105 protein-coding genes, 10 tRNA genes, 2 other RNA genes and 2 pseudogenes (2 of these 119 running past the window's edge) are annotated in these 115,343 nt (G+C 41.6%); 57 read left to right on the top strand and 62 right to left on the bottom strand.

All coding sequences use genetic code 11. The annotated features are described in order from the left end of the window. The 6 genes from proW to nrdH all read right to left on the bottom strand — a co-directional run. Positions 1–821, bottom strand: partial view of a glycine betaine/L-proline ABC transporter permease ProW gene (gene proW, locus M1E96_RS15930; RefSeq protein ID WP_070925083.1) — the 5' portion only. The gene continues 298 nt to the left of window position 1, outside the view; 821 of the gene's 1,119 nt are visible here — the first part of the coding sequence; its start codon is at positions 819–821; its stop codon lies beyond the left edge, outside the window. Beyond that, a complete protein-coding gene (gene proV, locus M1E96_RS15925) occupies positions 811–2,013 on the bottom strand; it encodes a glycine betaine/L-proline ABC transporter ATP-binding protein ProV (RefSeq protein WP_070925082.1) in 1,203 nt (400 codons plus the stop codon). Before proV ends, proW begins: the two co-directional genes overlap by 11 nt. A 688-nt stretch (positions 2,014–2,701) precedes the next feature. After that, positions 2,702–3,673: a class 1b ribonucleoside-diphosphate reductase subunit beta gene (gene nrdF / locus M1E96_RS15920; RefSeq protein WP_140186818.1), complete on the bottom strand. Its 972-nt coding sequence runs from the start codon at positions 3,671–3,673 to the stop codon at positions 2,702–2,704. A 13-nt stretch (positions 3,674–3,686) separates the two neighbouring features. After that, positions 3,687–5,819, bottom strand: coding sequence for a class 1b ribonucleoside-diphosphate reductase subunit alpha (gene nrdE, locus M1E96_RS15915; RefSeq protein WP_140186816.1), 2,133 nt, complete (start codon positions 5,817–5,819; stop codon positions 3,687–3,689). A 10-nt stretch (positions 5,820–5,829) separates the two neighbouring features. Next, positions 5,830–6,243, bottom strand: a complete 414-nt coding sequence (gene nrdI, locus M1E96_RS15910) for a class Ib ribonucleoside-diphosphate reductase assembly flavoprotein NrdI (protein ID WP_140182798.1) — start codon at positions 6,241–6,243, stop codon at positions 5,830–5,832. Between the two features lie 9 nt (positions 6,244–6,252). Beyond that, positions 6,253–6,480 (bottom strand): glutaredoxin-like protein NrdH, encoded by a 228-nt coding sequence (nrdH, locus tag M1E96_RS15905; RefSeq protein WP_070925079.1) that lies wholly within the window; start codon positions 6,478–6,480, stop codon positions 6,253–6,255. A 290-nt stretch (positions 6,481–6,770) separates the two neighbouring features. Here nrdH and M1E96_RS15900 point away from each other — a divergent pair, with 290 nt between their 5' ends. Both M1E96_RS15900 and cspE read left to right on the top strand, forming a co-directional pair. Next, complete coding sequence (locus M1E96_RS15900; protein WP_070925078.1) at positions 6,771–7,241, top strand: methylated-DNA--[protein]-cysteine S-methyltransferase; 471 nt, start codon at positions 6,771–6,773, stop codon at positions 7,239–7,241. 207 nt (positions 7,242–7,448) lie between these two features. Next, the gene (gene cspE / locus M1E96_RS15895; protein ID WP_014657708.1) at positions 7,449–7,658 is read left to right on the top strand and encodes a transcription antiterminator/RNA stability regulator CspE; all 210 of its coding nucleotides are present in this window, start codon (positions 7,449–7,451) and stop codon (positions 7,656–7,658) included. A 163-nt stretch (positions 7,659–7,821) separates the two neighbouring features. Here the strand turns inward: cspE and lipA are convergent, their stop codons facing one another. From lipA to rsfS, 9 genes are all read right to left on the bottom strand, one after another. Further along, complete coding sequence (lipA, locus tag M1E96_RS15890) at positions 7,822–8,787, bottom strand: lipoyl synthase (RefSeq protein WP_140182797.1); 966 nt, start codon at positions 8,785–8,787, stop codon at positions 7,822–7,824. A gap of 114 nt (positions 8,788–8,901) precedes the next feature. Then, positions 8,902–9,546, bottom strand: a complete 645-nt coding sequence (lipB, locus tag M1E96_RS15885) for a lipoyl(octanoyl) transferase LipB (protein WP_140182810.1) — start codon at positions 9,544–9,546, stop codon at positions 8,902–8,904. Between the two features lie 279 nt (positions 9,547–9,825). Next, entirely contained in the window at positions 9,826–10,089 is a 264-nt protein-coding gene (gene ybeD / locus M1E96_RS15880) for a DUF493 family protein YbeD (protein WP_070925076.1), read from the bottom strand. Between the two features lie 100 nt (positions 10,090–10,189). Next, positions 10,190–11,401: a D-alanyl-D-alanine carboxypeptidase DacA gene (gene dacA, locus M1E96_RS15875; protein ID WP_070925075.1), complete on the bottom strand. Its 1,212-nt coding sequence runs from the start codon at positions 11,399–11,401 to the stop codon at positions 10,190–10,192. Positions 11,402–11,573: 172 nt separating this feature from the next. After that, a complete protein-coding gene (gene rlpA / locus M1E96_RS15870; RefSeq protein ID WP_369427202.1) occupies positions 11,574–12,542 on the bottom strand; it encodes an endolytic peptidoglycan transglycosylase RlpA in 969 nt (322 codons plus the stop codon). A gap of 12 nt (positions 12,543–12,554) precedes the next feature. Then, positions 12,555–13,667, bottom strand: coding sequence for a peptidoglycan glycosyltransferase MrdB (gene mrdB, locus M1E96_RS15865; RefSeq protein ID WP_070925073.1), 1,113 nt, complete (start codon positions 13,665–13,667; stop codon positions 12,555–12,557). 4 nt (positions 13,668–13,671) lie between these two features. After that, the gene (gene mrdA, locus M1E96_RS15860) at positions 13,672–15,561 is read right to left on the bottom strand and encodes a peptidoglycan DD-transpeptidase MrdA (RefSeq protein ID WP_140186730.1); all 1,890 of its coding nucleotides are present in this window, start codon (positions 15,559–15,561) and stop codon (positions 13,672–13,674) included. A 32-nt stretch (positions 15,562–15,593) separates the two neighbouring features. Beyond that, entirely contained in the window at positions 15,594–16,064 is a 471-nt protein-coding gene (rlmH, locus tag M1E96_RS15855; RefSeq protein WP_070925072.1) for a 23S rRNA (pseudouridine(1915)-N(3))-methyltransferase RlmH, read from the bottom strand. Positions 16,065–16,066: 2 nt separating this feature from the next. Beyond that, complete coding sequence (rsfS, locus tag M1E96_RS15850; protein WP_081335828.1) at positions 16,067–16,393, bottom strand: ribosome silencing factor; 327 nt, start codon at positions 16,391–16,393, stop codon at positions 16,067–16,069. 397 nt (positions 16,394–16,790) lie between these two features. On the opposite strand from rsfS, the gene M1E96_RS15845 reads away from it, so the two are divergent. Further along, a complete protein-coding gene (locus tag M1E96_RS15845) occupies positions 16,791–17,513 on the top strand; it encodes a YbgA family protein (protein ID WP_319068939.1) in 723 nt (240 codons plus the stop codon). Here the strand turns inward: M1E96_RS15845 and nadD are convergent. From nadD to M1E96_RS15805, 8 genes are all read right to left on the bottom strand, one after another. Then, positions 17,504–18,160, bottom strand: coding sequence for a nicotinate-nucleotide adenylyltransferase (gene nadD, locus M1E96_RS15840; RefSeq protein WP_272581314.1), 657 nt, complete (start codon positions 18,158–18,160; stop codon positions 17,504–17,506). The two genes, M1E96_RS15845 and nadD, sit on opposite strands and share 10 nt — an antisense overlap. After that, positions 18,150–19,184 (bottom strand): DNA polymerase III subunit delta, encoded by a 1,035-nt coding sequence (gene holA, locus M1E96_RS15835; RefSeq protein ID WP_070925068.1) that lies wholly within the window; start codon positions 19,182–19,184, stop codon positions 18,150–18,152. Before holA ends, nadD begins: the two co-directional genes overlap by 11 nt. After that, entirely contained in the window at positions 19,184–19,723 is a 540-nt protein-coding gene (gene lptE, locus M1E96_RS15830; RefSeq protein WP_070925067.1) for an LPS assembly lipoprotein LptE, read from the bottom strand. Before lptE ends, holA begins: the two co-directional genes overlap by 1 nt. A 12-nt stretch (positions 19,724–19,735) precedes the next feature. Next, complete coding sequence (leuS, locus tag M1E96_RS15825) at positions 19,736–22,318, bottom strand: leucine--tRNA ligase (RefSeq protein ID WP_272581313.1); 2,583 nt, start codon at positions 22,316–22,318, stop codon at positions 19,736–19,738. Between the two features lie 342 nt (positions 22,319–22,660). Further along, positions 22,661–23,386, bottom strand: coding sequence for an amino acid ABC transporter ATP-binding protein (locus M1E96_RS15820; protein WP_070925065.1), 726 nt, complete (start codon positions 23,384–23,386; stop codon positions 22,661–22,663). Further along, positions 23,383–24,063 carry a glutamate/aspartate ABC transporter permease GltK gene (gene gltK, locus M1E96_RS15815; RefSeq protein ID WP_070925064.1) on the bottom strand — a complete coding sequence of 227 codons (681 nt, stop codon included), beginning with the start codon at positions 24,061–24,063 and terminating at the stop codon, positions 23,383–23,385. Before gltK ends, M1E96_RS15820 begins: the two co-directional genes overlap by 4 nt. A 1-nt stretch (position 24,064) precedes the next feature. After that, positions 24,065–24,805, bottom strand: a complete 741-nt coding sequence (locus M1E96_RS15810) for an amino acid ABC transporter permease (protein ID WP_140182792.1) — start codon at positions 24,803–24,805, stop codon at positions 24,065–24,067. Between the two features lie 128 nt (positions 24,806–24,933). Then, positions 24,934–25,827 carry an amino acid ABC transporter substrate-binding protein gene (locus M1E96_RS15805; protein WP_070925062.1) on the bottom strand — a complete coding sequence of 298 codons (894 nt, stop codon included), beginning with the start codon at positions 25,825–25,827 and terminating at the stop codon, positions 24,934–24,936. Positions 25,828–26,468: 641 nt separating this feature from the next. Between M1E96_RS15805 and M1E96_RS15800 the strand changes: the two genes are divergently transcribed. Genes M1E96_RS15800 through M1E96_RS15785 form a run of 4 tightly spaced genes read left to right on the top strand, consistent with a single transcriptional unit; the run spans position 26,469 to position 30,199 of the window. Then, on the top strand, positions 26,469–26,864 hold the full coding sequence (locus tag M1E96_RS15800; protein ID WP_070925061.1) for a metal resistance protein: 396 nt from the start codon (positions 26,469–26,471) through the stop codon (positions 26,862–26,864). Between the two features lie 47 nt (positions 26,865–26,911). Next, positions 26,912–28,966 carry a protein-disulfide reductase DsbD domain-containing protein gene (locus M1E96_RS15795; protein ID WP_319068933.1) on the top strand — a complete coding sequence of 685 codons (2,055 nt, stop codon included), beginning with the start codon at positions 26,912–26,914 and terminating at the stop codon, positions 28,964–28,966. Further along, on the top strand, positions 28,963–29,691 hold the full coding sequence (locus M1E96_RS15790) for a DsbA family protein (RefSeq protein ID WP_070925059.1): 729 nt from the start codon (positions 28,963–28,965) through the stop codon (positions 29,689–29,691). Before M1E96_RS15795 ends, M1E96_RS15790 begins: the two co-directional genes overlap by 4 nt. Positions 29,692–29,698: 7 nt before the next feature. Then, entirely contained in the window at positions 29,699–30,199 is a 501-nt protein-coding gene (locus M1E96_RS15785; RefSeq protein ID WP_070925058.1) for a protein disulfide oxidoreductase, read from the top strand. Positions 30,200–30,254: 55 nt separating this feature from the next. On the opposite strand, the gene M1E96_RS15780 is transcribed toward M1E96_RS15785, so the two are convergent. Then, entirely contained in the window at positions 30,255–30,968 is a 714-nt protein-coding gene (locus tag M1E96_RS15780) for an NUDIX domain-containing protein (protein WP_272581311.1), read from the bottom strand. A 149-nt stretch (positions 30,969–31,117) separates the two neighbouring features. On the opposite strand from M1E96_RS15780, the gene M1E96_RS15775 reads away from it, so the two are divergent. Together M1E96_RS15775 and M1E96_RS15770 are read left to right on the top strand one after the other, a co-directional pair. Then, a complete protein-coding gene (locus tag M1E96_RS15775; RefSeq protein ID WP_319068931.1) occupies positions 31,118–32,140 on the top strand; it encodes an SPFH domain-containing protein in 1,023 nt (340 codons plus the stop codon). After that, the gene (locus M1E96_RS15770) at positions 32,137–33,060 is read left to right on the top strand and encodes a sugar kinase (RefSeq protein WP_070925055.1); all 924 of its coding nucleotides are present in this window, start codon (positions 32,137–32,139) and stop codon (positions 33,058–33,060) included. The genes M1E96_RS15775 and M1E96_RS15770 overlap by 4 nt, the downstream gene beginning before the upstream one ends. A 47-nt stretch (positions 33,061–33,107) precedes the next feature. Here the strand turns inward: M1E96_RS15770 and lnt are convergent, their stop codons facing one another. The 5 genes from lnt to miaB all read right to left on the bottom strand — a co-directional run bounded on the left by lnt (position 33,108) and on the right by miaB (position 38,667). After that, on the bottom strand, positions 33,108–34,643 hold the full coding sequence (gene lnt, locus M1E96_RS15765; protein WP_272581310.1) for an apolipoprotein N-acyltransferase: 1,536 nt from the start codon (positions 34,641–34,643) through the stop codon (positions 33,108–33,110). Next, positions 34,643–35,527, bottom strand: a complete 885-nt coding sequence (gene corC, locus M1E96_RS15760; RefSeq protein ID WP_070925053.1) for a CNNM family magnesium/cobalt transport protein CorC — start codon at positions 35,525–35,527, stop codon at positions 34,643–34,645. The genes lnt and corC overlap by 1 nt, the downstream gene beginning before the upstream one ends. A gap of 159 nt (positions 35,528–35,686) precedes the next feature. Further along, complete coding sequence (gene ybeY / locus M1E96_RS15755; RefSeq protein WP_272581309.1) at positions 35,687–36,151, bottom strand: rRNA maturation RNase YbeY; 465 nt, start codon at positions 36,149–36,151, stop codon at positions 35,687–35,689. Further along, positions 36,152–37,150 carry a PhoH family protein gene (locus M1E96_RS15750; RefSeq protein ID WP_272581317.1) on the bottom strand — a complete coding sequence of 333 codons (999 nt, stop codon included), beginning with the start codon at positions 37,148–37,150 and terminating at the stop codon, positions 36,152–36,154. Between the two features lie 86 nt (positions 37,151–37,236). Continuing rightward, positions 37,237–38,667 carry a tRNA (N6-isopentenyl adenosine(37)-C2)-methylthiotransferase MiaB gene (miaB, locus tag M1E96_RS15745; protein ID WP_140182786.1) on the bottom strand — a complete coding sequence of 477 codons (1,431 nt, stop codon included), beginning with the start codon at positions 38,665–38,667 and terminating at the stop codon, positions 37,237–37,239. A 644-nt stretch (positions 38,668–39,311) separates the two neighbouring features. On the opposite strand from miaB, the gene ubiF reads away from it, so the two are divergent. Then, positions 39,312–40,499, top strand: coding sequence for a 3-demethoxyubiquinol 3-hydroxylase (gene ubiF / locus M1E96_RS15740; protein ID WP_272581308.1), 1,188 nt, complete (start codon positions 39,312–39,314; stop codon positions 40,497–40,499). A gap of 162 nt (positions 40,500–40,661) precedes the next feature. Here ubiF and M1E96_RS15735 read toward each other — a convergent pair whose 3' ends face one another. The 11 genes from M1E96_RS15735 to nagB all read right to left on the bottom strand — a co-directional run bounded on the left by M1E96_RS15735 (position 40,662) and on the right by nagB (position 46,810). Further along, positions 40,662–42,002, bottom strand: a complete 1,341-nt coding sequence (locus M1E96_RS15735) for a dicarboxylate/amino acid:cation symporter (protein ID WP_233445796.1) — start codon at positions 42,000–42,002, stop codon at positions 40,662–40,664. Between the two features lie 520 nt (positions 42,003–42,522). Continuing rightward, positions 42,523–42,597: transfer RNA gene (locus tag M1E96_RS15730), tRNA-Gln, on the bottom strand. A gap of 31 nt (positions 42,598–42,628) precedes the next feature. After that, positions 42,629–42,713 (bottom strand) — tRNA-Leu (locus M1E96_RS15725). An 8-nt stretch (positions 42,714–42,721) separates the two neighbouring features. After that, positions 42,722–42,798, bottom strand: a tRNA-Met gene (locus tag M1E96_RS15720). Positions 42,799–42,869: 71 nt separating this feature from the next. Then, a tRNA-Gln gene (locus M1E96_RS15715) sits at positions 42,870–42,944 on the bottom strand. Between the two features lie 34 nt (positions 42,945–42,978). Then, positions 42,979–43,053 (bottom strand) — tRNA-Gln (locus M1E96_RS15710). A 28-nt stretch (positions 43,054–43,081) separates the two neighbouring features. Further along, positions 43,082–43,166, bottom strand: a tRNA-Leu gene (locus M1E96_RS15705). 5 nt (positions 43,167–43,171) lie between these two features. After that, positions 43,172–43,248: transfer RNA gene (locus tag M1E96_RS15700), tRNA-Met, on the bottom strand. Between the two features lie 279 nt (positions 43,249–43,527). Further along, the gene (locus M1E96_RS15695; protein WP_369096171.1) at positions 43,528–44,751 is read right to left on the bottom strand and encodes an ROK family protein; all 1,224 of its coding nucleotides are present in this window, start codon (positions 44,749–44,751) and stop codon (positions 43,528–43,530) included. An 11-nt stretch (positions 44,752–44,762) separates the two neighbouring features. Then, complete coding sequence (gene nagA / locus M1E96_RS15690; RefSeq protein WP_070925049.1) at positions 44,763–45,926, bottom strand: N-acetylglucosamine-6-phosphate deacetylase; 1,164 nt, start codon at positions 45,924–45,926, stop codon at positions 44,763–44,765. 77 nt (positions 45,927–46,003) lie between these two features. After that, complete coding sequence (gene nagB, locus M1E96_RS15685) at positions 46,004–46,810, bottom strand: glucosamine-6-phosphate deaminase (RefSeq protein ID WP_070925048.1); 807 nt, start codon at positions 46,808–46,810, stop codon at positions 46,004–46,006. 447 nt (positions 46,811–47,257) lie between these two features. Here nagB and nagE point away from each other — a divergent pair, with 447 nt between their 5' ends. From nagE to glnS, 3 genes are all read left to right on the top strand, one after another. Further along, complete coding sequence (nagE, locus tag M1E96_RS15680) at positions 47,258–49,285, top strand: N-acetylglucosamine-specific PTS transporter subunit IIBC (RefSeq protein ID WP_319068926.1); 2,028 nt, start codon at positions 47,258–47,260, stop codon at positions 49,283–49,285. Positions 49,286–49,455: 170 nt separating this feature from the next. After that, positions 49,456–50,271, top strand: a complete 816-nt coding sequence (locus M1E96_RS15675) for a sulfite exporter TauE/SafE family protein (protein WP_070925046.1) — start codon at positions 49,456–49,458, stop codon at positions 50,269–50,271. Positions 50,272–50,491: 220 nt separating this feature from the next. Beyond that, positions 50,492–52,159, top strand: a complete 1,668-nt coding sequence (gene glnS / locus M1E96_RS15670) for a glutamine--tRNA ligase (protein ID WP_272581305.1) — start codon at positions 50,492–50,494, stop codon at positions 52,157–52,159. Positions 52,160–52,883: 724 nt separating this feature from the next. Here glnS and kdpE read toward each other — a convergent pair. From kdpE to kdpF, 6 genes are read right to left on the bottom strand one after another with little or no spacing between them, the layout of a single operon-like run. Then, complete coding sequence (gene kdpE, locus M1E96_RS15665) at positions 52,884–53,567, bottom strand: two-component system response regulator KdpE (RefSeq protein ID WP_283126785.1); 684 nt, start codon at positions 53,565–53,567, stop codon at positions 52,884–52,886. Continuing rightward, on the bottom strand, positions 53,539–56,259 hold the full coding sequence (kdpD, locus tag M1E96_RS15660; RefSeq protein WP_319068921.1) for a two-component system sensor histidine kinase KdpD: 2,721 nt from the start codon (positions 56,257–56,259) through the stop codon (positions 53,539–53,541). Before kdpD ends, kdpE begins: the two co-directional genes overlap by 29 nt. A gap of 8 nt (positions 56,260–56,267) precedes the next feature. After that, positions 56,268–56,861 carry a potassium-transporting ATPase subunit KdpC gene (gene kdpC / locus M1E96_RS15655; protein ID WP_272581334.1) on the bottom strand — a complete coding sequence of 198 codons (594 nt, stop codon included), beginning with the start codon at positions 56,859–56,861 and terminating at the stop codon, positions 56,268–56,270. A gap of 10 nt (positions 56,862–56,871) precedes the next feature. After that, positions 56,872–58,929, bottom strand: a complete 2,058-nt coding sequence (gene kdpB / locus M1E96_RS15650; protein WP_272581333.1) for a potassium-transporting ATPase subunit KdpB — start codon at positions 58,927–58,929, stop codon at positions 56,872–56,874. A 13-nt stretch (positions 58,930–58,942) separates the two neighbouring features. After that, positions 58,943–60,646 (bottom strand): potassium-transporting ATPase subunit KdpA, encoded by a 1,704-nt coding sequence (gene kdpA / locus M1E96_RS15645; protein WP_272581332.1) that lies wholly within the window; start codon positions 60,644–60,646, stop codon positions 58,943–58,945. Between the two features lies 1 nt (position 60,647). After that, positions 60,648–60,710, bottom strand: coding sequence for a K(+)-transporting ATPase subunit F (gene kdpF, locus M1E96_RS15640; protein ID WP_369113979.1), 63 nt, complete (start codon positions 60,708–60,710; stop codon positions 60,648–60,650). 441 nt (positions 60,711–61,151) lie between these two features. Here kdpF and M1E96_RS15635 point away from each other — a divergent pair, with 441 nt between their 5' ends. Both M1E96_RS15635 and M1E96_RS15630 read left to right on the top strand, forming a co-directional pair. After that, positions 61,152–61,358, top strand: coding sequence for a YbfA family protein (locus M1E96_RS15635; RefSeq protein WP_070925041.1), 207 nt, complete (start codon positions 61,152–61,154; stop codon positions 61,356–61,358). Between the two features lie 236 nt (positions 61,359–61,594). Continuing rightward, entirely contained in the window at positions 61,595–62,338 is a 744-nt protein-coding gene (locus tag M1E96_RS15630) for a type 2 GTP cyclohydrolase I (RefSeq protein WP_272581331.1), read from the top strand. Between the two features lie 57 nt (positions 62,339–62,395). Here M1E96_RS15630 and M1E96_RS15625 read toward each other — a convergent pair whose 3' ends face one another. Beyond that, on the bottom strand, positions 62,396–63,523 hold the full coding sequence (locus M1E96_RS15625; protein WP_369427201.1) for a multidrug effflux MFS transporter: 1,128 nt from the start codon (positions 63,521–63,523) through the stop codon (positions 62,396–62,398). Positions 63,524–63,626: 103 nt separating this feature from the next. On the opposite strand from M1E96_RS15625, the gene M1E96_RS15620 reads away from it, so the two are divergent. Beyond that, the gene (locus M1E96_RS15620; RefSeq protein WP_140182900.1) at positions 63,627–64,397 is read left to right on the top strand and encodes a helix-turn-helix domain-containing protein; all 771 of its coding nucleotides are present in this window, start codon (positions 63,627–63,629) and stop codon (positions 64,395–64,397) included. 59 nt (positions 64,398–64,456) lie between these two features. Here the strand turns inward: M1E96_RS15620 and M1E96_RS15615 are convergent, their stop codons facing one another. Then, positions 64,457–65,743, bottom strand: coding sequence for a citrate synthase (locus M1E96_RS15615; protein WP_070925038.1), 1,287 nt, complete (start codon positions 65,741–65,743; stop codon positions 64,457–64,459). A gap of 741 nt (positions 65,744–66,484) precedes the next feature. Here M1E96_RS15615 and sdhC point away from each other — a divergent pair. The 25 genes from sdhC (at position 66,485) to phoC (ending at position 88,444) form a co-directional block, all read left to right on the top strand. After that, a complete protein-coding gene (gene sdhC, locus M1E96_RS15610; RefSeq protein WP_140182901.1) occupies positions 66,485–66,874 on the top strand; it encodes a succinate dehydrogenase cytochrome b556 subunit in 390 nt (129 codons plus the stop codon). Next, a complete protein-coding gene (gene sdhD, locus M1E96_RS15605; RefSeq protein WP_070925036.1) occupies positions 66,868–67,212 on the top strand; it encodes a succinate dehydrogenase membrane anchor subunit in 345 nt (114 codons plus the stop codon). The genes sdhC and sdhD overlap by 7 nt, the downstream gene beginning before the upstream one ends. Next, positions 67,213–68,979, top strand: a complete 1,767-nt coding sequence (gene sdhA / locus M1E96_RS15600) for a succinate dehydrogenase flavoprotein subunit (protein ID WP_140182902.1) — start codon at positions 67,213–67,215, stop codon at positions 68,977–68,979. It abuts the gene before it with no gap. Positions 68,980–69,014: 35 nt separating this feature from the next. Further along, positions 69,015–69,731 (top strand): succinate dehydrogenase iron-sulfur subunit, encoded by a 717-nt coding sequence (locus tag M1E96_RS15595; RefSeq protein ID WP_070925035.1) that lies wholly within the window; start codon positions 69,015–69,017, stop codon positions 69,729–69,731. Between the two features lie 307 nt (positions 69,732–70,038). Next, a complete protein-coding gene (sucA, locus tag M1E96_RS15590) occupies positions 70,039–72,846 on the top strand; it encodes a 2-oxoglutarate dehydrogenase E1 component (RefSeq protein ID WP_140182903.1) in 2,808 nt (935 codons plus the stop codon). Between the two features lie 14 nt (positions 72,847–72,860). Beyond that, positions 72,861–74,078 carry a 2-oxoglutarate dehydrogenase complex dihydrolipoyllysine-residue succinyltransferase gene (gene odhB, locus M1E96_RS15585; RefSeq protein ID WP_272581330.1) on the top strand — a complete coding sequence of 406 codons (1,218 nt, stop codon included), beginning with the start codon at positions 72,861–72,863 and terminating at the stop codon, positions 74,076–74,078. 133 nt (positions 74,079–74,211) lie between these two features. Next, positions 74,212–75,378 carry an ADP-forming succinate--CoA ligase subunit beta gene (gene sucC, locus M1E96_RS15580; RefSeq protein ID WP_070925033.1) on the top strand — a complete coding sequence of 389 codons (1,167 nt, stop codon included), beginning with the start codon at positions 74,212–74,214 and terminating at the stop codon, positions 75,376–75,378. Next, positions 75,378–76,250, top strand: coding sequence for a succinate--CoA ligase subunit alpha (sucD, locus tag M1E96_RS15575; protein ID WP_070925032.1), 873 nt, complete (start codon positions 75,378–75,380; stop codon positions 76,248–76,250). The genes sucC and sucD overlap by 1 nt, the downstream gene beginning before the upstream one ends. A gap of 1,105 nt (positions 76,251–77,355) precedes the next feature. Further along, a complete protein-coding gene (gene cydA / locus M1E96_RS15570) occupies positions 77,356–78,924 on the top strand; it encodes a cytochrome ubiquinol oxidase subunit I (RefSeq protein ID WP_070925031.1) in 1,569 nt (522 codons plus the stop codon). A 14-nt stretch (positions 78,925–78,938) separates the two neighbouring features. Then, the gene (cydB, locus tag M1E96_RS15565; RefSeq protein WP_070925030.1) at positions 78,939–80,078 is read left to right on the top strand and encodes a cytochrome d ubiquinol oxidase subunit II; all 1,140 of its coding nucleotides are present in this window, start codon (positions 78,939–78,941) and stop codon (positions 80,076–80,078) included. Positions 80,079–80,090: 12 nt separating this feature from the next. After that, entirely contained in the window at positions 80,091–80,204 is a 114-nt protein-coding gene (cydX, locus tag M1E96_RS15560) for a cytochrome bd-I oxidase subunit CydX (protein ID WP_008912071.1), read from the top strand. 6 nt (positions 80,205–80,210) lie between these two features. Beyond that, entirely contained in the window at positions 80,211–80,498 is a 288-nt protein-coding gene (ybgE, locus tag M1E96_RS15555; protein ID WP_070925029.1) for a cyd operon protein YbgE, read from the top strand. Positions 80,499–80,624: 126 nt separating this feature from the next. Continuing rightward, positions 80,625–81,029, top strand: a complete 405-nt coding sequence (gene ybgC / locus M1E96_RS15550; RefSeq protein WP_175442436.1) for a tol-pal system-associated acyl-CoA thioesterase — start codon at positions 80,625–80,627, stop codon at positions 81,027–81,029. Then, positions 81,026–81,709: a Tol-Pal system protein TolQ gene (gene tolQ, locus M1E96_RS15545; RefSeq protein WP_070925027.1), complete on the top strand. Its 684-nt coding sequence runs from the start codon at positions 81,026–81,028 to the stop codon at positions 81,707–81,709. Before ybgC ends, tolQ begins: the two co-directional genes overlap by 4 nt. A gap of 17 nt (positions 81,710–81,726) precedes the next feature. Next, the gene (gene tolR / locus M1E96_RS15540) at positions 81,727–82,149 is read left to right on the top strand and encodes a colicin uptake protein TolR (RefSeq protein ID WP_070925026.1); all 423 of its coding nucleotides are present in this window, start codon (positions 81,727–81,729) and stop codon (positions 82,147–82,149) included. 37 nt (positions 82,150–82,186) lie between these two features. Further along, the gene (gene tolA / locus M1E96_RS15535; RefSeq protein WP_140187558.1) at positions 82,187–83,305 is read left to right on the top strand and encodes a cell envelope integrity protein TolA; all 1,119 of its coding nucleotides are present in this window, start codon (positions 82,187–82,189) and stop codon (positions 83,303–83,305) included. Between the two features lie 139 nt (positions 83,306–83,444). Further along, a complete protein-coding gene (gene tolB / locus M1E96_RS15530) occupies positions 83,445–84,737 on the top strand; it encodes a Tol-Pal system beta propeller repeat protein TolB (RefSeq protein ID WP_070925024.1) in 1,293 nt (430 codons plus the stop codon). Positions 84,738–84,779: 42 nt separating this feature from the next. Beyond that, positions 84,780–85,277: a peptidoglycan-associated lipoprotein Pal gene (pal, locus tag M1E96_RS15525; protein ID WP_070925023.1), complete on the top strand. Its 498-nt coding sequence runs from the start codon at positions 84,780–84,782 to the stop codon at positions 85,275–85,277. A gap of 22 nt (positions 85,278–85,299) precedes the next feature. Further along, entirely contained in the window at positions 85,300–86,076 is a 777-nt protein-coding gene (cpoB, locus tag M1E96_RS15520; RefSeq protein WP_070925022.1) for a cell division protein CpoB, read from the top strand. Positions 86,077–86,425: 349 nt separating this feature from the next. Next, positions 86,426–86,501, top strand: a tRNA-Lys gene (locus M1E96_RS15515). Positions 86,502–86,659: 158 nt separating this feature from the next. Next, positions 86,660–86,735, top strand: a tRNA-Lys gene (locus M1E96_RS15510). Between the two features lie 160 nt (positions 86,736–86,895). Then, positions 86,896–86,971: transfer RNA gene (locus M1E96_RS15505), tRNA-Lys, on the top strand. 43 nt (positions 86,972–87,014) lie between these two features. Continuing rightward, positions 87,015–87,142: non-coding RNA, RtT sRNA (locus tag M1E96_RS15500), on the top strand. Between the two features lie 43 nt (positions 87,143–87,185). Beyond that, a non-coding RNA gene (locus M1E96_RS15495) (RtT sRNA) lies at positions 87,186–87,313 on the top strand. A 384-nt stretch (positions 87,314–87,697) separates the two neighbouring features. Next, entirely contained in the window at positions 87,698–88,444 is a 747-nt protein-coding gene (gene phoC / locus M1E96_RS15490) for an acid phosphatase PhoC (protein ID WP_070925021.1), read from the top strand. Between the two features lie 88 nt (positions 88,445–88,532). On the opposite strand, the gene M1E96_RS15485 is transcribed toward phoC, so the two are convergent. After that, complete coding sequence (locus M1E96_RS15485) at positions 88,533–89,405, bottom strand: aminoglycoside 6-adenylyltransferase (protein ID WP_337979542.1); 873 nt, start codon at positions 89,403–89,405, stop codon at positions 88,533–88,535. Between the two features lie 243 nt (positions 89,406–89,648). On the opposite strand from M1E96_RS15485, the gene nadA reads away from it, so the two are divergent. From nadA to aroG, 3 genes are all read left to right on the top strand, one after another. Beyond that, on the top strand, positions 89,649–90,689 hold the full coding sequence (nadA, locus tag M1E96_RS15480; protein WP_369427200.1) for a quinolinate synthase NadA: 1,041 nt from the start codon (positions 89,649–89,651) through the stop codon (positions 90,687–90,689). A gap of 67 nt (positions 90,690–90,756) precedes the next feature. Continuing rightward, positions 90,757–91,482, top strand: a complete 726-nt coding sequence (gene pnuC, locus M1E96_RS15475) for a nicotinamide riboside transporter PnuC (RefSeq protein ID WP_070925018.1) — start codon at positions 90,757–90,759, stop codon at positions 91,480–91,482. Positions 91,483–91,844: 362 nt separating this feature from the next. Further along, the gene (aroG, locus tag M1E96_RS15470) at positions 91,845–92,900 is read left to right on the top strand and encodes a 3-deoxy-7-phosphoheptulonate synthase AroG (RefSeq protein ID WP_140180671.1); all 1,056 of its coding nucleotides are present in this window, start codon (positions 91,845–91,847) and stop codon (positions 92,898–92,900) included. A 48-nt stretch (positions 92,901–92,948) separates the two neighbouring features. On the opposite strand, the gene M1E96_RS15465 is transcribed toward aroG, so the two are convergent. Beyond that, complete coding sequence (locus M1E96_RS15465; RefSeq protein ID WP_070925016.1) at positions 92,949–93,704, bottom strand: hypothetical protein; 756 nt, start codon at positions 93,702–93,704, stop codon at positions 92,949–92,951. A 343-nt stretch (positions 93,705–94,047) separates the two neighbouring features. On the opposite strand from M1E96_RS15465, the gene M1E96_RS15460 reads away from it, so the two are divergent. Next, positions 94,048–94,734: an outer membrane protein gene (locus tag M1E96_RS15460; protein ID WP_070925105.1), complete on the top strand. Its 687-nt coding sequence runs from the start codon at positions 94,048–94,050 to the stop codon at positions 94,732–94,734. Positions 94,735–94,836: 102 nt separating this feature from the next. Here M1E96_RS15460 and M1E96_RS15455 read toward each other — a convergent pair whose 3' ends face one another. Further along, positions 94,837–95,625 carry an FCD domain-containing protein gene (locus M1E96_RS15455; protein WP_140186323.1) on the bottom strand — a complete coding sequence of 263 codons (789 nt, stop codon included), beginning with the start codon at positions 95,623–95,625 and terminating at the stop codon, positions 94,837–94,839. Between the two features lie 141 nt (positions 95,626–95,766). Continuing rightward, positions 95,767–97,062, bottom strand: coding sequence for an MFS transporter (locus M1E96_RS15450; RefSeq protein WP_272581352.1), 1,296 nt, complete (start codon positions 97,060–97,062; stop codon positions 95,767–95,769). Positions 97,063–97,446: 384 nt separating this feature from the next. On the opposite strand from M1E96_RS15450, the gene uxuA reads away from it, so the two are divergent. From uxuA to uxaC, 3 genes are all read left to right on the top strand, one after another. Further along, complete coding sequence (gene uxuA, locus M1E96_RS15445; RefSeq protein ID WP_272581353.1) at positions 97,447–98,634, top strand: mannonate dehydratase; 1,188 nt, start codon at positions 97,447–97,449, stop codon at positions 98,632–98,634. Between the two features lie 64 nt (positions 98,635–98,698). Next, complete coding sequence (locus tag M1E96_RS15440) at positions 98,699–100,165, top strand: fructuronate reductase (protein WP_272581354.1); 1,467 nt, start codon at positions 98,699–98,701, stop codon at positions 100,163–100,165. Positions 100,166–100,178: 13 nt separating this feature from the next. Continuing rightward, on the top strand, positions 100,179–101,591 hold the full coding sequence (gene uxaC / locus M1E96_RS15435) for a glucuronate isomerase (protein ID WP_337979541.1): 1,413 nt from the start codon (positions 100,179–100,181) through the stop codon (positions 101,589–101,591). Positions 101,592–101,752: 161 nt separating this feature from the next. On the opposite strand, the gene gpmA is transcribed toward uxaC, so the two are convergent. The 8 genes from gpmA to M1E96_RS15395 all read right to left on the bottom strand — a co-directional run bounded on the left by gpmA (position 101,753) and on the right by M1E96_RS15395 (position 108,040). Next, entirely contained in the window at positions 101,753–102,505 is a 753-nt protein-coding gene (gene gpmA / locus M1E96_RS15430; RefSeq protein ID WP_272581356.1) for a 2,3-diphosphoglycerate-dependent phosphoglycerate mutase, read from the bottom strand. Positions 102,506–102,697: 192 nt separating this feature from the next. Beyond that, positions 102,698–103,528 carry a CPBP family intramembrane glutamic endopeptidase gene (locus M1E96_RS15425; protein WP_319068692.1) on the bottom strand — a complete coding sequence of 277 codons (831 nt, stop codon included), beginning with the start codon at positions 103,526–103,528 and terminating at the stop codon, positions 102,698–102,700. A gap of 204 nt (positions 103,529–103,732) precedes the next feature. Beyond that, positions 103,733–105,205, bottom strand: coding sequence for a molybdate ABC transporter ATP-binding protein ModF (gene modF / locus M1E96_RS15420; RefSeq protein WP_319068693.1), 1,473 nt, complete (start codon positions 105,203–105,205; stop codon positions 103,733–103,735). Positions 105,206–105,364: 159 nt separating this feature from the next. Further along, positions 105,365–106,150, bottom strand: coding sequence for a molybdenum-dependent transcriptional regulator (gene modE / locus M1E96_RS15415; protein ID WP_272581359.1), 786 nt, complete (start codon positions 106,148–106,150; stop codon positions 105,365–105,367). A gap of 57 nt (positions 106,151–106,207) precedes the next feature. After that, positions 106,208–107,272: a tyrosine-type recombinase/integrase gene (locus M1E96_RS15410; protein WP_369113803.1), complete on the bottom strand. Its 1,065-nt coding sequence runs from the start codon at positions 107,270–107,272 to the stop codon at positions 106,208–106,210. Further along, complete coding sequence (locus tag M1E96_RS15405) at positions 107,229–107,486, bottom strand: excisionase (protein ID WP_272581361.1); 258 nt, start codon at positions 107,484–107,486, stop codon at positions 107,229–107,231. The genes M1E96_RS15410 and M1E96_RS15405 overlap by 44 nt, the downstream gene beginning before the upstream one ends. Then, a complete protein-coding gene (locus tag M1E96_RS15400) occupies positions 107,487–107,687 on the bottom strand; it encodes a hypothetical protein (RefSeq protein ID WP_272581362.1) in 201 nt (66 codons plus the stop codon). Beyond that, positions 107,657–108,040 carry a hypothetical protein gene (locus M1E96_RS15395; RefSeq protein ID WP_272581363.1) on the bottom strand — a complete coding sequence of 128 codons (384 nt, stop codon included), beginning with the start codon at positions 108,038–108,040 and terminating at the stop codon, positions 107,657–107,659. The genes M1E96_RS15400 and M1E96_RS15395 overlap by 31 nt, the downstream gene beginning before the upstream one ends. 632 nt (positions 108,041–108,672) lie before the next feature. On the opposite strand from M1E96_RS15395, the gene M1E96_RS15390 reads away from it, so the two are divergent. From M1E96_RS15390 to M1E96_RS15350, 9 genes and pseudogenes are all read left to right on the top strand, one after another. After that, a complete protein-coding gene (locus tag M1E96_RS15390) occupies positions 108,673–109,668 on the top strand; it encodes a DUF523 and DUF1722 domain-containing protein (RefSeq protein ID WP_272581373.1) in 996 nt (331 codons plus the stop codon). A 254-nt stretch (positions 109,669–109,922) separates the two neighbouring features. After that, positions 109,923–110,237: a phage holin family protein gene (locus M1E96_RS15385; protein ID WP_272581371.1), complete on the top strand. Its 315-nt coding sequence runs from the start codon at positions 109,923–109,925 to the stop codon at positions 110,235–110,237. After that, positions 110,230–110,658, top strand: a complete 429-nt coding sequence (locus M1E96_RS15380) for a structural protein (RefSeq protein ID WP_070929129.1) — start codon at positions 110,230–110,232, stop codon at positions 110,656–110,658. Before M1E96_RS15385 ends, M1E96_RS15380 begins: the two co-directional genes overlap by 8 nt. Beyond that, positions 110,655–111,107, top strand: coding sequence for a lysis protein (locus M1E96_RS15375; RefSeq protein WP_319068706.1), 453 nt, complete (start codon positions 110,655–110,657; stop codon positions 111,105–111,107). The genes M1E96_RS15380 and M1E96_RS15375 overlap by 4 nt, the downstream gene beginning before the upstream one ends. Before the next feature lie 174 nt (positions 111,108–111,281). Then, positions 111,282–111,797: a lipocalin family protein gene (locus M1E96_RS15370; RefSeq protein ID WP_369427199.1), complete on the top strand. Its 516-nt coding sequence runs from the start codon at positions 111,282–111,284 to the stop codon at positions 111,795–111,797. Positions 111,798–111,874: 77 nt separating this feature from the next. Next, positions 111,875–112,009 (top strand): hypothetical protein, encoded by a 135-nt coding sequence (locus M1E96_RS15365; protein ID WP_319068709.1) that lies wholly within the window; start codon positions 111,875–111,877, stop codon positions 112,007–112,009. Positions 112,010–112,019: 10 nt separating this feature from the next. Further along, positions 112,020–112,585 (top strand): annotated as a pseudogene (locus tag M1E96_RS15360) (terminase small subunit). Continuing rightward, positions 112,582–112,935: pseudogene (locus M1E96_RS15355) on the top strand (terminase); the annotation flags it as partial. The pseudogenes M1E96_RS15360 and M1E96_RS15355, both read left to right, overlap by 4 nt. A 427-nt stretch (positions 112,936–113,362) precedes the next feature. Then, a complete protein-coding gene (locus tag M1E96_RS15350; protein ID WP_081335825.1) occupies positions 113,363–113,515 on the top strand; it encodes an AcrZ family multidrug efflux pump-associated protein in 153 nt (50 codons plus the stop codon). Positions 113,516–113,847: 332 nt separating this feature from the next. Here M1E96_RS15350 and M1E96_RS15345 read toward each other — a convergent pair whose 3' ends face one another. Then, a complete protein-coding gene (locus M1E96_RS15345; protein WP_272581074.1) occupies positions 113,848–114,852 on the bottom strand; it encodes an aromatic ring-hydroxylating dioxygenase subunit alpha in 1,005 nt (334 codons plus the stop codon). Beyond that, positions 114,849–115,343, bottom strand: the 3' end of a protein-coding gene (locus tag M1E96_RS15340; RefSeq protein ID WP_369427198.1) for a hypothetical protein. Its footprint extends 678 nt past the window's final position; 495 of the gene's 1,173 nt are visible here — the last part of the coding sequence; the start codon falls outside the window, past its right edge — the gene reads right to left on this strand; its stop codon occupies positions 114,849–114,851. The genes M1E96_RS15345 and M1E96_RS15340 overlap by 4 nt, the downstream gene beginning before the upstream one ends.

Here is a 115,343-nt window from a genome sequence, read left to right as displayed (position 1 = left end):
AGCTGCACTTTGAACAGCAATTGACGCGGGCTAGCTCCGAATGACTCAGCCGCCTCAATCAAATCAGCAGGGACTTGTTTAATACCTAAAATGGTTAATCGAATAATAGGCGGTAAGGCAAAAATGATGGTGACGACAACCCCTGGCACGTTACCAATCCCAAATAGCATTACAATAGGTACTAAGTAAACAAACGCAGGCGTTGTTTGCATGGCATCGAGTAGTGGCCTAACGACGCTAGCAGCTTTGTCACTGCGTGCAAGCCATATTCCCAGTGGTAATCCTATTATCAAACAGAATAGTAGAGCTGTCAGTACTAATGCGAGTGTCACCATAGCCTCAGACCAAGCGCCAATTGCACCGATGATGATCATCGAAACAAAAGTTGCTACGCCCATCACTCGACCAGCGAGTTGCCACGCAATTAATGCAAATAAAATAATAGCAACAGGTGATGGAAGAGAGGTTAAAAACTGTTCAAATCCACTAAGGATAAAATCAATAGGTACGCGGATCCCCTGAAAAATAGGGCGAAAATGCAGTACGATCCAATCAATTGCATGGGTAACCCATGAATCAAGCGGGATCAACGTGTGCTGGAAGGGATCCATAATATTAAAATGTTCAGGCGTCACTGTTTCGGTTGGCGTGGCATTCAACCAATCACTACTTCCGGCATCACTCGGTGTTGTGGTATCCGTCGCACTACCCCAAGGATCGCTTGCGGTATCAGGGGTGTTTTGTTGTGGTGCATCATCGGTTTGAGTATCTGCCCACGGATCTTGTTGTTCAGTCTTATGTTCGCTTGTGTTATTGCTCATTTGGTGTCTCCTTATCCAGTGCCTGTAACAACATTCCTTTGGATATCACGCCAAGATAGCGATTTTTTTCATTGATGACAGGAACCGCGCAGGGGGCTTGTGCAATAGTCGAAATAACTTCGTTAAGTGGCGTATCCCCTTGAATTGGCTCTAAAGTAGATATAACGGCAGCTTCAATACCTTGTTTATCACGCAAGGCTTTTTCGAGGGATTCGACAGATACCACCCCCGCAAAAGTGTGTCCTCGAGAAATTAAGTAACCATGACTACGATCCTCATCATTCAGCACTTTCAGTGCCGAGCGAGGGCCAAAGCCTGGGGCTATATGCAGTAATGCATCTGGTCTTCTTCGTGCGATATCTTTAGCACTAAAGACTTGGCTAATATCGACACCGCGGAAAAAGGTTTTAACGTAATCATTGGCAGGGTTATTAAGTATTTCATCTGGTGTGCCAGTTTGTACCACAACTCCACCTTGCATGATGGCAATACGATCACCAATACGCATCGCTTCATCGAGATCATGTGAGATAAAGACAATCGTACGTTGCTTTTCACCTTGTAGCGATAATAGCTCATCTTGCATTTCAGTGCGGATCAGGGGGTCGAGAGCAGAAAATGCTTCATCCATTAACAAAATATCAGGATCATTAGCCAATGCGCGGGCGAGGCCGATGCGTTGTCTCATACCACCTGAAAGTTCATCGGGATAAGATGCAGCCCATTTTTCAAGATTGACTTGGCGAAGTGCATCCATGGCTTTTTCATGGCGTTGCTCTTTGGACATACCAGAAAGTTCCATGCCAAAGGCGGTATTATCGAGCACATTCATATGTGGCATTAACGCAAAGGATTGAAACACCATACTAATTTTAGTACGTCGGACTTGGCGTAGCGCCTTATCGGAGATATTCGAAATATCTTCCCCGTCAATGAGCACTTGGCCGCTGGTGGGCTCTATCAGGCGATTGAGAAGGCGTACCAACGTTGATTTTCCTGAGCCTGATAGCCCCATAACAACAAAGATTTCGCCTTCTTCAATGGCCAGATTGGCATCTTGAACACCGACAGTTAGGCCTGTTTTTTCAAAGATGTCATCTTTACTCATTCCTGATTCTAAAAGCTTAAAGGCTTGATCAGGGTGTTCCCCAAAAATTTTATATAAATTTTTAACTTCTAATTTTATTGGCATATAATAATTACCCGTTATTTCAATTAGCAAATCATTCAAGTATTTATCTATATCGCCTATTGATAGGCATGAATACTCACTTCGACTATTGGTTGAAAATGTTCAGGGTAGATATTCCTATTATGTTTACGGTGAATTTAATTAATTATGATTTAAATTAAATAACTCCATTTAAAATTATTAGAAAAACAAACAAGCAATATAACCTAGCATAATAAATGGAGCTGACAACCCTTGGTTAAGGACTATTAATCAAAAAAATGGAGTGAATAGCGATGAATTATTTTGAAGATAGGTGTTTTTAGCCACTTCAATATTGATGAGTAAATAATATTATTGAATGAACTAACGTTTTGTTGAAACTGAATTTATTCCAAAAATGAATATTGAATTATCACGACTAACAAAACTAGAAGAGTGCTGATTATAACGGTTAGCTAAATTTTAGGATAAAGTTGCTATAAAATTCAAAAAAATCCATTAACATAAATAAAATTTATCTATTTTAATGGTAAAATAAAAAGTTTAGCGTTTGTTTGCCTGATGAATATGTTAAAAACAATCAATTTAACAGTAAAACTTGTAAGCAGATACGCTGGTTAAGTCGCTTTTATTCATTAATAAACCCACTAAAAGGTTGGTTTTCATTTAGTGGGCTTATAGTCAATCAGTTAATTAAATTGATTGATTAAAAATCCCAGTCATCATCTTCTGTGCTAACCGCTTTCCCTATGACATAAGAAGAACCTGAACCGGAAAAGAAATCATGATTTTCATTTGCATCGGGTGAAAGTGCCGATAATATTGCAGGACTGACATCAGTCACCACATCTGGGAATAATGCCTCATAACCTAAATTCATTAATGCTTTATTAGCATTGTAATGAAGGAATTTTTTGACATCTTCGGTCCAACCTACGGAGTCATATAATTCTTGGGTATATTTCACTTCGTTTTCATATAAATCAAAAAGTAATGAGAAGGCAAAGTCTTTAATTTCTGCCTGAGTATTTTCATCATAATTTAATAATGATTTTTGAAATTTATAGCCAATATAGTAACCGTGGATCGCTTCATCGCGAATAATTAAGCGTATCAGATCGGCAGTGTTAGTTAATTTCCCTCTACTGGACCAATACATAGGTAAATAAAAACCTGAGTAGAAAAGAAAAGATTCTAAAAAGACACTCGCTATTTTTTTCTTTAATGGATGGGTGTCACAATAATAGGATAGAATGATTTTTGCTTTATTTTGTAACGCATGATTTTCTTCACTCCATCGATAAGCATCATCGACATCGCTAGTCGAGCAAAGCGTTGAAAAAATAGAGCTATAGGAGCGTGCATGCACAGCTTCCATAAAGCTGATATTTGATAATACCGCCTCTTCATGAGGGGTGAGGGCATCTTCCATTAAACAAGGCGCACCAACAGTATTTTGGATCGTATCAAGCAGTGTCAGCCCAGTAAAAACACGAATAGTTAGCTGTTGTTCTGCCTTGGTTAGTGTATTCCACGACGGTGTATCATTTGATAATGGGATCTTTTCAGGTAACCAAAAATTAGTGGTTAATCGGTTCCATACTTCAAGATCTTTATCATCTTCAATACGATTCCAATTGATCGCTTTAACGGGGGTTAATATTGTTTGGTTTGTCATACTCATTGTCCTTTTAAAGCGTACATGAAACACAGCCATCAACTTCAGTGCCTTCAAGTGCCGTTTGGCGAAGGCGAATGTAATACAGGGTTTTTATACCTTTACGCCATGCGTAAATTTGTGCTCGGTTGATATCACGAGTTGTTGCATCATCTTTAAAGAACAGTGTAAGAGATAGCCCCTGATCGACATGTTGCGTAGCAACAGCGTAGGTATCAATGATTTTTTCAGGTCCTATTTGATAAGCATCTTGATAATATTCAAGATTATCATTGGTCATAAAAGGTGCAGGATAGTAAACACGACCAATTTTCCCCTCTTTACGGATCTCAATACGAGAAACAATTGGATGAATGCTTGAGGTTGAATTATTAATATAGGAAATAGACCCTGTCGGCGGAATTGCCTGCAAGTTTTGATTATAAATACCATGCTCTATCACTGATTGTTTCAGTGATTGCCAATCCGCTTGAGTAGGTATTTCGATGCCCGAACGTCGGAATAATTCCTGAACGGTTTGGGTTTTTGGCAACCAATTTTCGTTGATATATTTATCAAAATAACGACCATTGGCATATTCTGAATGTTCAAAGCCTTTAAATGCAGCTTTACGCTCAATTGCTAATTGGTTGGACGTTCTTAGTGCGTGATAAGCCACGGTATAAAAGTAGATATTCGTAAAATCGAGCGCTTCTTCTGAACCATAGTAGATTTTTTCCCTCGCTAGATAGCCATGTAAGTTCATCTGCCCAAGGCCAATGGCATGGGATTGATGATTACCTTGTTCAATTGAAGGCACTGAACGTATATGACTCATATCAGAGACCGCGGTTAGTGCTCTGACGGCAATTGCTATAGATTGAGCAAAATCAGGCGAATCCATGGTTTTCGCTATATTCATGGAGCCTAAATTACAACTGATATCTTTCCCTATCTCTCGGTAGCTTAAGTCGTCTTCATACAGGCTAGGCTGGTTAACTTGTAAGATCTCTGAGCACAAGTTACTCATGTTAATACGTCCTGCAATCGGGTTAGCTCGATTGGCGGTATCTTCGAATAAAATGTAGGGATAGCCCGATTCAAATTGAATTTCAGCGAGAGTTTGGAAGAACTCCCTTGCGTTGATTTTGTATTTTTTGATCGCTTTGTTGTTGACCATCTCATGATATTTTTCAGTCACACTGATTTCTGACATGGGTACGCCATATTCACGTTCGATATCATAAGGGGAAAATAGGTACATCTCTTTGTTTTCTTTGGCGAGTTGGAACGTGATATCTGGGATCACAACGCCTAAAGAGAGTGTTTTGATACGGATTTTTTCATCTGCATTTTCTCGTTTTGTATCAAGAAAACGCATAATATCTGGATGATGGGCGTGTAAATACACGGCCCCCGCTCCCTGCCGCGCACCAAGCTGATTGGCATAGGAGAAGGCATCTTCTAGCATTTTCATGACGGGAACAACACCAGAAGATTGGTTCTCAATAAATTTTATGGGGGCGCCCTGTTCTCGCAGATTGGTCATCATGAAAGCAACACCGCCGCCGCGTTTAGATAGCTGTAATGCGGAGTTTACCGAGCGACCAATTGATTCCATATTATCTTCAATGCGCAGCAGGAAACAGGAAACTAATTCACCCCGTTGTTTTTTACCGCAATTTAAGAAGGTAGGGGTGGCAGGCTGAAAGCGGCCACTAATTATTTCTTCAACCAAATGGCTAGCAAGTGATTGATTACCTAGTGCAAGTGTTAACGCGACCATACATACGCGATCTTCATAACGCTCTAGATAGCGTTTACCATCAAATGTTTTTAGCGTATAACTTGTATAATATTTGAACGCCCCTAAAAAAGTTTGAAAACGAAATTTATGAGCATAGGCTTGTTTGAATAATTTTTTGATAAATGCAAAATCATATTGCTCAAGAACTTGTGCTTCGTAGTAGTTTTCATTAACTAAAAAATCGAGTTTTTCTTTTAAGTCGTGAAAGAAAACCGTGTTTTGATTCACATGTTGGCGAAAGTAGTGATGAGCGGCTTCTTTGTCTTTTTCGAATTGGATTTCGCCTGCACTATTGTATAAGTTCAGCATGGCATTTAGCGCATGGTAGTCAACATGCGGGGTATTTTTTGTCTTTTCCATTGAACTAGCTCTAATGATGTTTTTGTTGCCAAAAAGCGTTTAGCCCGTCACGGACACGTTGAACATCACGCTCCGTACCCAGTAATTCAAAACGATATAAATAGGGAACTTGGCATTTATGGGCGATGATATCGCCAGCAATGGCGAAAGCATCTCCAAAATTGGTGTTACCTGCGGCGATAACACCTCGTATGAGTTGTCGGTTCGACTCGATGTTAAGAAAACGGATCACTTCTTTTGGTACTGCGCCTTTGGAACCGCCACCACCATAAGTTGGCAGTAGTAGAACGAAAGGCTTAGTCGCAATAATGCTATTTTGTTGCTCACCTATCGGCAAACGTGTTGCTGGAAGCCCCACTTTTTCAATAAAGCGATGACAGTTACCAGAACGACTTGAAAAATAGACCAGTGACTCCGTTTGCATAGTAACCTCTTAAGCCAAAAGGCGGCTGATCATGTCAGGACGAAAGCCAGACCAATGCTCTTGATCAGCAACAACAACGGGGACTTGCTGGTAGCCGAGTTGGCGTACAAATTGTAATGCGTCATCGTCTTCGGTGAGATCAACGACTTGGTAGGGAATATTTTTGCGTTCTAGGGCTTGGTAGGTGGCATTGCATTGAACACAGTTGGGTTTACTGTAAATTGTGATAACGGCCATATTGAGTACCTATACCTGTACTGAATACTATCAGTAGTGTGATGATTAGTATTTAAAGACTATATATAGATTATATTTTTTTCAACCACACAATATATAGTGGTTTTGAAATATTGAATGATAATTATTCTAATTATTGGCTAGGTCGTTATTTATGTTGGGAAATTAAATTTTGAGCATGTGAATGGTTCTGTTATCAAGACTAAGAAAAAATATCATTGCCAAGTAGAAATAATACAGTTTATAACTGTATATACGATCAGATAATTGCACGCTCTTAAGGGGATATTATGTATCATCAATATTTGGCTTCACCTGAGAAATTTCCAAAACCGTGGGTTGAGATCACGGCTGATGATGAGGGGGTGACGAGCATCTATTTTGTTGAACAAAAAAGTCATCCAGAACATAAGAATGAGCATTCTGAGTTATGTGCTAAAGAGCTAGAAGAATATTTTAATCATAAACGCGAAGAGTTCACCGTACCATTAAACCCTCATGGTACTGAGTTCCAAAAAAAAGTGTGGGCACACTTGTGCAGCATCCCTTTTGGTGAACGTTGGAGCTACAAAGATCTCGCTTTGAAATTAGGTTCAGTAAACTATTGTCGAGCTGTGGGAATGGCAAATTCACGTAACCCAATCTCTTTAATTGTGCCTTGTCATCGAGTTTTAGGTCATGATGGCAAACTTGTTGGCTACACTGGTGGATTAGACATAAAAGACTGGCTACTCGCACACGAAAAACAATCACCTAAATAATCATCTAATGTTAGTATTATTGTTCGGAATAATCGCTATTATTAAGAATAATTCATGTACGATAAGCAATTTATCCCAATAAATAATATTTTTTTATGCTTTTTGTCAATTTTCGTGATCTAGGTTGTAGACAAGTAACTTATATATCTGATGTACTGAGCTCGACACTGATGGTGTGTCTATTTTTATTTTAAAGGTAATAATTTGATGTCTAAAGTTAAAGGTAACGTTAAGTGGTTCAACGAGTCTAAAGGTTTCGGTTTTATCACTCCAGAAGATGGCAGCAAAGATGTGTTTGTTCACTTTTCTGCTATTGCGAGCGAAGGTTTCAAAACCCTAGCAGAAGGTCAGAAAGTTGAATTTGAAATCACTGAAGGTGCTAAAGGCCCATCTGCTGTAAACGTTGTCTCTCTGTAATTTAAACAAATAGAAACGAACAGCCTCTCAACTCGCTCCAGCCATCTGGAGCGAGTTTTATTTTATAGGGGGCTAAGAGAGTCACTTCTCTGTTAATGAGCCTTAATCGCGACTATATAGCAAAAAGCCCCTTTTAGGGGGCTTTGCCGAACTTAGTTGGAGCTTATTTAACTTCTTCGCCTTTTGCTTGAAGGTCAGCATGGTAAGAAGAACGAACAAATGGACCGCAAGCCGCATGTGTAAAGCCCATCGCCAGCGCTTCTTCTTTCATTTCGTCAAACTCGGCAGGACTGACATAACGTTTTACCGGTAGATGGTGGCGGCTAGGCTGTAGATATTGACCCAATGTGAGCATGGTGACCCCATGGCGGCGCAAATCACGCATCACTTCAATGATCTCTGCATTTGTCTCACCTAAACCCACCATTAAGCCCGATTTAGTTGGAATATCTGGATGTGCTTCTTTAAATCTTTCTAATAATTTTAGCGACCATTCGTAATTCGCTCCGGGGCGAACTTGGCGATAAATACGAGGTACGTTTTCTAGGTTATGGTTAAACACATCAGGTGGAGTTGCGGTTAAGATATCTAACGCGCGATCCATTCTTCCTCTAAAATCGGGAACCAACGTTTCAATTTTGATAGTCTGATTTTTTTCACGGATCGCACTAATACAATCTGCAAAATGTTGAGCACCACCATCACGTAGGTCATCACGGTCAACAGACGTGATAACGACATAGCGTAATGCCATATCCTTGATAGTTTGTGCTAATTTTACTGGCTCGTTAGCGTCAGGTGCATTTGGGCGACCATGAGCAACGTCACAGAAAGGGCAGCGGCGCGTACAGATCGCACCGAGGATCATAAAGGTCGCGGTACCATGGTTAAAGCATTCGGATAGGTTAGGGCAGGAGGCTTCTTCACAAACAGAATGCAGGCCATTTTTACGCATAGCCGCTTTGATCCCCTGAATACGGGTTGAATCTGCTGGTAACCTAATTTTCATCCAGTCAGGTTTACGTAGAATTTCTTCACGTTCGGTGACGACGTTTTTAACAGGGATCAGCGCCATTTTGTCGGCGTCACGATATTTTATTCCGCGTTCTATCTGAATTGGTTTACTCATAGCTATACCGGTTCCAGTTGTTGATCGGATTAGTTGGGTGTTGTATTTGGCGCAACGGAGCGGTTACTAATCCATTAAAATTTTTTTGAAAAATGTTAAAAAATTATAGCATCATTATTGAACAATATGAAATCCAAGTGTGTCACAGAACTGCTCAATTAGCACAGGCTGAACATCTTCAATCGTCACTTTAGGGATGAAATCACGAACCTGAGTCATTTTCAACTGTGCATAGCCGCAAGGGTTAATGCGATTAAACGGTTCGAGATCCATGTTAATATTTAATGCAAGGCCATGAAACGAACAGCCTTTACGGATCCGTAACCCGAGTGAACACACTTTATTGCCCTCTATATAGACGCCCGGTGCATCAGGGCGTGGGTATGCTTCAATCTGATAATGAGCAAGCGTCTTAACAACGGTGTCCTCTAGGGCGCTAACAAGCTCACGCACGCCAAGCTTATTGCGTTTAAGATCGAGCATCACATACATCACTTGTTGACCCGGCCCATGATAGGTTACTTGACCACCTCTATCACTTTGGATCACTGGGATATCACCCGGTGCAAGAACATGTTCTGCCTTACCCGCTTGCCCTTGTGTGAATACGCGTGGGTGCTCCACCAGCCATAATTCATCCGAGGTATCTTTATCACGGTTTTCGGTGAACTGATGCATTGCATCAGAAACAGTTTGATAGGGGGCTAGCCCTAATTGACGTACAATAATAGTTCGTGCTGACAATGTTTTAACATCCACATTCAAAATGTGTTGCTAGTATAACGCCGTAGCTGGGTTACTGCCAGTTCTGTTATGTTGCTAAAATGTTAGGTGAGTGGTGTTTTTAATATTATCTGTGCGAAATTATTTAAGGTGCGGCTAGGCGACAAGTGAATGTATTGTTATCGCTAGGCGTATAGAAACTCTCTGATTAGTGTGAGCGATTAATGGTCGCGACACCTTAATGAAAGACAATTATAGGTAATAAAAAACCGCACTCGATAAGAGTACGGCCTTGTATATTAATGACTCAGTGGATTATAGAACCATTCTCACGCGCTCTAATGCACCAAGTTCTTCATATAAGGTTTCGACTTGTTCAATGTGTGTTGCATTGATGGTAATCGAAACTGAGTGGTAATTGCCTTTGCTGCTTGGCTTCACATCTGGAGAATAGTCGCCCGGCGCATGACGTTGAACCACTTCAACGACTTCATCAACCAGCTCTGGTTCCGCAATTCCCATCACTTTGTAAGTGAATGAGCATGGGAACTCAAGTAGTTCATTTAATTTCGTTTTCATGGGCGCTCCTAATAACAAAAATAGTGTTTAAATAGATATCGTCATCTTTTAAACATTCGGATATACACTATATGGGGACAGTGCATATCCGATTCAAGGGTTAACCAAACCAACGATGGAACAGTAATTTAATATAGTCGATTAAACGGCTAAAGAAACCACCTTCTTCGACATCTTTCAGTACCACCAATGGATGCTGCTCAATGGTTTTACCATCCAGTTGAAAGTTAATGGTACCAATTGCTTGGCCTTTTTTCAGTGGCGCTTCAAGCTCTTTATTGGTCACGTCATAGCTTGCTTTTAAATCTTTTAAGCGGCCACGGGGAATAGTTAAAAACAGATCTTCTGTAACCCCTAATTTAACATTATTTTCATCACCAAACCAAACGGGTTCAGATGCGAATTCAACCCCTGCTTGTAATGGCTTGACGGTTTCATAAAAGCGGAAGCCATAAGTGAGGAGTTTTTTGCTTTCTGCATCACGGCCTTTCATGCTTTTTCCACCCATAACCACTGAGATCAGACGCATATCGCCTTCAGTTGCAGAGGCAACTAGGTTATATCCTGCACCGCTTGTGTGACCTGTTTTAATTCCATCTACAGATAAACTTTTATCCCACAATAATCCGTTACGATTAGTTTGACGAATATTATTAAAGGTGAATTCTTTTTCTTTATAGATAGCATATTCTTCGGGAACATCACGGATCAGCGCTTGGCCAATTAATGCCATGTCACGGGCTGAACTGTATTGCCCATCAGCATCTAACCCATGAACAGTTTGGAAATGGGTATTTTGTAACCCAAGTTTGCTCACATAACCATTCATTAGCTGAACAAAATTGGTTTGATCACCTGCCACATAGTCAGCCATTGCAACGCAAGCATCGTTACCTGACTGTAAGTTAATACCGCGTGTTAACTGAGATACGCTGACTCGGTCGCCCGGTTTTAGGAACATCAGTGATGAACCTTTAAACACAGGATTACCTGTTGCCCATGCGTCTTCGTTCACCGTAACCATGTCATTTGCGCCGATTTTACCTGATTTGATGGCTTGACCGATAACATAGCTGGTCATCATTTTTGTTAAACTCGCAGGATCACGACGTTGATCCGCATTTTTCTCTGCCAAAACTTTACCTGAGTTATAGTCAATGAGAATATAAGCTTCAGCGTCAATATCAGGTACTGCGGGGATTGGACTGTTAGGGAATGGCTCATTTGCTTGTGCAAAATGACTGATAGTAAAAAGCAGTGCAGTACCCAGTAAGGTATTGCGAACAACACGTGATGGGGCAAAATTTTTCATGTTTTTATTGTTACATCCGGAATTCGGTTAACACAAGAAGGCGCAGTGTAGCAAAAGTCGATTCATTGATTAATGCATGCGCCAATTTTTTACAATATTTTATACTCGTGATACTTCAAGATGCAGGAGGACTGCATCTTAGGTTATTTAGAGCATAAATTTGCTGTTTTTATCACGGTGCAACAACCATCGAAGATTGATTTAATTCAGATTGAATGCGACCTTGTAAATCAACTGCTTGCTGCCTATCGGTAAATGGCCCTAATTGGACTCGATAAATATTATTGTATGGCTGTAAGCGGCCCGGAACGCCAAATTTATTTTTTAAATTATCCAGCATCGTTTTCGCATTACTTTGACTGCTAATTGCACCCACTTGAACTAAATAGCCCCTTTCAGGTACTGCTGCTGATGGTGCTGCTTGCATTGGCTCAGGAGCCTTTAAACTACTTTCAGGTACAACAGGCTCCATTGGTGCGCTAGGCTGTTGAACGGGTAATGAATTTTCAGGGGCAGGGGCACTTTGCATAACTGGCGTACCCATTGGGCCTGCACCTAATTGAGGACGACCTGGAAGGGCATAGCTTTGTTTAACAAAATTCGAACCAATGGTCCCCGGACCTGACAGTGAGCCATCTTGAGCAACTTGAATGGCGTCAATTTTGATCTTGGTTGTTGGCATCAAATTCAAGCGGTCAGCAACGGCGCGTGAAACTGCAATGCTTTTACCTTGAGTATAGGGGCCACGATCATTCACACGAACTACCATCATGCGACCATTCATCATGTTAGTCACGCGTATATAGCTTGGGATCGGCAGTGTAGGGTGCGCAGCAGTTAACTCGATTGGGTTAACTCGCTCTCCAATCGCCGTCATATTGCCAGCGGATTCAGAACCAAAAATAGAGGCATAGCCAACTTGAGAGAATTGTGAAGGATCACGCACGATTTGATACTGCTGGCCATTACGTTGATAGTCACCGTTCGCTGTAGGATGTAATGGCTCATAATGAGGCTCTGCTCCAAGCACATCTTGCGCAGGTACAGCCGGTACATTAGTAGGCTGCTTGATATTCTCTTCAGTGACGCAGCCACTGAGCAACGCGGCAGTAATGCCAAGCATAATCCATTGAAAACGCATACTAAGCCTCTTTTATAAACTCTTGGAAAGAAATTTTCTGTGTGTATGGATAGACATGATAATACCGAATCCAGCCATTAACACAATGAGCGCAGAACCGCCATAACTGACGAGAGGGAGCGGTACGCCAACCACAGGCAATATACCACTCACCATCCCAATATTCACAAATACATAAACAAACAGGATCAGCATCAATCCCCCCGCCATGACACGGCCAAAGGTATTTTGTGCACTGGCGGCAATATACAGGCCTCGCATGATCAGTAGTAAGTACAGGCCAAGTAATACTAAGACGCCAATAAGCCCCAGCTCTTCAGATAAAACGGCAAAAATAAAGTCAGTATGGCGCTCAGGTAGGAATTCAAGTTGCGATTGTGTGCCATGCAGCCAGCCTTTACCCATTAAACCGCCAGAGCCAATAGCAATTTTAGATTGAATAATATGATAACCCGCGCCGAGCGGATCAGTTTCAGGATCGAGTAACATCATGACTCGCGTACGCTGATAATCATGCATTAAGAAAAACCACAATAAAGGTATAAAGGCGGCGAGGGCAGAGGCCGCAATAGTAATTAATCGCCAGCTCATACCGGCTAAAAACAGCACAAAAATACCCGATGTCGCCACTAAAATGGAGGTTCCTAAGTCAGGCTGAGCGGCAACTAACAATGTGGGGACAACAATTAAAACCAGTGCAATGGCGGTGTTCTTTAATGATGGAGGACATAGGTCACGGTTCATAAAACGAGCCACCATCAGAGGAACGGCGATTTTAGCGATTTCAGAGGGTTGAAAACGAATAATACCGAGATCAAGCCAGCGTTGTGCCCCTTTACTAATTTGACCAAAGACATCAACAAAAATCAGTAAGATAACGCAAAAAATATATAAATGAGGGGCAAGATTTTCATACAGGCGAGGGGGGATCTGCGCCATAATGATCATGACAATAAAACCTGTCGCGATCTGGCCTAACTTTCTTTCCATCATTTCAGGATCTTGACCGCTAGCACTCCACATAATGAACGCACTGTAAGCCAATAAAGCTAATATAATGAGCAGCATAGGCACATCAATGTGCAGACGCATTGAGAGTGATAATTTTTTCTTATCGTCTGTCATAATGTTATCGGTCTTCCTCTGAACTTGCCCCTACACTGTTAACTTGGGTTCTATTGTCACCTAACAGGACATGATCAAAAATTTGCCTAACAATATCACCTACAGCAGGCCCTACCCCACCATTTTCTAAAATAATGGCCACCGCAACGGTAGGTTTATCATAAGGGGCGTAGGCAATCATTAATTTATGATCGCGTAAATGCTCGGCAAGTTTACTTGCATTATAGGTTTCATAACTAAATACCTGAGCTGTTCCTGATTTCGCTGCGGCTTTATAAGGTGTACCAATAAAACTACGTCGCCCTGTACCGTTTGGTGCATTGGCGACACCATACATACCTTGTTTGGCAATTTCCCAGTATCCTGAATGGATATCACCAATTTGGCTGGTGCCTTTGTCTTCATAAGGCACCATAGCATTACCTAATTTTGTACCATACAGTAAATGTGGTGTTTTCACTTGGCCATCATTGATTAACGTCATTAAGGCTTTTGACATTTGAATTGGTGTGGCGGTCCAATAGCCTTGACCGATGCCGACTGGGATAGTATCCCCTTGGTACCAAGGTTTCTTATAGCGTTTTTGTTTCCATTCACGGGTTGGCATAATACCTGAACGTTCTTCAGCGAGATCAATACCGGTGTAGTCACCAAAACCGAATTTGCTCATCCAATCAGATAACCTATCAATACCCATATCATAGGCAACTTGATAGAAGAAGGTATCTGCGGATTCGATAATGGATTTAAGCACATTTAACTTGCCATGGCCCCAACGTTTCCAGTCACGGTAGCGTTTTTCAGAGCCGGGTAGTTGCCACCAACCGGGATCAAAGATTGTTGTTGCAGGCGTGATCACTTTTTCACTTAAAGCGGCCACTGAAATAAAAGGCTTTACGGTTGAAGCTGGCGGATAGAGACCTTGAGTGGTTCGATTAATTAATGGCCGGTCTGGGTTATTCAATAACGCTTGATAGTCTTTATTCGAGATACCGTTAACAAATAAATTCGAGTCATAACTTGGGTTTGAAACCAGAGCTAAAATTTCACCATTACGAGGATCGGTTACCACGACAGCAGCTCGGCTGGTGGTCAGTAATTTTTCAATATAGGTTTGTAGTTCAAGATCAATCGTCAGATAGATATCTCGACCTGCTTGCGGCGGCTGCTCATGTAGCTGACGGATCACTCGACCACGACTGTTGACTTCGACCTCTTCATAACCGGTCTTACCATGTAAGACATCTTCATAATAGCGTTCGATACCTAACTTACCTATATCATGACTGGCTGCGTAGTTAGGGAGTATTCCTTCTTTATCAAGGCGCTCAACATCTTTATCATTAATTTTAGCGACGTAACCAATAACATGGGTCAATGCAGAACCATAAGGGTATGAACGGCGCTGATAGCTTTTGACCTCAAGGCCTGGGAAGCGGTATTGGTTTACTGCAAAACGAGCAACCTGAACTTCATTTAGCTGGGTTTTTAAGGGAATAGAAGTAAAGCGGCGTGAGCGTTTACGCTCTTTTTCAAAATTAGCAATGTCTTCATCAGTTAATCCAATGACATCGCGTAATTTCTCAAGGGTGTCTTGCAGGTTTTCAACTTTTTCGGGAACGATTTCCAGCTGATAAAAGGTTTTGTTTAATGCCAGCTGAGTCCCATTACGATCATAAATAATTCCACGACTAGGAGGAATTGGCACCAGTTTAATGCGATTATCATTTGATCGGGTTTGATAATCTTCATGGCGAACAACTTGTAAGTGATAAAGGTTCGTTACAAGAAGCGCTGATAGCAATATGATAACGCCAAACGCAATAAGTGCTCGGCGTATAAATAACATTGATTCAGCTGTATGGTCGCGAAAAGGGGTGCGTTGATTTTTCATCCCACTGCCATGTTGTACATATTAAAAACTGACTATTCCCTATGATAAGGGTGGTTAGTCGTAATACTCCACGCTCGATAAAGACTTTCAGCAACCAGCACTCTTACTAGAGGGTGGGGCAGTGTCAATGGCGATAGAGACCAACTCTGCATGGCAGCCTCTTTACAAGCAGGGGCTAGCCCTTCAGGGCCACCTATCAGTAGGCTGACGTTGCGACCATCTTGTTTCCAGCTTTCAAGTTGGTTGGCAAGCTTGGGGGTATCCCACCGCTCACCGGGTATATCCAATGTGACGATACGATTGCCTTTGCCAACCGCAGCCAGCATTAACTCGCCTTCTTTTTCGAGAATGCGCTTTATATCTGCATTTTTTCCTCGCTTCCCTGCCGGAACTTCAATCAGTTCAAACGGCATATCTTTAGGGAAGCGGTGAAGGTAATCCATAAAGCCGGTCTGAACCCAGTCCGGCATTTTTGTTCCCACGGCGATGAGTTGTAATTTCAAACTCAGCTCCAGAGTTTTTCGAGTTCATACATGCGACGGCTTTCATCCTGCATGATATGGACAATGGCTTCACCAAGATCGACCACAATCCAATCTGAAACCCCTTGGCCTTCAACGCCGAGTGGATATAAGCCATTTTTACGGCAAGCTTCGATCAAGCGATCCGCAACTGACATTAAATGGCGGCTTGATGTCCCTGTACAGATGATCATTTGGTCAGTAATACTTGACTTACCATGAACATCTATCGAAATGATATCTTCAGCTTTTGCGTCATCAAGCTGATTGACAATAAATTGTTGGAGTTCAGTTCCTTGCAAAAGGTTCACCTTTATTCTAATTATACCCAGCCAATAAAAAACAAATATATTTTGAGGCGTAGCGGGTGTAACGTCGTTAAACACTAATTTGTAATATACCGATTAAGGTTAGGTCATTTTACCCTAGATTTTTAGAAAAATCGGCTAAATTATTTTATATACTCTAAATAATTCGAAGTGCAGCGAGTCGCTGCATGCCTACATAAGTAGGTGACTAGTGCAAATGAGCGAAGTTCACTATAGCTTAACCAAAAGCGCTGCAACTTGAAGTATGACGAGTATATTCCCCAAGGTGAGAGATTTATATGAATAACTGACGCTTAGGGCAAGAAATTTGTACAAACTTTACAAAGTGATAGAAAATTAATAACAGGTGTTAATCAGCGATAAATTAAGGTAAAAAATAATGGAACGTGCACAATTCAATATTGCTATCGTGGGGGATGTGAAATATCCCATGGATGATATTGTTCAAGTGACCTTACAGCATACAAATTTCATCTTACAGCCAGAAATAACGGGTTTAGCCTTTGAGTGTGATGGCGTGATTTGTGAAGACAGTTTGCGAGAGCAGTTAATAGAAAAATTTGATGTTAATACACCCTTTCTCACGACGAGTGAGTGGCAAGATATTGAGCATTTAGACCGTTTCTTTATTCAGTTGTATACCAAAAACCGATTTGATGTATTAGCTAACGATTTAACTTCCCATCGTATTATTACGTTCCATAGTAAGCTTAAATATTTATTAATGGCCTATTCACCTCAAGGCTATCAAGCAACGGGTAAGATGGTGGCTAGTATTAGTCAACATTATGATTTACGTGAGTTTTATGAACAATACCGAGAAAAAATACTCGCAATTTTAAGCCAAACACCAACACGTAAATTACACGTCAATGCGATCCAACATATTCAAGGTTACTTCAAACATAAAGCGACAAAAGATGAAAAGACCCGTTTGGGTTGGTTGATTAACGATTACTTGCTGGGGTATTTATCGATCAATAATCCACTTTCGATGATATTACAATTGCTCACTCAATATCCTGATAGCTATATTAGTGAGCAATATTATTTGTCGCCTTATCCTGAGTGCAGAAAAGTCAGAGCATTGTTTCAGCTGTGATAAAGCTGTTGTTGTTGAATATAGCTCATTACCGCTGGTGGTATAAGATTGGAATTTAATTGCCCTGAATTAAGGTTTTTACGGATCTCAGTCGCTGAAATATCGACTAGTGGTGTATCACCAAGAAATATATAACCGCTCGGGGTATAGCTAAGCTGGTTGGGATCGTCAGTTTTGTGTTCGGCTAGCCATGTTTGCATTTGTGGATCACTGAAATTAGTCGCATAACCCGGGCGTGAACAGACTAGCAAATGGCAGTTATTCAATAGTTGCTCCCACCCATGCCATGTATTAATCGAAAGTAGAGAGTCTTGACCAATAATAAAGGCTAAAGGCTGCTCTGAACCCATTTCTTTACGTAATGTCGTTAATGTTTCGATAGTGTAGGAAGGGCTGTTTCGTTCAAGTTCTCGGGTATCGATTGTGAATAAAGGGTTATCTTGAATAGCCAAACGTACCATCTCTAAGCGTTGTGCTGGGCTCGCCTCAGGCTGTGGCCTGTGAGGTGGAACATGGTTAGGTAATAGAATGACTTTTTCTAAGCCAACTTGTTTGGCTAGCGCTTCTACTGGGCGTAGATGGCCATAATGTATTGGGTCAAATGTCCCACCAAATAACGCTTGAAGTCCTTTGGGCTTAAAGGTCATGAATAAAACTCTCAGGTAAGGATTTGGTACATATTAACATAGATAGAGATTGCAAATCAGGCCATACCGAGTGGCTAAAATCTTGTTTAGCGTGTAATTCCGCTTGTGTTAGTAGGAGTAACGCTGACTGTAATTGATGTAGGCTGAGACGCTGTAATGCTTCGGTCAGAAGTGGTCGGCGGTTTTGCCAAACTTTGTGTTGATCAAACAGTGATTTTAATGATGTGGTTGCTGATTGGCGTTTTAAAGTTAGCAATAGCATTAATTCGCGTTGAATTGAACGCAGTAGAATAACTGTTTCAGTATCTTCATGTCGTAGCTGTTCTAAAATATGCCATGCACGACGAGATTTCCCCGCCAACATCGCATCAACCCAATGATAAGGGGTAAAATGCGCAGCATCATTTACCGCTGACTCAACCCTTGGATGGGTTAGTTTACCATCAGGGTAAAGTAGTGATAGTCGCTCAAGAGCCTGAGCTAGACCCAACAAGTTTCCTTCGTAACAGTAACACAGTAGCTGATTCGCTTCTGTTTCTAACGTCAAGTTCATGCTACGAGCGCGTTTAGCAACCCATTGTGGTAGACGTTGGTAATCAGGTGTTAGACAACTGATATATACACTGTCTGAACTGATTGCTTTAAACCAAGCACTGTTTTCTTGTGCTTTAGTCAGCTTGTGCCCACGCAGCAGTAACAAAATATCTGGGTGTAGCAAACCTGATAGCTGTGTGAGTTTTTCCGCCATTGCCGCATTTGGCCCGTTTTCTGGCAAAATCAAAGTGAGTGATTGGCGGTTAGCGAAAAGACTTAATGCCTGACAGAGACTAAAGATTTCATCCCAATCAGTATTTGCATCGATTGAAAAAGTATAGTGTTCTTCAAAGCCTTGGGTTTGCGCTATTTTTCGAATGGCGTCTTGGCTTTCTTGGATTAATAGGGGCTCATTGCCCCATATTAGGTAGCGACTTCTCAGAGACTCTTGTAACTGAGAAGTCAGCTGTTCGGGATAGATACGGGTCATTATTGCTCAACAGTAGGGACAACTGCCGCTGCATTTGCTTTTTCAAGCTCAGCAGTATGAACAATCAGTAATTTACGCACTAGTATACGTGCCGCTTGTTCACGCATTTCTTGTTTAACCAGTTCATTTTCGGCATCTTTTGCAAGTGCTTCCAATGGGTTATCAAAGAAGGTGCGTTCCACTTGGCTTTGTAGTGGGTAAATAGAACCATTAGGCATTAACACCTGTGCATTGAGCACAAAGGTCAATTGCTTCTCAGCCGCTTTACCATCTTGGTATATCGACACCGTTTCTGTCGTTTCTGACGAACCCGTAATTTTTAAGATTGGGATATCAGGTTTACCGTTTTCGAGTATAGTGACGTTATTCAGTCTGAGTTGCTCCCTAACGGCTCTAGTGAGAGCGCTATAAGGTGCATTAGAACTTAGCTGTAATGTTTTCAGTTCATCAGGAATTTGCGTCGTTCCTTGAAGGCGAAAACCACAGCCTGCGGTGACTAGCACCGACAGGCTCAGTAATAAAGTTATCAGATAGCGCACCTGGCCTCCTTATCAGCCAACAACTAAGTTCAGTAATTTACCCGGAACATAAATCACTTTACGGATCGTGACGTTTTCAAGGTATTTAGACACACTACCTTCTTTTGAAGCCATATCCAGAACATAATCTTGAACAGCATCAGCAGGTACTGTGATACGACCACGTACTTTACCATTGACTTGGATAACGACTAATTTGGTATCGTCAATCATCGCTTTTTCATCAGCGACCGGCCAGCTTGCAAAATCGATATCATCAGTGTGACCTAATGCTTTCCACATTTCAAAACAAGCATGTGGAATGATTGGTGATAGCATCAAGGTGATTGCTTCAAGTGATTCTTGCACTAATGCACGATCTTGTTCAGTTTCTTGTGGTGCACGAACTAACTTGTTCATGAACTCCATAATAGCTGCGATAGCCGTGTTAAAAGCATAACGGCGAGCAAAGTCATCAGTAACTTTAGCAATGGTTTTATGCAGATCACGACGTAAGTCTTTTTGCTCAGTTGTTAGTGCATTAATATCAAGCGGTTGTGTTGCACCTTTTTGGGTATGCTCATGCACAATACGCCATACACGACGAACAAAGCGGTTTGCACCTTCAACGCTTGATTCCTGCCATTCCAGTGTCAATTCAGGTGGTGCCGCAAACATCATGAACAGACGTACGGTATCAGCACCGTATTTTTCAACCATCAATTGCGGGTCGATACCGTTGTTTTTAGATTTAGACATTTTGCTCATACCGGTATAGACCAGTTCATGTCCTTCGTTATCAACGGCTTTGATTATACGGCTCTTCTCATCACGCTCAACGATAGCATCTGCCGGTGAAACCCAAACACGTTGGCCATCACTACCGGTGTAGTAGAAGGCATCAGCCAATACCATACCTTGGCACAGCAAGCGTTTAGCGGGTTCATCTGAATTCACTAAACCTGCATCACGCATCAGTTTATGGAAGAAACGGAAATACATTAAGTGCATGATGGCGTGTTCAATACCACCAATGTATTGGTCAACTGGCAGCCAGTAGTTTGCCGCAGCAGGATCTAACATGCCTTCATCATATTGTGGGCAAGTGTAGCGTGCATAATACCAAGAAGACTCCATAAAGGTGTCAAAGGTATCTGTTTCGCGCAGTGCTGGCTGGCCGTTAATTGTGGTTTTTGCCCACTCAGGATCGGCTTTAATTGGGCTAGTGATGCCATCCATTACAACGTCTTCAGGCAGAACCACTGGCAATTGATCTTCAGGAACAGGCACAACCGTACCATCTTCCAGTGTTGCCATAGGAATTGGTGCGCCCCAGTAACGTTGGCGAGATACACCCCAATCACGTAAGCGATAATTAACTTTGCGTTGACCTGCGCCAATAGCAACCAATTTATCAGCGATTGCGTTAAAGCCAGCAGCATTGTCTAATCCGCTAAATTCGCCTGAGTTAATCAGCGCAAATTTTTCTGTCATCGCTTCTTGAGAAATATCCGGTGTATTACCTTCAGCATCAGCAATAACCGCTTTTAGTGGCAAATTATATTTGTGGGCAAATTCCCAGTCACGTTGGTCGTGAGCAGGAACTGCCATAACAGCACCAGTACCGTATTCCATTAAGACAAAGTTAGCTACCCAAATTGGCAATTTTTCTTGTGTCAGTGGATGGATAACATAAAAGCCCGTTGCCATGCCTTTTTTATCCATCGTTGCCATATCAGCTTCTGCTGTTTTGGTACTACGGCATTCTTCAATAAAATCAGCTAAAGCCGCGTTTTTCTCTGCGGCCTCTTGGGCCAGAGGGTGACCGGCAGCAACTGCAACATAAGTTGCACCCATAAAGGTATCTGGGCGTGTAGTGTATACGGTTAATTTATCGTTACGATCAGCAACATCAAAGGTGATTTCAACCCCTTCAGAACGCCCAATCCAGTTACGTTGCATGGTTTTGACTTGTTCAGGCCAATCATCCAAAGTATCCAGATCGTTGAGCAATTCTTCTGCGTAAGCGGTGATTTTAATAAACCACTGAGGAATTTCTTTGCGCTCAACGGGTGTGTCACAGCGCCAGCAGCAACCATCAATGACTTGTTCGTTAGCCAGTACAGTTAAATCGTGTGGGCACCAGTTTACTGCGGAAGTTTTTTTGTAAACTAAACCTTTTTCATACAGTTTTGTGAAGAACCATTGCTCCCAACGATAGTATTCTGGAGTACAAGTTGTGACTTCACGATCCCAATCGTAACCAAAGCCCAACATTCTTAGTTGGCCTTTCATGTATTCAATATTGGCATAAGTCCATGGAGCCGGAGCCGTTTTGTTCTTAACCGCAGCCCCTTCAGCAGGTAGACCAAAAGCATCCCAACCTATTGGTTGCAGGACATTTTTACCTAACAAACGCTGATAACGGGAGATAACATCACCCATAGTGTAGTTACGTACGTGGCCCATGTGTAGTCGACCAGAAGGGTAAGGTAGCATGGACAGGCAGTAGTATTTCTCTTTGCTGTTGTCTTCAATCACTTTGAATGTGGACTTTTCATCCCAGTGACGCTGTACTTTAGGCTCTATATCTTCTGGACGATATTGTTCTTGCATGGCACCGATAATCCTATGGTGAATAAATGCTACTCAGTAGCGTTAATGACTTTCTCTAATTTAGATCCGCATAGCATAGCGGATCATGCCCTAAAACAACAATAGTTGATTAGCTGAACCGGAGGGGGAAGCTGGATATCGTTTCAGGGAACGGAGTCAGAATCTTTAGTCTGATAACCCCACAACTTAACCAAAAAACGCGAGGATTGATAGCATTTTACCGAAAAAAATGAAGATATTACTGGAATAGATGCATTGACAATCGGTGTTTAACAAAGAAGCCTCAGTTTTTGTTTAATTGAGGCTTCCTAATAGCACGATTTAATTATAATTTAGCCAGTATTAATGCAGGATCTTAGCAAGGAAATCTTTTGCTCTGTCTGATTGTGGGTTAGCGAAGAAATCTTCTTTTTTACTGTCCTCGACAATTCTCCCTTCATCCATAAAGATCACTCGATTGGCAACCTTTTTAGCAAAGCCCATTTCATGAGTCACGACCATCATCGTCATCCCTTCATTCGCTAGCTCTACCATAACATCAAGCACTTCATTGATCATCTCAGGGTCAAGTGCAGAGGTAGGTTCATCAAACAGCATCGCAACAGGATCCATACATAATGCACGCGCGATGGCAACACGCTGTTGTTGCCCACCTGAGAGTTGGGATGGAAACTTATTGGCATGGCTTGATAACCCAACGCGTTCAAGTAATTTTAACCCCTTTGCTTCAGCCTCTTTTTTGTTGCGATTTAACACCTTGATTTGTGCAAGGGTTAAATTTTCAATAATCGATAGGTGAGGGAACAACTCAAAGTGTTGGAACACCATACCTACTTTAGAGCGAAGTTTTGCCAAATCGGTTTTTTTATCATTGACTTGGATACCATTTACAAAAATTTCACCCTGTTGAACGGGCTCAAGACCATTCACTGTTTTTATTAGTGTGGATTTACCAGAGCCTGATGGCCCACAGACAACGACGACTTCGCCTTTTTTGACTTCAGTTGTGCAGTCAGTGAGTACCTGAAACTGGCCATACCATTTGGATATATTTTTCAGGGTAATCATGAAACAGTCCTTTTCTTAAGATAATTCACCAGCATGGAAGCGCCGAAACTGATAATAAAATACACGAAACCTGCAAACAATATCATTTCTACTTGTGTACCGTCACGTTCACCGATATTAGTCGCGGTGCGGAAGAAGTCGGTTAGACTCAGTACATAGACTAATGAGGAGTCCTGAAATAGCACGATACCTTGTGTCAATAACAGAGGAACCATGGCCTTAAAGGCTTGAGGTAGAATGACTAACCTCATTGTTTGCATTTGCGTCATACCGAGAGCTAGTGCAGCAGAGGCTTGACCCCTTGAGATACTTTGAATACCAGCTCGAATAATTTCAGAGTAATACGCCGCTTCAAAAAGTGAGAAGGCTACCATCGCTGAAATTAAACGGATATCACTTTTTGGTGATAAGCCTAGAACATTTTGGACTAAGTTAGGCACAATCAGATAGAACCACAACAACACCATGACTAATGGGATTGAGCGGAAGGTGTTGACGTATAGGGCGGCAAACCAGCTGATTGGCTTAAATGTTGATAAACGCATCACTGCGAGGACGGTCCCCCACAAGATCCCAACGACGATAGCGGTAATGGTAATTTTAGCGGTAACGACTAACCCATCAAGTAGAAATGGCCAACTTGGGGCAATCGAGCTCCAATCGAAATCATAGAACATATTATCGCCCTCCTAATGTGCCAGGTAAGCGAACTTTACGTTCAAGTAGGCTCATTAATAACATAATTACTAAGTTAATACCGACGTAGGCGATAGTGATGGCAGTGAATGATTCCCAAGCATGTGCTGAGTAATCGAGTAATTTACCGGCTTGTGCTGCCATATCAACCAACCCGATAGTTGATGCAATGGCGGAGTTCTTCACCAAGTTGAGCATTTCAGATGTCATGGGTGGCAAAATGACCCTGTAAGCATTAGGGAGCAGCACATAACGATAAGTTTGTGGCAGTGTTAACCCCATCGCTAAGCCTGCGTTCTTTTGCCCTCTAGGTAGTGATTGGATAGCTGCTCTAACTTGCTCTGTCATCCGAGCAGCGGTAAATAAACCAAGGCACAACATAGAAGAAATAAAGAATTGATAATTAGGATCCAAATCCATTTTAAACCAGTCGCCGATTGATTGAGGCAACAGCTCAGGGATCACTAAATACCATGTAAAGAATTGAACAATTAAAGGCACATTACGAAATAATTCCACATACACCGTGCCTATCATCGCCAGAAAGCGATTGGGAACCGTGCGTAGAATGCCAAAAAATGAGCCAACAAGAAAAGCAATGATCCAAGCGCAGATAGAGAGTGCGACAGTAACTTCTAAGCCAGATATTAGCCACCCTAAATAGGTGGTATTCCCAAACGGGGCTTCCTGTAGGAAAATCCCCCAATTCCAATCAATTGACATAATTCTACTTCCTGTGGGCAATTAGATTGACCCTACTACTGGTAAGAAAGTGCAAGGCGGGAACGATCGCCTTGCAATTCTCACTTCAGTAACACCCTGTTTGTCTTATTATTTGTTTAATTAATTAACTAGTTAAGCGCTTTGTCATTTGGTGATTTGAAGAGCGTTTTCATTTCATCTGACAAAGTAAATTTCAAGTTAAGATTTTTTGGTGGAATAGGTTGGTTGAACCAGCGATCAAAAGATTTCTCCGCAGCACCTGTTGTTTGTGTTTTTGCAATCGTTTCATCAACCAGTGCTTTGAATTCAGGGTCATCTTTACGTAGCATACAACCGTAAGCTTCTTCTGTTTGTGGCTTACCTACGATTTCCCAAATATCGGGTTTCTTCGCTTTTGCTCGTTCACCGGCTAACAGTGCATCATCCATCATAAAGGCAACAGCACGGCCTGATTCAAGGGTACGGAATGAATCACCATGATCTTTTGCACTGATGATGCGCATTTTCATATTTTTTTCATCGTTCAGTTTATTCAATAGAACTTCTGAAGTGGTACCAGAGGTAACGACGACGTTTTTACCTGCTAAATCAGGAAAGTCTTTAATACCTGAGTCGTTTTTAGTCAGAAGGCGTGTGCCCACAACGAAAATGGTATTGGAGAAAGCTGCTTGTTTTTGTCTTTCTAAGTTATTAGTGGTTGAGCCGCACTCAAAGTCATAAGTGCCGTTTTGCAGTAGAGGTATACGGTTTTGTGATGTAATAGGAATTAATTTAACTTCAAGGTTAGGTTTATTTAGTTTCTTTTTAACCGCATCGACGATTTCGTTGGAGTAATCTTGAGAGTAGCCAACAACCTTTTGGCTATTGTCGTAATAAGAAAATGGAACAGATGATTCTCGATGTCCAACAACGATCACGCCGTTGTCATTAATTTTTTTCAGTGTGCCTGTTAGCTCTTCAGCTTGAACAGCACAGGTTGCACCTAACACCATCATCGATAGTACAATCTTGCTCATACGCATAGTTACAACTCCTTTTTGAGATCGGGGATCTGTCTCGTTTTTGTTATGTTCGTGTGCTGGCGGATGTCTCAAAGATTCGGTTGAGCGCGCGATTATCCGCTATATGTTTTATTATTGTTAAAAATTAAAGAAAAATGTTAAACAATGAAAATGAATTGTTTCAAAATCGGGAGCTGTCTCGCATATTATTTGGGCAGATCCTAATTTGTTGCACTAATACGAGGAAAACACGTCTTTAAAAGGATATTCATGCACCTTAATAGTGAAAAACGATTCTATTTTCTGATATCTAGAAGGGATAAAGCATATTACGTGCCAAATTTTTCAGAAAAAGCTCAAAGAAATGCGATGAGGTTTTGTAAAGTTAGATGATGCTGCTTGTACCGTGTTATTTGCTGTGTAAGATGTAACCTTTAGCAAATTGGTTAATTTTTAGTGTTGTAGCTCTAAATAGTTCAAGATACAGTTAAGCGACTAATAAATTAAATGAATCGCTGGCAGCCTACGATAAGTCGGGGCTAGTGTGGGTAAGTGTAACCAACAAGCCGCCCACAACATGATGTAGCTTGGAGTATGATGAGTATAATAATCAATCATCACTTAGTCGTGTGTGTATTCAGGATGAATAAATAGAGACAAACATGAACAGGCAACTTAAATTAGGCAAAGGATTAGTGTTATTCGCCTGTCTGATGGTGTTACTTTGTATGAACCAAAGAGCCGTCGGAGAGCGCCTTGTCGCCCAGTTTTCGTCTCAAGCTACAGTGATACCCGTGCAAACGTATTCCCCATCTACTATTTTTCAGGCGGAACAGTCCGTTGAAAAAGGCTCTCATCTTTCTACTTGTGAGTTGAGCGCGAAGTCATTGCTGACCTTAAGCCCTGCGGTTATTGAGCCATTTTTCTTTCTATTTCTCTCAATTGCAGCATTGAGTGCCTTTTGCAGTCAGCTGTTCTCACGTCGAGCAAATCGTGAAGATAAACGCCCCCCGCCAAGAGTTAGGCTCCATTTACAATTTTGTAATCTTCGGGATTAGAACACCAGCGCGTTTAGCTTATTGGTGTATATTATTCTGGAGGAAACATGCGTTTTGTAATTAATTCTTTCATTATGTTAATTGCTTTGTTTGTGGGCAGTGTATTCGCTGCTGATACAGGCTGGTTAACTGATCAACATAATGATCACGCACAAGTGCGTTTATTAAGTGCTTCCCAAAAAGATGGGAAAGTTGCTTTATTATTGGATGTTCAGCTGCAAGATGGGTGGAAAACCTATTGGCGTTCTCCAGGAGAAGGCGGAATAGCGCCTGAAATCGATTGGAAATCACCAATAAAGGACATGCAATGGCTTTGGCCAGCACCGGGTCGCTTTGATGTCGCAGGCATATCAACACAAGGATATATGGGGGATGTCGTTTTTCCTATCATTGTTGATGCAACGGAAAAATTGGATAAACTCACAGGTACCTTAACATTATCAACATGCAGCAATGTGTGTATTTTGACTGACTATCCTTTTGAACTTGATTTAACTGAACCTGCGCCAAGTAATTTTGAGTGGGCATTTAATCAAGCGATGGGGAGTGTTCCACCAACGACAGGGTTAACACAAAGTCAGAAGGTCGGTTTTACGGGAGATAGCTTAGTCGTCGAGCTGCAAAAGATAGCGGGCGAGCCTTGGGGCAAAGACGCCGCAGTTTTTACTGATACCCCTGAGGGTACAACACTTGGCGTTCCTGAGATCCAATCTTCAGGTGATATGCTAACGGCAACAGTCAAGGTTAGCGATGATTGGGGGGATAAAGCGCCTGATTTAACGGGCCAAAATTTCTCTTTTGTTGTGACAGATGGCGATTTATCACAACAAGTCACAGCTAAAATTGAACCGTTTACTGGAACCATTACTCAAAACGGAGCGAACGCGATCCCTCTATGGCAGATCCTCGCGTTTGCATTATTGGGTGGTTTAATTTTAAACCTAATGCCTTGTGTTCTTCCTGTGTTAGCCATGAAATTGGGTTCAATTTTGATGGTGCCACAAGGGGAGCAAAAAACCATTCGTCGACAATTCCTCTTATCTTCTTCGGGGATCTTAGTTTCTTTCTGGCTACTTGCGTTATTAATGACGCTCTTACGTGCGGGGCAACAAGCTGTTGGTTGGGGGATCCAATTCCAAAATCCATGGTTTATTGGATTCATGGTTCTCATCACTGCTGCTTTTACGGCTAATCTATTTGGTTTGTTTGAAATTCATTTAGGTAGTAAAGCAAGCACTCGCTTAGCCACAACAGGTGGACAAGGGAATAGTGGGCATTTTTGGCAAGGCGTCTTTGCAACATTACTCGCGACACCATGCTCAGCACCTTTCTTGGGAACGGCAGTGGCATTTGCGCTCGCAGCACCTCTTGACGAATTATGGTTAGTCTTCACTGCTTTAGGGCTAGGAATGAGCTTGCCATGGCTACTTATTGCCGCTTTTCCTGCGATTTCACGTTTATTACCTAAGCCTGGTGCGTGGATGAATAAGCTGAGAATAGTATTAGGATTGATGATGCTATTATCATGTTTATGGTTGATGAGCCTGCTGATCCCACACTTTGGTGAAACCTATACACTAGCAATCTCAATTATCTTTTTATTATTGTTAGCTATATTTATTGGCAAAAAATATAGCTTACGCGCGGGAATATATTCGTTGTTGTTATTCATCTTGATTGGCGTAGGGTTTACTTGGGCGACGATGGATGAAACGACAGGAAGCCGTGCCATTGTTCAAGATACGGTGAACTGGCAACCACTGAGCGAAGAAGCAATCGAACAGGCTCTGTCAGAAAGTAAGCGGGTATTTATTGATGTTACCGCAGATTGGTGTGTGACCTGTAAAGCAAATAAATATAATGTCTTATTGCGAGATGATATCCAACAGGCATTAAATGAACCTGATGTTGTGGCACTTAGAGGTGATTGGACTAAACCCTCACCCGAGATCACCGCATTTTTACAAAAACGCGGACAAGTCGCTGTTCCATTTAACCAAGTTTATGGCCCTAAGTTGGCGGAGGGTGAAATACTGTCAACAATACTTGATCGTGAAGTTTTATTATCAATTATGAATGAGGCCAAAGGAGCCGAAAAATGAAAAAAACAATTTTAGCCGTTCTATTTTCATCATTAATGTTAGGTGCAACTGCGCATGCGGCTCCGTTAACGGCAGACCAAGAAGCGCAAGTGCGTAAACTTGTACGTGATACCTTAGTTGAGAACCCTGAAATTTTAGAAGAAGCGATTGTTGCCTTACAGGCGAAGCAAGGTGAAAAACAGCAAGCTCAGGTAAAGTCCACGATTAAGGCTGAGCATGACAATCTATTTAATGATCCTGCAAGTCCACGCCTTGGCGCGAAAGATGCAAAACTAGTTTTAGTCAACTTTACGGATTATAACTGCCCATTCTGTAAGCGTTTTGATCCTCAACTTGAAGAGTTGATTAAAAAATACCCAGATGTTGCCGTAGTGATCAAGCCATTACCATTTAAAGGGCAAACATCTCTTGAGTCTTCACAATTGGCTCTAACTCTTTGGCAAAATGATCCAAAAGCATTCCAAGCATTGCACCAAAAATTCATGCAAAAGCAAGGTATGTTAACGGATGAAAATATCAAACAAGCTCTGAAGGCTACAGGCAATGAAAAGCTGGTAGCTAATGAGAAGAGTGCCGAGACTATTCGTACTAACATGATGTTAGCTGAAAAACTGGGGGTTAATGGAACGCCAGCCACATTAGTTGGTGACACTATTATTCCAGGTGCGATTGATTCGCAACAATTAGAAGCGATTGTGAAAGAGCAATTAGCGAAAGTGAAATAAGGGAATTATGGCTAGACTGAAAAAGTGGTCAAAAGAAATTATTGGTTTAGTGGTGATCATCTTCATCGTTTTTACTGTAATGGATTTTTGGCGCAAACCTGAAAGCCTAGCCCCTGTTTTACTTGAGCCTCAAGTGTTGGCGACAGGGGAAACCGTCTCGCTAGCTGAGTTAAGTAAAGAACAACCTGTTTTGGTCTATTTTTGGGCGACGTGGTGCGGAGTATGTAAAATGACCTCGCCCACGGTAGCTGATTTAGCGCAATCAGGGGTTCCTGTGATTTCTGTGGCTATCCGCTCTGGAGATAGCCAACGACTACTCACAGGAATGGCAAAGAAAGAGCTTAAATTCCCCGTTATCAATGATATTAATGGTGTGTTGGCAAATGCAGTCGGCATCAGTGCGACGCCATCATTTATGATTATTGATAATGGTGAAATGGTCAGTTTTACCAGTGGTTATACTAGCTATTGGGGACTTAAAGCACGTATGTGGATGGCTTCTTTTTAAGCTAACCGATAGCCCTCTTTGAGTTGGTGCTTAAAGAGGGCTTTGTTTTATTTGATTAAAATTCCAAATTACGAATAAAGCGATAATCAGCCGATTCTGGCTTTAGACGATATAAATTAGCAGGCCTACCTGTTTCTTGCCTTTTTTCACCCGTATCAATCAACAAATCCGCTTGCTCCAAACGGCGGCGGAATGATTTTTTCTGTAGTGTTTTACCAATCAAAACTTCATGGACATGCTGTAACTCAGTCAACGTGAAAACATCAGGCAAAGCGAAACCAGGAACAATGGAGTACAAGGATTTTTGTTTTAATCGTTCACGCGCTATCTGGTAAAGTTGGTGATGGTCAAAAGCGAGTTGCATACTTTCGATTTCTTGAATAGACACCCATCTTACTGAGCTAACGCTATTAATATAGTGTTGGCATGCTTGATAAGCGATGAGAGCGGTATAACAAACGGTGACAGACCAGCCTCGTTTATCACGATAATTATTGCCGATAGTATTCAATTGCTCAATATAGGGAGGGATCACGCCAGTTTTTTCTTTTAATTTACGTAGTATCGTTTGTTCAAGTGTATTGTCCTGCTGTTCATCAATAAATCCGCCCGGTAGCCCCCACATTCCTTTATCAGGATGGTTAGCTCTTTCTACTAATAACACTTTTAATGTTTCCTCATGATACGTAAACAGCACCGCATCTACGCTTATAAGAGGAGAAGGATAGGCTTTTCGATCATATTCAGACAAATACTGATGTTCATTCATGATGTTAGAACCACCACTTATTGATTAATTGATAAGTGAGATTATACGTTAAAAAATTATTTGTGTCATTAAGACACTTACTGCTTGACATGTTGGTGTCTATAAGACAATAATTTGTTATTGTCAAAAAGACACTAACGAGGTTGACTATGTTAAACATTAATTATTTTAAAGCAGATTCATCAACGTTTATTATCAAGTCCGTTAATGGAAAAGTGATTAAACAGGGGAAAGGGTTAAGCTTTTGGTACAATTCAGCGACCACATCTATTGCTGCATTACCATTGAATGCGTTAGAAGCCCCATTTATTTTTAATTTACAAACAGCAGACTTTCAAAGCCTACGTATTCAGGGGCAAATTTCGTTTCAGATTAGTGAGCCTGAGAAAACAGCTGAAGTGCTGAATTATAGCCTGACAAAAGATGGCAAATCTTATGCTTCTGAGGATCCATTAAAACTCAGTGATAGGGTCGTTCGCAGTGCTCAAACGCTGATCCAAGCTCAAATACAGTCAAGTTCAATGCGTAATGCACTATTAATGAGCCAAGCATTAGTGGCAAAAGTGACAGAGCAGTTAGCCATACATTCGGCATTACAAACATTAGGAATTGATATCCTTGATGTTTCAATCTCTGCGATTACACCTTCTCCAGAAACATTAAAAGCGCTTGAAGCCGAAGCCAGAGAATCAATATTAAAAGAAGCTGACGATGCCATCTATACGAGACGAAAATTCTCTGTGGAACAAGAGCGTATGATTAAAGAAGCTGAATTAGAAACCGATTTATCAGTACAAAATAAGCAACAACAAATAGAAGAAGCTCGTTTGGAAAATGAACGCACCCTATTGCGCGAACAGGCTGAAATAGAACAGGAAAGGCTTACGGCTCAAGTTAATGCGGAAGCAAAACGTCATGAACTAGTAACATTAAGCGTTGAAAACCAAAAAACGCAATCAGATGCTGATGCATATGCCATTGAAGCAAAAATGAAAGCTTACCGTGAGTTACCTGTTGAAAACTTAAAAGCGATGGCTTTAGCTAAAATGTCACCGGAGCAGTTAATGGCAATGGCGTTTGAATCACTGTCACAGAATGCAGGCAAAATAGGTGAATTGAATATTTCTCCTGATCTTTTTAGCCAAATGTTCAAAAAAGGGGCTAAAGCATGAAAGGGCTAGATGATATTCGCTTTGTATTAATTATGCGTAAAACTCGTTTACAAGAACTGATTGAACGCTTTAATACTTGGCCGCAAGCTAAATTTTATTTGGAACATAATAACGTAGAAGTGAATGATTATCTTCAGGAGCATGATCATTATCAAAAACAGTTAGTACAAGCGGAATCTATTCTTAAATCACTAGGAAGATTTCAATTATTAGAGCGTTCATTATTACCTAGTTATCAATTTTCACAGCGTGATATTGTGATCGTGATTGGACAAGATGGCTTGGTCGCAAATACGTTAAAGTATTTAAATGGGCAACCTGTGATTGCAATTAATCCAGATCCAGCTCGTTGGGACGGTAAGTTACTACCTTTTGAAATTGGGCAGTTACATGATGTCGTATTGAGCACACTTCAAGACAAAATGCCCAGTAAATCCGTGACTTTTGCTCAAGCAACAACGAATGATGGGCAATCATTGTTAGCGGTTAATGATTTATTTATTGGTCCTAAAAGTCATACATCAGCGCGTTATATTATGAAATGGAACGGTGAACAAGAGTTTCAATCTTCTTCAGGGATCATTGTTTCAACTGGACTAGGCTCTACAGGGTGGTTTCAATCGATTCTAGCAGGGGCTAAAGCAATTATGGGAACGAATGATCATCCATTAACAAAAGGATTTGCGTGGGGAGATAGACTATTACAATTTACCGTTCGTGAACCATTTCCGAGTAACACAACTGGCGTTAAATTAGTTTTTGGGACTATTGATGAACAATTGCCGTTACAACTTGAATCTTTAATGCCTGAAAATGGTGTGATTTTTTCTGATGGTATTGAAGATGATTTTATTCGCTTTAATGCGGGATGTATTGCATCAATAGGAATTGCAAAAACACAAGGACAGCTTATTGGCTAACTTACTTATCAGCTAAATAGCTCCCTAATTTTATAGGGAGCTTAGAATTAGCTAATTTTTTTACGGCGGCCAAAGAATAGCGCTAATAGCCCAAATAGCACAACGGTTCCCCACATTGGCCAATGACTCCAACGTGCATAGGGGGTTAAACCAGTCGTCGGAGTGATAGAGGCTGATAAAGTTGCCGCAGTGAATTGAGGTAATTCAGCTTGAACGGTTCCATCAGCACGAATAATAGCAGTAACGCCATTATTGGTAGCGCGGAGTAGCGGACGTCCGAGCTCTAGCGCCCTCATCCTAGCCATTTGGAAATGCTGCCATGGACCAATAGATTTACCAAACCATGCATCATTAGAAATGGTTAATAAATAATCACTATCAGGTTTGAAATTATCGCGAACCTGAGTGCCTAGAATAATTTCATAGCAAATTGCAGCGGTTAAATGAAGATTGCCAACAGCTAATTGAGCCTGTTGATAGTCACCACGGCTAAATCCTGACATTGGTAAATTAAAGAATGGCGCGATAGGACGTAAGATATCTTCTAGTGGAACGAATTCCCCAAAAGGAACTAAATGGTGCTTGTTATAACGATTTTTTGATGGATAGAGGTACGGTTTATCATCACCTAATACAATGATTGTATTGTAATACGTATAATTGCCATCAATAGGCTTAGCATCGACAATACCTGTAATTAGCTTAGTATTGGATTCTGCTAAGACTGTATCTAACGATTTCAGCCAAGCTTGGTTATCGAGTTCAACAGAAGGTACCGCTGACTCAGGCCAAACAATTAAAGACGCTTTACCAATGTAGGGACTCGATAATTTAATATAGGTATCTTTAATTTGCTGTAAATGGCGAGCTTCCCACTTCATTGATTGCGGGATGTTTCCTTGAACTAAGGCAACCTCTGTGGTTTTAGATCCTAGTGGGGTATACCATTGAAGACTTTTGAGTAATAAAGGTGCAAACAAAAGAATAGCGGCAGCAATAAAGGGTATAAAGCTGCGGCGTACAAGCGCTAAAACAATCAATCCACTAATACTGAATAAGATTAGTGTCATCATCTCGACGCCAAAAATTGGCGCTAGACCCTTTAATGGACCATCAATTTGGCTGTAGCCGAATTGCAGCCATGGGAATCCAGTGAGAATCCAACCACGTAAAAACTCAGTAATTTGCCATATCGCAGGTGCAGCAAATACTAAACGCCATACGGTGGCATTAGGGAAAAATTTGCTAAGTAAATAGCCAAATAAGCCTGTGTAAAGAGAGAGATAGGCTGCAAGTAATATGACTAATAACACATTAACGATTTCTGGCATGCCACCAAAATCAGCAATACTCACATAGACCCAATTGACACCACTACCAAACAGGCCAAAGCCCCATGCAAAAGCAATCGAGAAAGACTGCTTTGGTGGGCGCTGTAATGTGAGTAATTGTAGGAATAGAATGGAAAGAAGTGCGGCTGGCCAGAAGTCAAAAGGCGAAAAAGCCAGTGTACCACTGGCTCCAAAAATTAAAGCCAGTAGCAGCCTAAGCCACTGACTTTGATGAAATGACGTTAAGCTCATTAACTTTTTTCTTCGTCTAAGGTTGGTACCGGTGCGTCATCAGGGATTTTTACATGTAGTAAGATAATCCGACGACTATCAGCCATGGCAACTTTGAATTGATAGCCATCAATGGTGATAACCTCACCCCGTGAAGGTAAGTGACCGAAGGCTTGCATAACAAGGCCGCCAACGGTATCAACTTCTTCATCACTGAAACTGGTGCCAAATGCATCATTGAAGTCTTCAATTTGGGTTAACGCCCTCACTGAGTATGAATGTTGACTGAGTTGACGAATATCAACATCGTCCTCATCGTCGTATTCATCTTCAATTTCACCAACAATAAGCTCTAAAATATCTTCAATGGTAACTAAACCTGAAACACCACCAAATTCATCAATGACGATTGCCATATGATAACGCAGAGAACGGAACTCTTTTAAGAGCCGATCAACGCGCTTACTTTCAGGAACAACAACCGCTTGGCGCAACACCTTATCAATGCTGAATGGTTCTGCATCAGTACGCATAAATGGCAATAAATCTTTTGCCATCAGCAAACCTTCAATATGATCTTTGTCTTCACTGATAACAGGAAAACGAGAGTGTGCAGAATCAATAATAACATCAAGACACTCATCTAAGGTTTGGTTGCGTTTTAAGGTTACGATCTGAGAACGTGGGATCATGATGTCACGTACTCGCTGATCGGCAATATCCATAACACCTTCAAGCATATCGCGGGTGTCGGGATCGATCAGGTCGTTTTGTTGCGAATCACGGATCAGTTCGACCAAATCATCACGGTTTTTAGGTTCACCGTGAAAGAGGTGGTTTAAGAGTGCAAAGAACCCTTTCTTAGGACCAGGGTTGTCACTACTTGAAGAGTTATCGTCGCTCATGGCGTTTTATTAAAAATTCCTCAAATTATAGGTTAGTTAAGGTTGCGGCTATCGTATGGTGAATTACCAGTATTGGCTTTCATCACCATGCATATTCCAAAAATACACAACCCTTTTATTACTTAGATAATATTTAGCATAAAAATAGACTGTGGGTCATTATTTTTCTGCAAGGTAAGGATCAGCATAGCCCAATTCGGCTAAAATTTCTGTTTCTAATCCTTCCATTTCTTCGGCTTCATCATCTTCAATATGATCATAGCCAAGAAGATGTAGGCAACCATGTACAACCATGTGTGCCCAGTGCTCTTCTGCGGTTTTTTGCTGTTCCAGAGCTTCTTGCTCAACCACTTGACGACAGATTATTAAGTCACCCAGTAGTGGCAATTCAACTTCCGGAGGTGCTTCAAAGGGAAAAGATAACACATTTGTTGGTTTATCTTTTCCTCGATATGTCAGGTTTAAATGGTGGCTTTCTGCTTCATCAACCACACGGATAGTTACCTCGCTTTGTGGTTGAAATTTAGATAGCACCGCTTCTAACCAGCGCTGAAACAGCGCTTCGCTAGGCAAGCCTACAGTTTCTTCACTCGCAATTTGTAAATCGAGGATCACTTCACTCATTTAATTATGTTCCTGCTTTTCTAACTCTTTTTGTTGCTCGCGTTCTTCCCTAAGTTGCTGACGGCGTTTGTTGTCTTGTTCTTCCCATTTTTCATAGGCAATAACTACTTTAGCCACTACAGGGTGACGGACAACGTCTTCGCTGTGGAAGAAATTAAAGCTGAGGTCATCAACGTCGGAAAGGACTTCAATAGCATGACGTAATCCCGATTTATTACCGCGAGGTAAATCGACCTGTGTAATGTCCCCTGTAACAACGGCTTTTGAGTTAAAGCCTATACGGGTTAGGAACATTTTCATCTGTTCTATAGTGGTGTTTTGGCTTTCATCTAAGATGATAAAAGCATCATTGAGTGTACGACCACGCATATAAGCTAATGGCGCGACTTCAATAACATTACGTTCAATCAGTTTTTCGACTTTTTCAAAACCCAGCATTTCAAACAGTGCGTCATATAATGGACGCAGATAAGGGTCAACTTTCTGGCTGAGATCACCGGGTAAAAAACCGAGTTTTTCACCGGCTTCAACAGCTGGACGCGTTAACAGAATTCGGCGTACTTCTTGGCGTTCAAGTGCATCAACGGCAGCGGCAACCGCTAAGTAAGTTTTTCCTGTACCTGCTGGGCCGATACCAAACGTAATATCATGATCCAAGATATTCGCAATATATTGTGCCTGATTAGGTGTGCGAGGCTTGATGACACCGCGTTTGGTTTTAATATTAACGGCTTTGCCATAATCAGGAATACTGTCCGCTGCTTGTTCTAGCACACGACTTTCTGATATCGCTAAATGAATGTGTTCAGGGTCAACATCTGGGATAACGCCACGTATCGGTGCCGTTTCAACATACAGCTGACGTAAAATTTTACTGGCAGCTTGGATATTAAGAGGCTTACCTGAAAGCTTAAAGCGGTTATCACGGCGATTAATTTCAATCGCAAGGCGACGCTCAAGCTGCTTGATATTGTCATCGAATGGCCCGCAAAGGCTCATTAAGCGTTGGTTATCTGCGGGCTCTAGAAAGATCTCTTGTGTTGCGATTTGCAACGGTTTTTTATCGGTCACTGAGTATCCTATCGTTAAGGTTGGTAACGACCAACGCCAAGCTCATCTTCTTTACGTGTACGTGCAATGACGGAAGCTGGTGATTCGTTAACGCGTAAGCCCATTTGGTCTTCGGTGCGGATCACTTTACCGCGTAGAGAGTTGGCATAAACATCAACAATCTCAACGTCGACAAACTTACCAATCATATCTGGTGAACCTTCAAAGTTCACAACACGGTTATTTTCGGTACGTCCAGAAAGCTCCATAACGTTTTTACGTGAAGGGCCTTCAACTAAAATTCGTTGTACTGTACCTAACATAGCACGGCTAAAGCTCATTGCTTGTTGGTTAATGCGTTGCTGTAGCAGATAAAGGCGCTGTTTTTTCTCTTCTTCGCTAACATCATCAGGTAGATCAGCGGCTGGTGTACCTGGGCGAGCGGAATAGACAAAACTAAAGCTCATATCAAAATTAACATCGGCAATTAGCTTCATGGTATTTTCGAAATCTTCATTGGTTTCACCAGGGAAGCCAACGATGAAATCAGAGCTAATTAGAATTTCAGGGCGAGCCTTACGTAATTTACGAATAATCGCCTTGTATTCAAGTGCGGTATGAGCGCGTTTCATCAGTGTTAAAATACGGTCAGAGCCACTCTGTACAGGTAAATGTAAGTAGCTGACTAACTCAGGCGTATCTTCATACACTTCAATAATATCATCAGTAAACTCAATTGGATGACTTGTCGTGAAGCGCACTCTATCGATGCCATCGATAGCAGCGACGAGACGTATCAATTCTGCAAATGAGCAAATGTCGCCATCAAAGGTTGCACCACGGTAGGCATTTACGTTTTGCCCCAGTAGGTTAACTTCACGCACCCCTTGAGCTGCCAATTGGGCAATTTCAAAGAGGATGTCATCGCATGGACGGCTAACTTCTTCACCGCGAGTATAAGGAACAACGCAGAATGTACAGTATTTATTACAGCCTTCCATAATGGAAACGAAAGCGGTTGGGCCTTCAGCTCTTGGCTCTGGCAAGCGGTCAAACTTTTCAATTTCGGGAAAACTGATGTCAATGACTGGACTGCGTGTACCTTTTACCTGATTAATCATTTCAGGTAGACGATGCAAGGTTTGTGGGCCGAAGACAATATCGACACTTGGTGCACGTTGGCGAATAAAATCGCCTTCTTGAGACGCCACACAGCCACCAACACCGATAATAATATCGGGATTGTTATCTTTGAAAAATTTCCAACGGCCAAGTTGATGGAAAACTTTTTCCTGAGCCTTTTCACGGATTGAACAAGTATTCAGGAGGAGCACGTCAGCTTCTTCTGGAATTTCAGTGATCTGATAGCCATGGGTGCTTTCTAACAATGATGCCATTTTAGATGAGTCATACTCATTCATCTGGCAGCCCCAAGTTTTAATGTATAACTTTTTATTCGTCGACATGTCTATATCCGGTGTTTTCGAAGTGGCTTAGTATAATGGACTTCGAAACGCGTTGTATACTCGTCATACTTCAAATTGCAGCGTCGTTGACTACGTTCATTCGCACCAGTCACATACTGATGTATGCTCCTAGCGACTCATTCACTTGTCGCCTAGCTGCACTTCGAATTATTTAGAGTAGATACCCGTCATACTTCAAATTGCAGCGTCGTTGACTACGTTCATTCGCACCAGTCACATACTGATGTATGCTCCTAGCGACTCATTCACTTGTCGCCTAACTGTACATTGAATTATTTAAAGCATATACCCGCTATAATTCAAACTATTATATTGTGCGTAGCAGCTCGAAGTATGCTGTGCATAAATCCAAAGTCTTATCTTGTTTTGGGAAGGCGCACGCATTTTTGATCACAAACATCACTCTATGATATGAAAAATGTCAAAATAACCTAAATTAGAGATGAATAGGCTATGTGGTACGCGGCCTCAAAGACAGACTATCGCCCATTATTTTAAAGATTAACCTGTATTGTATTCAATTGAAGCATCAGTGACCAGAGTCTCAGGTTGAGATATTCCCTGCTAGCGTAACAATTTTTCGGTACACTACGTAAATCAAACAGTTAATAGTAGCTAATGTAATGAATAAACTAACAGAAAATTATGATGTTGTCGTGGTTGGGGCAGGAATGACTGGCGCAGCGGCAGCATTAGGGTTTGCTCAAGAAGGCATGCGAGTTGCATTGCTAGAAAAAGCAGAACCAACAGCATTTGATGCGAATAGTGCTCCTGATGTTCGTATTTCAGCCATTAGTCGTTCATCTGTAGACCTACTTAAACAATTAGGTGCTTGGCAGCATGTTGAAGCAATGCGCAGTGCGCCTTATCGGCAGCTTGAAACATGGGAAGAGCAGGGAAGTAACGTGCTGTTCGATGCAGATGATTTAGGTTTACCAGAACTCGGTTTTATGGTCGAAAACCGTGTCTTGCAGTTGGCATTATGGCAAGAGTGTCAAAAATACAAAAATCTAGAGCGTATTTGTCCTGCTCAGCTCACTCATCTTTATCAGTCAAATAGTCAAAAAGAGTGGATTGTTTCACTGGATGATGGTCGTGAACTACAAACTAAATTAGTGATAGGTGCCGATGGCGCAAATTCTCAAGTGCGTAAGTTAGCAGGCATTGGGAGCCGTGGTTGGCAATATCGGCAATCTTGTATGTTAATCACTATTCAAACAGATGAACCTCAACAAGATAAAACATGGCAGCAATTTTTTCCGTCAGGGCCTAGAGCATTTTTGCCTCTTTACGATAATTGGGCCTCATTGGTTTGGTATGACAGTCCAGCAAAAATACGCCGCCTACAATCAATGTCAATGGAACAGTTGACTGAGGCGATTACAGAGGCTTTTCCTGCGCGTTTAGGGGCGGTCAACGCGGTCGCATGTGGTGCTTTCCCTCTAACTCGTCATCATGCTAATCGCTATGTGATTGACGGGCTAGCGCTAGTAGGGGATGCGGCGCACACCATTAATCCTTTAGCGGGGCAGGGAGTGAATTTAGGTTACAGAGATGTCGACAGCTTACTTAAAGTCGTTACCCATGCAAAGGAGTATCTGGGAGCTTGGCATTCACTAGAGGTACTTAAACGTTATCAGCGCCGACGTTTGCCTGATAATTTAGTCATGCAGGCGGGTATGGATGTATTTTATATGGCATTTAGTGAACAGTTACCGGGGTTGAAGATGTTAAGAAACTTAGGGTTAATGGCTGCTCAACGTGCTGGTGAAGCGAAGAAATTGGCTCTGAAATATGCTTTAGGGCTTTGATATTGGGTGATGCGATATCAATTAATGTTACGAGCGAACTCAAAATAACAAAAAACCTGATTCTGATTTAGTATCGAAATCAGGCCTTACTAGCCGCTTAACCAAAAGTGTTCAACTATTGGAGCTCACTTTAGATGGTCAGCGGCCTTTTATTAATTATAGCTATTTATCTTTTGCTACATCAGTAATTTCTGCATGATGAGCGGGCAGATCAAAATTTTCTTCAGTGATAATTGCATCTATGCTTTCACCTTTTTCGGCGAATGCTGCTGCGAGTTTTTCGGTATCTAATTCTTTTTCCCAACGAGCAACAACAATACAAGCACATGCGTTACCAACTAAGTTGGTTAAGGCGCGGCATTCAGACATAAAGCGGTCAATACCCAAGATCAGTGCCATACCAGCAACAGGGATACTTGGAACAACCATCAGTGTTGCAGCTAAAGTAATAAAGCCTGCACCAGTAACACCAGCAGCGCCTTTAGAACTGATCATGGCAACTAATAACAGCGATATTTGTTCCCAAATTGTTAGCTCGATATTGGTTGCTTGTGCAATAAACAGCGCAGCCATGGTCATATAAATATTGGTGCCATCGAGGTTAAATGAGTAACCCGTTGGGATAACTAGCCCTACGACAGATTTTTCACATCCAGCATGCTCCATTTTTCTCATTAAGCTAGGTAATGCAGCTTCTGATGACGATGTTCCGAGCACTAACCACAGTTCATCTTTAATGTATTTGATAAGTTGAATAATTGAGAAGCCATTATATTTAGCCACGGCGCCTAACACGAGTAAAACGAAAAGAAGGGCTGTGATATAGAATGTCAGTATCAGCATCATCAAGTTGCCGATTGATGAGATACCGTATTTACCAATAGTAAATGCCATTGCTCCGAATGCACCGATAGGGGCAAGTTTCATTAGCATGGCAACCATTTTAAATACAGGTTCAGAGAAATTTTGCAGTAGTTTGACGATAGGCTCGCCATGTTTGCCTGTCGCAGCTAATGCAAGGCCAAAAATAACCGCTATAAATAGCACCTGAAGGATATTACCGTTAACAAGAGGGCTAATTACTGTGTCAGGGATAATGTTCATTAGAAAGCCAACGATGGATGATTCGTGAGCTTTTGCGACATAACCTGCAACCTTACTGCTATCTAGAGTTGCAGGATCAATATTTAAACCATCTCCTGGACGAATCACATTGGCGACGATAAGACCAATAATCAGTGCAACCGTTGAGAACGTAATAAAGTAGAGCATTGCTTTTCCTGCAACACTGCCTACTGCCTTCATATTGCTCATACCTGAGATACCCGTTACAACAGTTAAGAAAATAACGGGGGCAATAATCATTTTGACGATTTTGATGAATGCATCACCTAGTGGTTTTAATGATTCACCTATATCAGGAAAAAAGTGGCCAAGTGCGATACCAAGTACGATAGCAACGATAACCTGTACGTATAGGATCTTATAAAGTGGTTGTTTAATTATGTTTTGCATAAGTTTTCTCTGTAAGAACATTGCATCACTGCAATTTATAATTATTAGGTTTGAGAACTTTTTTATTAGAGATGATGGGTTGGATAATGTTTGATTCATGGCGGAAGGCAGATGCTCCCTGAAAGCCATGATCGGATATAACCAAAATCTAGGCGAAGATTACCACTATTGATCGTTATTAAAAAATGACTAAAGTCACATAATTGATACAGAAAATACTTAAAAGTAAAAATATTGTTCGACTTGTTTATTTTTAACACTTAAGTATTTGTAAAATCCTGTTTAGTCAAGGTATTAGCTATCACAATGATAGGTAAAAATGATCCTAATCTAGGCATTATTTGATAGTTAGCTGATGAAAATTACAGAGGAACTTAATTATTAAAGTGAAATAAAGAAAAGTGCTGTTTTGGCTTGATTTTTCATTGAATCATAAACAAAAAAACCACCCTTTTTGAAGGATGGTTTTTTTGTTTATGGCTGTTATTGAAACAGGCATATAAGAATATGGCTGGGGTACCAGGATTCGAACCTGGGAATGCCAGGATCAAAACCTGGTGCCTTACCGCTTGGCGATACCCCAATTTACAAATTTTTCTACCCAGAAGGATAAATGGTGCGGGAGACAAGACTTGAACTTGCACACCTTGCGGCGCCAGAACCTAAATCTGGTGCGTCTACCAATTTCGCCACTCCCGCAAATACTATGGTGGCTATGACGGGATTCGAACCTGTGACCCCAACATTATGAGTGTTGTGCTCTAACCAGCTGAGCTACATAGCCTTATACAGTAAAACTGCTTTTTTGAAAATCACTGTATGGGATTTTTTTCGACAACCCTAGGAGAGGAAAGATGGCTGGGGTACCAGGATTCGAACCTGGGAATGCCAGGATCAAAACCTGGTGCCTTACCGCTTGGCGATACCCCATCCGAGGGTGTCTCTAAATTTGTTTAATTTAAGATGGCTGGGGTACCAGGATTCGAACCTGGGAATGCCAGGATCAAAACCTGGTGCCTTACCGCTTGGCGATACCCCAATCTTAAATTGTTAACCGAGAAGGAAAATGGTGCGGGAGACAAGACTTGAACTTGCACACCTTGCGGCGCCAGAACCTAAATCTGGTGCGTCTACCAATTTCGCCACTCCCGCAAATATGGTGGCTATGACGGGATTCGAACCTGTGACCCCAACATTATGAGTGTTGTGCTCTAACCAGCTGAGCTACATAGCCATCTTTTTGCATTACCTTCGTCGGCGTTGCGGGGCGCATTATGCTAATTACCGCTGAGACAGTCAACAGCTTTTTTCACTATTTTTGTGAAAATGCGTCCGTTTGTTTGATGAATAATCATTTTGTCGATAAAGTCAGCAAAAAACAAGTCGCTAATCCAAAAAACTGTGAGCTATTACCGCAGATTGATTGTTTTTATTGCTTGAAATGGTGATTTAGATTCGCGAAATAACAGCAAAAAACCGAGCTGAATAACTCGGTTTTTAAGCTCAAATTGGATTAATTATCGAACAATTTTTGTAATAACTCACCGTTAAGCATCGCTCGTTTTGTGAGCGCAAAAGCACCAATTGCTGAATTATGTACCAGCTGAGATGTCACTACGGGGAGATTTTCACGAAAGCCTTTCAATGCTTGGGTATCAATGCAGCTTTGAATGGCAGGGAGAAGTATTTGCGCTGCTTCTGTAATATCCCCTGCAATCACGACTTTTTCTGGATTAAATAAGTTGATGGAAATAGCGATTGCTTTACCAATTTGGCGACCCACATGCTGGATCACTTCAGTCGCGAGCGGGTCATTTTTATTGGCCGCTTGGCAAATATGTTGGATAGAACATTGTTCAAGGGTCAGTGAGCTACTAAAGCCTTGCTCTAAGCGTTGTTTAACGCGGTTTTCAATAGCTTGATTTGATGCAATGGTTTCTAGGCAACCGAAGTTACCACAATGGCATAAATCCCCAAGAGGATCGACTTGAATATGGCCAATTTCACCAAGATTACCCCGATGGTTTAATAGGATTTCATTATTGATAACTAATCCAGCCCCTGTCCCTCTGTGAATTCGCACTAGTAGTGAGTCTTCGCAATCCTTTGTCGCGCCAAAGTAGCTCTCTGCGAGTGCTAAACTGCGAATATCATGCCCTACATAACAGGTAATTTTAAAATGGGCTTGTAGATTATCGATAAGGTGCCAATTATCCACTTTAATATGTGGCATATAGTGAACGATACCATTATGTGGATTGACTAGACCCGGTAAAATCACAGAAATGGCGATAAGTTCTTTTATGCGGCGCTGATGAAGGGCGATAAAATCTTCAATAGCTTCGATCAGCTTTTGTTCGACAGCTTGCTGGGATGGTTCTGAGATAGGATAGTGGGCATCAATGAGTTGTTTGCCACTGAGGTCATACAGTGCAACAGTGGCATCATAACGACCTAAACGAACACCTATGGTATGAAAGTTTTTATGTTCTGAAACTATCGATATTGCACGCCGGCCTCCAGTGGAGGCCTGCTGATCAACTTCTTTGATTAAGCCACGTTCGAGTAGCTGACGAGTTATTTTAGTCACACTTGCAGGCGCAAGTTGGCTCTGTTCTGCTATCTGAATACGAGATATTGGGCCTTGTTGGTCAATTAGGCTATATACCACCGCACTGTTGAGTTGTTTTACCAGATCAATATTACCAATTTGCTTTAATGAATGACTATGGTTCATCAGCTATATACTCATTTTTTGTAGACTTCCTCGCCGTTGACGTAAGTTGAGAGGATTTGGAAGTCGTGGTTAAACGCAGTCAAGTTTGCAACTTTACCCGGTGCGATCGAACCCAACTGAGATTCAACGCCGATTGCCCTTGCCGGATATAACGTTGCCATCCTTAATGTTTCATCTAGAGCGATACCGACATGCTCTACCGTATTTTTAACTGCTTCAATCATTGTTAGTGATGATCCGCTGAGCGTTCCGTTCTCATCAACACACAATCCATCACGGTAGTATATGGTTTTGCCTGCAAAGATAAAATGATCCATTTCACCAGTTTGAGGATCAATGCCAGCAGGCGCTGTAGCGTCCGTAACTAAAACTAATTTATCACCTTTCAAGTGTTTACTGTTACGAATATTTGCCCATTGAACATGAAGTCCGTCTGCGATGATACCGGCATACACTTCTGGAGTATCGTAAATAGCACCAACCAACCCAGGACCTCTGCCAGAGATATAAGGCATGGCATTAAATAAATGGGTAGAGAAGCGAATGCCTGCTTTAAAGCCAAGGCGTGCTTCTTCATAAGTGGAATTCGAGTGGCCAGCTGAAACCACAATACCTGCATTTGTTAACTGGCGGATATAGGATTCATCGACCATTTCTGGTGCTAATGTTACTTTAGTGATGGCATCCGCATGGGCAGCTAAATAATCGATCATTTCAGCTGAAGGTTTACGGATAAATTCAGGGTTATGAGTCCCTTTTTTAATGATGTTGATATAAGGGCCTTCTAAATGTAGGCCAAGCGCTTGGTTACGATGAGTTTTTAGGTATTCACTCATCACTTCAACACCATGCTTCATTAATTCATCTGAGCAGGTGATCAGTGTTGGTAGATAGCTAGTACAGCCAGTACGTTCGTTGGCTTTTTGCATTATCTCCAGATGTTCCAATGTCACGTTTTCTTTGTTGTCATTGAATTGGACGCCACCACAGCCATTGACTTGCAGATCAATAAAGCCGGGAGAAAGGATAGCCCCTTGTAAATCGTGCTGTTCGATATCAGCAGGAAGGTCTGCTAAAGGGCAGATATCTTTAATTAGTGTACCGTCAATAATGATTGCATGGTTATCTAATCTTTCATGGCCTGTATAAATAATACAATGAGTTAATGCATACATAGTCTTTGGCTCCTGACTTCTGGAGAGGTAAAACATTGGGTCACCGACTTGCTCTCACAAGTCGGGTGATCGAATGATTACTGGTTAAATTTTTCGATAATGTCAGATTCTAACTGAGTGAAATATTTAAGTGTTTTTACTTTTAATTCAAGTGTTGCAGGCTCATCACAGACAATCAGGGCTTTTTGGTGCATCTGCACACAGCTTATCGTCCATAAATGGTTAACAGAGCCTTCAACTGCTGCTTGAACTGCATTTGATTTATTTGCGCCAGTGGCTAATACCATTAACTCTTCAGCATCCATCAAGGTGGCAACGCCAACCGTCAGTGCAAACTTAGGCACTTGATTAACATCGTTATTGAAAAAGCGTGAGTTAGCGATACGAGTTTCTGGTGTTAGGGTTTTAATTCGAGTACGTGAACTTAATGATGAACCCGGTTCGTTAAACGCAATGTGTCCATCGTTGCCTACGCCACCCATGAACAGATTGATCTTGCCGTAAGACTTGATTTTGTCTTCATAGCGCTGGCATTCTGCATCAACATCTGGCGCGTTACCATTTAGTAGGTTGATGTTTTCTTTTTGAATATCCACATGATTGAAGAAATTATCATGCATAAAAGTGTGGTAGCTTTGCGGATGGTCTTCTGGGATGCCTACATATTCATCCATATTAAAAGTGACAACGTGTTTAAAGCTGACTTTACCTGCTTGATACAATGCAATCAGTGCCTTATAGGTTGCCAGCGGTGTGCCGCCTGTTGGTAAGCCTAAAACGAAAGGGCGTTCTGCTGTAGGGTTGAACGCATTGATTTTGTCTGCAATGTATTGAGCAGACCAGATCCCAACGTCTTGAGCATTTTTTAGCGGGAGGAGCCTCATGATACTTTACCTCTAGTGAAAGTCTGTTAATTCTGTGAAATATAAAATTTTTCTTCACTCAGCTAGCAAAGGTGACATGGCTTTATTACAAACAAGTGATCTCAGCCTGTGACTTTACTATTTCGAGAATGGCCCATGTTTCCTAATATTTTTCATTAACTATAGGTTATTTTAGGGCGTACCGATTCTCCATTAGTGGTACATCGAAATCCAGTAGATAAGTTATTTTTAATCATAAAATAAGTTTTCAATAATAGCCACTAATTTAGCCTCCTTACTAAAGTTATCATTGACATTTATCACAAATCACACCTATTTATTTTGTATCGCGAAAAAATTAATCTAGACTATGAAATTGCTATGCTCAATCACCTAAATTATTATTATGGTGTATGAACTATAAGATCCCGTAAATGGGGCAATAACTGGGCTATAAAGGGGGAGTTTGTGAATATTCTTAGCTACTTACAGCGGATCGGTAGGGCACTGATGGTGCCTGTGGCAGTACTGCCTGCCGCCGCAATCCTTATGGGGATTGGTTATTGGATAGATCCAGATGGTTGGGGTGCCAATAGTGCAATCGCGGCTTTACTGATCAAATCAGGTGCAGCAATTATTGATAATATGTCTGTGCTGTTTGCTATCGGTGTTGCCTATGGGATGTCAAAAGATAAAGATGGTGCTGCTGCGCTGACCGGTTTTGTCGGTTTTCTTGTTGTCACAACACTGTGTTCACCAGCGTCTTATTCAATGATCATGAATGTCCCGCTAGAAAGTGTTCCTGCGGCATTTAACAAAATTAATAACCAGTTTGTGGGTATCCTTGTTGGTGTACTCTCTGCTGAACTGTATAACCGTTATAGTGGTGTTGAACTACCTAAAGCACTGTCCTTCTTCAGTGGTCGTCGACTTGTGCCGATCCTAACCTCTTTCCTAATGATTTTCCTTGCATTCATCCTGATGTATGTATGGCCATTAGTTTATAATGGATTAGTTTCATTTGGTGAAAGTATTAAAGATTTAGGTTCAGTAGGGGCAGGTATTTATGCCTTCTTTAACCGTTTATTAATTCCTGTTGGCCTGCACCACGCTCTGAACTCTGTGTTCTGGTTTGACGTTGCAGGTATTAACGATATTCCTAACTTCCTTGGTGGTGCTAAATCAATTGAAGAAGGTTTGGCAATTCCTGGTATTACAGGTCGTTACCAAGCAGGCTTCTTCCCAATTATGATGTTTGGTTTACCGGGCGCGGCGTTAGCTATTTACCACTGTGCACGTCCTGAAAATAAAGCAAAAGTTGCAGGTATTATGCTTGCTGGTGCTTTCGCTGCATTCTTTACAGGTATTACTGAACCGCTTGAATTTTCATTCATGTTTGTGGCGCCTGTACTGTATGTTATGCATGCTCTGTTAACGGGTATTTCAGTATTTATTGCAGCGTCAATGGAATGGATTTCGGGCTTCGGCTTCAGTGCTGGTTTAGTCGATATGCTGTTGCAATCACGTAACCCACTGGCATTAAATTGGTGGATGCTGATTGTTCAAGGTTTAGTCTTCTTCTGTATTTACTATGTCATCTTCCGTTTCATGATCCGTAAATTCAACCTGTTAACCCCAGGCCGTGAAGTGAGTGCGGGCGATGAAACCATCGATGGCTATGATGAAAACTTGAGTCCTGTAGATAGCACAGACAGCGAAATTCAAAAAGAGGCTCGCCAATATGTTGCTGCGGTAGGTGGTAGCGATAATATTACTGGTATCGACGCATGTATCACTCGTTTACGCTTAGGTGTAAAAGATGCGGCGATTGTCAACGATGCGATGGCAAAACGCCTTGGTGCGTCAGGGGTTATTCGCCTGAACAAGCAAAGTGTCCAAGTTATTGTGGGTACACGTGCTGAACTAGTTGCAGCGGCAATGAAAGATGTTATTGCTAAAGGCCCTATTGCAGGCTCAGCACCAACAGCTGTACCTGAAACAGCGAAAGCGAGTGAATCTGCAAAAGCAAAAGGCGAAACTGTTCTATCGTTAGTTGCACCAGTTAGTGGTGAAGTTTTCTCGCTTGATGATGTGCCTGATGAAGCATTTTCCAGCCGTATTGTTGGTGATGGTATTGCTATCAAGCCAACCAGTGATGAGGTATTAGCACCTGCATCAGGAACGGTAGTGAAAATTTTCGAAACTAACCATGCATTTTGTTTAGAAACAGATAATGGCATTGAGCTAATCGTGCACATGGGTATTGACACTGTTGCATTGAAAGGTGAAGGCTGCGCACGTTTAGTGGAAGAAGGTAGCGAAGTGAAAGCGGGTACACCTATTCTGAAACTGGATCTGGCTTTCTTAGAAGCCAATGCAAAATCTATGATCAGCCCAGTCATTATCAGTAATATTGATGATTTTGCAGGAGTTGAAATTTTAGCTGAAGGTAATGTGACTGGCGGTGAAACGGTCATTTACAATGTGCTGAAATAGTCAATAGACTTATTATATTATTGACAGAGCGAAGGGAGGCGATTTATGCCTCCCTTTTTTTGATCTTCAGAAAAGTTGGCGAAATTTCAAAGTAACTTGTCAGGAATGCGTAAGTCAGCCGTTATTCTCCTCGGTAAGATAACATTACAATAACAAATGGAGATATACCTGTGACTGTATTACTGTGCCTTTTTGGTTTTCTATCTGGGATCACAACGGCTTTATTTGGTTTTGGTGGCGGTTTTATTACGGTTCCCTTGTTGTATGCCTTAATTAGCTTGGTGTGGGGGCCGCAAAGTGAGGCGAATGATGTTGCAATGCAAATCGCTGTTGCGACATCAACTTGTGTGATGATTTTTTCGGCATCGGTATCTAGCCAAGCTCACTACCGCAAAGGAAACTTAAATTGGTCAATCATTCGTCCTTTTATTATTCCAATTTCATTAGGTGGGATTGTTGGTGCGTTTGTTGCACTGTCAGTGGAAAGTGAATGGATCCGCTGGGTGTTTATTGTTTACTTGATTATCACTATCTTGGATTGTTTCATTCGCCCAGGTTTTATGAAAACCGATTCGAATGGCATTCAACCTTCTAAAGGTGGCATTTTTGCGGATACGCCTATTGGAGTCGTGATTGGCGCGGTTGCTGCGTTTCTTGGCGTGGGGGGGAGTGTGATGACAGTTCCTTTAATGCGTCGACGTGGTGCGAGTATGATCCAAGCGGCGGCGTTTGCGAATCCGTTAACATTACCGATGGCGATTACGGGGACGCTAACTTACCTCTACTTTGCATTGACGAAAGATATTGAATTGGGTAGTGGTTTTATTGGCATGATTTATATTAAAGGCGCATTAATTTTAATTGCGACCTCATGGTTAGGGATCCGTTTTGCTGGTTTATTGATGCCTTATTTAAGTGATAAACGTCATGCACAAAGCTATCCAATTTTATTGTTTGTCGTGTTATGTGTGATATTAGCTGCGTAATATAACGATTGTATACTCTAAATAATTCGTGTTACAGCTAGGCGGCCAGTGAAGATAGTCGAGGAGCATAGATAACTATGTGACTCGGCTAGCTAAACGCAGCCAACAACGCTGTGGCGCGAAGAATGAAGAGTATATGAGATCAAACGGTTGTTTCCTGACAGATTATGGTAGACTATAGCTTGCTATTACGCGCTTTTGGCATTGAGGAATGATGACAATGAATGAGGCAGAAACTCGCCCAACAAATTTTATCCGTCAGATCATTGATGAAGATCTGGCGAGTGGGAAACACACTTCGGTACAAACTCGTTTTCCACCTGAACCAAATGGCTATTTGCACATTGGCCATGCAAAATCAATTTGCTTGAATTTTGGGATCGCACAGGACTATCAAGGCAAGTGTAACTTACGTTTTGATGATACTAACCCTGTTAAAGAAGACGTTGAGTACGTTAATTCGATTCAAGAAGATGTGCAGTGGCTCGGGTTCCAATGGAGCGGTAAAGTTCATTACTCTTCTGATTATTTCGATACTTTGTATCAATATGCCATTGAGTTGATCAATAAAGGATTGGCTTATGTTGATGAGCTGAGCGCAGAACAGATCCGTGAATACCGCGGTACCTTGAAAGAGCCAGGTAAAAATAGCCCATATCGCGACCGTAGTATTGAAGAAAACTTAGCACTGTTTGAAAAAATGCGTGCTGGTGGCTTTGAAGAAGGTAAAGCTTGTTTGCGTGCAAAAATTGACATGGCGTCACCTTTTATTGTTATGCGTGACCCTGTTTTATATCGTATTAAATTTGCCGAGCACCATCAGTCTGGTAACAAATGGTGTATTTACCCAATGTATGATTTCACGCATTGCATTTCTGATGCGTTAGAAGGTATTACACATTCATTGTGTACATTGGAGTTCCAAGATAACCGTCGTTTATATGACTGGGTTCTTGATAATATCACGATTGATTGTCACCCTCGCCAGTACGAATTTTCACGCTTAAACCTTGAATATACCGTGATGTCTAAGCGTAAGCTGAACCAATTGGTCACTGATAAATTGGTTGAAGGTTGGGATGATCCGCGTATGCCTACTATTTCAGGTTTACGTCGTCGTGGTTATACCGCGGCATCTATCCGTGAATTCTGCCTACGTATTGGCGTGACTAAGCAAGATAACAACGTTGAAATGGCATCGTTAGAGTCTTGCATCCGTGACGACTTAAACGAAAATGCTCCTCGTGCAATGGCGGTTATTGATCCTGTTCGTTTAGTGATTGAAAACATGCCTGCTGGCGAAGAGATTTTAACTGCGCCAAATCACCCGAACAAGCCAGAGATGGGCACACGCAAAGTCCCATTCAGCAATGAATTATATATTGATCGTGCTGATTTCCGTGAAGAAGCTAACCGTCAATATAAGCGCTTGGTATTAGGTAAAGAAGTTCGCCTGCGTAATGCATACATTATTAAAGCAGAACGTGTGGAAAAAGATGCAGAAGGTAACATTACAACGATTTACTGCACCTATGACCCACAAACACTGAATAAAGACCCAGCAGACGGACGTAAAGTAAAAGGGGTTATTCATTGGGTTAGTGCTGCACATGCTCTACCTGCTGAAATTCGTCTTTACGATCGCTTGTTTACGGTAGCAAACCCTGCTGCGGAAGAGGATTTTGTCTCCGTTATCAACCCTGAGTCATTAGTTATTCGCCATGGTTTTGTTGAGCCAAGCTTACGTGAAGCTGCAACAGATAAACCCTATCAGTTTGAGCGTGAAGGCTATTTCTGTGCCGATAATCGTTTAAGCAGTGCTGATAAGTTGGTGTTTAACCGTACCGTAGGGTTGCGCGATACATGGGCTAAGATCGAAGCGCAATAATTTCCTCGTCATACTTCGCACCACATCGTTGTTGGCTGCGCTCAGCTAGTCGGGTCACATAGTTATCTATGCTCCCCGACTATCTTCACTGGCCGCCTAGATGTGGTACGAGTTATTTAGAGGAAATACTGTGATGGCTAATGGCTTCAAGGCGACAGATAAAATCTTAGTGCCTTAGTTGATGCTAAGATTTTTTTATGTCTGCTAATTTAATCGCGTTATCTATGCTCCCCCGACTATCTTCACTGGCCGCCTAGATGTGGTACGAATTATTTAGAGGAAATGCTGTGATAGCTAATAGCTTCAAGGCGACAGATAAAATCTTAGGATCTTAGTGATGCTAAGATTTTTTTATGTCTGCTAATTTAATCGCGTTATCTATGCTCCCCGACTATCTTCACTGGCCGCCTAGATGTGGTACGAATTATTGAGAGGAAATGCTGTGATAGCTAATAGCTTCAAGGCGATAGATAAAATCTTAGTGTCTTAGTTGATGCTAAGATTTTTTTATGTCTGCTAATTTAATCGCGTTATCTATGCTCCCCGACTATCTTCACTGGCCGTCTAGATGTGGTACGAATTATTGAGAGGAAATGCTGTGATAGCTAATAGCTTCAAGGCGACAGATAAAATCTTAGTATCTTAGTGATGCTAAGATTTTTTTATGGCTATAAGATAATTGAGATGCTTATGAAATAGCTTTTAAGCATTGTGTAAATATTCACTAGGGCATAAAGCGATAGCCAATCCCAGTTTCGGTGAGTAAATGGATGGGGCGGGCAGGATCATTTTCCAGCTTTTGCCGTAAATGCCCCATATAAATACGTAGGTAATGATTATGCTCAACATAATTAGGCCCCCAAACTTGTAGTAGCAGGTGGCGTTGAGTGAGCACTTTGCCACTGTTGGCGACTAGCTCACTGAGTAAGCGAAACTCGATTGGTGTTAGGTGCAGTTCTTCATTTTGTTTGCTGACGATCCGATTAATAAAATCAATACTGATATCACCAAATTGAAATACTGAGCTTTCTTGAGTGACTTTACCAAAGCGCCGTAAGGCTACACGGACTCTAGCCAGTAATTCACTAATGCCAAAAGGTTTGGTCAGGTAGTCATCAGCTCCTGCATCTAATGCTGCAACTTTTTGTGATTCTTCTTCACGTGCGGATAATACGATAATTGGAATGCTGCTCCATTGGCGTAAATCACGGATCAGATCTAACCCATCACCGTCAGGTAAACCCAGATCCAGTATTAATAGATCAGGCTGGCGAGTTCCTGCTTCAATGAGGCCTCGATGACAAGTTTCAGCCTCAAAAACTTTCAAGCCTTCCCCCTCCAATGCTAATCGGACAAAACGACGAATTTCTTTTTCATCTTCAATGATCAGTATTTGATGGGGGTTCACAATAGTTAGTTATCTCTTCAATATCAGGTAATGATTTAAAAGGTAAAACAAAGTGGAAGCTGGCTCCACCTTTTTTATTATTTTCAGCCCAAATTTGCCCATCATGTAATTGAATAATAGCTCGACAGATGGCTAAGCCAAGGCCAACACCGGGGATGGCGGACTCTTTTTGTGCCCGTGAAAATTTATCAAAAATAATGTTTTCTTGTCCATCGGGGATCGCATTACTCGCATCCCAAACCTCAATATGTACTTGATTATCTTCTATTTTAGCACTAATTCCCATTGGAGTGTCAGTATCACTGTATTTGACCGCGTTCTCAAGTAGATTAATTAGTACTCTCTCAATTAAATTGCCATCACAGTAAAGTAATAGATCCGCAGGGATCTCAATAGACAAAGGGTGGCTATATAATGTGTAATCAAGTGTCCTTACTGCACTACCGGTAATTTCTTGTAATGATTGCCATTCAAAATTAGGTTGAATACTTCCTGATTGTAGGCGTGCCATATCCAATAAGTTATTCACTAAACGTGAAGTACTAAGTATTTGCTGACGCATTTGGTTAACTTGTTCAGTATAAGGCGAATTTTCAGCGCTAAGGTTTAAAGTTAAAATTTCAGCTTGGCCAAATAGTACAGTAAGTGGTGTTTTTAAATCATGGGATAGTGCAGCGAGTAATGAATTACGTAATTGCTCGCGTTCGATATCGAGTTTTGCCAATTCCGCCTGTTTTGCCAGTTTTAAACGTGCAAGTGCATTAGCGATTAATCCAGTGAAGGTTTGTAACATTCGTTGTTGCTCAGGGATCAGCAACTGACGTAAATTACTAGGCTCAATAGCCAGTACAGCAAGTGTCTGATCAGCTGTAGTAATTGGCTGTAATTGATAAGGAACACTTGGCAGTGTATCTGTACCTGCGCCAGCAGGTTGGCGTTTCTCGAAGCTCCATTTAGCAATGGCTTGGTCAATTTGCATGGGGCTGTAGCCTTCACAAGATAATGGTGCTAAATGGTTATCTTCATCTGGCAATAATAAGCAGGTTTTTGCTTGAAAGGCATTATTAATGAAATGATACCCTGTTTTGCCAATATCTTGTTCAGTAAGCGCTTGACCTAATTCTTTTGTCATTTCATATAAATGGCGTGTACGTTGTTCTCGATAGCGTGCTATCCGAGCCTGATAGCGCATGCCCGCAGTTAAGTTACCCACGACAACACCGACAATTAGCATCACAGTAAATGTCACTAAGTACTGCATATCCATGATGGCTAGAGAAAAGTGAGGTTGAACAAAAAATAAGTCAAAACTAATTACGTTAATTAGGGCTGCAAAAACAGAAGGGCGGCGGCCATAAAAGAGTGCGATTAAAACGACGCCAAGTAAATAAAGCGTGACTAGGTTGGCTTTATCGAAAGCGAGTAAAAAAGTTCGTGAGAAAAGGGTAATTGCGGCGCACATCGCAATCGCCATTAAAAAACCGTTAACATCTGTGCGCCATTTTTCCGTAAAAGGTTTGCGCTCAGGATCTTTTAGCCAATCATGTTTTTCTTCGAGTGCCACAATCACTAAATCAATATCAGGTCCTAATGCGCCTAACCGTTCGGCAAAACTTCTACGAGTCGTGAAATCAAACCACTTACGGCGCTTAATGCGCCGACCGATTAAAATTTTACCCAGATTATGCTCTCGGGCGTAACGTAACACGGCTTTTTCTTCGGATGGATCAGATAGGGTTGCTGTTTCAGCACCGAGATCTTGTGCTAAGCGCAATGCTTTAAGAATGGCTCTACGATGACCTTCAGGTAACTGATGTAAGGTGGGTGTTTCAACATAAACAGCATGCCAAACAGAGCCTAATTTGGCAGCCAGTCTTGCTGCTGCACGAACGAGTTTTTCATTACCACTGTTGTGACCGATGCAAAGCAGTAAGCCATCGCGAGTATGCCAAACAGGCGCTTGCCCTTTACCATCACGAAACTCACGCATTTGCCCATCAACGCGATCAGCGGTACGTCGTAAAGCAAGCTCGCGTAGTGCAATTAAATTACCTTTACGAAAAAAATGCTCAATAGCGCGTTCAGCTTGCCCTGGGATATAGACTTTGCCTTCTTTTAAGCGCTGACGCAGATCATCAGGCGGTAGATCCACTAAGACAATTTCATCAGCGGCATCGAAAATATGATCAGGGACGGTTTCACGAACGCGGATCCCCGTAATACTTCCCACTACATCATTCAAACTCTCAATATGTTGCACATTAATGGTGGTTAGAACATCAATACCCGCATCGAGTAACTCTTCGACATCTTGCCATCGCTTAGGGTGGCGGCTTCCCATTGGATTACTGAAGGCGAGTTCATCCATTAAAATAATCGCAGGGTGCCTTGCTATTGCAGCATCAATATCGAAGCTGTTCATACGGCGTCCGCGATGATTTAAACGACGAGGTGGCAGCAGAGATAGCCCTTCGAGTAGTGCGGCAGTTTCTTCTCTTTCATGTGTTTCCACGACCCCAACAAGTACATCTAACCCTTGTGCGCGCAATCGTTGCGCTTCTTGTAGCATGGCGTAGGTTTTTCCGACGCCTGCACAGGCGCCGAAAAATATTTTAAGTTTACCACGCCCACTTTCATTCGCTTTTATCAGTAGTTCGTCTGGGTTTGGGCGAATTGGGTCTTGATTATCCATAGCTAGCCTCAGTGAGCCGGTAGGTTAAGCTGTTGTTTTAGCTCATCCAGAGCCATATTGAGTTGCAATACATTGACGACAGGTTCGCCGATAAAACCAAATAATGGTTTTTGGGTTTGTATGGCAATCAATGATTCTACGTCTTTTAGTGACAGCTGTCTGTTTTTCGCAATACGTGGTGCTTGGTAGAGCGCTGCGGAGACTGAAATATCAGGATCTAAGCCACTCGCTGAGCTAGTTAATAGATCCACAGGTAATATCGATGTTGCATCTGGGTTTTGCGCTCTTAATTGTTGACTACGTTGAGAAAAAGCTTCATTTAGTTCAGGGTTACTGACCGCAAGGTTACTCGCACCGGATGCGAGAGCATTATAAGGGTGATCAGCAGTCGCGGAGGGGCGCCCTAAAAAGTAATTCTCAGATTGGTAGTTTTGACCAATTAAAACCGAGCCAACTACACGGTTATCTTGTTCGATTAAAGAGCCTTTAGCCTGCCAAGGGAATAGGACATTGGCGATCCCCGTGACAAATAAAGGATAGGCAACCCCAGTAATTATCGCCAGTAACGCTAATACTACGATAGATGAACGGAGCATATTCATAATTGATCCCTTATAAACCAAATAGACTGATGATCATGTCAATCAGTTTGATACCAACAAATGGCACGATCAGACCACCTAAACCGTAAATACCTAAGTTTCTTTGTAACAATGACTGTGAGCTCATTGGGCGATAGTTAACCCCTTTTAAGGCTAATGGGATCAAAAATACAATGATCAACGCATTAAAAATCACAGCAGATAACAAAGCGGACGCAGGTGAGTGTAGGTGCATAATGTTTAGCGCATTCAGTTGCGGCCAAGTGACAGCAAAAGCAGCTGGAATGATGGCAAAATATTTAGCGATATCATTAGCGATACTAAAAGTGGTCAGTGAACCACGTGTCATTAGCATCTGCTTACCGATATGAACGACTTCAATCAGTTTGGTTGGATTCGAATCTAAATCAACCATGTTACCTGCTTCTTTTGCTGCTTGGGTGCCTGAGTTCATCGCAACAGCAACATCTGCTTGAGCAAGGGCTGGGGCATCGTTTGTTCCATCACCGGTCATAGCAACGAGACGTCCTTCGGATTGATATTGGCGGATCAGCGCTAACTTGGCTTCTGGGGTTGCTTCAGCTAAAAAATCATCAACACCTGCCTCGGCAGCAATCGCCGCAGCTGTAAGATGGTTATCACCTGTGATCATTACGGTTTTGATCCCCATACTGCGCATTTGTGCAAAACGTTCTTTGATACCACCTTTCACAATATCTTTTAGCGCAACGACACCAAGTACGGTTTGGTTATCAACCACTACCAATGGTGTTCCACCTTGATGGGCAACTTGTTCCACTAATTTGTCAGCTTCGGGAGGGAATTTACTATGATTTGCTTCAACATACCGGCGAATCGCATCCGCTGAGCCTTTACGGATCATGCGTTCGCCGACGTTGACACCACTCATTCGTGTCATTGCTGAAAATGGTACAAAAGTGGCATTTAGAGCATGTATATCTCTTTCACGTAAATTAAATCTTTGCTTAGCCAGTACAACGATGCTACGACCTTCAGGAGTTTCATCGGCTAAAGAAGAAAGTTGTGCAGCATCCGCAAGTTGTTGCTCTGTTACCCCTGCAAGCGGTAAGAAGGCGGAGGCTTGGCGATTACCTAAGGTAATGGTGCCTGTTTTATCCAGCAATAACACATCAACGTCACCGGCAGCTTCGACTGCTCGACCGCTAGTCGCGATGACATTGGCGCCTAACATGCGGCTCATCCCAGCAACACCGATAGAGGAAAGTAGGCCGCCAATGGTGGTTGGAATTAAACAAATCAGTAAAGCAATTAGCACTAAAATCGAAACAGCGCTGCCTGCGCCCGCATATTCTGCGGAGAAGAAGGTGAATGGGTATAAGGTTGCACAAGCTAATAAAAAAATAATCGTCAGTGCAGTTAATAAAATAGTGAGTGCAATTTCATTTGGTGTTTTACGACGTTGTGCACCCTCGACCATCGAAATCATACGATCAAGGAATGTTTCACCTGGGTTTACAGTACATTCAACAATTAACCAGTCTGAAAGTACGCGTGTTCCGCCTGTAACGGATGAAAAGTCGCCCCCTGATTCACGTATGACTGGGGCAGATTCGCCAGTAATCGCACTTTCATCAACGGATGCGCCACCTTCAATGACTTCGCCATCACAAGGGATAGTTTCACCAGCGCGGATCAGCACAATATCCCCTTTGCGCAGTTGATCTGAATTGACGGTTTCCTGTGCAGCATCTAAAGAAGCAGCGGCAAGACGTATTGCACTGCTGAGCTTTTTAACGCCTTTAAGGCTAGCGGCTTGCGCTTTACTGCGTCCTTCAGCAAGGGCTTCAGCAAAATTGGCAAATAGCACAGTAAACCATAACCAGAGGGTGATCATGCCACTAAACCAAGCGTTACCTTCACTATGACCCGTTAACATTGTCAGCCAAAGTAGCGTCGTGATGATGCTGCCAATATACACGACAAACATCACTGGGTTACGCCATTGCGCTTGTGGGGTGCATTTTTTTATGGCATCGATTATAGATTGACGAACTAAAGCACTATCAAACAGTTGAGTTTTTTTCATTTTATTTCCCTCACTATGCTGCTAACCAAATTTGCACATGTTCTGCGATCGGACCTAGCGCAAGCGCAGGAACGAAAGTTAGAGCACCGATGAGTAAAACGGTTAAGATTAATAAACCAATAAACACAGGACCATGCGTTGGTAAGCTTGCCATCGTGGCGACTTGAGGTTTTTTCATTGCCAGTGAGCCTGCAATTGCCAGCACAGGAAGGATCACACCAAAGCGACCTAGCAACATAGCAATAGCCAGCGCGATATTATAGAAAGGTGTATTGGTACTTAATCCAGCAAAAGCACTACCATTATTGTTGGCAGCAGAAGAGAAGGCATAGAGGACTTCACTAAAACCATGTGCGCCTGGGTTAAAAATAGCAGCGCGTCCAGCTTCAGTCATCAATGCGAGAGTGGTACCACAAAGTACTAAGGTTGGGGTAACTAAAATGGCAATGGCGACCATTTTCATTTCACGAACTTCAATTTTTTTACCTAAATATTCAGGTGTACGGCCAATCATTAAACCTGCGATAAATACGGCTAGTAAAACAAATAACAACATGCCATATAAACCTGAGCCAACCCCACCAAAGACCACTTCACCAATTTGCATCAACCACATTGGTACCATGCCACCTAAAGCAGTAAAGGAATCATGCATCGCATTGACTGCACCACAAGAGGCAGCGGTTGTGACGACCGCATACAGTGCTGAACTGAGAATACCAAAGCGGCTCTCTTTTCCTTCCATGTTGGCTGTACTATTGGCAGAAAAATTATTTAAGAATGGATTACCAATATATTCAGCATAGATAACGGTTGCTGCGGCAATGACAAAAATGATTGCCATAGTCCACAGCAGCGCATTGCCTTGTTTGTTATCGCCAACAGTACGTCCAAAAGCAAAGCACAGTGCTGTTGGGATTAAGAAAATAGCTAACATCTGCACAAAATTGCTTAAGGCAGTTGGGTTTTCAAAAGGGTGAGACGAGTTAGCGCCAAAGAATCCACCGCCGTTGGTACCTAATAGCTTAATAGCTTCTTGGGAAGCAACTGGACCCATCGGGAGTAGTTGAGCTGAGCTATTTAAGTTATCACTTAAGATATAAGCGGAAAAATTTTGGATAACGCCTTGGCTAACGAAAAATAACGCAAATACGATCGCTAAGGGCAGTAATAGGTAAAGCGTAATGCGAGTTAAGTCTACCCATGCATTACCCAGTGTTTTGCTACTGTGGCGAGAAAAAGCACGAATTAAGGCAAAAACGACGGCAATACCTGTGGCAGCAGATAAAAAATTTTGTACCGTTAAACCGGTCATTTGGCTTAAATAGCTGAGGTTGCTTTCACCACTATAGGACTGCCAGTTGGTATTGGTAACAAAGCTGATGGCAGTATTAAACGCTAGATCCCAATTCATTCCTGAAAATTTTTGTGGGTTGAGCGGTAAGCTATCTTGAAAAACTAATAAGACAAATAACAGAATAAAACCTAAAAAATTGAATAATAAGATAGCTAATGCATAGCGTAACCAGTTCATTTCAGCCATTTCGCGGCCTGGCTGTTTTAAGCCACTACAACGCCAAATTACCGCTTCAGTTCTTAGCATAAAACGTGGCATATCACCTTCAATTAAGCTGGCAATGAATAGGCCTAATGGTTTAGCCAGTACCAGCAGAACTAATAGGAAGCTGGCAATAAGTAAAAATGCATTTATGGTCATCTTAAAAATCCTCCGCGTTTAGCAAGGCGTAGATCAGATAAACCAGCAGTAAAACAACAAACACTGCCCCAACAATGGAAAGTAGCGACACAGTAGTTTCTCCTTAATATTTCCATGGAGGTAGGATAGGGATTGCGTTGTAAAGAAGCTGATAAAAATAGAGATGGGCGCGTAAAAAAAGTATAAAAATGGTGATAAAACAATCAGCCACTGTCACTGTAGGGTTATAATCAAATGTTACTTTAATGTGCTAATTTTGTTTCTTTTATTCATTTGGATGTTAATTATTGTAGGAAAACTACAAATTGTGCGATTTTTTGGCTCTTTTTTAAGGGGTAAGTGGTCAGATCAGTAGTAAAGTTACCAATAAGGGCGTATCATTAAGTCAGTTAATTATCTTCATACTATCTGTGCGATTTTGGTCTCTCTTAAATGGGTGTTATGTGTGAGTTGAAGGGGCAAACTAAAATCGGCAAATAATGTGGCTACTGACAGGAGGATATCGATGTCCACATATCGCGAATATTCCCGTAATCAGGTTATTTTACGCCGCGCTGCTGCGATGTCTGCTGGCATACTTGCGTTTCCGGTTATGGTTTTTCATCCACAACGAGCAAAATTTTATAGTTACCTTTATAAGGTCTGGGCTAAAACAAGTGATAAACCTGTTTGGCTTGAGCGCTCAGAAATGACAATGGATACACATCATTAATCACGATTGTATTCATTAATAGATCCCCATAATAACCGTGTTATGGGGGTTGGTTCCCTTCTTAAATATTTATCATTTCTATTCGAACTCATTTCTTTGTCCAATTATTATTGGTAGCAGTAAATAAGCCAAAATTAGCCATTTCTTTTTATGCTCTGGGCTTATAAGCTAGAGAGATAATATCGATCATTATTACCTCTATGCGTCGATAAGTGATGCAGTAAAAAGGATAGATTATGCGTAATTTAGCGTTGGAAGAACTCATCAATAATGAGTTGAAAATCAATGAATACCAAGACTATGCGCCTAATGGCTTACAAGTTGAAGGCCGTTCTCATGTACAAAAAATTGTCACTGGTGTAACCGCTTGCCAAGCGCTTTTAGATAAAGCGGTAGAGATGGAAGCTGATGCTATTATTGTTCACCATGGCTATTTTTGGAAAAATGAGCCATCAGTGATTAAGGGAATGAAAAGAAAGCGTCTAAAAACCTTACTGGAAAATGACATCAACCTTTATGGTTATCATTTACCGTTAGATGCACATCATCAGCTGGGTAACAATACTCAGTTAGCTCATTTGATGGGGGTTAAAATTGATGGTCATATCGACCCATTGATGCCATTTGGGTATTTTGATCAGCCGATAACACCAGCTGAATTAAATGAGCGTTTAGAAAGCCGCCTTGGCCGCAAGCCATTACATTGTGGTGATACAGGTAAACAAGAGATACGCCAAATTGCATGGTGTACTGGGGGTGGGCAGGGCTTTATATTACAAGCTGCTGAATTTGGTGTGGATGCGTTTGTTACTGGTGAAGTGTCTGAGCAAACTATTCATATTGCAAGGGAAATGGGGATCCATTTTTATTCAGCAGGCCATCATGCAACAGAACGCTATGGCATTAAAGCTCTGACAAAATGGCTAGTGGATCATCATAATTTAGACGCAACATTCGTTGATATTGATAATCCAGCTTAATACCGTTAGTTAAAAAATAGAAAGGAGCAGCGTGTGCGACTACACTGCTCCTTATCATTATTGAGTGCGATAACGGAGGGCGAACAGAAATAATACAGCTCCTGACACCACTAAAACGCCACCTAAGTGCTGGCTCCAACCCGCAATCATTAGACCGACTGCCAATCCAATATAGTAAAGTAATCCTAAAATCGCGCCTGCGGTTCCTTTTCTATCTGCATAACGGTTTAGAGCGTGAGCAAGGACATTTGGAATGGCAATTCCGTAGCCGATCACAATCCCCATAACGGGCAAAATAAACCAAGCAGAGTGGATCAGTATATAAACCATACAGCCACTAACTAGAGAAATGACACTTGATAGTTTTACGAGTCTCTCTGGTGTCCATTTTTTAGCCAGTAAATAACGATTTAAGATTGAACCCACACCAACACCAATGGCTAATAAAACTCCAGTTAGGCCAAATTGTTGCTGAGAGAGCATTAATTGCTCAAAATGAAAGGGTGCCAGTTGGTAATAACTGAATAAATTAATGTTAAAAAATGCCATTAAGATCACATTTTTGAGAATTTCTTTATCCCTAATCATGGCCAATAAAGTGCTCAAAAATGGGTGATGTATCACATTTTCGGGTCGAGTTTCGGGTAACCGGTAACATGACCATAACAATAATACGATAGCTAAAATCGCTAAGCCCATGAACACGGCTTGATATCCACCATAACCAACTAATATTGCACCAGCTACCATCCCTAAAGCAGGGCTAATGGCGAGAGCGATCCCCATAATGGAGAAAACTTTTGCTAATTCATGGCCTTGGTAACTATCACGCATAGCAGTTTGAGTGCCAATAGAGCCTACTGCGGCACCAAAAGCAGATAGCATGCGTATTAATAACAGCAGATAAAAATGCGTAATAAACAATGCGCCAACAGAAGCAGCTGCATAGATCAGCAAGCCTGCAAGTATTGTTGGGCGTCGACCGATGATGTCACACATTCTTCCCCAAAATACGACGCCTAATGCAAATGCAAAGAAATAGAGCGAAAGCGTTTGAGAAGCTTGTTCTGCATTGACGCTGAATGCACTCGCAATATCGGTTAATGCTGGGCTGTATATGGTTTCAACAATTTGTGGAAACATCATTAGGGCTACAGCCAACCATAATGAAAGTGAATGTTTCATTGTGTATTTTCCTACTCTGGTAATGAATGGCGAGTAGTTTAGTTGCAATTTTGCTGTCTTATTACAATAATAAAGACAATAAATATCAAAAAACAGACATGATATGGCATGGCTTAATCAGCAAGATAAGTTTGAAACCCATTGGTATAGTGCCCCTATACTGGGTATTGCCGCTGAAATGGGTCAACACGATTCCGGTTTACATGCGCATGATATGGGGCAGTTATTGTTTACCCAGCAAGGTTGTATTCTCATTTCACTGGAAAATCGTTTGTCGCTATTGCCCCCAGGGCGTGTAGCATGGATCCCGCCGCATGTGATCCATAGAGCGCAAATGCGCTCTTCGGTTGGTTATCGGTCAGTGTATCTTAGCGCTCAATATGCCAATCAAATTGGCCATGAGGTGATGATTTTATCAGTGACGCCTTTACTCAGAGAGGTGCTGGAGCGTATTGCCATCGCACCTTTTGATAGTCAATGGCAACATGGACGATTGGCTAATTTATTACCTGTGTTTATTGATGAATTAAAATCAGCCAGTAAAGAGCCTACATTATTAGCCATTCCACAAGATCGTCGTATGAAAGGTCTCAATATGGAGCAATTACCTCCAACCTTGATAGAACTGGCAAAAACAATAGGTGCTAGTGAAAAAACGATCACACGTATTTTCTTACGTGAAACAGGAGTTAGTTATCAAACTTGGCGCCAACAATGGCGATTTATCAAGGCAATAGAGTTGTTAGCGCAAGGGAAACCCTACCATTTTATTACTCAAGAATTGGGGCTGACGAGTGATAGCGCATTGATTAGTTTCTTTCGAAAAATGAGTGGGGTGACACCAAGGGAATATCAACATTCTTATGAGACATAATGCAGAAAAGCCCCATTTTAGGGGCTTTGATAGTGTAGGGGATAGATTTAGTTAGAATATTATTTTTTTGATAAATTAGTATTAAATTCACGTTTGCCATAGCCAGTATAGAGCTGGCGAGGACGAGCAATTTTTAAGCCATCATCATGCATTTCGTTCCAATGTGCGATCCAACCGATAGTACGGGCAATTGCAAAGATCACAGTGAACATAGATGAAGGAATACCCATAGCTTTCAGAATGATACCTGAGTAGAAGTCAACGTTCGGGTACAGTTTCTTCTCAATGAAGTACGGGTCGTTTAGGGCAATACGTTCTAGCTCCATTGCCACTTCTAATAGGCTGTCATTAAGGCCGAGTTCATTGAGAACTTCATGGCAGGTTTCACGCATTACAGTTGCACGTGGGTCATGGTTTTTATAAACGCGGTGACCGAAGCCCATCAGGCGGAAAGAGTCATTTTTGTCTTTCGCACGTTCGATAAAGGCTGGGATGTGTTCAACAGTTTGGATCTCTTCCAGCATACGTAGGCAAGCTTCGTTAGCACCACCATGAGCAGGTCCCCATAGCGATGCAATACCCGCTGCAATACAAGCAAATGGGTTAGCACCGGAAGAACCAGCAGTACGTACGGTTGAGGTTGATGCGTTTTGTTCGTGATCAGCATGGAGGATTAAGATGCGATCCATAGCGCGTTCAAGCACTGGGTTAACTTTGTACTCTTCACAAGGTGTTGAGAACATCATGTACAAGAAGTTGCCTGCATAGGACAGATCATTACGTGGGTAAACAAACGGTTGGCCGATTGAATATTTATAACACATTGCAGCGACTGTTGGCATTTTAGACAGCAGACGATAAGCGGTAATTTCGCGATGGCGTGGGTTATTAACATCCAGTGCATCGTGATAGAAAGCCGCTAGTGCACCTGTTACACCACATAGAACAGCCATCGGGTGTGAGTCACGGCGGAAACCATTAAGCATGCGAGTGATCTGCTCATGGATCATGGTATGGCGAGTTACTGTATTTTTGAATGTTTCATATTGTTCTTGAGTAGGTGCTTCGCCGTACAGCAGGATATAGCAGACTTCAAGGTAAGAGGCTTCGGTTGCCAACTGGTCAATTGGATAGCCGCGGTGTAGCAAAATGCCTTTATCGCCATCAATGTATGTGATTTTTGATTCACATGAGGCAGTAGAGGTAAATCCAGGATCGTATGTATAAAACCCTTTTGAACCTAAAGTTCGGACATCGATAACGTCTTGACCGAGTGTAGGGGATAGAATGTCTAGTTCAATTGTACTTGCACTCTCAGTCGTTAGCTTAGCTTTGTTATCAGCCATTTACGGTCTCCTTAGCGCTTGATAATCAACACCCAACAACCAGTGCACAGCGTTATACTCGTTATCTTTCAAGTTGCAGCGTTGTTGATTACGCTCGCTGGCGCGAGTCACATCATTTCCTATGTTTCTCGTACCTTATTCACTTTTCGCCTAACCGCAACTCGAGTGATTTAGAGTATATACTGTGTCTTTATGCATTGTTCTACCGGTGTGTTGTGGAAATCAGCTAGCAATCACATTAAATTCTGAAACCGGACGACCAATGACAATGTTTTTTAGGTTGTTTACAAGTGTGTAGATGTTATGTTCTTTTTGTCGTTTTCCCTACAATATCATTATTTTTAGTAAGGGAAACAACTTTCATAACTTTTGTTTTTTCTTTCACGCCGTTTGAGATATTGGCGACGTTCAGATAATTCTACCAGCCATATATGTAAGATAAATGTTGAATCATTGTCAAATAAGATAAGCACATTTATGCAAAATGTTTAAATCGTGATCCCTCTCACTGTTCGGGCTAAATGTCTCCAAACATTTTGTGTGGGAATTGTAATAGCTATGTGAAGACTTTATACTTGGCGGCAGGTCTCCGGATTACCCTGATGTAGGAGTTCCAGCGTAATCAGTATGCAACTCTATTTGAACATGATGGATTAACGTTTAGCTTAAGTTGCATTTTCTACCCCTGTCGCTGTCTGTTTCCGCCCCAGGTCCGGAGGAAGGAAAATAATAAAGAGCTGTGTGGGCAAAATTGTGAAAAAACAAAGACCTGTCAACCTTGATTTGCAGACGATCCACTTCCCGATCACTGCGATCTCTTCGATCTTGCACCGTGTCTCTGGCGTCATTACTTTCATCGCAGTCGGTATCCTGCTTTGGTTGTTAGGGACATCTCTCTCCTCTCCAGAAGGCTTTCAATACGCATCTGAAATAATGACTGGCTTTTTTGCTAAGTTCATTCTTTGGGGGATCCTCACTGCATTGGCATATCACATCTGTGGTGGTATTCGTCATATGTTAATGGATTTCGGCTGTATTGATGAAACGCTAGCAGCGGGTAATTCATCTGCAAAAATCACGTTTGTTATTACAATCGTTCTGGCGATCCTGGCGGGGGTATTAGTATGGTAAGTAATGCATCAGCTTTAGGCCGTACTGGTATTCAGGACTGGCTGTTAATCCGTGGCTCTGCGATCGTTATCGTACTCTACGTGTTGTACCTTGTTGGTTTTGTTGCCATCAATGATATTACCTATGAAACATGGCGTGGTTTCTTCGCATCCTCCGTGACCAAAGTCTTCACCATCCTGACGTTGTTCTCGATTTTAGTACATGCTTGGATTGGTTTATGGCAAGTACTAACAGACTATGTTAAGCCACTCGCACTACGTTTAGTGCTGCAACTGGTGATTGTTGTTGCTCTGCTGGCTTACTTAATTTACGGAACAATTGTGGTGTGGGGTGCATAAATGAATCTGCCAATAAGAGAATTTGACGCTATCGTTATCGGTGCGGGTGGCGCAGGTATGCGTGCTGCACTGCAAATTTCACAACTTGGTTTATCTTGTGCCTTGTTGTCAAAAGTTTTCCCAACGCGTTCTCATACAGTATCAGCGCAAGGTGGTATCACTGTTGCACTTGGTAACACACACCCAGATAACTGGGAGTGGCACATGTATGACACCGTAAAAGGATCTGACTATATCGGTGACCAAGACGCTATCGAGTACATGTGTAAAACGGGTCCAGAAGCTATCCTTGAATTAGAACACATGGGACTGCCATTCTCTCGTTTGGATAATGGCACGATCTATCAGCGTCCATTTGGTGGCCAATCGAAAAATTTTGGTGGTGAGCAAGCTGCACGTACAGCGGCGGCGGCTGACCGTACGGGTCATGCACTGTTACATACTTTGTATCAGCAAAACCTAAAAAACCATACTACCATTTTCTCTGAGTGGTATGCCCTTGATTTAGTGAAGAACCAAGATGGCGATATCGTAGGTTGTACTGCGATTTGTATGGAAACTGGCGAGCTCGTTTACTTCAAAGCTAAAGCAACTATTTTAGCGACAGGTGGTGCAGGCCGTATCTATCAATCGACCACAAACGCACACATCAACACCGGTGATGGTGTTGGTATGGCAGTACGTGCTGGTGTTCCATTGCAAGATATGGAAATGTGGCAATTCCACCCAACGGGTATTGCAGGTGCAGGTGTTCTGGTTACAGAAGGCTGTCGTGGTGAAGGTGGTTATTTATTGAACAAAGATGGCGAGCGTTTCATGGAACGTTATGCACCTAACGCGAAAGACCTTGCTGGTCGTGACGTGGTGGCTCGTTCAATTATGATCGAAATTCGTGAAGGTCGTGGTTGTGATGGTCCATGGGGCCCACATGCTAAGCTGAAACTGGATCACTTAGGTAAAGAAGTTCTTGAGTCTCGTTTACCGGGTATTCTTGAATTATCTCGTACCTTCGCACACGTTGACCCAGTTAAAGAGCCGATCCCAGTCATCCCAACTTGTCACTACATGATGGGCGGGATCCCGACTAAGGTAACAGGCCAAGCGATTCGCTATAACGAAAAAGGCGAAGACGAGGTGATCCCAGGTCTATTTGCTGTTGGTGAGATTGCTTGTGTATCTGTACATGGTGCTAACCGCCTTGGTGGTAACTCACTGCTTGACCTTGTGGTATTCGGCCGTTCTGCTGGTCTCCATCTGAAAGAATCTCTAATGGAACAAGGTTCAATGCGCGATGCTTCTGAATCTGACATCGATGCTGCTATGACTCGCTTTAATCGCTGGGAAAATGCACGCACTGGTGAAGATCCTGTTGAAATTCGTAAAGCGCTGCAAAGCTGTATGCAACACAACTTCTCTGTATTCCGTGAAGGTGATGCGATGGCGAAAGGCTTGGAAGAGTTGAAAGTGATCCGTGAGCGTTTGAAAAATGCTCGTCTTGATGACACCTCTACTGAGTTCAACACACAACGTATTGAATGTTTAGAACTGGATAACTTGATGGAAACCGCTTATGCGACAGCACAAGCAGCGAACTTCCGTACAGAAAGCCGCGGTGCGCATAGCCGTTTCGACTATCCAGATCGTGACGATGCTAACTGGCTGTGTCACTCATTATATTTACCGCAATCTGAAACGATGACTCGTCGTGAAGTTAACATGCAGCCTAAGTTGCGTGAGCCCTTCCCGCCGAAAGTACGTACTTATTAATGCGTGGTGTTAATCCAGTTGCGGAGAAATAAACTATGAAACTTGAATTTTCGATTTATCGCTATAATCCGGATGTTGATAACGCACCGCGTATGCAGGATTACACACTTGAAGTGCCTGAAGGGCGCGACATGATGCTGCTTGATGCGTTAATTCAATTGAAAGAGAAAGATCCTACGTTGTCATTCCGTCGTTCATGCCGTGAAGGTGTGTGTGGTTCTGATGGCGTTAATATGAATGGTAAAAACGGATTGGCGTGTATCACGCCACTGTCGGCTTTAACTCGTAGTGGGAAGAAAATTGTTATTCGTCCATTACCTGGTTTGCCGGTTGTGCGTGACCTGATCATTGACATGACTCAGTTCTACACCCAGTACGAAAAAATTCGTCCGTATCTTATTAATGATAATAAGAATCCACCTGCGCGTGAGAATTTACAGTCGCCGGCACAACGTGAAAAACTTGATGGTCTATATGAGTGTATTCTGTGTGCTTGTTGCTCAACGTCTTGCCCATCTTTCTGGTGGAATCCGGATAAATTTATTGGTCCGGCAGGTCTGTTAGCTGCATACCGATTCTTAATTGATAGTAGAGATACTGAAACAGACGCTCGATTAGATGATCTGAACGACGCTTTTAGTGTTTTCCGCTGTCATAGCATCATGAATTGTGTCAATGTATGCCCTAAAGGACTAAATCCAACGAAAGCTATCGGTCATATTAAATCTATGTTGCTAAAACATAGCGCGTAGAACCGGTTTTTACCTGCGGTACTTATGTGCCGCAGGCTGTTGAAAAGTAATAAATCCAAAAGTAAAAAAGTGAAAGTAAAAGCCAAACTGCAAAAAAAGATGAAGACGCGAGCTGACTCAAGGGACCTTTAAAAACCGCAGCCAGTTTTTAAAGGTTCCTTAGAAGGGGAGCCCGGAGTGATAAAGGGAAACCCAAAGTGAGAACATGCATAAAGCACGTCCAGAAGAACCTTTATCGAGGCCGCTTAAACGCGGCAATTAGTTAACCACGGCGAAAACTAAAGCTGTAAAAGCTTAAGGGATCACAATGCAGAACGGCGTAATGAAGGACTGGCTGGATTCGAGCTTTCTGGCAGGCGCGAACCAGACTTACATAGAACAGCTCTATGAAGATTATCTAACTGACCCCAATTCTGTTGATGCTGGCTGGAGAGAAATCTTTCAGCAACTGCCTGGTGCAGGCACCAACTCTGAGCAATTTCACTCGCAAGCACGCGATTATTTCCGTCGCTTAGCGAAAGACTCTACTCGTTATCATACCTCTGTTAGCGACCCTGCTATCGATGCAAAACAAGTGAAAGTTTTGCAATTGATTAACGCATTCCGCTTCCGCGGACATCAAAACGCAAATCTTGATCCATTAGGTTTATGGAAACGTGAATCTGTTCCAGATTTAGATCCAGCGTTCCATAACTTAACGAAAGAAGATTTCGACGAGACATTCAACGTGGGTTCTTTTGCCATCGGCAAAGAAACCATGAAACTTAGCGACCTATACGATGCCCTGAAGCGCATTTATTGCGGTTCAATTGGTGCTGAATATATGCATATCACGAATACAGAGGAAAAACGTTGGATCCAACAACGCCTTGAATCAGTGAATGTTGCTGAGCAATTTTCGAAAGAAGAAAAACGTCGCTTCTTAGCTGAATTAACCGCAGCAGAAGGGCTAGAGCGTTATTTAGGCGCAAAATTCCCGGGTGCAAAACGTTTCTCATTGGAAGGTGGTGACTCACTTATTCCAATGCTGAAAGATCTGATCCACCATGCGGGCAAACAAGATACACGTGAAGTCGTACTGGGTATGGCTCACCGTGGTCGTCTTAACGTTTTAATTAACATCTTAGGTAAAAAACCTGCTGAATTATTTGATGAGTTCGCAGGCAAACACAAAGACCACTCAAGTGCAGGTGACGTTAAATATCACCAAGGTTTCTCTTCGGATTTCGAAACCGCAGGTTCGCGTGTTCACTTAGCATTAGCATTTAACCCATCTCACCTTGAGATTGTCAGCCCAGTGGTTATTGGTTCAGTACGTGCTCGCCGCGATCGCCTTGATGAAGGTCGCAGCAACATGGTTCTACCAATCACTATTCACGGTGACTCAGCAGTAACGGGTCAAGGTGTTGTTCAAGAAACATTGAACATGTCTCAAGCTCGTGGTTATGAAGTTGGCGGCACCATGCGTATCGTCATTAACAACCAAATTGGTTTTACGACTTCAAACCCGAAAGATACACGTTCAACTGAGTACTGCACCGACATCGTGAAAATGGTTCAAGCACCTATTTTCCACGTTAATGCGGATGATCCAGAAGCCGTTGCTTTTGTAACTCGCTTAGCACTTGATTTCCGTAATACGTTTAAACGCGATGTGATGATTGACCTCGTGTGCTACCGTCGACATGGTCATAACGAAGCTGATGAGCCAAATGCAACTCAGCCAATTATGTATCAAAAAATCAAAAAACATCCGACACCACGTAAAATCTATGCGGATCGTTTAATTGAAGCAGGCGTTGTTACAGCGGATGAAGTGACTGAAATGGTTAACTTGTACCGTGACGCGTTAGACCGAGGTGATTGCGTCGTTGAAGAATGGCGTGAAATGGGTCTGCATTCCTATACATGGGAACCGTACCTAAATCATGATTGGAACGAAGAGTATAAATCCACCTTCGATCCAAAGCGTCTGCAAGAGCTAGCAGTTAAAACCAGTACTATCCCTGCTGAAGTCGTCACTCAGTCTCGTGTTGAGAAAATTTACTCAGACCGTGCTGAAATGGCGAAAGGTGAAAAACTACTGGATTGGGGCGCAGCAGAAACATTGGCGTACGCAACACTAGTTGATGAAGGTATTCCTGTTCGTCTATCTGGTGAAGATGCTGGCCGTGGTACTTTCTTCCATCGCCATGCGGTTGTACATAACCAAACCAATGGTTCCGTTTATGTTCCTCTGCAAAATATCCATAACGGTCAAGGCGTATTTAATGTTTGGGACTCTGTTCTGACTGAAAACGCGGTATTGGCATTTGAATATGGCTATGCAACCACAGAGCCACGTGCACTGACGATTTGGGAAGCTCAATTCGGTGACTTCGCAAACTGTGCACAAGTCGTTATCGACCAATTCATTAGCTCTGGTGAGCAAAAATGGGGTCGTATGTGTGGTCTAGTGATGCTGTTGCCACACGGTTATGAAGGACAAGGTCCAGAGCACTCCTCTGCACGTTTAGAGCGTTACCTACAACTGTGCGCAGATCAAAACATGCAAGTGTGTGTGCCATCCACGCCAGCACAGGTTTACCATATGCTGCGCCGTCAGGCTCTGCGTGGTATGCGTCGTCCTCTGATTGTAATGTCACCTAAATCATTACTGCGTCATCCATTAGCGGTCTCAAGTATGGATGAACTGGCAAATGGTAAGTTCCAGACAGTAATCAGTGAAATAGATGAAATCAATCCGAAAGATGTGAAACGCGTCATTATGTGTTCCGGTAAAGTTTATTACGATCTGTTAGAACAACGTCGTAAGAACGGACAAACTGATGTCGCTATCGTACGTATTGAGCAGCTATATCCGTTCCCACATGAAGATATTCAGCAAGCGTTCTTACCATATGCGCACGTTAAAGATTTCGTATGGTGTCAAGAAGAGCCATTGAATCAAGGCGCTTGGTATTGCAGCCAACACAATTTCCGTGAAGCGATCCCTACAGGAGCAACTTTACGTTATGCAGGTCGTGCTGCTTCTTCATCTCCAGCAGTTGGATACACGTCCGTTCACCAAGAGCAACAACAAGCTCTGGTAAATGACGCTTTGAACATTGAATAATTAAAGGATAGAAAATGAGTAGCGTAGAAATTCTTGTTCCCGATCTTCCTGAATCCGTTGCAGATGCTACGGTTGCCACATGGCATAAAAAACCAGGTGATAGCGTTGAACGTGACGAAGTGCTGGTTGAAATTGAAACAGATAAAGTCGTTTTAGAAGTGCCTGCAAGTGAAGCGGGTGTGTTAGAAGCTATCGTTGAAGATGAAGGTGCAACTGTGCTTTCTAAACAACTGCTTGGCCGCATTCGTTTAGGTGATAGCACGGGTATTCCTGTGGAAGTTAAAGCTTCACAAGAAGCAACTCCAGCGCAGCGCCAAACAGCCAGCTTGGAAGAAGAGAGCAATGATGCTCTGTCTCCAGCAATCCGCCGTTTAGTTGCTGAGCACGACTTGAACCCAGCTGACATCAAAGGAACGGGTGTTGGTGGTCGTTTGACTCGCGAAGATGTTGAAAAACATTTAGCTACTGGCAAAGCAGCTCCTGCTGCGAAAGCTGCAACACCTGCTGCTGAGCCACAAGCACCATTGGCACACCGCAGTGAAAAACGCGTACCAATGACGCGCTTACGTAAACGTATTGCTGAGCGTCTGCTGGAAGCGAAAAACAGCACTGCGATGTTAACCACATTTAATGAAGTTAACATGCAGCCAATTAAAGATCTGCGTAAGCAATACGGCGAAGTGTTTGAAAAACGCCATGGTGTACGTTTAGGCTTTATGTCTTTCTATGTAAAAGCTGCGGTTGAAGCGCTAAAACGTTACCCAGAAGTTAACGCATCAATTGATGGTACTGATGTTGTTTACCATAACTATTTCGACATCAGCATTGCAGTATCGACACCTCGTGGTCTGGTAACGCCAGTTCTGCGTGATGTTGATGCAATGAGCATGGCTGATATTGAGAAGAAAATTAAAGAACTGGCAGTCAAAGGTCGTGACGGTAAATTAACCGTTGAAGACTTAAGTGGCGGTAACTTCACTATCACTAACGGTGGTGTGTTCGGTTCTCTAATGTCTACCCCTATCATTAACCCACCACAAAGCGCAATCTTAGGTATGCATGCTATCAAAGATCGCCCAATGGCGGTTAACGGTAAGGTTGAAATTCTTCCAATGATGTACCTTGCATTATCTTATGACCACCGCCTGATCGATGGTAGTGAGTCAGTTGGCTTCTTAGTTGCCATTAAAGATATGCTGGAAGATCCAACTCGTTTACTGCTGGACGTATAGCTACATAACAGGGTAGGGGAACACCTACCCGGTCTGAAGTAACCGATGCAGTCGGTTTTGCCGGCTGCTAAATCAGTAACAATTGCAGGAGGCGAATAATCGCCTCTTCAGACTCAATTATGGATAGAACATCATGAATTTACACGAGTATCAGGCAAAACAGCTTTTTACACGCTATGGTTTGCCAGCACCAACGGGTTATGCCTGTACATCAGCAGCAGAAGCTGTAGAAGCAGCGAAAAAAATCGGTAACGGCCCATGGGTTGTTAAGTGCCAAGTTCACGCAGGTGGACGTGGTAAAGCTGGCGGCGTAAAAGTGACAAATGATATCAATGATATCAAAGCATTCGCAGAGAAATGGTTAGGCCACAACTTAGTGACTTACCAAACAGATGCGAATGGTCAGCCAGTCAACCAAATCTTAGTTGAAAATGCGACCGATATTGCTAAAGAACTGTATTTAGGCGCGGTTGTTGACCGTGGTACACGTCGTGTTGTATTTATGGCGTCAACAGAAGGTGGTGTTGAGATCGAGAAAGTTGCTGAGGAAACGCCAGAACTGATCCACAAAGCGGTTATCGATCCACTGACTGGTCCTATGCCTTATCAAGGCCGTGAGTTAGCGTTCAAATTAGGTCTATCAGGTAAACAAGTTAGCCAATTCGCGAAAATCTTTATGGGCTTAGCGACTATGTTCTTAGAGCGCGACCTTGCTCTGATCGAAGTTAACCCATTAGTGATCAATACTGAAGGCGACCTAGTGTGTTTAGATGGTAAATTAGGTGTTGATAGCAACGCTCTATACCGTCAAGCAGAAATGCGTGAAATGCATGATCCATCTCAAGAAGATGCGCGTGAAGCACAAGCTGCACAATGGGAACTGAACTATGTTGCACTTGATGGCAACATCGGTTGTATGGTTAACGGTGCAGGTCTGGCAATGGGAACCATGGACATTGTTAAACTGCATGGTGGTGCTCCAGCTAACTTCCTTGACGTAGGTGGCGGTGCAACTAAAGAGCGTGTAACTGAAGCATTTAAAATTATCCTGTCCGATAAGAGTGTTAAAGCCGTTTTTGTTAACATTTTTGGTGGTATCGTTCGCTGTGACCTGATTGCAGACGGCATCATTGGTGCAGTAGAAGAAGTAGGCGTAAATGTACCAGTAGTGGTTCGTTTAGAAGGTAACAATGCAGAGTTAGGTGCGAAAAAACTGGCAGATAGCGGCTTGAATATTATCGCGGCAAATAGCCTGACAGATGCAGCTAAGAAAGCAGTAGCAGCGGCGGAGGCTAAATAATGTCTATTTTAATCGATAAAAACACTAAAGTAATTTGCCAAGGTTTCACTGGTGGTCAAGGTACTTTCCACTCTGAACAAGCGATCGCTTATGGTACAAAAATGGTTGGTGGTGTGACACCGGGTAAAGGTGGTACAACTCACTTAGGTCTGCCAGTATTTAACACTGTTCGTGAAGCCGTAGAAGCGACTGGTGCAACAGCATCGGTTATCTATGTACCCGCGCCATTCTGTAAAGATTCGATTCTGGAAGCGATTGATGCAGGTATCAAGCTGATCATTACTATCACTGAAGGCATCCCAACACTGGATATGCTGACGGTTAAAGTTAAATTAGATGAAGCTGGCGTTCGCATGATCGGTCCAAACTGCCCGGGTGTTATCACTCCAGGCGAGTGCAAAATCGGTATCCAACCAGGCCATATCCATATGCCGGGTAAAGTTGGTATCGTTTCACGTTCAGGTACATTGACGTATGAAGCGGTTAAACAAACTACGGATGCAGGCCTTGGCCAATCAACCTGTGTTGGTATTGGTGGTGACCCAATCCCAGGATCAAACTTCATTGATATCCTGAAAATGTTCCAAGAAGATCCACAGACTGAAGCGATTGTTATGATCGGTGAAATCGGTGGTAATGCGGAAGAAGAAGCCGCAGCATATATCAAAGAACATGTGACTAAGCCTGTTGTTGGTTACATTGCGGGTGTTACTGCACCTAAAGGTAAGCGCATGGGGCACGCAGGTGCAATTATCGCGGGTGGTAAAGGTACCGCGGATGAGAAATTCGCTGCTTTAGAAGCTGCTGGTGTGAAAACAGTACGTAGCTTAGCAGACATCGGTGATGCGGTTAAATCACTGTTAGCTAAATAATTTTAGTCATTTAAATTATTTTGTTATTGGGCTCGCAAACTAATTGGTTTGCGAGCCTTTTTAATGCTCATTTTTTATTAAGGGCTAGTGAGATAATCGTTCTTCAAGATAAATGACGAAGCCATTAGCGGGGGATTTTGATAGTTAGTCATCTGTATGTATTCAATTTCTCAGCTCGTTCGGCGGTAGGCAGTCACAGTGTTATTATCAATTACGGGGCGGTAAACCGCTTACTGATGTGTATCTATTAACAAATGCACTGGTGAAATGTTTTATTTTCAGGTTGATAAATAAAGCATTCAATATCAATAGCTAAAGGCATTAAGGCTGCGCATGCATTAGTGACATAAGCTCGTCTAGAGCCGCTGGTGACGGTGTTACGACTCTCCTTAAATCAAGGTCGATATTATCCATCGAAGAGAAGCAGCAATCTGTGTCTTTTATTGCTATCTATTTAGATTTAAATGGTGATTTTTTAACCATATAAATGACATTATGCTAGCCAATGTCTATTATCTAATAATAAGTTTGTTAGTTCTCATCAATTAATCATATATAACCACGTGTTGTAGCTTAATTGGAAAATTAATAAAATTCATAATAAAAATCAAATAGGCTAATATTAGAAATAAAATTATCTTTTTCTGAGTCTAAAAATCAAAAGTTAATTTTTTTAGGTAGTCGTTTAGAAAAATAAGAATATATGTACTATTATCAATAACAGCCATTTAACAATTAAATAACTATTAATTGATGATAAAGATAATCGCTTAACAATAGTCAAAAAATTGACTTAAATCAATTCATTAGTACTAGCATTATTTTTCTAAATTGCTTAAATTGGTGCCCGATCAAATACTCATTTTTCTATTATGAGGTATAATTATTGATATATATTCAGAATTCAAATCTGAATCACGCAAAAGAAGTTTATTGTATGTGAAGATAAGCGTACTATTATTATAGTGTCGTTAGAGTTTTTGATTTTGTTAATTATTTGTTGTTTTGAGGCATTTTTTGCTGGTAGTTAAGAGGCTTTCTTTAATTTTACTGGAAGCTGGGTTGCCGCAAGTCGGTGTCTTCCTGCTAGGAGCAAGGAGTCAAGATGTTTGATATTGTCGAACTGTCACGATTACAGTTTGCCTTAACTGCGATGTATCACTTCCTATTCGTACCATTAACGCTAGGTATGGCGTTTTTGCTTGCGATCATGGAAACGGTATATGTGCTGTCTGGTAAGCAAATTTATAAAGATATGACTAAGTTCTGGGGCAAGTTATTTGGTATTAACTTTGCTCTGGGTGTTGCTACAGGTTTGACCATGGAGTTCCAATTCGGTACTAACTGGTCTTACTATGCCCACTACGTTGGGGATATCTTCGGTGCGCCTCTTGCAATCGAAGGTCTGATGGCATTCTTCCTCGAATCTACCTTTGTTGGTTTATTCTTCTTTGGTTGGGATCGTTTAAGCAAAACTCAGCACCTTGCGGTGACTTGGTTAGTGGCTTTAGGTTCTAACTTCTCTGCATTGTGGATCCTCGTAGCAAACGGCTGGATGCAGAACCCAATTGCAGCAGATTTTAACTTTGAAACTATGCGTATGGAAATGGTTAGCTTCTCTGAGCTAGTCCTGAACCCAGTTGCACAAGTTAAATTCGTTCATACCGTTGCTGCGGGCTACTGTACTGGTGCAATGTTTGTATTGGGTATCAGTTCTTACTATATGCTTAAAGGTCGTGACCTTGCATTTGCTAAGCGCTCATTCGCGATCGCTGCAAGTTTTGGTATTGCCGCTGTACTGTCTGTTATCGTTCTTGGTGATGAATCAGGTTACGAAATGGGTGACGTGCAGAAAACTAAACTGGCTGCGGTAGAAGCTGAGTGGGAAACGCATGCACCACCTGCGGCGTTTAACTTGATTGCTTGGCCTGATACGGAAAAACAAGAAAATAAATTTGCGATTTCGATTCCGTGGGCAATGGGTATCATTGCAACACGTTCAGTCGATACACCTGTTCTTGGTTTGAAAGACCTGATGAAGCAACATGAAGTACGTATCCGTAATGGTATGATTGCTTACGGTGAGCTACAAGAGCTTCTGGCAGGTAATAAAGATCCTGAACTGCGTAAATCTTTTGAAATTAACAAAAAAGACTTGGGTTATGGCTTACTGCTGAAACAATATGCACCAAATGTTGTTGATGCAACAGAAGCACAAATCCAAAAAGCAGTTAAAGACAGTATCCCGAACGTGGGTCCATTGTTCTGGGCATTCCGTATCATGGTCGGTGTTGGTTTCTTACTGCTGCTGATTATTGGTCTATCCTTCCTGTCTGTTGTGCGTAATCGTATCGGTCAAAACAAATGGTTACTGCGTACTGCACTGTTTGGTATTCCATTACCATGGATTGCTATTGAATCAGGTTGGTTTGTTGCAGAATATGGTCGTCAGCCATGGGCAATCGGTGAGGTTCTCCCTGTCTCAGTTGCACACTCAAACTTGACAACCCATGATCTGATTTTCTCTTTAGTCTTGATCTGTGGTCTGTATACGCTGTTCTTAATTGCTGAATTGTTCTTGATGTTCAAATTTGCGCGCAAAGGGCCTAGTAGCCTGAAAACTGGCCGCTACCACTTTGAACAGAAAAACAGCTCTGCACAAGACGTTCAGTAAACAGGAGTCCACTTATGTTTGATTATGAAGTTCTTCGATTTGTGTGGTGGATCCTAATTGGCGTACTGCTGATTGGTTTTGCTGTCACAGATGGTTTTGACATGGGCGTCGGCTTCTTATTACCTATCTTAGGTAAAACAGATACTGATCGCCGTATCATGATTAACGCAGTTGCACCGCACTGGGATGGTAACCAAGTTTGGTTGATCACCGCAGGTGGTGCGATGTTTGCAGCATGGCCGCAAGTCTATGCCGCAGCTTTCTCAGGTTTCTATGTTGCAATGATTTTAGTGCTTGCAGCACTGTTCTTCCGCCCAGTCGGTTTTGACTACCGTTCTAAGCTGGAGAATCCAAAATGGCGTAACATGTGGGACTGGGGTTTGTTTATTGGTGGCTTCGTACCACCGCTAGTTATCGGTGTTGCGTTTGGTAACCTATTATTAGGCGTTCCATTCCAAATTGATAACCAACAATATCTGACTTATACAGGTAACCTGTTTGGTCTGCTAAACCCATACGGCTTATTAGCGGGTGTGGTTAGCTTGATGATGATTGTGACCCAAGGTGCAACTTACTTGCAAATGCGTACGACTGGTGAGCTACATCTGCGTGTCCGTAAAGCAACCTATGTTACGGCATTGCTGACGTTGATTGCATTCGCAGGGGCTGGTGCATGGTTAGTTATGGGCATTGATGGCTACGTTGTGACTTCAACTATCGATACATTAAGCGTATCAAATCCGTTGAACAAAACAGTCGAAATGGCTTCTGGTGCATGGTTAACTAACTTTAATAACTACCCTGCGTTGTGGGCTCTACCAGCTCTGGGTGTAGTTTTACCTCTGCTGACTATGCTATTTAGCAAGGCTGATAAAAATGCGCTGGCATTCGTTAGTTCATCGCTGACTATTGCTTGTATCATTTTAACTTGTGGTGTTGCAATGTTCCCATTCATCATGCCTTCAAGCATCATGCCAAACGCAAGTTTGACTATGTGGGATGCAACATCTAGCCTGTTTACTCTGCAAGTTATGACTGTTGTTGCTATCATTTTTGTTCCAATAGTACTGGCTTACACCGCGTGGTGTTACTACAAAATGTTCGGCCGTTTGGACAAAAACTTCATTGAAGGCAACAAGCATTCACTGTATTAAGGAGCATAACATATGTGGTATTTTGCCTGGATCCTCGGCACGCTGTTAGCTTGTAGTTTTGCAGTGATTGCAGCTCTTGCGTTAGAACATGCGGAAGATAAAGCCGCTGCGAAAGATGGCGAGTAATAAGTAATGCTGGTGGATAAATGCTATCAGCTATTGGATAAGGGACCGATTCGGTTCCTTATCCTTATATTAGCTTTGGTGATTGCAGGGAGCGTGATGTGGGATCCAACCCAATTCGCTGCAAAAACCAGTTCTTTCCTAATCTGGCAAGGGTTATTGCTGATTTGGGCGACGTGTAGTGCAATGATTTTTGGGGTCGGTTTTCGTCCTAATAAATTGATTTGGCGCACAGTTTTCCACCCATTACCCGCAGCCATCATTCTTATCTGGGGACTGGTAAAAGTCTTCAGTTAATCCAAAATGTCGATTATGGATCTACGGATCCATAATTTTTTTTTGATAACTTTACCCCCAAGTCATTCCAAAGCGGCATCGTCTTGAGTATAGTGGCACGGTTAATTAATTTAACCTAGGATTGGGGTGGTTGTTATGTTATTTCGTTGGCCTGTTCGCGTCTATTATGAAGATACTGATGCGGGCGGAGTGGTTTATCATGCACGTTATTTGGCATTTTTTGAACGAGCTAGGACCGAAATGCTACGGGATAAAGGTATCAATCAACAAAGCTTACTGGCTGAGAATATCGGATTTGTTGTACGAAGTATGACAACTGATTTTGTGAGAGCGGCTCGGCTGGATGATTTATTGGAAATTGAGACACAAATCGTTGATATGAAACGTGCCTCTTTAACCTTTCAACAAAGGTTGGTTGATTCACAAGGTAACCTGCTTTGTGGGGCTACGGCCCTGATAGCTTGTGTGGACACATCAAAAATGAAGCCAACAGCGCTTCCTAAGTCTATTGTCGCGGAGTTTAAACAGTGACTGACATGAATATCCTGGATTTATTCCTAAAAGCGAGCCTATTGGTTCAGATCATTATGTTCGTTTTGATCGGCTTTTCTATTGCTTCATGGGCCATCATTATTCAAAGAACCAAAATTCTCAATGCAGCCACTCGAGAAGCAGAAGCCTTTGAAGATAAGTTTTGGTCGGGTATTGAATTATCGCGTTTATATAAAGAGAGCCAAGCTCGCCGTGATTCATTAACGGGGGCTGAGCAAATTTTTCATTCAGGATTTAAAGAGTTTGTTCGTCTACATCAGGCTAATATTCATGCACCCGATGCAGTCGTAACTGGTGCTGCTCGTGCGATGCGTATTTCAATGAATCGTGAGTTAGAATCCGCTGAAGCACATATCCCATTTTTAGGTACAGTAGGGTCTATTAGCCCATATATTGGTTTGTTTGGTACTGTATGGGGGATTATGCATGCTTTTATCGCGTTAGGTGCGGTTAAGCAAGCAACATTGCAAATGGTGGCTCCTGGTATCGCTGAAGCATTGATTGCAACAGCGATTGGTTTGTTTGCAGCGATCCCTGCTGTTATGGCTTATAACCGCTTGAATTTGCGTGTTAACAAATTAGAGCAGAGCTATGACAACTTTATGGAAGAGTTTTTGGCTATTTTACATCGCCAAGCATTCTCAGCTGACAAGAAATAATACGGGGAGATAAGCGAATGGCGCGCAATAGTCGCAGACGTGAGCTGAAATCCGAAATCAATATCGTCCCATTGCTGGATGTGTTGCTGGTATTGTTGCTTATTTTTATGGCGACAGCACCGATTATCTCGCAAAGTGTGGAAGTTGATCTACCGGATGCCACCGATACACAAACAGTATCATCCAGCGATAATCCACCGATTATTTTAGAAGTTGCGGGTGTCGGCCAATACAATATGTTAATTGATGGCGAGCGTTTAGACTTGCTGCCACCAGAACAAATTGCTGCGGAGGCCAAATCCCAACTAGAGAAAAATCCTAAAGCAATTTTTCTCATCGGTGGTGCAAAAGAAGTTCCTTATGATGAAGTAATTAAGGCACTGAATATTTTGCATCAAGCAGGGATAAAATCTGTCGGCTTAATGACTCAACCCATGTAGTTTGAGTAAGTAACGATTCTTTTTTTGGAAACCAGTTGTGGGAAAGACAAAAGAGAAAAAAGATAATTTAAGGCGCTCTTTATTAACGTCAGTTGCACTGCACGTTTTATTGATTGGCCTAATTATAATTGGTTCCTTAGTATCCGTTGTCAAACTTGGCGGCGGAGGGGAAGAGGGGACTGTCATCGATGCGGTGATGGTCGACCCTGGTGCGGTTGTTGAGCAATATAACCAAATGCAACAACAAGAAACCAGCGCTAAACAAGCAGCTAAAGAACGTAAAGAGAAAGAACAAAAGCAGGAAGCTGAGTTAAGGGAAAAACAAGAGCAGGAGCAAAAACGGCTGCAACAACTTGAGCAAGAGCGTATCCAAAGCGAACGCGATGCTCAAGAGCAACAAAAGCAAGCTGAGCAGCAACAAAAACAAGCAGCAGAAGCCGCTAAGAAAGCCAAAGAAGAGCAAAAAATAGCGGAAGAAGCGGCTGCGAAAGCAAAAGCGGAAAAAGAAAAACTGATTAAAGAACAAGCAGCTGCAAAAGAAAAAGCAGAAGCAGAAGCGAAAAAACAAGCTGAGGCAGTAAAGGCTAAAGCAGCAGCTGAGGCAAAGGCGAAAGCTGAAGCAGATGCGAAAGCGAAAGCGGAAAAAGAAGCTAAAGAAAAAGCCGATAAAGCAGCCAAAGCGAAGGCTGAAAAAGAAGCTAAAGCAAAAGCGGAAAAAGAAGCAAAAGCCAAAGCAGCTAAAGAAAAAGCAGAAGCGGCGAAGAGTGCCTCCTCTGTTGATGATTTACTTGGCGATTTAACCGCATCAGGACCTAGCAAACAAGGTGGCGCCGCTGCCGCTGGTCAAGGTGGTGGTAAGAAGTCAGGTGCCTCGAATGCGGATGTGGATAACTATGCTGGAAAAGTGAAAGCGGCTGTCGAAAGTCGATTTTATGATTCAAGTACATACCGCGGAAGAACGTGCGAACTACAGTTCAAAATCGCATCAGATGGTTTCTTAATCAGTATTACACCTAATGGTAATCCGGCAAATGACCCTGCGCTCTGTGATGCAGCAATCCGCGCAGCTAAATTGTCTAAATTACCAAAGCCACCAGCTGATGTGTATGAAGCGTTTAAAAAACAAGGCAGTACGATTATATTTAACCCTAAATAGGATAAGTCAGAGCTGTCTGTATTGAAATTATGGCGGCTATAGCATAAATAGTTTCTGAGATATCTAGTTTTGTTAGTATACCTTTGTTAAAATTCAGCGAATTATTGTGGTGGTGAATACCACAGTAAGGGAGATCAGGATGAAGCAGGCTTTTAAAGTAGTTCTCGGGTTCCTAATGCTATGGGCAACTGTTGCTCAGGCTGAAATCCGTATTGAAATCACGGAAGGTGTGAATAGTGCTCAACCAATAGGCGTGGTGCCTTTTAAATGGTCTGGCTCTGGTACGCCTCCACAAGAAATCGGGCAGATTGTTGGTGCGGACTTACGCAATAGCGGTAAATTTAACCCTATTGAGCCAAGTCGTATGCCACAACAACCGGGTACCGCTTCTGAAGTCACTCCTGAAGCTTGGACTGCTCTCGGTATTAATGCCGTTGTTGTCGGTCAGGTTCAACCCGCAGCCGATGGTAGCTATATTGTTAGTTATCAATTGGTTGATGTTGCCGGTAGCCCAGGTACTGTTTTATCTCAAAACCAATTTAAAGTGACTAAAGAGTGGTTACGTTATGCAGCGCATACTGCCAGTGATGAAGTTTTTGAGAAGCTGACGGGTATTCGTGGCGCATTCCGTACACGTATCGCCTATGTTGTAACAAATAAAGGTGGTCAGTACCCTTATGAATTACGTGTCTCTGATTATGACGGTTATAACCAATTTACGGTTCACCGCTCACCAGAGCCTTTAATGTCGCCAACTTGGTCTCCTGATGGTGAGCGCTTGGCGTATGTTACGTTTGAAAGTGGCAGTTCAGCACTGGTGATCCAGACTCTATCAAGTGGAGCTGTTCGTCAGGTGGCATCATTCCCTCGTCACAATGGTGCCCCCGCGTTTTCTCCAGATGGCACTAAGCTTGCCTTTGCTCTGTCAAAAACAGGTAGTTTAAACCTCTATGTTATGGACTTAGCAAGTGGTCAAATCCGTCAAGTGACGGATGGCCGTAGCAATAATACAGAGCCTAGCTGGATGCCAGACAGTCAAACTTTGGTCTATACTTCGGACCAAGCGGGTCGCCCGCAAATTTATAAAATTAATATTAATGGTGGTAGCCCTGAACGTGTGACTTGGGAAGGTACACAAAATCAGGACGCTGATGTTAGCCCGGATGGATCTTTCATTGTAATGGTCAGCTCCGGTGGCGGTCAGCAGCATGTCGCCAAACAGGATCTGGCAACGGGTAACGTTGAATATTTAACGAAAACGTTTCTAGATGAAACGCCGAGTATCGCACCTAACGGCACTATGGTAATTTATAGCTCCTCTCAAGGCTTGGGGACTATATTGCAGCTAGTTTCGACCGACGGGCGTTTCAAAGCGCGTCTTCCGGCGACCGATGGACAGGTTAAATTTCCTGCATGGTCTCCGTATCTGTGATGCATAATAATAATGTGTGGCAAACTATTAAGGATCAAAACGATGCAACTGAATAAAGTGCTTAAAGGGCTGATGATCGCATTACCAATCATGGCTGTCGCAGCTTGTAGCTCTAACAAAAACAATGACCAAGATGGTACGGATTCTTCTATGAACCAAACTAACACAGGTCTGTCTGCGGAAGAGCTGGCACGTCAGCAAATGCAAGAACTGCAAAATAACAATATCGTATACTTCGGTTTCGATAAATACAGCGTTTCTCCAGAATACGCTGATATGTTAGATGCACACGCAGCGTTCCTGCGCAACAACCCATCTGTTAAAGTTGTTGTTGAAGGTCACGCGGATGAGCGCGGTACTCCAGAATATAACATCGCGCTGGGCGAGCGTCGTGCTAACGCAGTTAAAATGTATCTGCAAAGCAAAGGTGTAGCAGGTGATCAAGTTTCTCTGGTTTCTTACGGTAAAGAAAAACCAGCTGTGTTAGGTCACACAGAAGCTGATTACGCGAAAAACCGTCGTGCAGTCATTGCATACTAATAGATAAGCGAAATTATCTCTTATGAACAGTAACTTCAGACATCTACTTGTAGGTCTGTCGTTATTGGTTGGCGTAGCGGCTCCTTGGGCCGCTATTGCCCAAGCGCCAATCATTAATGTCGGATCCGGTTCATCCGGTGATCGCCTAAGTCAGCTTGAGACAGCGGTTAATTCTCAAGGCCAGATCTTATATCAAATCCAACAGCAGCTCGCAGATAACCAGCGTGATATTGATACATTGCGTGGACAAATTCAGGAAAGTGAATACAAACTGAATCAAGTGGTTGAGCGTCAAAAAGATTTGTATATGCAGTTAGATCAGGTAAGTGGCGGTTCTACAGCATCACCAGACTCAGCAGCTGCGTCTAATTCATCCTCATCATCAGATACTCCAACAGCCCCAGCTGCTTCTGGCGGCGGTGAAAAGGAAGATTATAATGCAGCAGTTGCGCTTGCGATGAATAGTAAGTCGAAAGCGCAAATCGATGAGGCTATCGGTGCATTGCAAAGCTTTATTAAAAGCTATCCAAAATCCAGCTATCAATCCAATGCTAACTATTGGTTAGGGCAGCTTAACTACAACAAAGGTAGCAAAGACGATGCAGCATTCTACTTTGCGACAGTAGTTAAAGAGTATCCTAAATCCCAAAAAAGCAGTGAGGCTTTATATAAAGTTGGCCTTATCATGCAAGATAAAGGGCAAAAGGATAAAGCGAAAGCGGTCTACCAACAGGTATTGAAGCAATACCCTAATAGTTCAGGTGCAAAACTGGCTGAGAAAAAGCTAAGCTCACTTTAATTGTTAACCCCGAAGAAGTTATTGCCGGATATTTCGGGGTTAACCGTATGATTAGTGTGCATTCAGTCGTTTTTTTCAAAAAAATCATTGCACCATCGTCAGAAATCAGTATTATAAGCCGCCGTTGACGCGTGAATTGAATGTTTTATTTATCGTGTAAACAAATTAAGAAGTAAGTTTTAATTTTAAGACGTGTTGTTAGCTTTAAAATTTTAGGATGGGTCGTTAGCTCATTCGGTAGATTATTGAGTTTTACAAGATGGTTGCAGGTTCGACCCGTAAAGGTAAGTCCGAAGGACTTAAATCCTGCATGTACACCAAGCCGTTTTTAGCTTTAAAATTTTAAGATGGGTCGTTAGCTCAGTCGGTAGAGCAGTTGACTTTTAATCAATTGGTCGCAGGTTCGAATCCTGCACGACCCACCATCTAAAACACAAAATCAGTTATGCCAGATGGGGCATTAGCTCGGTTGGTAGATTATTGAGTTTTACAAGATGGTGCAGGTTCGACCTGTAAGGGTAAGTCCGAAGGGCTTAAATCCTGCATGTACACCAAGCCGTTTTTAGCTTTAAAATTTTAAGATGGGTCGTTAGCTCAGTCGGTAGAGCAGTTGACTTTTAATCAATTGGTCGCAGGTTCGAATCCTGCACGACCCACCATCTAAAACATAAAATCAGTTATATCAGATGGGGCGTTAGCTCAATCGGTAGATTATTGAGTTTTATAAGATGGTTGCAGGTTCGACCCGTAAGGGTAAGTCCGAAAGGCTTAAATCCTGTATGTACGCCAAGCTGTTTTTTAGTATTACAATTCTAAGATGGGTCGTTAGCTCAGTCGGTAGAGCAGTTGACTTTTAATCAATTGGTCGCAGGTTCGAATCCTGCACGACCCACCATCTAAAGTAATTCACTTCCCTTAACTCCAAAAAAGATCCTTGCATAGCGCACATAGAGTGCGGGTGAGAAGCTGCGTTCAGGTTCGAGCCGAGTGGAGCGAGACAGCGTTGCGCTTGCGCAACGACCCGAAGGGCGAGGCCGTAGGCCGAGTCATCCTGCACGACCCACCATCTAAAGTAATTCACTTCCCTTAACTCCAAAAAAGATCCTTGCATAGCGCACATAGAGTGCGGGTGAGAAGCTGCGTTCAGGTTCGAGCCGAGTGGAGCGAGACAGCGTTGCGCTTGCGCAACGACCCGAAGGGCGAGGCCGTAGGCCGAGTCATCCTGCACGACCCACCATCTAAAGTAATTCACTTCCCTTAACTCCAAAAAAAGATCCTTGCATAGCGCACATAGAGTGCGGGTGAGAAGCTGCGTTCAGGTTCGAGCCGAGCGGAGCGAGACAGCGTTGCGCTCGCGTAACGACCCGTGTGTACAAATGATGCTTTAATCCAACCCTAATCCTTCTTTTATACTAATTAATCACTATTCACCGCATCCCTTTAGCCACTCAAAAAAACCGTTCTATAAACGGATAATTCACGTATTTCCCCCTTGTTTTTGAGAGCTGACTCAAGGAATTGAATACTTATTTAGACTAGTCTAAATAAAGCATTAATAACCGATCACATTGTAAAATATAAGTTATTTTATTCTGCGGTAAAAATAACAAAGGATTAACGGATGAAAAAATTACTTGCGGTTTTATGTGCAGGGGCATTTATTTCGACTAGTACATTTGCAGCGATCCCCGCTGGAAACGATGTCACAACGAAACCTGACTTGTACTATTTAAAGAACTCACAAGCAATAGACAGCTTGGCGTTGCTACCACCACCGCCAGAAGTGGGTAGTATTTTATTTTTAAATGACCAAGCGATGTATGAAAAAGGTCGTATGCTCAGAAATACAGAAAGAGGTAAACAAGCTGCTGCGGATGCTGATCTTGCTGCTGGAGGGGTAGCTAATGCATTCTCTGAAGCATTTGGTTATCCAATTACTGAAAAAGACGCTCCCGAAATTCATAAACTGCTGACGAATATGATTGAGGATGCAGGTGACTTGGCGACTCGTTCCGCAAAAGAAAAATACATGCGTATCCGCCCATTCGCTTTTTATGGTGTGGCAACATGTAATACTAAAGATCAGGAAAAACTGTCTAAAAATGGTTCATACCCATCGGGCCATACTTCAATTGGTTGGGCGTCTGCATTAGTACTTGCAGAAATTAACCCTGAAAATCAAGATAATATATTAAAACGTGGTTATGAATTAGGTCAAAGTAGAGTAATTTGTGGTTACCATTGGCAAAGTGACGTTGATGCGGCGCGTATTGTCGCCTCTTCAGCGGTAGCTACCTTGCACTCGAACCCTGAATTCCAAAAGCAGTTACAAAAAGCTAAAGACGAATTTGCGAAACTGAAAAAATAGCCATTATAAAAAATCGCTCTGCTATTTAATTTTAACAGAGCGATTTTTATTGTTAATATTATGTTAATTCGCTACTATGGAAGGTCTATCAAATTCCTTCTGGCAATAGTTCCCTATCTTGCAACAAACCAATCACTAATTCTTGCATGCGAATATTCATTAAGGGATCGATAGGGTAATTAAGCTGTCGGGCTAGTTCTGAGGTTACTTTATCAAAACATGTCATGAGTGAATGTAAGGCTGTCGCTGCGGTTTGTGCATTACGATAATCAAATAAGGTTTCCATGGATTGTGTTATGGTTTCCGGCATCCATGTTTGATAGTTTTTTCCGTTATACCAGACATCTTGCTGCTTGCCTTGTTTAGTTGAAACTAAACATTCTGTCATGGTCAGCAGTGCTTTTTTCATATCTGCGTCTCTTGACCAAGCACTCCACATTTCATTACGTAATAACGCAATTGCAACTTGATGTGCTTCATACCAGAATTCTTTTGCAATAAAAGTGAATTGCTGTTCGCTGAGTTGTTTTAAAGAGGGCAGTATAAAACCGTTTGGTAGTTTTTCAGTAATACCTGTTTTATCAAGTAAAATGGTGTATCCCCGTGCATAGGTATCATCAAGCCCATATTGTTGCATTTTCTGTAGTCGACAAGGTTCCGCAAAGGTGAAATCGACTTTTCTTCCTTGCTCATAAATGACCAAACAGGTTGGCGATTCAGGCTCACCAATACCGCCATTAATAAGATGTAAGGCAACAAGGGGATGACCGAATTGATTGATCCATCGCTGATCGTGAAAAAGATCTGTTACACCTAAACCGATTAATTCAATATCAATATCAGAATAATGATCGATATGCCGTTCTCTTCCTCTTGAGCCGGTTAATATTACGGCCTCAATTCGAGGGTCGAGTAAAGAAATTGAAATTATTTTATTTATTAAAGCTGCGGGGGATTCCATAACTAACCTATCAGATATATGAGTATGGCTAAGATACCTGTAAAGTGAGAAAAATGCGAAGAAACACAATAATTATTATTCTTAGTATTTAAGTCGCAAAGTAGACAATTAAACAAAAATCGAGAAGACATCCTTAGAAATTTAGCGTATCTTGTTTAGTATATAAAACAAAAAACCGGTTATTGAGTCATTTTACACGTAATTTTTGCGGTAAAATTGCATTATGCTAAACAGAGGCTAATTATGAGTGAGTTTATTGATTTTAACCAGTCAGTTTATCCATTCCCCCCTAAACCTGCGTTATTAAGCTCTGATGAAAAAACGTTTTACCGTGAGCGCATCAAATCATTATTGGCCGAAAAAAATGCAGTGATCGTGGCACATTATTACACTGATCCTGAAATACAAGCATTGGCAGAAGAAACTGGGGGGTGTGTCGCAGATTCATTGGAAATGGCGCGTTTTGGCGCTCGACATCCCGCTTCGACGCTATTGGTTGCGGGAGTACGTTTTATGGGAGAAACAGCTAAAATTCTCAGTCCAGAAAAAAATGTATTAATGCCAACTTTAGCAGCAGAGTGTTCACTTGATTTAGGTTGTCCAGAAGAGGATTTTATTCGCTTTTGTGATCAACACCCCGACCGTACTGTTGTGGTGTATGCAAACACCTCTGCGGCAGTTAAAGCACGTGCAGATTGGGTAGTGACCTCAAGTATTGCTGTTGAGCTGATTGACCATTTAGACAGTTTAGGTGAGAAAATTATTTGGGCGCCAGATCGTCATCTAGGCCGTTATGTACAGCAAAAAACAGGTGCCGATATTTTATGTTGGCAGGGAGCCTGTATTGTTCATGATGAGTTTAAAACGCAATCTTTGATGAAAATGAAGGCATTATATCCGGAAGCGGCTATTCTTGTTCATCCTGAATCTCCTCAAGCTATTGTTGACCTTGCTGATGCAGTTGGTTCAACCAGTCAATTAATTAAAGCCGCGCAGACTTTACCTAACCCATCGATGATCATTGCGACTGATAAAGGTATCTTTTATAAAATGCAGCAGGCATGTCCTGATAAATCATTATATATCGCACCTACTGCGGGTGAAGGTGCAACTTGCCGTACATGTGCTCATTGCCCTTGGATGGCAATGAATGGCCTACAAGCTATCGCACAGGCGCTAGAAAGCCATGGTGAACAGCACCAAATTCATGTGAGTGAAACGTTACGTGAAAAAGCAATGCAACCATTAAATAGAATGCTAGATTTTGCAGAGAGTCTAAAATAGAAGAAGGTTGGTTGTAGGTCAGTATCAATATACGATGTATCACACATGATTAAATAAGGATCTTGGGATGGATTTCTTTAGCACAAGTAATATTTTAGTGAATATTCCTTTGTGGAATAGTATTTATGAGCTGTCATACATAGAAGCCGTTGGCACGGTAGCTGGTTTACTGTGTATTTTACTCGCGAGTTTTGAAAAAACGATTAACTATTTGTTTGGTTTAATCAACGTCACTTTATTTGGGGTGATTTTTTTCCAAATTCAGTTATATGCTAACTTACTTTTGCAAGTGTTCTTCTTTATTGCCAACATTTATGGTTGGTATGCATGGAGTCGCGTTGATAGCAGTCAACAGACTGAATTGAAGATCCGCTGGTTAAGTTTTCCAAAAGCGGCAATCACGTTAGTTATTTCTGTGTTAGTCATTACTTACTTAACTTTCAATATTGATATGGTATTTGGTGTGTTAGCGGCATGGGCAGTTGAAGTGTTAAATCTGTTTGGCGCCAATTTACAAATGCCAGTGTTGGAACCAGATGCATTTCCTTTCTGGGATTCCACTATGACGGTGTTGTCAGTTGTGGCGATGATTTTAATGACAAGAAAATACGTTGAAAATTGGCTGCTATGGGTCGTGATTAATGTCATTAGCATTGTGGTGTTCTATAAGCAGGGGGTCTATGCCATGTCGTTAGAATATTTAATTTTGCTGGGTATTGCATTAAATGGCTCAAGATTATGGATCAAATCAGCCAAACAAAACGGCTCTTCACCACTATCGAGTGCGTTGTGACAAAAATTAATCATAAAATGGTGAAAGTAACATTGTCGTAGTTTTGCCATTTTTGTTTATTTTTACTCTGAAATTTCTCTCTAATATGGGGCTATTGCGCAGCTTAATCGCCTTTAGCCTCATTTTATAATTCTAGCGCCTAAAAGTGATAATTTACTAGCTCGTTTAGCTGTTTACAGAAGAGAGCTGAACGGTTAGATTAAAATTTCGATACCTGCTGTCTTTCAAATCGCAGTATTGTCAGTGGTAAGAAGATCATTTCAACTCGCTCTTCACTTCAATGTAAGTGCTTACCATCGGCTGTTTATAAGGTATGTAAATCATCAATATAGAAAACAAAATAACCACTGGATTAAAAGAGTATGAACTATCAGAACGATGACGTCAGAATTAAACAAATAAAAGAATTATTGCCACCTATCGCATTATTAGAAAAATTTCCTGCGACAGACAAAGCGGCGTTTACCGTTCATGAAGCACGTCTTGCCATCCACAATATCTTGTCAGGTGAAGATGATCGCCTAGTGGTGGTAATTGGCCCCTGTTCTATCCATGATACTAAAGCGGCATTAGAATATGCTCAGCGCCTAAATAAACTGCGTGAAGAGCTAAAAGGTTCACTTGAAATTGTGATGCGTGTTTATTTTGAAAAACCACGTACCACAGTCGGTTGGAAAGGGTTAATTAACGATCCGCATATGGATAATAGTTTCAATATCAATGATGGTTTACGTATTGCTCGTGAGCTACTCGTGACCATCAATGATCAAGGTTTGCCAACAGCAGGTGAATTCCTTGATATGATCAGCCCTCAATATGTTGCCGATTTAATGAGTTGGGGAGCGATAGGGGCGCGTACCACAGAATCTCAGGTTCACCGTGAGCTAGCATCAGGTTTATCTTGCCCTGTTGGCTTCAAAAATGGTACGGATGGCACCATCAAGATTGCAATCGATGCAATTAATTCAGCTCGTTCGCCACACTGTTTTTTATCGGTGACTAAATGGGGGCATTCCGCAATAGTGAATACTGGCGGTAACCCTGATTGTCACATTATTTTACGTGGTGGTAAGGAACCAAACTACAGTGCCGAACATGTTAAAGCGGTGCGTGAAGGCTTAGTAAATGCAGGGCTGACTCCAAGTATTATGATCGATTTCAGCCACGCAAATAGCAGCAAAAAGTTTGAAAAGCAAATGATCGTTGCAGATGATGTGAGTGAGCAGTTACGCCAAGGTGATCGTTCTATCACAGGAGTGATGATTGAAAGTCATCTTGTTGAGGGCAATCAAAGTTTAGAATCTGGTGAGCCTTTGGTGTACGGAAAGAGTGTGACTGATGCATGCATTGGTTGGGACGACACCGAAAAAGTATTGCGTCAGTTATCTGATGCCGTGATTGCTCGTCGTCAAAAATAACGGGTATTTGAGTGAAGCCAGTATGATAGGCCATACTGGCTTTTTATCTTAATGAGGGACTCTTTCTAGTACAGCGGCTAGTTTAGTTTTATCCTCTTCAGCTAAATTCTGTAGTGATATTGAGAGGGGGATCAGCTGCTGATTTACTGGCGCGTTTTCAATTCTTGCTTGGAATAGCACATTATTTTTTTCATTTCTTAAATACGTCACATCTTTTAATGGGATGCGATAGCAAAAAGCAAACAGACTTGGCCTGATATAAACATGTTCTCCTTTGATGGCTAAATAAGGAGTACCATTAATGCGTTTTCCTAAAACAAATAAAATGATCGCCAACACTAATAAAAACATTCCCAAGCTTTGACTCAACACGATAAATATCACGCTGATTAAGCCAAGAGCAATCGCTCTGATACTGTTATGGCGATTATTAAAGGTTAATTTGGTTTCGAAATCGACATTGATAGTGGGATCAAAGGTTTCAAGTTGATGGAAACGCCAGCGAATTGCAGAAAAAATCATTCCGCATAAAAAGACGATCGTGATAGGCATTAATGCCAAGCTACTCATTAACGCGACAGCAATCGCGACCCTTGGTTTATAGCTCATGATCATCATGCTGATCAACTGAATAGGGAAACTCACGCAGGCGATAATCATTAGCACCTTCATCAGTTGCGCATTTTGTGCGCCATTAGAGCCATCAATAATTAATTCGCCCGTTTGTATCATATACAATAATGTTCCGAGTAGGGCGGTATTAAGTACTAAGCCCACCCAAACATAAAGATTGAATTTACTCATATATTTCTCGATTAGTCCGTTATTACAACGAATTGTGCCACAAAAATATAGGCTGTCGAGTGCTATCATGACAAATTAAAATGTTTCTAGTTAACAAAATATAAAAGTGGGGGAATGCTATTCGATTTGGGTTGTTTATTGAACATAAAATAAATTCAGATTTATCTTAGTTGTTTATATTCTGCATTTACTCGAATTTTTGGTTTGTTTGCCCTTTTTACCTAGAGTTTTAGTTCTACTTATTCAATAAAAATGAACGAATCATTCAAAAATAAGTACTTTCTTTAATTTGCTTTAAGTCAAATAATTGCGTTTCGTTACTATAACTAAATGGGATTATATGATGAAGAAATTACAACTTGCATCTCTGTCACTGGCCTTATTGGCTACATTAGGAACTGCTTCTGCATCAACGAGTAATGAAGGATATTATGGCTCTGCTCGCGTTGCTAAAGTTTGGCAAAAAGCAGATAGCATGGATACCAGTAGCCGCCCAGGTATTGGCCAATTTGTCTCAGGTGATGATAAGGATGATTTCTATAATGCATCCCTTGCGGCTGGTTATCAGTATGGTAACGGATGGCGAACTGAGGCTGAATATACTTTTAATAAGAAAGCAGAATATACTAGTGGTTCAACAGCTTTTCCAACCAGCTTTAATCATCACAAAACGGAAGCACAGCGCCTGATGTTAAATGCTTATCGCGATTATGAAATTTACCAAGGTATTTCCGTTTATGGTACTGTAGGTATTGGTATTGCAAAAGTGAAATCATCAGGATGGCAAGGAAATCGCTCTCGCCAATATGCAAGCAATACTGATACTAATTTGGCGTACTCTCTTGGTGCAGGTGTCAGTTATGAGCCTATTGATAAACTGAATTTTGATTTAGGTTACCGCTATGTCGATTTAGGTAAGATTGAGAGTGGTATGAATCGATTTGGTAATGCGAGAGGGTTGCAAGATGAGCAAATGAAAGCACATCTTAAATCACAAGAGCTAGTGCTCGGGGTGAGATATTTGTTTTAAGTTTTAGTCTGATTCATTGGTTATGTCGTAAAAAAGGGGAAGCCAAATGGTTTACCCCTTATATCTATTTGAAATAGATTAATCAGATCGCGATTTTTCCATTTAGTTACGAATAAAGTCAACAGGATAAGAGTTAAATAGATATCCATCAAAATTAGGATCGTCGACATCAGAAAGTTCTAACAATCTCTGTTTCACGTTTTCAAGGTGTTGCCACATTGCTGATTTTGCAGCAACGGGATCCTTTTTAATCATTGCCGCTAGAATGACTTCATGATCCGACATCCACTCTTTTCTGTAGTCTTTATCGATGATCCGCGAATGCAATTTAAGCCACATAGGGTTGTTTTCGCGCCATTCCCATGATTGCTTCAGAAGTTCGACTAACATACTGTTGTGTGTTGCTTGTGCTATAGCGAGGTGAAACTCACGATCACCCGTTTCATCTTCTCCCGTTTTTAGCTCATTTTTTTCTCTTTGCAGTGCTTTTCTCATATTCGCAATATCTACGGGTGTAACCTGTGTTGCTGCAAACTCTGCAATATTACTTTCTAATAGCTGTCTCGCTTGAAGTAATTCAAAAGGTCCTGCGGCGTTCAATGCCGAATCATCGGCTCTATCCTCCTCATCAGCTGTTCCCTTGCATTGAGGCAGTGCGATGACATAAACCCCTGAGCCTTTTCGTACCTCAATAAGATTTTCAATTTCCAACATAATTAATGCTTCGCGTACAACAGCTCGAGAAACATCTAGCATTTCAGCAATTTCTCGTTCTGGTGGAAGTTTGTCACCAATTGCGTAGCTCATATTGGCGATCATTTGGCGTAAAGCATGGCCGACTTGCTGATAGGGGCGTTTATATTCAGTAAACTGTGTCATTAGATTAATCATCAATTAATACTTAACTTTTATTGCTTTTAGTTTAACAGATATTGGTCGACCAAAAATAGCTCATATCAAATAATAGTAAAAAAAATAAATGAAAAGACGCGAGAAGCGAAATTTGGCGTCTTTTCAAATAATTTGAGCTAATTATGATGTTGCTAATAAACTATCTTCATCATGCTTAGTCTCTTCGGGGTCTTTGTTCTCTTTGATGAGGATCCACAAAACCGCTGCGCCAATCAAATCAAAGGCCGCTAAAGCGACAAAGAAGGGACCAAAACCGATAATGCCGACAAAAGCACCGATAAATAAATTAAAGATTAACTGACCCGTCCAAGCACATGCGCCTGCCATACCAACGGCTGTTGCAACTTCATTCTTTTTAAATAAATCAGCGCTTAATGTGGCTGCAACTGTTGATAATAACTGGTGGGAGAATCCACCAATACTAATCAGTAAAACGGCGATATAAGGGTTTTCAACAATACTGACTAAGCCAATTGTCGTCATTAAAATAGCGCCAATGGTGAAAGTAATACGACGTGAATTGATTAATGAAATACCACGATCATTTAAGAACTTGGCAACAAAGCCGCTTGCTAAGCAACCTAAATCTGCCATTAAGAACGGTAACCAAACAAACATAGCGATTTCTTTAAGGCTAAAATTTAGGGTTTCCACAAAGAAAATAGGGACCCAGAAGTTGATCGTTCCCCAAGCTGGATCAGCAAGAAAACGAGAGATACCAATTCCCCAGAAATTACGTTGTTTCAAAATATTTTTGATAGAAGTAGATTCTTTTTTAGATGATTGAAGGTGTTTTTCTTGTCCATCTTCGATATAGGCGCGTTCTTCATCTGATAATCTTTTGGCATCTTTTGGATCTTTATATAAGAAAAACCAAAAAAATGCGGCAATAATTGCTAATATGCCCGCGATGATGAATGCAAATTCCCAGCTATGAAATAAGATAGCCCAAGCAATTAATGGTGGTGCTAACATCGCACCAAACGACGTTCCCATATTAAAGACACCCGTAGCAATGCCTCGTTCTTTAGCTGGAAACCAAGTCGATGCTGTTTTAACACCAGCAGGAATGACGGACGCTTCACTGAATCCCATGATCCCGCGCATAAAAGCTAAACCTTGCCATGAACCTGTCAATGCGTGTCCCATGGTGGCTAAGCCCCAAATTAATGCACAAATAAAGAACCCTAATTTCAAACCGATAGTATCAATAAAGAAACCCATAATCGGTTGACCAATTGTGTAGGCGAACTGGAATGCACTCACAATCCATGAGTATTGTTCTTTTGTGATCCCTGTTGTTTCCATGATAGTAGGAGCGGCAACACCAAGTGCTGTTCTATCTAAGTAGTTAATTATGGTAATAAAGCAAACCAAAAGAATGATGTACCATCGATAATGTTTTAACTTTTTCATAATCAGCCTTTTACGTTTTATATTTTTCTAGTAATCCTGAATGAATAAATGGTTAATCCTGTTAAAATAAATATTGGTCAACCAATGAGGAAAATAGTTTAAAATCGGTAAATCTTCTATTTTGCTGTTCTGGATTCTGCATAAAATAAAGGCTTTATTTTGTGAGTTGTCTCTTACTTTTGTATTGGGCGACCAAAATTAGTATATATTTGTGATTTGGTTAACCAAAATAGCTAACCTTTATAGATCTTGAGCCAACATCGTGACACAATTTTTATTAAATAAGTTAAATGACGACCAGTTCTAAAATACGGCATAGCAAATCGGTAAAAAGAACTTATTAGTCGATTAGGCAGCATTAGTGACATATAAACGAGGTTAAGTATGAAACAAACTTGGCGTTGGTACGGACCAGATGATTCGGTTTCTCTATCTGATATTCGTCAGGCTGGTGCAACAGGGGTTGTCACGGCGCTTCATCATATTCCAAACGGAGAAGTCTGGAGTGTTGACGAAATACAAAAACGCAAAGATTTAATTGAAGCTAATCAATTAGAGTGGGCAGTTGTGGAAAGTATCCCTATTCATGAAGATATCAAAACACAAACAGGTGACTATGATAGATTGATAGCAAATTACCAACAATCGATGCGTAACCTTGCTAGCTGTGGGATCCGTACTGTCTGTTATAATTTTATGCCAATACTTGATTGGACTCGTACTGACTTAGAATATGAGCTTCCAGATGGCTCAAAAGCGTTGCGTTTTGATCAAATTGCTTTTGCTGTATTTGATATTTATTTATTACAGCGAGACAACGCACAACAAGATTATTCTGCTGAAGAACAAATTCAGGCAAAACAACGTTTTGAATTAATGAGCAATGAAGAGAAGCAAAAGCTTGTTAATAATATTATCGCTGGCTTACCCGGTGCAGAAGAAAAATATACCCTTGAACAATTTCGTCAGCACTTAAAACGTTACGCAAATATTGATAGAAATAAATTACGTGAACATTTTGCTTATTTCTTAAAGAAAATCATTCCAGTTGCAGAAGAGATAGGCATGAAAATGGCCGTTCACCCTGATGATCCACCTCGTCCAATTTTAGGTTTACCTCGTATCGTTTCAACGATTGAAGATATGCAGTGGATAGCAGACACTGTGGACAGTGATGCGAACGGCTACACAATGTGTACAGGTTCATATGGGGTAAGAGCTGATAACGATTTAGTGAATATGATCCGTGTATTTGGCTCGCGTATTTATTTTCTGCATTTGCGTTCAACATTACGAGAAGAAAATCCAAATACATTTCATGAAGCCGCGCATTTAGCCGGCGATGTTGATATGTATAAGGTCATTTGTGCAGTTGCAGAAGAAGAACATCGCCGCTTGCAAAACGATTCAGGCGAATTAATTCCGATGCGTCCAGATCATGGGCACCAAATTCTTGATGATTTAAAGAAAAAAACAAATCCGGGTTACTCTGCGATCGGTCGTCTAAAAGGACTTGCAGAACTAAGAGGATTAGAATTAGGGATTCATCGCGCATTCTATCCAAAAAAATAATCTCTTACAGTTGGCTTTGACAGGCGGTCAAAGACTATTAACTGCCTGTCAACAGGGGATCATCATGGACAAAAATATCGTTACTGCAACAATTAATGCACGCCGCCCAAACTGGACAACAGATCGTCTCACCACCCGCATCGTACATATTGGTTGTGGCGCTTTTCATCGTGCTCACCAAGCTCTCTATACTCATCACGTATTAGAAAAAACAGACAGTGATTGGGGCTACTGTGAAGTCAATTTAATGTCTAAACATGGTGCTGATTTGATAAAAAAGCTAAAACAACAATCCATGTTGTATACGGTAGCGGAAAAGGCTGAAACGCATACAGAATTAAAAATTATTGGCTCGATGAAAGAAGCCATGCACTCACTTATTGATGGTGTTGATGCCATTATTGAAAAAATGGCTTCGCCTTCTGTTAGCATTGTTTCTCTGACTATCACTGAAAAAGGTTATTGTGTCGATCCTGCAACAGGAAAATTAGATAAAAATAATCCACTTATTCAACAAGATTTAGCAACACCAAATCAGCCTACATCGGCAATTGGGTATATTACTGCGGCATTAAAACGAAGAGCGGAACGCAAGTTGCCGCCATTTACCGTTCTTTCTTGTGATAACGTTCGTGAAAACGGCCATGTAGCGCGGGAAGCGGTTTTAGGGTTAGCGAAATTACAACATGCTGAATTGGCTGAGTGGATAGAAGCTAATGTGACATTTCCCTGCGCAATGGTTGACCGCATCGCTCCTGCTGCAACAGCAGAAACTTTGGCTGAAATCGCGGAGCTTTTAGGCGTTAAGGATGATTGCGCTATTGCGTGCGAACCTTTTCGTCAATGGGTGATTGAAGATAACTTTGTGAATGGTCGGCCTGAATGGAATTGTGCAGGTGCGCAATTTGTTGAAGATGTTGTTCCATTCGAATTGATGAAATTAAGAATGCTAAATGGTAGTCACTCTTTCTTAGCCTACCTTGGTTACTTAGGTGGATATGCACATATTGCTGATACTATGGCTAACCCCGATTATCGCCGTGCTGCTCAGGCATTAATGTTGGATGAGCAAGCACCGACCCTCATTATGCCTGAAGAGGTTAACTTAAAAGCTTATGCTAATAGTTTAATTGATCGCTTTACGAATCCGTCGTTGAAACATCAAACATGGCAAATCGCGATGGACGGTAGTCAAAAACTTCCACAGCGTTTATTAGATCCCATAGCGTGGCATATCGAAAACCAATCGAGTTATCGCCATTTAGCATTGGGTATTGCAGGTTGGATGCGTTATGTCGCGGGTGTAGATGAGCAGGGGAAAAAAATTGATGTACGTGACCCTCTTGTTGATACTTTTGCCGCAATTTATGCAAAGCATGGTTTAGCAGTTTCTGTTGTCGATGATTTGCTTGCTATTGATGCCATTTTCGGTATTGAGCTCCCTCAAAATCCACATTTTGTGGCGACGATTAAATTAGCCTATCAACAAATACTCGATCTTGGCGTGCGCCAAGCCGTTGCGCAGCTTTAAATTGGATACTGATATGAAAACATTTCTTTGTGAAGATTTTTTGCTCAATAATGAAGTTGCCCGTCGTCTCTATCATGATTATGCCGCGGCAATGCCAATTTATGATTATCACTGCCACTTGAACCCTCGTGAGATTGCAGAAAACCGCCAGTTTGAGAATCTCGGGCAAATTTGGTTAGAAGGCGATCATTATAAATGGCGTGGCATGCGCTCAGCAGGGATCCCTGAGTCTCTCATTACTGGTCGTGAAACAAGCGATTACGAAAAATATCAAGCTTGGGCAAAAACGGTTCCTATGACGTTAGGCAATCCGTTATACCATTGGACGCATTTGGAGCTGCGTCGCCCGTTTGGCATTACTGGCACGCTTTTTTCCCCTGATACCTCGGAAGCTATTTGGCATATGGCGAACGAAAAATTGGCTCAACCCCAATGGTCAGCTCGTGGAATTATGCAGCAAATGAATGTTCATATGGTAGGTACAACCGATGATCCAATCGATTCATTAGAATATCATCAACAAATTGCGCAAGATGATACTTTCAATATTAAAGTTCGACCAAGTTGGCGCCCAGATAGAGCGTTTAAAATTGAGCTTGATGGTTTTGTGGATTATATCAATAAATTAGGACAAACAGCAGATATTGAAATTAGTCGTTTTAGTGATTTATTAGCAGCTTTAGGTGCACGCCTAAACCACTTTGATAAGCATGGTTGTATCGCCTCTGATCACGGTATAGAAGTGCTACGTTATGCACCAATTCCAGAGGAAAAGGTCTTAGACACAATTCTACAAAATAGGCTTAATGGAAAACCTCTTGATGAGTTGTCTATTGCTCAATTTTCCACCGCTGTGCTTGTTTGGTTAGGTAAACAATACGCAAAAAGAAATTGGGCAATGCAATTACATATTGGTGCACTACGAAATAATAATAGTCGCATGTTTGCATTATTAGGCGCAGACAGTGGCTTTGACTCAATTGGTGATAACCCTATTGCTTACCCGCTCTCTCGTTTACTCGATGAAATGGATAAAAGTAATGAGTTACCAAGAACGATCCTATATTGTTTAAATCCACGTGATAACGCGGTATTAGCCACGATGATCGGTAATTTCCAAGGTGGCGGTATCGCAGGCAAGATCCAGTTTGGGTCGGGCTGGTGGTTCAACGATCAAAAAGATGGCATGTTAGGTCAGCTTGAACAGCTTTCACAGCTGGGTTTATTAAGTCAATTTATTGGTATGTTGACTGACTCACGCAGCTTCCTGTCTTATACTCGTCATGAATATTTCCGTCGTATTTTATGCAATATGTTAGGTACATGGGCAGTAAATGGTGAAGTGCCTAATGATGAAGAGATGTTAGGTCAGCTTGTGCAAGATATCTGCTTTAATAATGCAGTTAATTATTTTTCAGATAAATGAATTTAAGAACACTTTGTTATTCAGCCTGATACGTATCTGTGTCAGGCTTTTTACTATCAGTCTGTAACCCTCTCTTTAAAAGAGGCTGATTGACTGTTTATTTCAAAAACCTTAACGACTGCCGCCAAACAGAATACGTTTGTCAGCAGTCTGGGCTAAAATTATTTAGCTTTACCTTGGTTCGCTACCGCCGCTTGTTTTGCAGCGATTTCGTCTTGGTTACCCAAATAGTAGTGTTTGATTGGTTTCATGTTTTCGTCGAACTCATAAACCAATGGCACTGCGGTTGGGATGTTCAGATTAAGAATTTCTTCTTCGCCCATGTTATCCAAATATTTAACCAAAGCACGCAGTGAGTTACCGTGAGCTGCGATAATGATTTTCTCGCCAGCTTCAACACGTGGCTTGATTTCTTGTTCCCAATAAGGAACAACACGCTCGATAGTGGTTGCTAAGCTTTCAGTCACTGGCAGTTCTGCGCTAGACAGTTTTGCATAGCGCGGATCATGGCCTGGGAAGCGTTCATCATCTTTAGTCAGCTCTGGTGGGGTGATAGCAAAACCACGACGCCACAGTTTAACTTGCTCATCACCATATTTTGCTGCTGTTTCTGATTTGTCTAGGCCCTGTAGTGCACCGTAGTGACGTTCATTCAGTTTCCAGCTTTTTTCAACAGGCAGCCATTGCTGATCGACCTGATCAAGGATGTTCCATAAGGTATGGATCGCACGCTTTAGCACTGAGGTATATGCGAAATCAAAGACAAAGCCTTCATCTTTCAGCAGCTGACCTGCAATTTTTGCTTCTTCGCGGCCTTTGTCTGACAGCTCAACATCAGTCCAGCCAGTGAAACGGTTCTCTTTGTTCCACTCACTTTCACCGTGTCTTACCAAAACCAGTTTAGTTACAGCCATAGCTTAAACTCCTATCAGTACATTCAAATTAAAATGAATCATTGCTGACTTACATTATAGGGATAGTGAATCCGAACGCTAGTCACAACTGATGTTTTACCCAAACCAAATCAAAAAAGTGATGATAAGTGAGCTAACTGGATAAAAATTTCGCTTATGAAGTGGAAAAACACCTTCTAATTTGCTTGTTTTTTATCCAGTAAACATTTTTACTGGGTAAGTGAAAAATAACAGATGTACTAGATTTAACCCGAAGTGAAACGATACAGCAAGCCATAATTTTCCACTCCACATCCATGCCAACCCATAAATGATACCTGCGAGGGTAGCAAACAGCATCAGTAAAGGACCTCCGGCAAAATGTGCGCCACCAAATAACAAGGCACTAATCATAAGTGCAAGGTAAGGGGAGTTGAGCCATTGGGTGAGTCTTTGCTGTAAATAACCACGGAAAAGCGCTTCTTCAGCAAGTGACACAAATAACAGGTTACAGATGATAAAAATGGGGAGCCAATTAGGAAAATGTTTTTCAAAACCTAGCCCACCAGCAAGGGTGGCAATAACGAGTAACACAGGCACTGCTACGATTAATAGCCACCATTGCCATGGTTGTGCTGTTTTGACGGCTTTTGTGGTGAAAAGACTTGGTAGGCAAAGTAACAGAATAAATGGCATCAATGCCTTATCAAAATTAAAATACATGGTAAAGGGTAAGCTTTGCTCACCTACGGTGACCCTATCAAGGTATTTTAAATTATTGAAACCAGAAAAAGCATGAATAAACAGGCCAATTGCGCAAGCGATAAGGATAATTTCACTGACAATTTTGATGGCTAAATGATGTTGAAAGCGCCAACGTATCACGCCAACTGCACTAATGGCGACTAATAGCCACATGGCTTGCCAACCTAAAACATGGGTATACAGTGCAATACCAGTAGCCAATAACAGTAAAAATATTGCTGTTAATCGATGAGTTGCGAGTGTAGCAAGCGAAGCTGCTAAAACAAACCAGCAGGTCATAGTGAACCTCAAAAAATTTTAAAATCTATTTGAATTATTGAAGGTGGCACATTCTAATGATTTAGTTACATTTTCCGAGATAAAAATAGAGAAAATAGTTATTATATGAAAATAAGATAATAATATTATACAGTTATATATTGTATCGATAGATAATCAATAGATTAACTATGGCCGAACTGTCTGCGGCCATAGCTGGTGGGGTCATCGGGTTTCTTCTATTTCGTAACGATATTGACCGTTATCAGGAACAAATTTTAAACGATGAGTAATGCAAGCTGGCGCATCTTCTTGGTGATGGGTGACGAATAATAGTTGCGTAGTGCCTTGACTGAGCATGATATCAATAAAGCGTAATACCAACAGGCGATTTAAACCATCAAGCCCTTGTAGTGGTTCATCTAAAATCAGCACAGCAGGGTGTTTAACCAGTGCACGCGCAATCAATACTAATCGCTGTTGTCCCCATGATAAGCTATGAAAAGGCAGTTGAGCCGTTTGTTTGCTAAAACCGAGCAGAGCAAGCCATTGATAAGCTAATTGTACTTGTCTATCTGACGGGGTTTGATATAAGCCAATAGAATCATGGAATCCTGAAATAATCACATTTAATACACTGGTTGCGACACGGTACTCTTGATGAATACTGTTGCTGACATAGCCAATGTGACGTTTGATATCCCAAATGGTTTCTCCGGTTCCTCGGCGACGGCCAAATAACGTCAAATCATTGCTGTAACCTTGAGGGTGGTCCCCTGTAATTAAACTGAGTAGCGTTGATTTTCCTGCACCATTTTCACCAATAATTTGCCAGTGCTCATGAGGGTTAACTTGCCAGTTCAAGCCGTGCAAGATGGGCTTATCATTATAACTGACTACACCATTATTTAAGATCACGCGGGGAATATCATCAGATAAAGTAACTTGCGCGGTGGGATCTTCCACTTCTGGAATAGTTAAATGTTTAAGGTTTTCACTATGCTGTAGCTGGCTAATTAGTGTGTTAGCAAGTACTGACTCACGGGTTCCAGATAATGTAAGTTTACAGTCAGCTACCACACCCATATTTTCAATAAAGTCAGGTAACTCATCGAATCGATTGAGTATAAGTACAATCGTGAGCCCTTTTTCAGACAAATTGGACAATAGCTCACTGAGGTTATTTCTGGAAAAAACATCAAGGCCATCAAAAGGCTCATCAAGGATCAATAAATCAGGTTGCCCCATTAGTGTCTGGCACAGTAAAACTTTACGCGTTTCTCCTGTGGATAGGTATTTAAAGCGTCGTGAAAGCAGGTCGCTGATGCCAAATTTACTGGCGAGCTCTAAACAATATTCATTGTCTTTATGGTTTAGTTGAATAATTTCAGCTGCGGTATATCCGGTATCTTCTTCGTTTTCACTGAGCAAATCGGTGTTATTACGTTGCCACTCATCATTAATAATTTTTTGCAGTTGCTCGAAAGATAGGCGTATAGGCGATAGAAAACTGTTTTCCACAATACCAGATAAGGGATTGAGTTCACCCGTTAATGCTTTCGCCAGTGAAGATTTTCCACTGCCATTGGCACCAATAAAAGCCCAGCTTTCATGTTGATTAATGAGCAAATCTGGAATGTCGAGAGTTTGTGAGTCACTTAGCCTAAAGCTACTATGATGCAGGGTGATTGATGCCATATTACTTCCTTTATTCTCTTTTTATCATTCGTTATTTACCTATCTGTCTTCTCCACAAATAATCAGGATTGCCGATAAAGTCAATAACTCAAGGGAGGAAAGGCACAAAAAAGAAGCAAGCACTTACCTATTTAAAGTAAATAAGTAAGTGTGAAAGGATTAACACAGCGTGGCGATGATCACTTGATCGGCATTAAATAGAGCTGTCACGCTATCATTAAGCTTAAGTTGTTGGTTATCGACTTCTTGGTTGTTGAGCGTTGAGCACAGTGTTTCTCCTCCTGAGAGCGTAATAAGTACCTCACTATTTTCTTTACCACGTTCAAGAGTCGTTATTTTACCGTTTAAGGCATTATCGAATTCATTAGCGAGAGTCGGCTGTTTGCTCAGTTTCACCCAAGGAGCTTTAATTAAAGCGAGTACTTCCTTACCTTCAGTCAACCCTAAACGGTTGGCACTTTGCTCGGTTAACGCGGCGTTGATTACGGTTTTATTATCCGCCAATAACACGCTGACATGCTGCTGGACTTGGTTATGATCACGCGCAATTAAACGACCAAAAAATTGGTTACGGGCACTCGTTTGTAATGAAAAACGTGAAATTGCAGCCAATAGGCTATCGAGAGGTAAACTGTCGTCTTTCAGCACATCAAACGCTTTTTGTTGAATTTGGGCAAGTAGGTCATAAAGTTGCAGTAGCCTTTCACCATAGTGGGTGAGTGTTGTACCACCACCACCTTTACCTCCGGTCGCTCTATCTACTAAAATATCGTCAGCAAGTTGATTCATTTCGTTGATAGCATCCCATGCACTTTTATAGCTGATCCCAGCAAGTTTTGCTCCTTGGCTAATCGAACCAGTCGCTTGGATTTGCTTTAGTAATGAAATTCGGCGAGGATCAGCAAATAAATTTCCTTGTAGTTTTAGTGTTAGTAAAATATCCATAAATAAACCTTTTAAATATCAACTTGTTATATGGAGCCTTTCCAAAATCACTCAATATTATTCCGAAATGTAATTCCAGTCATTTGAGCGCTCATCTTGGTAAACAGCGGTCATTTTCATGCTCTTGTGCCCTAGTAGCGCTTTCGCAAACTCACTGTTTTTTTCTTCAGAGTATATCCTAGCTGACAGACTTCTTATCTCATGAAAGGACGGAGGGGTCTTATCAGGCCATTTTAACCCTGAATTATCCCTTGCTGAGCTAAACCTCCTGAATAGTGTCATATAAGGGAGGTTGTTTTTCTTTTCGTTTATGAATAGATACTCAGTTTTATTGTCTAGCACTGGGGATATCAGTACATCATTGACAGATTTTCTTAATTTTAGCATGGATAAAGTAAGAGGAATTGCTATTTTTATCCCTGTTTTTTCTTGAGTAATAAACAATCTACCATCTTTTATATCACTTCGTTTAATTTTTAACACATCACCAGCTCTCTGACCAGTAAGAAGCGCCAAATCCATTAACAGCGGATAGAAATCACCAAAAGCAGATATTTCTTTTTTTATTGATTCATAGTCAGAAAATGACATCCTTGAGCGTGATACTTGCACTTTTGGAGGCTTTGTGTGCTCCGCTGGATTATCTTTTAAAATTCCTTTTATTATCGCTTCCCTAAATAGGTCAATCGAAGTTGTACGCACTTGAGCAGCCATGGATTTTTTACCTGTTTTTGATATTTCATTTATCAATTGAGATATTAATTGAGGTGTAACTAGGGATATACTTATGTTCGGAATATATTCTTTTATTGAATTTAGCTTACTTATATATGATTTATATGTTTTAGGCTTCAAATCTCTATTTTTTAATATTTCTTGATACTCTGAAATCCACTGATACAACATAACTCCAGAGTCAGCCATTCTTTCTACTAAACTTGGCTTTATCTTTTCTGATAATATTTGATAATTAGCCGAGATAGCCTCATTAACTGCCTCGGCTTTATTTCTGCCTATGCCGTACTCAATTCCAGTTTCAGGATTCCTGTAACTATAATAACCTTTCCGGCAATATAAATTAGGTGGTAAGTGTGCGTTTTTGGGGCTTCTGTTTCTTGCCATCTGTCTCAATCCTTTTTAACAGTTTGCAGTTATTATTTAATAGAATGCTTGGGGTAAGCTTTTCGTAGTTTGTTATTTTTTGTGCGGATGGGTGTATTAAATATTGATACCCGTCAAATGTTGGTGCAGGGTATATTTTCCCTGAGTTTATCCATCGTCTAACTGTTTCATCACTTCTTCTGTGTTTTTTTGCGAATTCTCTGACTGTTTGCATTTATACACCTCCATTCTTTCTTTTATATTTTTCATAATCATCTCCACAATCTTTACTGCAATATGCGCTATTTGGTGCTGCTGGTATTTCTTCGCACCAGATGCACATTCCGTTATATGATTTGATTGCTACCTTGCGATTTGATAATGCGGCTTTAATATGTAATTGCTCTAGTTCGTTTGCTGAGTCGATAATATCCATTTTAAATTACCTTCTTCTTTAATCATTAAATAGCACTCTAGAACAGCTCTAGATATATCTGCACTTTCTGCTATTAACTTCTCATGAATAGCTAGCGGTGATAGATTTACTGAATCTCTCCATTGAATGTTAATTTTAAATTTTCTAATTATGTGAAATATTATTTTATCCTCAAAATAATCACGATCAATTTTAGTTATTGCTTCATTTCTTTTATATGTAATATCGTAATTATTATTTATCCATCTCACAGAGTGACGAGTGAACTCAAGATTAAACTCGCCATTGCAAACGTAATAGTTATGCACCAATTGATTAATCTGCCAATCATTTAGTTTGCTATATTCATTCATTCTCCATGTCCTATCCATGATTAATATTAAAAGGCATGCCTTCGGCTTTCATTGGTTGCAAATCTGCAAAGTCACATTTCACCAATCGACCTTCGAATTCGGTAGCCATCATCATAACTTTGGAGATGGATAAATACGTAGAAAAAATCCATTGAAATACTTTACGTACGTAAAATAGCTGATATTGTGATAAGAGTGACAACAACGTCAGCAGCTTATAGAGCCTCACTTCGGTGGGGTTTTTTGCTTTCTAGGCAATGAAAACTCTATTTGCTAGCTTCTATCTTGCACATAGCGGCATTAGAGTAAGTAGGGTTTTCATTGTGGAGAATGCCAAGGCTGATTGGCTAACTTGCATGGGTTATCTGTATTTATCAGAATAGAAGTACACACGCCATGGAGAACCTGAATGCATATACTCTCAGCGTATGCCTCCACAATACCATTTCGAACAACACAGTATTCCAAAAATTATTCCAAGGACTGGCCATTGAGTGTTTTTTGTCTAATTTATTATAATGTGTAGCGGTGATTTATAGGGCTAGTAATAAAGTTCAATGTTACTAATATGAGCTCAGTATTATTATATGTTAACTTAGTCGTATAAGTGATTTTATATAAAGGTGGCAATGATGGCTAATGTTTTTTCATCTAAAGATATGAGTAACGCTTCAGATAAAAAAATTGCTGTAGGTATTAGCTCATGTTTATTGGGTGATAGTGTCAGATTTGATGGTGGTCATAAACGTTTCCATTTTGCTGTAGACGAGTTATCCGATTATTTCGAATACAAACAAGCATGCCCTGAGATGGCGATTGGTTTACCGACACCTAGACCTGCATTAAGGTTAGTTAAATCTAAAGAAAATAACCTTAGACTCAAATTCAGTGATGGTCGCGATGGCGATTTAACTAACGAAATGGTACTATTTTCGACTGCTTACTTGAATGGTATTTTAAATTTAAGTGGTTATATTGTATGTAAGAACTCACCTAGCTGTGGCTTGGAAAGAGTTCGGGTATATGATCCTGTCGGTAATGGTAATAAAAAATCTGGAATGGGGCTTTTTACTGAACAATTAATAAAGAGAATGCCTTGGCTGCCTGTTGAGGAAGATGGCAGGTTAAGTGATCCTCATATTCGAGAAAATTTTATTATACGGGTATTTGCTCTTCATGAGCTAAATGAACTAAAGAAAAATTCATTTAATCGGCATTCTTTAATCGAGTTTCATGCTCGATATAAGCTCCTTTTACTAGCACATTCGCAACCTCTTTATCGTGAACTTGGTCGTTTTGTTGCTAGTAACAATAAATGGGAATCAATTGACTCTTATTTTGATGAGTACCGAAATAAGTTTATGAATTTATTAAAGCAACAAGCTACAAGGCGTAATCACACCAATGTGCTTATGCATATCCAAGGTTATTTTAAGCGCTATCTTACATCAAACCAAAGACAGGCATTGAGTAAGTTAATTCTTGAATATCGACAAGGAATACAGCCTTTATTAGCACCCTTAACATTAATAATGCACTATTTGTCTGAATATCCTGATGATTATTTAAATAATCAAAAGTATTTTCATCCTTATCCCCAGTCATTGAGATTGAGATATGGACTATGATACTAAAGTAATATTTCAGTATATCAAAGTTGTTCATATGATTAGTTCTTTCAGTCATATGAATGTTGGATCTAAAAGTTATGTTAGCGTATAACTGTTGACATGAAGTAAACCAACTCTATTTTAACAAGCCGCCTAAAGCGGCTTTTTTTCGTATACGCCGCCACAGAATTCTAATCACACACTTAATTGACGCATAGAAATTGTGCGCGGCTATCTATTAACTTTAATCAGCCCCAAGCTAAGGGGGAGGTATGAAGAAAATGCCTTATAAAGACCCCTTCTGTTATAGCTGGGCGAGAGAGTTATTAATCGTAATCATGACGCTACTAGGCTCTATTGCCAGCTATGCATACAAAATCATCAATGGTGAAAAGTTTAGCCTCTGGATGTTCATTGCTCAGGCTTTGGTATCTGTATTTGCTGGCTCATTCGTTTTTCTTGCTGCGTCATATTTTCAATGGGCTCCTGAATATGCAGGCGGTATAGCTGGCATTGCTGGCTGGTCTGGTGCGGAGTTCGTAAAAACAATTGAGCGTAAATTTAAAAGGAAACTAGGCGATGAGTAATCAGCAGCGAAAAATAGCACGAGGCGAACGCAACAATAACCCCGGCAATATTGACTACAACCCCGCTAACAAATGGCAAGGGCAATTACCTCACGACCCAAGCATTGAATCTCGATTCTGTCGTTTTCAATCCGCTGAGTATGGCATTCGAGCTATCTATAAGTTACTGCAAACTTACCAGCGTAAATATGGGCTGAATTCTGTAGCGGCCATAATAAATAAGTACGCGCCGCCAGTTGAAAACAATACAACGGGTTATATCCGAAGGGCTGCTGATGATATCGGCGTAGCTGTTTTGGATAAAATCGATACCAGCGATAAAAAGACAGGGATTGCATTAGCAAAAGCCATTGTCAGCGTTGAGTTAGGTTATCAGCCATATGGTGAGGCTACATTCGAAAAAGCGTGGAGTTTACTGTGAGTTGGGCTGAAAAAGCGCTAATTGTTATCTTGGCTTCGATGGTAGGCGTTATTTACTTTTTAAGTGACTCGATAAATAGTAAAAACGAGAAAATTAAACAGCTTAATAATGACCTAATAGCACAAGTAGCTATCACGGAAGACTACGAAAAGCGCATCAACTCCCTTCACGAACTCGACACCAAACACACAACGGAACTCACAAATGCAAAAGCTGAAATTGACCAGTTGCGCAGTGATGTTAGTAATGGCACTAAGCGCGTGTACGTCAACGCCAAATGTCCAAAGCCCGAAGCGAATACCTCCGAAAGCGGAAGCAATGAAAGCTCCGCACGACTTAGTGAAGCAGCTGAACAAGATTATTGGCGTCTCAGAGAAATGATGGCTGAGAACGAAAAGCAAACATTGTATTTGCAGAATTACATAAACACGGAATGCCCTGCTAACTAACGGGGATTTTTAATGGCTTCTTCGCAATTAAGTGAGGTGGTATGAAGGCTCACTTACTACACAATAAGCAAGAAGCAGAAAACAAGTTGCAAATCGCACTGGATTACAAGTAGGTCGCTCAGCGGCCTTTTTTATGCGAAAGTATCTCATCAGTGAATTCTGAGTGAGGTTACAATGCAGATAAAGTCAACACTAATGTTTTTAAGTATGCTGCTACTTAACGGTTGCAGTGTTAAAGTGCCAAAAGATATATCACCCGTTAATGATTTTGATTTATCTCGTTATCTAGGGGAGTGGTATGAGGTAGCTAGAATCGATAATCGATTTGAGAAAGGGTTAAACAAGGTCTCCGCTAATTATTCTCTTCGTGATGATGGAGGCGTAAAAGTAGTGAACAGAGGATGGGATTCCAAAAATAAAAAATGGAAGGAAAGTATAGGAAAAGCTTACTTTGTTGAATCCTCGGATACTGGGGCTTTAAAGGTTTCATTCTTTGGGCCCTTTTACGGCGGCTATAATATTATTAAGCTAGATGATAACTATCAGTATTCATTAGTTGTTGGACCTAATAAAGATTATCTATGGATTCTCTCTCGCACGCCAACTATGCCGCCAGAGTTATTAAATGAATATATTAACTTTGCTAGCCATTATGGTTTTGATAGACAAAGAATATTGATATTTCAATAGAGTTAATTTCTTATTTAAAGCTTTAATTAATGAAAATCATATGACCCGCCTAGTGCGGGTTTTTTATTGGGTGGAATATGAGTAGCAAAAACAAGCCACATATCCGGCTAACCCGTCAAGGGTGGAGGGCTAAATTAAGAATGGATAATGCGATAGGTAGAACTCCGCAAGAAGCAGTCAGAAACTTAAATGAGTTTCTATCTCAGCAATAAGGAAGTAATCATGGCACTCACCGATAAACAAGAAATGTTCTGTCGTGAGTACCTCGTTGATTTGAACGCTACACAAGCGGCTATTCGTGCGGGGTACAGCGATAAAACTGCTAACGCACAAGCAAGCCGGCTGTTAGTAAATGTTAACATTCAAAACAAAATTAAAGAACTTAAATCAAATAGGAATGAGCGTGTTGAAATTGACGCTGATTATGTCCTTAAGCGGTTAGTTGAAATCGACCAAATGGATGTGCTGGATATTCTCACTGAGAATGGCGACTTAAAACCCGTCAAGGATTGGCCTAAATCTTGGCGAACCACACTAAGTGGTTTAGATATTATGTCCATTTCTTCGGGTGAAGAAGATACTGAAGCATTGCTTAAGAAATCAAATGGCCTGATAAAGTGAAAAACTTAGAACTATTAGGTAAGCATGTCAAAGTGCAAGCATTTAAAGAGCAAATCGAAGCTAAAGTTAAGAATGAGCATAACATCATGCTGGTTTCATCTTGTGACAATGTGGATGACTGGGAGAAATCGGCACAGCAGCAACAAGGCGAGGTACTCGGTGGATGAAATACAATGTAGTCTGGAAACCTTTGCCCGGCTCTCAATCGTTATCCCTGAGTTGCCCCTGTAATGAAATACTGTATGAAGGTACGCGAGGCCCCGGCAAAACAGCGGCACAACTTGCCCGTTTTAGGCGTAATGTTGGCGTGGGTTATGGCTCATTTTGGCGTGGTGTCATATTTGATACGGAATACAAAAACCTTGGTGACATCATCACGCAATCAAAACGTATGTATCGACTGTTTAAAGACGGCGCTCGCTTTTTAGCATCAGCCTCGGAATTACGTTGGGTATGGCCTACAGGTGAAGAGTTGCTATTTCGTTTTGGTAAAGAAGCGGATGATTATTGGGATTACCATGGGCTATAGCACGGAGAGAAAAACACTGTGACGAACTGTGCCGAAATTGTGATGCAAAAATGAGGGGGGTTCCCCCTCTTTTTCATTCGAAATGGAGGGGTAAGTTATTGATGTATTTAGAGTGAAATGTAGTATTTTGTTGTATAAATGTTAATCTATTTTATTTCTATCTTTTTGATATTTATTGATTTATGTGATTATTGAAATGTTAGTGTTAGTAAGATTTCTGCCTGCATAAATATAACCTTTCCTATTTCATGTTGAGAACGACGTTATCATCAACGAGATGTGATAAAAAAGCACGTTTAGTGTGTCGTTTGAAATGTAATTTGTCTATTATATACGTTATTATTTAACCATGACGTTATTTTCCCTAGCTGAGATAGTTCGGCTAGTAGGCTAGTAATAACTTAAGAGGCTATTAATGTTTGATATTTTAAAAAGCATGGGCTTCGCCCTGTTGATGGTTCCAGTCGTGATGTTTTTGATCATGGGGTTGATTTATGGCCTCGGCGCTTTCTTTAACCTGTTATCTAAAGCGCACGTTCCGCATCATCATACCGAGAACAATAAATAGTTCTTCCTCCATTTAAGCTCGCCTGTTTTTGTTAGAGAACAGGCTGCTCTTTTCTTTTATTGATGCTCTTTTATATTTGGTTGACTTGTGCTTTCCCGAATAAGTGTAAAAAGAGTTTGTAAACTCAACAATTCACTTCGAAACAAATCGCTATATTGAAGGTTGTAAGACCTAATGAAACGGTAGGGATTTATCGAGTATACCCGTCATCCTTCAAATTGCAGGGTTGTTGACTACACTCAGCTAGTCGCCTACCTGCATCTCGAATTATTTAGAGTATATACCTCAGTAAAATCTTATAAGTATCTTATTAGTTACAACAAACCTCCTATTTAGAGCCAAAAAGAGAACTGGCGTTCCTCAAATATAAGTGGTTGTCCATCTTCGAGTAATTTACGTATACTCGGGCCAAGTAAGTCCTGCTCTCCATCCAGAGGAGTAAGCAAGGGGTCTGGAAAACGCAATTTATTGTGAGTAACCTTCTCTAGCATCAGGCGATCTTGGCGCAGGATCACGCGAAATAGCTTACTTAATATGTAACGTTTGATGATTGCTGGAAGCCAGCCACGCTTGGTGGCTATTCGAGCAAACAGTTGTAGCTGACCGTTTCCACATGGTACCAACCAAACACTGACTAGTAGATTAAGTGCATCATTGCCATCGCGGTACTCTATTTCTGCCAGACATGGCATACGGAAACGCCCCATACTGACGCCGCGCTCGCGTTCAAACAGCCGAGAAATAATCCCTGACTGTTTACCCTCTTCGCTGTACACGGCTTCGACGCCATCTGCGAGTGGGTGAACTTGAGCACTGATTTTTTGTCGTTGTTTATCATGACGGATCCAGCCTGAGTGAACGAAATGAGTATGAAATCCATCGAGAAAGTTCTCTGCCGCATCCTGCAATGAACATTGCACTCGATCAGTGATCCAGAACGTATCTAATATTTGATGCTGATGAGCAGGAGCAACAGGTGGGGTTAATAGGGTTTCCGTACTCAAGCTTACCCACACCAGCCCATAAGCTTCACAACAAGCCAAACTATCGAGCAGAGGCTTGCTTCCCGAGGCTTGATCACTACCGGGAATTCGAGTGCAACGTCCGTCGGCGGAAAACCGCCAACCATGATAAGGACATTCAATCTGCCCATCACAGACTTTGCCAGCGCTCAATGGTGCAAAACGGTGCGGACAACGATCTGGTAGCGCGGCGGCACGCCCCTCACGGGTACGAAATAGCACCAGCGGCGTGTCATGTAATTGGCTTGCCACAGGTTTGTTTCGCAATTGGGCGCTGAGAGCGACAGGCCACCATTGGTGAAAAATCGAATTCACAGTTTGAACCTCTTCATTATAGGTACGCCAATACGATGCAATAAATAGCTAAGCACCGTCCATACAAGGCGTCGCCCCCAAGACAGATGGGCGGTGTAGATCAGGCTATATTCGATTTGCGGCTGTCCTCCCCGCAAGCGTTTGAACTTGGCTGCGCCAGAGCTAAAGTTTAGCACTTGACGACGCTCAACGGCCTCTTGTAGGCACAGGCGGGTTAATTGTCGATATAATCCAATCTTTTGGGGTAACGTGGTGTCGTAACCGACGATTGGGGCGCTAAGTAGGGTAGAAGACGAGAACCAGCCCAACGCGCCGTCAATACGCCCTTCAGCGTTACGTAAGGCGCGAAATTCTAGCCATCCCTCGCGTTGTCCTTGCTGCATCCATCGTGCATTGTAGTGGGGGTTCAGAGTACTGTATTTACCTAAGTAAAGCTGATTATAAAGATGTTCGATTCTCTTGAAATCGGCATCATTTAAATCGTTACCAAG

The sequence above is a fragment of the Providencia sp. PROV236 genome (assembly GCF_033676985.1).
GTDB classification, from domain to species: domain Bacteria; phylum Pseudomonadota; class Gammaproteobacteria; order Enterobacterales; family Enterobacteriaceae; genus Providencia; species Providencia manganoxydans.
The sequence above is the reverse complement of the archived record's forward strand: the minus strand, read 5'-3'. Positions and strand labels throughout refer to the sequence as shown.

What these genes read in the sequence shown, in the direction of transcription:
- M1E96_RS15775 (WP_319068931.1), top strand. Translation starts at nt 31,118, where the DNA reads ATGTTAAACATTAATTATTTTAAAGCAGATTCATCAACGTTTATTATC.
- M1E96_RS15630 (WP_272581331.1), top strand. Translation starts at nt 61,595, where the DNA reads ATGCGTAATTTAGCGTTGGAAGAACTCATCAATAATGAGTTGAAAATC.
- M1E96_RS15750 (WP_272581317.1), bottom strand. Translation starts at nt 37,150, where the DNA reads ATGAGCCTTTGCGGGCCATTCGATGACAATATCAAGCAGCTTGAGCGT.
- cpoB (WP_070925022.1), top strand. Translation starts at nt 85,300, where the DNA reads ATGAACAGTAACTTCAGACATCTACTTGTAGGTCTGTCGTTATTGGTT.
- M1E96_RS15625 (WP_369427201.1), bottom strand. Translation starts at nt 63,523, where the DNA reads ATGAAACATTCACTTTCATTATGGTTGGCTGTAGCCCTAATGATGTTT.
- aroG (WP_140180671.1), top strand. Translation starts at nt 91,845, where the DNA reads ATGAACTATCAGAACGATGACGTCAGAATTAAACAAATAAAAGAATTA.
- leuS (WP_272581313.1), bottom strand. Translation starts at nt 22,318, where the DNA reads ATGCAAGAACAATATCGTCCAGAAGATATAGAGCCTAAAGTACAGCGT.
- M1E96_RS15460 (WP_070925105.1), top strand. Translation starts at nt 94,048, where the DNA reads ATGAAGAAATTACAACTTGCATCTCTGTCACTGGCCTTATTGGCTACA.
- M1E96_RS15810 (WP_140182792.1), bottom strand. Translation starts at nt 24,805, where the DNA reads ATGTCAATTGATTGGAATTGGGGGATTTTCCTACAGGAAGCCCCGTTT.
- sdhA (WP_140182902.1), top strand. Translation starts at nt 67,213, where the DNA reads ATGAATCTGCCAATAAGAGAATTTGACGCTATCGTTATCGGTGCGGGT.
- modE (WP_272581359.1), bottom strand. Translation starts at nt 106,150, where the DNA reads ATGGATATTTTACTAACACTAAAACTACAAGGAAATTTATTTGCTGAT.
- kdpC (WP_272581334.1), bottom strand. Translation starts at nt 56,861, where the DNA reads ATGAATATGCTCCGTTCATCTATCGTAGTATTAGCGTTACTGGCGATA.
- M1E96_RS15780 (WP_272581311.1), bottom strand. Translation starts at nt 30,968, where the DNA reads ATGAATGAACATCAGTATTTGTCTGAATATGATCGAAAAGCCTATCCT.
- M1E96_RS15440 (WP_272581354.1), top strand. Translation starts at nt 98,699, where the DNA reads ATGGACAAAAATATCGTTACTGCAACAATTAATGCACGCCGCCCAAAC.
- miaB (WP_140182786.1), bottom strand. Translation starts at nt 38,667, where the DNA reads ATGTCGACGAATAAAAAGTTATACATTAAAACTTGGGGCTGCCAGATG.
- sucA (WP_140182903.1), top strand. Translation starts at nt 70,039, where the DNA reads ATGCAGAACGGCGTAATGAAGGACTGGCTGGATTCGAGCTTTCTGGCA.
- cydB (WP_070925030.1), top strand. Translation starts at nt 78,939, where the DNA reads ATGTTTGATTATGAAGTTCTTCGATTTGTGTGGTGGATCCTAATTGGC.
- kdpB (WP_272581333.1), bottom strand. Translation starts at nt 58,929, where the DNA reads ATGAAAAAAACTCAACTGTTTGATAGTGCTTTAGTTCGTCAATCTATA.
- nrdE (WP_140186816.1), bottom strand. Translation starts at nt 5,819, where the DNA reads ATGGAAAAGACAAAAAATACCCCGCATGTTGACTACCATGCGCTAAAT.
- M1E96_RS15595 (WP_070925035.1), top strand. Translation starts at nt 69,015, where the DNA reads ATGAAACTTGAATTTTCGATTTATCGCTATAATCCGGATGTTGATAAC.
- nadD (WP_272581314.1), bottom strand. Translation starts at nt 18,160, where the DNA reads ATGACCTTTAAGCCCAAAGGACTTCAAGCGTTATTTGGTGGGACATTT.
- ybeY (WP_272581309.1), bottom strand. Translation starts at nt 36,151, where the DNA reads ATGAGTGAAGTGATCCTCGATTTACAAATTGCGAGTGAAGAAACTGTA.
- M1E96_RS15635 (WP_070925041.1), top strand. Translation starts at nt 61,152, where the DNA reads ATGTCCACATATCGCGAATATTCCCGTAATCAGGTTATTTTACGCCGC.
- M1E96_RS15800 (WP_070925061.1), top strand. Translation starts at nt 26,469, where the DNA reads ATGAACAGGCAACTTAAATTAGGCAAAGGATTAGTGTTATTCGCCTGT.
- M1E96_RS15455 (WP_140186323.1), bottom strand. Translation starts at nt 95,625, where the DNA reads ATGATTAATCTAATGACACAGTTTACTGAATATAAACGCCCCTATCAG.
- kdpD (WP_319068921.1), bottom strand. Translation starts at nt 56,259, where the DNA reads ATGGATAATCAAGACCCAATTCGCCCAAACCCAGACGAACTACTGATA.
- M1E96_RS15620 (WP_140182900.1), top strand. Translation starts at nt 63,627, where the DNA reads ATGGCATGGCTTAATCAGCAAGATAAGTTTGAAACCCATTGGTATAGT.
- phoC (WP_070925021.1), top strand. Translation starts at nt 87,698, where the DNA reads ATGAAAAAATTACTTGCGGTTTTATGTGCAGGGGCATTTATTTCGACT.
- sucC (WP_070925033.1), top strand. Translation starts at nt 74,212, where the DNA reads ATGAATTTACACGAGTATCAGGCAAAACAGCTTTTTACACGCTATGGT.
- M1E96_RS15380 (WP_070929129.1), top strand. Translation starts at nt 110,230, where the DNA reads ATGAGTAATCAGCAGCGAAAAATAGCACGAGGCGAACGCAACAATAAC.
- mrdB (WP_070925073.1), bottom strand. Translation starts at nt 13,667, where the DNA reads ATGACAGACGATAAGAAAAAATTATCACTCTCAATGCGTCTGCACATT.
- pal (WP_070925023.1), top strand. Translation starts at nt 84,780, where the DNA reads ATGCAACTGAATAAAGTGCTTAAAGGGCTGATGATCGCATTACCAATC.
- proV (WP_070925082.1), bottom strand. Translation starts at nt 2,013, where the DNA reads ATGCCAATAAAATTAGAAGTTAAAAATTTATATAAAATTTTTGGGGAA.
- nadA (WP_369427200.1), top strand. Translation starts at nt 89,649, where the DNA reads ATGAGTGAGTTTATTGATTTTAACCAGTCAGTTTATCCATTCCCCCCT.
- M1E96_RS15805 (WP_070925062.1), bottom strand. Translation starts at nt 25,827, where the DNA reads ATGCGTATGAGCAAGATTGTACTATCGATGATGGTGTTAGGTGCAACC.
- M1E96_RS15395 (WP_272581363.1), bottom strand. Translation starts at nt 108,040, where the DNA reads ATGAATGAATATAGCAAACTAAATGATTGGCAGATTAATCAATTGGTG.
- uxaC (WP_337979541.1), top strand. Translation starts at nt 100,179, where the DNA reads ATGAAAACATTTCTTTGTGAAGATTTTTTGCTCAATAATGAAGTTGCC.
- M1E96_RS15485 (WP_337979542.1), bottom strand. Translation starts at nt 89,405, where the DNA reads ATGGAATCCCCCGCAGCTTTAATAAATAAAATAATTTCAATTTCTTTA.
- lnt (WP_272581310.1), bottom strand. Translation starts at nt 34,643, where the DNA reads ATGAGCTTAACGTCATTTCATCAAAGTCAGTGGCTTAGGCTGCTACTG.
- M1E96_RS15790 (WP_070925059.1), top strand. Translation starts at nt 28,963, where the DNA reads ATGAAAAAAACAATTTTAGCCGTTCTATTTTCATCATTAATGTTAGGT.
- M1E96_RS15425 (WP_319068692.1), bottom strand. Translation starts at nt 103,528, where the DNA reads ATGACCTGCTGGTTTGTTTTAGCAGCTTCGCTTGCTACACTCGCAACT.
- kdpA (WP_272581332.1), bottom strand. Translation starts at nt 60,646, where the DNA reads ATGACCATAAATGCATTTTTACTTATTGCCAGCTTCCTATTAGTTCTG.
- M1E96_RS15845 (WP_319068939.1), top strand. Translation starts at nt 16,791, where the DNA reads ATGGAACGTGCACAATTCAATATTGCTATCGTGGGGGATGTGAAATAT.
- nrdH (WP_070925079.1), bottom strand. Translation starts at nt 6,480, where the DNA reads ATGGCCGTTATCACAATTTACAGTAAACCCAACTGTGTTCAATGCAAT.
- dacA (WP_070925075.1), bottom strand. Translation starts at nt 11,401, where the DNA reads ATGAAAAATTTTGCCCCATCACGTGTTGTTCGCAATACCTTACTGGGT.
- corC (WP_070925053.1), bottom strand. Translation starts at nt 35,527, where the DNA reads ATGAGCGACGATAACTCTTCAAGTAGTGACAACCCTGGTCCTAAGAAA.
- M1E96_RS15615 (WP_070925038.1), bottom strand. Translation starts at nt 65,743, where the DNA reads ATGGCTGATAACAAAGCTAAGCTAACGACTGAGAGTGCAAGTACAATT.
- ybgE (WP_070925029.1), top strand. Translation starts at nt 80,211, where the DNA reads ATGCTGGTGGATAAATGCTATCAGCTATTGGATAAGGGACCGATTCGG.
- ubiF (WP_272581308.1), top strand. Translation starts at nt 39,312, where the DNA reads ATGAATAAACTAACAGAAAATTATGATGTTGTCGTGGTTGGGGCAGGA.
- uxuA (WP_272581353.1), top strand. Translation starts at nt 97,447, where the DNA reads ATGAAACAAACTTGGCGTTGGTACGGACCAGATGATTCGGTTTCTCTA.
- M1E96_RS15400 (WP_272581362.1), bottom strand. Translation starts at nt 107,687, where the DNA reads ATGGATATTATCGACTCAGCAAACGAACTAGAGCAATTACATATTAAA.
- M1E96_RS15770 (WP_070925055.1), top strand. Translation starts at nt 32,137, where the DNA reads ATGAAAGGGCTAGATGATATTCGCTTTGTATTAATTATGCGTAAAACT.
- odhB (WP_272581330.1), top strand. Translation starts at nt 72,861, where the DNA reads ATGAGTAGCGTAGAAATTCTTGTTCCCGATCTTCCTGAATCCGTTGCA.
- nagB (WP_070925048.1), bottom strand. Translation starts at nt 46,810, where the DNA reads ATGAGGCTCCTCCCGCTAAAAAATGCTCAAGACGTTGGGATCTGGTCT.
- nrdF (WP_140186818.1), bottom strand. Translation starts at nt 3,673, where the DNA reads ATGACAAACCAAACAATATTAACCCCCGTTAAAGCGATCAATTGGAAT.
- gpmA (WP_272581356.1), bottom strand. Translation starts at nt 102,505, where the DNA reads ATGGCTGTAACTAAACTGGTTTTGGTAAGACACGGTGAAAGTGAGTGG.
- nrdI (WP_140182798.1), bottom strand. Translation starts at nt 6,243, where the DNA reads ATGCAAACGGAGTCACTGGTCTATTTTTCAAGTCGTTCTGGTAACTGT.
- tolR (WP_070925026.1), top strand. Translation starts at nt 81,727, where the DNA reads ATGGCGCGCAATAGTCGCAGACGTGAGCTGAAATCCGAAATCAATATC.
- sucD (WP_070925032.1), top strand. Translation starts at nt 75,378, where the DNA reads ATGTCTATTTTAATCGATAAAAACACTAAAGTAATTTGCCAAGGTTTC.
- M1E96_RS15450 (WP_272581352.1), bottom strand. Translation starts at nt 97,062, where the DNA reads ATGAAAAAGTTAAAACATTATCGATGGTACATCATTCTTTTGGTTTGC.
- cspE (WP_014657708.1), top strand. Translation starts at nt 7,449, where the DNA reads ATGTCTAAAGTTAAAGGTAACGTTAAGTGGTTCAACGAGTCTAAAGGT.
- rlpA (WP_369427202.1), bottom strand. Translation starts at nt 12,542, where the DNA reads ATGCGTTTTCAATGGATTATGCTTGGCATTACTGCCGCGTTGCTCAGT.
- M1E96_RS15900 (WP_070925078.1), top strand. Translation starts at nt 6,771, where the DNA reads ATGTATCATCAATATTTGGCTTCACCTGAGAAATTTCCAAAACCGTGG.
- ybeD (WP_070925076.1), bottom strand. Translation starts at nt 10,089, where the DNA reads ATGAAAACGAAATTAAATGAACTACTTGAGTTCCCATGCTCATTCACT.
- gltK (WP_070925064.1), bottom strand. Translation starts at nt 24,063, where the DNA reads ATGTTCTATGATTTCGATTGGAGCTCGATTGCCCCAAGTTGGCCATTT.
- M1E96_RS15820 (WP_070925065.1), bottom strand. Translation starts at nt 23,386, where the DNA reads ATGATTACCCTGAAAAATATATCCAAATGGTATGGCCAGTTTCAGGTA.
- cydX (WP_008912071.1), top strand. Translation starts at nt 80,091, where the DNA reads ATGTGGTATTTTGCCTGGATCCTCGGCACGCTGTTAGCTTGTAGTTTT.
- M1E96_RS15785 (WP_070925058.1), top strand. Translation starts at nt 29,699, where the DNA reads ATGGCTAGACTGAAAAAGTGGTCAAAAGAAATTATTGGTTTAGTGGTG.
- M1E96_RS15365 (WP_319068709.1), top strand. Translation starts at nt 111,875, where the DNA reads ATGAGTAGCAAAAACAAGCCACATATCCGGCTAACCCGTCAAGGGTGG.
- M1E96_RS15465 (WP_070925016.1), bottom strand. Translation starts at nt 93,704, where the DNA reads ATGAGTAAATTCAATCTTTATGTTTGGGTGGGCTTAGTACTTAATACC.
- M1E96_RS15410 (WP_369113803.1), bottom strand. Translation starts at nt 107,272, where the DNA reads ATGGCAAGAAACAGAAGCCCCAAAAACGCACACTTACCACCTAATTTA.
- nagA (WP_070925049.1), bottom strand. Translation starts at nt 45,926, where the DNA reads ATGTATGCATTAACTCATTGTATTATTTATACAGGCCATGAAAGATTA.
- glnS (WP_272581305.1), top strand. Translation starts at nt 50,492, where the DNA reads ATGAATGAGGCAGAAACTCGCCCAACAAATTTTATCCGTCAGATCATT.
- M1E96_RS15695 (WP_369096171.1), bottom strand. Translation starts at nt 44,751, where the DNA reads ATGAACCATAGTCATTCATTAAAGCAAATTGGTAATATTGATCTGGTA.
- cydA (WP_070925031.1), top strand. Translation starts at nt 77,356, where the DNA reads ATGTTTGATATTGTCGAACTGTCACGATTACAGTTTGCCTTAACTGCG.
- tolB (WP_070925024.1), top strand. Translation starts at nt 83,445, where the DNA reads ATGAAGCAGGCTTTTAAAGTAGTTCTCGGGTTCCTAATGCTATGGGCA.
- M1E96_RS15795 (WP_319068933.1), top strand. Translation starts at nt 26,912, where the DNA reads ATGCGTTTTGTAATTAATTCTTTCATTATGTTAATTGCTTTGTTTGTG.
- pnuC (WP_070925018.1), top strand. Translation starts at nt 90,757, where the DNA reads ATGGATTTCTTTAGCACAAGTAATATTTTAGTGAATATTCCTTTGTGG.
- M1E96_RS15350 (WP_081335825.1), top strand. Translation starts at nt 113,363, where the DNA reads ATGTTTGATATTTTAAAAAGCATGGGCTTCGCCCTGTTGATGGTTCCA.
- M1E96_RS15370 (WP_369427199.1), top strand. Translation starts at nt 111,282, where the DNA reads ATGCAGATAAAGTCAACACTAATGTTTTTAAGTATGCTGCTACTTAAC.
- mrdA (WP_140186730.1), bottom strand. Translation starts at nt 15,561, where the DNA reads ATGAAAAATCAACGCACCCCTTTTCGCGACCATACAGCTGAATCAATG.
- sdhD (WP_070925036.1), top strand. Translation starts at nt 66,868, where the DNA reads ATGGTAAGTAATGCATCAGCTTTAGGCCGTACTGGTATTCAGGACTGG.
- M1E96_RS15390 (WP_272581373.1), top strand. Translation starts at nt 108,673, where the DNA reads ATGGCTAATGTTTTTTCATCTAAAGATATGAGTAACGCTTCAGATAAA.
- holA (WP_070925068.1), bottom strand. Translation starts at nt 19,184, where the DNA reads ATGACCCGTATCTATCCCGAACAGCTGACTTCTCAGTTACAAGAGTCT.
- lipA (WP_140182797.1), bottom strand. Translation starts at nt 8,787, where the DNA reads ATGAGTAAACCAATTCAGATAGAACGCGGAATAAAATATCGTGACGCC.
- modF (WP_319068693.1), bottom strand. Translation starts at nt 105,205, where the DNA reads ATGGCATCAATCACCCTGCATCATAGTAGCTTTAGGCTAAGTGACTCA.
- M1E96_RS15385 (WP_272581371.1), top strand. Translation starts at nt 109,923, where the DNA reads ATGAAGAAAATGCCTTATAAAGACCCCTTCTGTTATAGCTGGGCGAGA.
- M1E96_RS15405 (WP_272581361.1), bottom strand. Translation starts at nt 107,486, where the DNA reads ATGCAAACAGTCAGAGAATTCGCAAAAAAACACAGAAGAAGTGATGAA.